The organism is Curvibacter sp. EU05-FHT14A10 (genome assembly GCF_058791075.1).
In genome coordinates, this window is the sequence record NZ_JBYTDE010000001.1 from 57,672 (window position 1) to 169,418 (window position 111,747).

General features: G+C 64.1%; 100 protein-coding genes, 3 tRNA genes and 1 riboswitch (2 of these 104 running past the window's edge). Of the genes, 74 read left to right on the forward strand and 29 right to left on the reverse strand.

Going from position 1 to position 111,747, the window contains the following annotated elements:
• Together AC3WUT_RS00235 and AC3WUT_RS00240 are read left to right on the forward strand one after the other, a co-directional pair.
• Window positions 1–928 carry the 3' portion of a hypothetical protein gene (locus tag AC3WUT_RS00235; protein WP_492345066.1) on the forward strand. It extends 371 nt beyond the left edge of the window, so 928 of the gene's 1,299 nt are visible here — the last part of the coding sequence; its start codon lies beyond the left edge, outside the window; it ends in the stop codon at window positions 926–928.
• A complete protein-coding gene (locus AC3WUT_RS00240; RefSeq protein WP_492345067.1) occupies window positions 925–1,683 on the forward strand; it encodes a polysaccharide deacetylase family protein in 759 nt (252 codons plus the stop codon). Before AC3WUT_RS00235 ends, AC3WUT_RS00240 begins: the two co-directional genes overlap by 4 nt.
• A 9-nt stretch (window positions 1,684–1,692) precedes the next feature.
• Here the strand turns inward: AC3WUT_RS00240 and AC3WUT_RS00245 are convergent, their stop codons facing one another.
• Complete coding sequence (locus tag AC3WUT_RS00245; protein WP_492345068.1) at window positions 1,693–1,998, reverse strand: c-type cytochrome; 306 nt, start codon at window positions 1,996–1,998, stop codon at window positions 1,693–1,695.
• A gap of 108 nt (window positions 1,999–2,106) precedes the next feature.
• Between AC3WUT_RS00245 and AC3WUT_RS00250 the strand changes: the two genes are divergently transcribed.
• The 13 genes from AC3WUT_RS00250 (at window position 2,107) to AC3WUT_RS00310 (ending at window position 15,172) form a co-directional block, all read left to right on the forward strand.
• On the forward strand, window positions 2,107–2,349 hold the full coding sequence (locus tag AC3WUT_RS00250; protein WP_492345069.1) for a TIGR04438 family Trp-rich protein: 243 nt from the start codon (window positions 2,107–2,109) through the stop codon (window positions 2,347–2,349).
• 241 nt (window positions 2,350–2,590) lie between these two features.
• A complete protein-coding gene (locus AC3WUT_RS00255; RefSeq protein WP_492345070.1) occupies window positions 2,591–3,826 on the forward strand; it encodes a cytochrome-c peroxidase in 1,236 nt (411 codons plus the stop codon).
• A gap of 52 nt (window positions 3,827–3,878) precedes the next feature.
• Window positions 3,879–5,261, forward strand: a complete 1,383-nt coding sequence (locus AC3WUT_RS00260; RefSeq protein WP_492345071.1) for a hypothetical protein — start codon at window positions 3,879–3,881, stop codon at window positions 5,259–5,261.
• Between the two features lie 64 nt (window positions 5,262–5,325).
• Window positions 5,326–5,880, forward strand: a complete 555-nt coding sequence (locus AC3WUT_RS00265; RefSeq protein WP_492345072.1) for an FMN-binding protein — start codon at window positions 5,326–5,328, stop codon at window positions 5,878–5,880.
• 1 nt (window position 5,881) lies between these two features.
• Window positions 5,882–6,730 (forward strand): FAD:protein FMN transferase, encoded by an 849-nt coding sequence (locus AC3WUT_RS00270; RefSeq protein ID WP_492345073.1) that lies wholly within the window; start codon window positions 5,882–5,884, stop codon window positions 6,728–6,730.
• Window positions 6,718–7,206, forward strand: coding sequence for a hypothetical protein (locus AC3WUT_RS00275; protein WP_492345074.1), 489 nt, complete (start codon window positions 6,718–6,720; stop codon window positions 7,204–7,206). The genes AC3WUT_RS00270 and AC3WUT_RS00275 overlap by 13 nt, the downstream gene beginning before the upstream one ends.
• Window positions 7,207–7,288: 82 nt before the next feature.
• Window positions 7,289–8,116 carry a prolipoprotein diacylglyceryl transferase gene (gene lgt / locus AC3WUT_RS00280; protein ID WP_492345075.1) on the forward strand — a complete coding sequence of 276 codons (828 nt, stop codon included), beginning with the start codon at window positions 7,289–7,291 and terminating at the stop codon, window positions 8,114–8,116.
• Between the two features lie 280 nt (window positions 8,117–8,396).
• Window positions 8,397–9,065, forward strand: coding sequence for a GntR family transcriptional regulator (locus AC3WUT_RS00285; protein ID WP_492345076.1), 669 nt, complete (start codon window positions 8,397–8,399; stop codon window positions 9,063–9,065).
• On the forward strand, window positions 9,062–10,573 hold the full coding sequence (locus AC3WUT_RS00290; RefSeq protein ID WP_492345077.1) for a malonyl-CoA decarboxylase: 1,512 nt from the start codon (window positions 9,062–9,064) through the stop codon (window positions 10,571–10,573). Before AC3WUT_RS00285 ends, AC3WUT_RS00290 begins: the two co-directional genes overlap by 4 nt.
• Before the next feature lie 121 nt (window positions 10,574–10,694).
• A complete protein-coding gene (locus AC3WUT_RS00295; protein WP_492345078.1) occupies window positions 10,695–11,699 on the forward strand; it encodes a Bug family tripartite tricarboxylate transporter substrate binding protein in 1,005 nt (334 codons plus the stop codon).
• A 30-nt stretch (window positions 11,700–11,729) separates the two neighbouring features.
• Window positions 11,730–12,512 carry an enoyl-CoA hydratase/isomerase family protein gene (locus AC3WUT_RS00300; protein WP_492345079.1) on the forward strand — a complete coding sequence of 261 codons (783 nt, stop codon included), beginning with the start codon at window positions 11,730–11,732 and terminating at the stop codon, window positions 12,510–12,512.
• A 44-nt stretch (window positions 12,513–12,556) separates the two neighbouring features.
• Window positions 12,557–14,101 (forward strand): malonate--CoA ligase, encoded by a 1,545-nt coding sequence (locus tag AC3WUT_RS00305; RefSeq protein ID WP_492345080.1) that lies wholly within the window; start codon window positions 12,557–12,559, stop codon window positions 14,099–14,101.
• Between the two features lie 48 nt (window positions 14,102–14,149).
• Window positions 14,150–15,172, forward strand: a complete 1,023-nt coding sequence (locus AC3WUT_RS00310) for a dienelactone hydrolase family protein (protein ID WP_492345081.1) — start codon at window positions 14,150–14,152, stop codon at window positions 15,170–15,172.
• A gap of 52 nt (window positions 15,173–15,224) precedes the next feature.
• Here AC3WUT_RS00310 and AC3WUT_RS00315 read toward each other — a convergent pair whose 3' ends face one another.
• From AC3WUT_RS00315 to AC3WUT_RS00325, 3 genes are read right to left on the reverse strand one after another with little or no spacing between them, the layout of a single operon-like run.
• Complete coding sequence (locus AC3WUT_RS00315; protein ID WP_492345082.1) at window positions 15,225–15,800, reverse strand: DUF4337 domain-containing protein; 576 nt, start codon at window positions 15,798–15,800, stop codon at window positions 15,225–15,227.
• Window position 15,801: 1 nt separating this feature from the next.
• Window positions 15,802–16,296 carry a dihydrofolate reductase gene (locus tag AC3WUT_RS00320; protein WP_492345083.1) on the reverse strand — a complete coding sequence of 165 codons (495 nt, stop codon included), beginning with the start codon at window positions 16,294–16,296 and terminating at the stop codon, window positions 15,802–15,804.
• Window positions 16,297–16,307: 11 nt separating this feature from the next.
• Window positions 16,308–17,150, reverse strand: a complete 843-nt coding sequence (locus AC3WUT_RS00325) for a thymidylate synthase (protein WP_492345084.1) — start codon at window positions 17,148–17,150, stop codon at window positions 16,308–16,310.
• Window positions 17,151–17,381: 231 nt separating this feature from the next.
• On the opposite strand from AC3WUT_RS00325, the gene AC3WUT_RS00330 reads away from it, so the two are divergent.
• Window positions 17,382–18,767, forward strand: coding sequence for a DUF1254 domain-containing protein (locus AC3WUT_RS00330; RefSeq protein WP_492345085.1), 1,386 nt, complete (start codon window positions 17,382–17,384; stop codon window positions 18,765–18,767).
• Between the two features lie 15 nt (window positions 18,768–18,782).
• Here the strand turns inward: AC3WUT_RS00330 and pcaC are convergent, their stop codons facing one another.
• The 3 genes from pcaC to AC3WUT_RS00345 are packed head-to-tail and all read right to left on the reverse strand — an operon-like array spanning window position 18,783 to window position 21,147.
• Complete coding sequence (gene pcaC, locus AC3WUT_RS00335) at window positions 18,783–19,187, reverse strand: 4-carboxymuconolactone decarboxylase (RefSeq protein ID WP_492345086.1); 405 nt, start codon at window positions 19,185–19,187, stop codon at window positions 18,783–18,785.
• Window positions 19,188–19,218: 31 nt separating this feature from the next.
• Entirely contained in the window at window positions 19,219–20,652 is a 1,434-nt protein-coding gene (locus AC3WUT_RS00340; RefSeq protein ID WP_492345087.1) for an FAD-binding oxidoreductase, read from the reverse strand.
• A 27-nt stretch (window positions 20,653–20,679) separates the two neighbouring features.
• Window positions 20,680–21,147, reverse strand: coding sequence for a DUF2069 domain-containing protein (locus AC3WUT_RS00345; protein ID WP_492345088.1), 468 nt, complete (start codon window positions 21,145–21,147; stop codon window positions 20,680–20,682).
• 75 nt (window positions 21,148–21,222) lie between these two features.
• On the opposite strand from AC3WUT_RS00345, the gene AC3WUT_RS00350 reads away from it, so the two are divergent.
• Window positions 21,223–22,431 (forward strand): YihY family inner membrane protein, encoded by a 1,209-nt coding sequence (locus tag AC3WUT_RS00350; protein ID WP_492345583.1) that lies wholly within the window; start codon window positions 21,223–21,225, stop codon window positions 22,429–22,431.
• A 15-nt stretch (window positions 22,432–22,446) separates the two neighbouring features.
• Here AC3WUT_RS00350 and AC3WUT_RS00355 read toward each other — a convergent pair whose 3' ends face one another.
• From AC3WUT_RS00355 to AC3WUT_RS00365, 3 genes are all read right to left on the reverse strand, one after another.
• A complete protein-coding gene (locus AC3WUT_RS00355) occupies window positions 22,447–22,803 on the reverse strand; it encodes an Mpo1-like protein (protein ID WP_492345089.1) in 357 nt (118 codons plus the stop codon).
• A 66-nt stretch (window positions 22,804–22,869) separates the two neighbouring features.
• Window positions 22,870–23,688 carry an alpha/beta fold hydrolase gene (locus AC3WUT_RS00360; protein WP_492345090.1) on the reverse strand — a complete coding sequence of 273 codons (819 nt, stop codon included), beginning with the start codon at window positions 23,686–23,688 and terminating at the stop codon, window positions 22,870–22,872.
• A gap of 3 nt (window positions 23,689–23,691) precedes the next feature.
• On the reverse strand, window positions 23,692–25,011 hold the full coding sequence (locus tag AC3WUT_RS00365; RefSeq protein WP_492345091.1) for an O-acetylhomoserine aminocarboxypropyltransferase: 1,320 nt from the start codon (window positions 25,009–25,011) through the stop codon (window positions 23,692–23,694).
• A gap of 205 nt (window positions 25,012–25,216) precedes the next feature.
• Here AC3WUT_RS00365 and AC3WUT_RS00370 point away from each other — a divergent pair, with 205 nt between their 5' ends.
• On the forward strand, window positions 25,217–25,669 hold the full coding sequence (locus AC3WUT_RS00370; RefSeq protein ID WP_492345092.1) for a CBS domain-containing protein: 453 nt from the start codon (window positions 25,217–25,219) through the stop codon (window positions 25,667–25,669).
• 83 nt (window positions 25,670–25,752) lie between these two features.
• Here the strand turns inward: AC3WUT_RS00370 and AC3WUT_RS00375 are convergent, their stop codons facing one another.
• Window positions 25,753–27,993 (reverse strand): sensor domain-containing protein, encoded by a 2,241-nt coding sequence (locus AC3WUT_RS00375; RefSeq protein WP_492345093.1) that lies wholly within the window; start codon window positions 27,991–27,993, stop codon window positions 25,753–25,755.
• Window positions 27,994–28,142: 149 nt separating this feature from the next.
• Between AC3WUT_RS00375 and aroC the strand changes: the two genes are divergently transcribed.
• From aroC to AC3WUT_RS00390, 3 genes are all read left to right on the forward strand, one after another.
• A complete protein-coding gene (aroC, locus tag AC3WUT_RS00380; protein WP_492345094.1) occupies window positions 28,143–29,240 on the forward strand; it encodes a chorismate synthase in 1,098 nt (365 codons plus the stop codon).
• A 56-nt stretch (window positions 29,241–29,296) separates the two neighbouring features.
• Window positions 29,297–30,466, forward strand: coding sequence for an MFS transporter (locus AC3WUT_RS00385; protein WP_492345584.1), 1,170 nt, complete (start codon window positions 29,297–29,299; stop codon window positions 30,464–30,466).
• A 133-nt stretch (window positions 30,467–30,599) separates the two neighbouring features.
• Window positions 30,600–32,585, forward strand: a complete 1,986-nt coding sequence (locus AC3WUT_RS00390; protein ID WP_492345095.1) for an alkyl/aryl-sulfatase — start codon at window positions 30,600–30,602, stop codon at window positions 32,583–32,585.
• A gap of 70 nt (window positions 32,586–32,655) precedes the next feature.
• Here AC3WUT_RS00390 and nrdR read toward each other — a convergent pair whose 3' ends face one another.
• The 3 genes from nrdR to AC3WUT_RS00405 all read right to left on the reverse strand — a co-directional run bounded on the left by nrdR (window position 32,656) and on the right by AC3WUT_RS00405 (window position 35,526).
• A complete protein-coding gene (gene nrdR, locus AC3WUT_RS00395) occupies window positions 32,656–33,105 on the reverse strand; it encodes a transcriptional regulator NrdR (protein ID WP_492345096.1) in 450 nt (149 codons plus the stop codon).
• Window positions 33,106–33,216: 111 nt separating this feature from the next.
• Entirely contained in the window at window positions 33,217–34,461 is a 1,245-nt protein-coding gene (gene glyA, locus AC3WUT_RS00400; RefSeq protein ID WP_492345097.1) for a serine hydroxymethyltransferase, read from the reverse strand.
• A gap of 45 nt (window positions 34,462–34,506) precedes the next feature.
• A riboswitch (ZMP/ZTP riboswitch) is annotated at window positions 34,507–34,637 on the reverse strand.
• A 67-nt stretch (window positions 34,638–34,704) separates the two neighbouring features.
• Window positions 34,705–35,526, reverse strand: coding sequence for a transglycosylase SLT domain-containing protein (locus AC3WUT_RS00405; RefSeq protein ID WP_492345098.1), 822 nt, complete (start codon window positions 35,524–35,526; stop codon window positions 34,705–34,707).
• A gap of 689 nt (window positions 35,527–36,215) precedes the next feature.
• On the opposite strand from AC3WUT_RS00405, the gene AC3WUT_RS00410 reads away from it, so the two are divergent.
• From AC3WUT_RS00410 to AC3WUT_RS00420, 3 genes are all read left to right on the forward strand, one after another.
• On the forward strand, window positions 36,216–39,995 hold the full coding sequence (locus tag AC3WUT_RS00410) for a DUF748 domain-containing protein (protein WP_492345099.1): 3,780 nt from the start codon (window positions 36,216–36,218) through the stop codon (window positions 39,993–39,995).
• Between the two features lie 244 nt (window positions 39,996–40,239).
• On the forward strand, window positions 40,240–42,972 hold the full coding sequence (locus AC3WUT_RS00415; RefSeq protein ID WP_492345100.1) for a DUF349 domain-containing protein: 2,733 nt from the start codon (window positions 40,240–40,242) through the stop codon (window positions 42,970–42,972).
• Between the two features lie 24 nt (window positions 42,973–42,996).
• Window positions 42,997–43,491, forward strand: coding sequence for a GNAT family acetyltransferase (locus AC3WUT_RS00420; RefSeq protein WP_492345101.1), 495 nt, complete (start codon window positions 42,997–42,999; stop codon window positions 43,489–43,491).
• Window positions 43,492–43,518: 27 nt separating this feature from the next.
• Here the strand turns inward: AC3WUT_RS00420 and AC3WUT_RS00425 are convergent, their stop codons facing one another.
• From AC3WUT_RS00425 to earP, 3 genes are all read right to left on the reverse strand, one after another.
• Window positions 43,519–44,427: an NUDIX hydrolase gene (locus AC3WUT_RS00425; protein WP_492345102.1), complete on the reverse strand. Its 909-nt coding sequence runs from the start codon at window positions 44,425–44,427 to the stop codon at window positions 43,519–43,521.
• A gap of 97 nt (window positions 44,428–44,524) precedes the next feature.
• Entirely contained in the window at window positions 44,525–45,079 is a 555-nt protein-coding gene (gene efp, locus AC3WUT_RS00430; RefSeq protein ID WP_492345103.1) for an elongation factor P, read from the reverse strand.
• Between the two features lie 172 nt (window positions 45,080–45,251).
• The gene (gene earP, locus AC3WUT_RS00435; RefSeq protein ID WP_492345104.1) at window positions 45,252–46,334 is read right to left on the reverse strand and encodes an elongation factor P maturation arginine rhamnosyltransferase EarP; all 1,083 of its coding nucleotides are present in this window, start codon (window positions 46,332–46,334) and stop codon (window positions 45,252–45,254) included.
• A 91-nt stretch (window positions 46,335–46,425) separates the two neighbouring features.
• On the opposite strand from earP, the gene uvrC reads away from it, so the two are divergent.
• The 3 genes from uvrC to AC3WUT_RS00450 all read left to right on the forward strand — a co-directional run bounded on the left by uvrC (window position 46,426) and on the right by AC3WUT_RS00450 (window position 49,949).
• The gene (uvrC, locus tag AC3WUT_RS00440) at window positions 46,426–48,357 is read left to right on the forward strand and encodes an excinuclease ABC subunit UvrC (RefSeq protein WP_492345105.1); all 1,932 of its coding nucleotides are present in this window, start codon (window positions 46,426–46,428) and stop codon (window positions 48,355–48,357) included.
• A 147-nt stretch (window positions 48,358–48,504) separates the two neighbouring features.
• Window positions 48,505–49,068, forward strand: coding sequence for a CDP-diacylglycerol--glycerol-3-phosphate 3-phosphatidyltransferase (gene pgsA / locus AC3WUT_RS00445; protein WP_492345106.1), 564 nt, complete (start codon window positions 48,505–48,507; stop codon window positions 49,066–49,068).
• Window positions 49,065–49,949: a DMT family transporter gene (locus AC3WUT_RS00450; protein ID WP_492345107.1), complete on the forward strand. Its 885-nt coding sequence runs from the start codon at window positions 49,065–49,067 to the stop codon at window positions 49,947–49,949. Before pgsA ends, AC3WUT_RS00450 begins: the two co-directional genes overlap by 4 nt.
• On the opposite strand, the gene AC3WUT_RS00455 is transcribed toward AC3WUT_RS00450, so the two are convergent.
• A complete protein-coding gene (locus tag AC3WUT_RS00455) occupies window positions 49,921–50,889 on the reverse strand; it encodes a LysR family transcriptional regulator (RefSeq protein ID WP_492345108.1) in 969 nt (322 codons plus the stop codon). The genes AC3WUT_RS00450 and AC3WUT_RS00455 overlap by 29 nt on opposite strands.
• Window positions 50,890–50,975: 86 nt before the next feature.
• Here AC3WUT_RS00455 and AC3WUT_RS00460 point away from each other — a divergent pair, with 86 nt between their 5' ends.
• From AC3WUT_RS00460 to AC3WUT_RS00490, 7 genes are all read left to right on the forward strand, one after another.
• Window positions 50,976–51,854: an alpha/beta fold hydrolase gene (locus AC3WUT_RS00460; protein ID WP_492345109.1), complete on the forward strand. Its 879-nt coding sequence runs from the start codon at window positions 50,976–50,978 to the stop codon at window positions 51,852–51,854.
• 3 nt (window positions 51,855–51,857) lie between these two features.
• Window positions 51,858–52,943, forward strand: a complete 1,086-nt coding sequence (locus AC3WUT_RS00465; RefSeq protein ID WP_492345110.1) for a tartrate dehydrogenase — start codon at window positions 51,858–51,860, stop codon at window positions 52,941–52,943.
• A gap of 320 nt (window positions 52,944–53,263) precedes the next feature.
• On the forward strand, window positions 53,264–53,536 hold the full coding sequence (locus AC3WUT_RS00470) for an HU family DNA-binding protein (RefSeq protein ID WP_007858657.1): 273 nt from the start codon (window positions 53,264–53,266) through the stop codon (window positions 53,534–53,536).
• A gap of 15 nt (window positions 53,537–53,551) precedes the next feature.
• Window positions 53,552–53,627: transfer RNA gene (locus AC3WUT_RS00475), tRNA-Val, on the forward strand.
• A gap of 60 nt (window positions 53,628–53,687) precedes the next feature.
• Entirely contained in the window at window positions 53,688–55,628 is a 1,941-nt protein-coding gene (locus AC3WUT_RS00480) for a SurA N-terminal domain-containing protein (RefSeq protein ID WP_492345111.1), read from the forward strand.
• A gap of 32 nt (window positions 55,629–55,660) precedes the next feature.
• Window positions 55,661–55,736 (forward strand) — tRNA-His (locus AC3WUT_RS00485).
• Window positions 55,737–56,160: 424 nt separating this feature from the next.
• Complete coding sequence (locus tag AC3WUT_RS00490; protein WP_492345112.1) at window positions 56,161–58,722, forward strand: sensor domain-containing protein; 2,562 nt, start codon at window positions 56,161–56,163, stop codon at window positions 58,720–58,722.
• 66 nt (window positions 58,723–58,788) lie between these two features.
• Here AC3WUT_RS00490 and AC3WUT_RS00495 read toward each other — a convergent pair whose 3' ends face one another.
• Window positions 58,789–59,778, reverse strand: a complete 990-nt coding sequence (locus AC3WUT_RS00495; protein ID WP_492345113.1) for an NADPH:quinone oxidoreductase family protein — start codon at window positions 59,776–59,778, stop codon at window positions 58,789–58,791.
• Window positions 59,779–59,915: 137 nt separating this feature from the next.
• Between AC3WUT_RS00495 and surE the strand changes: the two genes are divergently transcribed.
• The 5 genes from surE (at window position 59,916) to rlmD (ending at window position 64,955) form a co-directional block, all read left to right on the forward strand.
• The gene (surE, locus tag AC3WUT_RS00500; RefSeq protein ID WP_492345114.1) at window positions 59,916–60,692 is read left to right on the forward strand and encodes a 5'/3'-nucleotidase SurE; all 777 of its coding nucleotides are present in this window, start codon (window positions 59,916–59,918) and stop codon (window positions 60,690–60,692) included.
• Entirely contained in the window at window positions 60,689–61,483 is a 795-nt protein-coding gene (locus AC3WUT_RS00505) for a protein-L-isoaspartate(D-aspartate) O-methyltransferase (RefSeq protein WP_492345115.1), read from the forward strand. Before surE ends, AC3WUT_RS00505 begins: the two co-directional genes overlap by 4 nt.
• A gap of 15 nt (window positions 61,484–61,498) precedes the next feature.
• Window positions 61,499–62,386 carry a peptidoglycan DD-metalloendopeptidase family protein gene (locus AC3WUT_RS00510; RefSeq protein ID WP_492345116.1) on the forward strand — a complete coding sequence of 296 codons (888 nt, stop codon included), beginning with the start codon at window positions 61,499–61,501 and terminating at the stop codon, window positions 62,384–62,386.
• Window positions 62,387–62,405: 19 nt separating this feature from the next.
• Window positions 62,406–63,401, forward strand: a complete 996-nt coding sequence (gene rpoS, locus AC3WUT_RS00515) for an RNA polymerase sigma factor RpoS (protein ID WP_492345117.1) — start codon at window positions 62,406–62,408, stop codon at window positions 63,399–63,401.
• A gap of 75 nt (window positions 63,402–63,476) precedes the next feature.
• Window positions 63,477–64,955 carry a 23S rRNA (uracil(1939)-C(5))-methyltransferase RlmD gene (gene rlmD / locus AC3WUT_RS00520; RefSeq protein ID WP_492345118.1) on the forward strand — a complete coding sequence of 493 codons (1,479 nt, stop codon included), beginning with the start codon at window positions 63,477–63,479 and terminating at the stop codon, window positions 64,953–64,955.
• A 26-nt stretch (window positions 64,956–64,981) separates the two neighbouring features.
• Here the strand turns inward: rlmD and AC3WUT_RS00525 are convergent, their stop codons facing one another.
• On the reverse strand, window positions 64,982–65,350 hold the full coding sequence (locus AC3WUT_RS00525) for a hypothetical protein (protein WP_492345119.1): 369 nt from the start codon (window positions 65,348–65,350) through the stop codon (window positions 64,982–64,984).
• Between the two features lie 135 nt (window positions 65,351–65,485).
• Window positions 65,486–66,187 (reverse strand): Bax inhibitor-1 family protein, encoded by a 702-nt coding sequence (locus AC3WUT_RS00530; RefSeq protein WP_492345120.1) that lies wholly within the window; start codon window positions 66,185–66,187, stop codon window positions 65,486–65,488.
• A 201-nt stretch (window positions 66,188–66,388) separates the two neighbouring features.
• Here AC3WUT_RS00530 and AC3WUT_RS00535 point away from each other — a divergent pair, with 201 nt between their 5' ends.
• Window positions 66,389–66,796, forward strand: a complete 408-nt coding sequence (locus AC3WUT_RS00535) for a GlcG/HbpS family heme-binding protein (protein ID WP_492345121.1) — start codon at window positions 66,389–66,391, stop codon at window positions 66,794–66,796.
• 156 nt (window positions 66,797–66,952) lie between these two features.
• On the opposite strand, the gene AC3WUT_RS00540 is transcribed toward AC3WUT_RS00535, so the two are convergent.
• From AC3WUT_RS00540 to AC3WUT_RS00560, 5 genes are all read right to left on the reverse strand, one after another.
• Window positions 66,953–67,363, reverse strand: coding sequence for an ExbD/TolR family protein (locus AC3WUT_RS00540; protein WP_492345122.1), 411 nt, complete (start codon window positions 67,361–67,363; stop codon window positions 66,953–66,955).
• A 2-nt stretch (window positions 67,364–67,365) separates the two neighbouring features.
• Window positions 67,366–68,082, reverse strand: coding sequence for a MotA/TolQ/ExbB proton channel family protein (locus AC3WUT_RS00545; protein ID WP_492345123.1), 717 nt, complete (start codon window positions 68,080–68,082; stop codon window positions 67,366–67,368).
• Between the two features lie 18 nt (window positions 68,083–68,100).
• Window positions 68,101–68,790: an energy transducer TonB gene (locus tag AC3WUT_RS00550; protein WP_492345124.1), complete on the reverse strand. Its 690-nt coding sequence runs from the start codon at window positions 68,788–68,790 to the stop codon at window positions 68,101–68,103.
• 93 nt (window positions 68,791–68,883) lie between these two features.
• Complete coding sequence (locus AC3WUT_RS00555) at window positions 68,884–69,156, reverse strand: (2Fe-2S)-binding protein (RefSeq protein WP_492345585.1); 273 nt, start codon at window positions 69,154–69,156, stop codon at window positions 68,884–68,886.
• Window positions 69,157–69,348: 192 nt separating this feature from the next.
• Window positions 69,349–69,819, reverse strand: a complete 471-nt coding sequence (locus AC3WUT_RS00560; RefSeq protein ID WP_492345125.1) for an SWIB/MDM2 domain-containing protein — start codon at window positions 69,817–69,819, stop codon at window positions 69,349–69,351.
• Between the two features lie 353 nt (window positions 69,820–70,172).
• Here AC3WUT_RS00560 and rraA point away from each other — a divergent pair, with 353 nt between their 5' ends.
• Complete coding sequence (gene rraA, locus AC3WUT_RS00565) at window positions 70,173–70,679, forward strand: ribonuclease E activity regulator RraA (protein ID WP_492345126.1); 507 nt, start codon at window positions 70,173–70,175, stop codon at window positions 70,677–70,679.
• A gap of 5 nt (window positions 70,680–70,684) precedes the next feature.
• Here rraA and AC3WUT_RS00570 read toward each other — a convergent pair whose 3' ends face one another.
• On the reverse strand, window positions 70,685–71,566 hold the full coding sequence (locus tag AC3WUT_RS00570; protein ID WP_492345127.1) for a DMT family transporter: 882 nt from the start codon (window positions 71,564–71,566) through the stop codon (window positions 70,685–70,687).
• A gap of 98 nt (window positions 71,567–71,664) precedes the next feature.
• Between AC3WUT_RS00570 and AC3WUT_RS00575 the strand changes: the two genes are divergently transcribed.
• From AC3WUT_RS00575 to AC3WUT_RS00680, 22 genes are all read left to right on the forward strand, one after another.
• Complete coding sequence (locus AC3WUT_RS00575) at window positions 71,665–72,117, forward strand: gamma-glutamylcyclotransferase family protein (protein WP_492345128.1); 453 nt, start codon at window positions 71,665–71,667, stop codon at window positions 72,115–72,117.
• A 283-nt stretch (window positions 72,118–72,400) separates the two neighbouring features.
• The gene (gene aceA, locus AC3WUT_RS00580) at window positions 72,401–73,732 is read left to right on the forward strand and encodes an isocitrate lyase (RefSeq protein WP_492345129.1); all 1,332 of its coding nucleotides are present in this window, start codon (window positions 72,401–72,403) and stop codon (window positions 73,730–73,732) included.
• A 290-nt stretch (window positions 73,733–74,022) separates the two neighbouring features.
• Entirely contained in the window at window positions 74,023–75,930 is a 1,908-nt protein-coding gene (thrS, locus tag AC3WUT_RS00585; RefSeq protein ID WP_492345130.1) for a threonine--tRNA ligase, read from the forward strand.
• A gap of 82 nt (window positions 75,931–76,012) precedes the next feature.
• The gene (gene infC / locus AC3WUT_RS00590) at window positions 76,013–76,609 is read left to right on the forward strand and encodes a translation initiation factor IF-3 (RefSeq protein ID WP_492345586.1); all 597 of its coding nucleotides are present in this window, start codon (window positions 76,013–76,015) and stop codon (window positions 76,607–76,609) included.
• A 173-nt stretch (window positions 76,610–76,782) separates the two neighbouring features.
• Entirely contained in the window at window positions 76,783–76,986 is a 204-nt protein-coding gene (gene rpmI, locus AC3WUT_RS00595; protein ID WP_027475501.1) for a 50S ribosomal protein L35, read from the forward strand.
• A 26-nt stretch (window positions 76,987–77,012) separates the two neighbouring features.
• Complete coding sequence (gene rplT / locus AC3WUT_RS00600; protein WP_027475500.1) at window positions 77,013–77,372, forward strand: 50S ribosomal protein L20; 360 nt, start codon at window positions 77,013–77,015, stop codon at window positions 77,370–77,372.
• Between the two features lie 103 nt (window positions 77,373–77,475).
• Window positions 77,476–78,528 (forward strand): phenylalanine--tRNA ligase subunit alpha, encoded by a 1,053-nt coding sequence (gene pheS / locus AC3WUT_RS00605; protein WP_492345131.1) that lies wholly within the window; start codon window positions 77,476–77,478, stop codon window positions 78,526–78,528.
• A gap of 79 nt (window positions 78,529–78,607) precedes the next feature.
• Window positions 78,608–81,043: a phenylalanine--tRNA ligase subunit beta gene (pheT, locus tag AC3WUT_RS00610; RefSeq protein ID WP_492345132.1), complete on the forward strand. Its 2,436-nt coding sequence runs from the start codon at window positions 78,608–78,610 to the stop codon at window positions 81,041–81,043.
• A 16-nt stretch (window positions 81,044–81,059) separates the two neighbouring features.
• The gene (locus AC3WUT_RS00615) at window positions 81,060–81,389 is read left to right on the forward strand and encodes an integration host factor subunit alpha (RefSeq protein WP_425389175.1); all 330 of its coding nucleotides are present in this window, start codon (window positions 81,060–81,062) and stop codon (window positions 81,387–81,389) included.
• A 99-nt stretch (window positions 81,390–81,488) separates the two neighbouring features.
• Window positions 81,489–81,926: a MerR family transcriptional regulator gene (locus AC3WUT_RS00620; protein ID WP_492345587.1), complete on the forward strand. Its 438-nt coding sequence runs from the start codon at window positions 81,489–81,491 to the stop codon at window positions 81,924–81,926.
• A gap of 26 nt (window positions 81,927–81,952) precedes the next feature.
• Window positions 81,953–82,029 (forward strand) — tRNA-Pro (locus AC3WUT_RS00625).
• A gap of 315 nt (window positions 82,030–82,344) precedes the next feature.
• Window positions 82,345–82,596, forward strand: coding sequence for an acyl carrier protein (locus tag AC3WUT_RS00630; RefSeq protein WP_492345133.1), 252 nt, complete (start codon window positions 82,345–82,347; stop codon window positions 82,594–82,596).
• Window positions 82,593–83,804, forward strand: a complete 1,212-nt coding sequence (locus AC3WUT_RS00635) for an acyl-CoA dehydrogenase family protein (RefSeq protein WP_492345134.1) — start codon at window positions 82,593–82,595, stop codon at window positions 83,802–83,804. The genes AC3WUT_RS00630 and AC3WUT_RS00635 overlap by 4 nt, the downstream gene beginning before the upstream one ends.
• 1 nt (window position 83,805) lies before the next feature.
• Complete coding sequence (locus AC3WUT_RS00640) at window positions 83,806–84,729, forward strand: amino acid--[acyl-carrier-protein] ligase (RefSeq protein WP_492345135.1); 924 nt, start codon at window positions 83,806–83,808, stop codon at window positions 84,727–84,729.
• Window positions 84,729–85,694, forward strand: a complete 966-nt coding sequence (locus AC3WUT_RS00645; RefSeq protein WP_492345136.1) for a DUF1839 family protein — start codon at window positions 84,729–84,731, stop codon at window positions 85,692–85,694. Before AC3WUT_RS00640 ends, AC3WUT_RS00645 begins: the two co-directional genes overlap by 1 nt.
• A 6-nt stretch (window positions 85,695–85,700) precedes the next feature.
• Window positions 85,701–88,139: a glycoside hydrolase family 2 protein gene (locus tag AC3WUT_RS00650; protein WP_492345137.1), complete on the forward strand. Its 2,439-nt coding sequence runs from the start codon at window positions 85,701–85,703 to the stop codon at window positions 88,137–88,139.
• A gap of 22 nt (window positions 88,140–88,161) precedes the next feature.
• Window positions 88,162–89,892 carry a serine aminopeptidase domain-containing protein gene (locus AC3WUT_RS00655; protein ID WP_492345138.1) on the forward strand — a complete coding sequence of 577 codons (1,731 nt, stop codon included), beginning with the start codon at window positions 88,162–88,164 and terminating at the stop codon, window positions 89,890–89,892.
• A 351-nt stretch (window positions 89,893–90,243) separates the two neighbouring features.
• Complete coding sequence (locus AC3WUT_RS00660) at window positions 90,244–93,120, forward strand: 2-oxoglutarate dehydrogenase E1 component (RefSeq protein WP_492345139.1); 2,877 nt, start codon at window positions 90,244–90,246, stop codon at window positions 93,118–93,120.
• A gap of 60 nt (window positions 93,121–93,180) precedes the next feature.
• Window positions 93,181–94,443, forward strand: a complete 1,263-nt coding sequence (odhB, locus tag AC3WUT_RS00665) for a 2-oxoglutarate dehydrogenase complex dihydrolipoyllysine-residue succinyltransferase (protein ID WP_492345140.1) — start codon at window positions 93,181–93,183, stop codon at window positions 94,441–94,443.
• 245 nt (window positions 94,444–94,688) lie between these two features.
• Window positions 94,689–96,116 (forward strand): dihydrolipoyl dehydrogenase, encoded by a 1,428-nt coding sequence (gene lpdA / locus AC3WUT_RS00670; RefSeq protein ID WP_492345141.1) that lies wholly within the window; start codon window positions 94,689–94,691, stop codon window positions 96,114–96,116.
• A 10-nt stretch (window positions 96,117–96,126) separates the two neighbouring features.
• Window positions 96,127–97,236, forward strand: coding sequence for a cell division protein ZapE (gene zapE / locus AC3WUT_RS00675; RefSeq protein WP_492345142.1), 1,110 nt, complete (start codon window positions 96,127–96,129; stop codon window positions 97,234–97,236).
• Window positions 97,233–97,946: a hypothetical protein gene (locus tag AC3WUT_RS00680; RefSeq protein WP_492345143.1), complete on the forward strand. Its 714-nt coding sequence runs from the start codon at window positions 97,233–97,235 to the stop codon at window positions 97,944–97,946. Before zapE ends, AC3WUT_RS00680 begins: the two co-directional genes overlap by 4 nt.
• A gap of 40 nt (window positions 97,947–97,986) precedes the next feature.
• Here the strand turns inward: AC3WUT_RS00680 and AC3WUT_RS00685 are convergent, their stop codons facing one another.
• Window positions 97,987–98,769 (reverse strand): PP2C family protein-serine/threonine phosphatase, encoded by a 783-nt coding sequence (locus AC3WUT_RS00685; protein WP_492345144.1) that lies wholly within the window; start codon window positions 98,767–98,769, stop codon window positions 97,987–97,989.
• 61 nt (window positions 98,770–98,830) lie between these two features.
• On the opposite strand from AC3WUT_RS00685, the gene yoaA reads away from it, so the two are divergent.
• Complete coding sequence (yoaA, locus tag AC3WUT_RS00690) at window positions 98,831–100,876, forward strand: DNA repair helicase YoaA (protein WP_492345145.1); 2,046 nt, start codon at window positions 98,831–98,833, stop codon at window positions 100,874–100,876.
• 21 nt (window positions 100,877–100,897) lie between these two features.
• Here the strand turns inward: yoaA and AC3WUT_RS00695 are convergent, their stop codons facing one another.
• Entirely contained in the window at window positions 100,898–101,716 is an 819-nt protein-coding gene (locus AC3WUT_RS00695; RefSeq protein ID WP_492345146.1) for an outer membrane protein assembly factor BamD, read from the reverse strand.
• A gap of 13 nt (window positions 101,717–101,729) precedes the next feature.
• Between AC3WUT_RS00695 and AC3WUT_RS00700 the strand changes: the two genes are divergently transcribed.
• The 10 genes from AC3WUT_RS00700 to AC3WUT_RS00745 all read left to right on the forward strand — a co-directional run.
• Window positions 101,730–102,806: an RluA family pseudouridine synthase gene (locus AC3WUT_RS00700; protein WP_492345147.1), complete on the forward strand. Its 1,077-nt coding sequence runs from the start codon at window positions 101,730–101,732 to the stop codon at window positions 102,804–102,806.
• Between the two features lie 137 nt (window positions 102,807–102,943).
• Window positions 102,944–103,657 carry an SMC-Scp complex subunit ScpB gene (scpB, locus tag AC3WUT_RS00705; RefSeq protein WP_492345148.1) on the forward strand — a complete coding sequence of 238 codons (714 nt, stop codon included), beginning with the start codon at window positions 102,944–102,946 and terminating at the stop codon, window positions 103,655–103,657.
• Complete coding sequence (locus AC3WUT_RS00710) at window positions 103,650–105,011, forward strand: pseudouridine synthase (protein WP_492345149.1); 1,362 nt, start codon at window positions 103,650–103,652, stop codon at window positions 105,009–105,011. Before scpB ends, AC3WUT_RS00710 begins: the two co-directional genes overlap by 8 nt.
• 105 nt (window positions 105,012–105,116) lie before the next feature.
• Complete coding sequence (gene ndk, locus AC3WUT_RS00715; protein WP_492345150.1) at window positions 105,117–105,542, forward strand: nucleoside-diphosphate kinase; 426 nt, start codon at window positions 105,117–105,119, stop codon at window positions 105,540–105,542.
• A gap of 21 nt (window positions 105,543–105,563) precedes the next feature.
• Window positions 105,564–106,715, forward strand: coding sequence for a dual-specificity RNA methyltransferase RlmN (gene rlmN, locus AC3WUT_RS00720; RefSeq protein ID WP_492345151.1), 1,152 nt, complete (start codon window positions 105,564–105,566; stop codon window positions 106,713–106,715).
• A 17-nt stretch (window positions 106,716–106,732) separates the two neighbouring features.
• A complete protein-coding gene (pilW, locus tag AC3WUT_RS00725) occupies window positions 106,733–107,560 on the forward strand; it encodes a type IV pilus biogenesis/stability protein PilW (protein WP_492345588.1) in 828 nt (275 codons plus the stop codon).
• Window positions 107,553–108,548, forward strand: a complete 996-nt coding sequence (locus AC3WUT_RS00730) for a helix-turn-helix domain-containing protein (protein ID WP_492345152.1) — start codon at window positions 107,553–107,555, stop codon at window positions 108,546–108,548. The genes pilW and AC3WUT_RS00730 overlap by 8 nt, the downstream gene beginning before the upstream one ends.
• Window positions 108,548–109,852 carry a flavodoxin-dependent (E)-4-hydroxy-3-methylbut-2-enyl-diphosphate synthase gene (gene ispG, locus AC3WUT_RS00735; RefSeq protein WP_492345153.1) on the forward strand — a complete coding sequence of 435 codons (1,305 nt, stop codon included), beginning with the start codon at window positions 108,548–108,550 and terminating at the stop codon, window positions 109,850–109,852. Before AC3WUT_RS00730 ends, ispG begins: the two co-directional genes overlap by 1 nt.
• A gap of 5 nt (window positions 109,853–109,857) precedes the next feature.
• Complete coding sequence (gene hisS, locus AC3WUT_RS00740) at window positions 109,858–111,192, forward strand: histidine--tRNA ligase (protein ID WP_492345154.1); 1,335 nt, start codon at window positions 109,858–109,860, stop codon at window positions 111,190–111,192.
• Between the two features lie 12 nt (window positions 111,193–111,204).
• Window positions 111,205–111,747, forward strand: the 5' portion of a protein-coding gene (locus AC3WUT_RS00745) for a YfgM family protein (protein WP_492345155.1). Its footprint extends 153 nt past the window's final position; only the first 543 of its 696 coding nucleotides appear in the window; it begins with the start codon at window positions 111,205–111,207; the stop codon falls past the right edge of the window.

Sequence of the window (111,747 nt, forward strand, 5' to 3'; positions counted from 1 at the left end):
CCGCCTGTTCTGGCAGCTCAGCCCTTTGTTACGGGGGCGTCTCAGTTACGGGACCGATGATCGGCTCTACCAGCCCCAGAACGCCATTCAGGTCGGACGAGACTTGATGCGTCAGCAGCAAGGGGGCTCGGAATTCGCGCTGCGCATCACCGAAGACCTGTCCTTGCCCATCACCCTGGAGCGCGCCTCGGTGCGGCACGAGAACCCTCAGAACCAGTTCCTGGATCGCAACGATCAGACGCTGCAACTGGCGCTGCGCTACACCTCGCCGCTGGGCTCCAGCCTCAGCGTGGGCAGCCGGCGCACCGCCGTGGACTACCCGAATCGGGCTGCCGCCGATGCCGCCATCCTCGACACCCACTACACCGACCGGCTCTACTTTGCCGACGTCGACTGGGTCTACAGCCCGCTGACCCGGGTCGGGGGGCGCCTGGGCTGGTTGCAGCGGCAATACGAGACCCTTGGGCAGAACGATTTTGACCACCGTCTGCTCACCCTGCGGACCAGCTACCAGCCATCGCCCCTGAGCCGATTCGATGTGGAGTGGGGCCGTCGCCTGTATGACTCGGGCACCCCTTCGGCGCTGTATTACCTGGCCAGTGGCCTGCGGCTGGGGCTGGATTGGCGGCTCACCGAACTCACCCGGCTGCGCCTGATGGCCGCGCATGACCGCCAGCAGAACCAGGGGGCCGCGGTGGCCGGCGCCCCCCTGGGGCAGCCCGACAACCAGGTCAATCGCCTGGGCGCCTCGATCGACTACGCCATCAGCCAGGGCTGGCGCCTGTATGCCGAGGGCCAGCGCGATCGTTTCACCACCGTGGGGGGCGGTACCTCGATCCAACAGAACGTGTTGCGTCTGGGGCTTGAGTACACCTACGAGAACGTGGCCGGCACAGCAGTTCGTGCCGGGCTGGGGCGGCGACCATGAGCCTGTCCCTGCTGAGTCGCGCCGACCGGTGGCTGGCCCGCCGTGTCGCCCGCCGCCTGTTGCCACTCGGGCAGGGGCCGGGGGTGCTGAGCATCAGTTTTGACGATGCGCCGGCCAGCGCCTGCCGTCTCGGTCGCCAACTGCTGGAGGACGAGGGGGCACGGGGCACCTGGTACATCGCCGGGGGGCTGACCGACCAACTTGAACAGGGGCAGCTGTGCCATGCCGTGGCTGATTTGCAGGCTTTGGCCGAGGGTGGGCACGAGTTGGGTTGCCACACCTTCTCGCATCGCCCCTGCGCAGGACTCAGCCCGCAACAGCTGCACGACGAAATCCGTCGCAATGCGGATTTCTTCATCCGTGACGTGGGCGTGCCGGCCCCTCGCCATTTCTCGTTTCCGCTCGGGGATTACGGGGTGTTGTCCAAGCACCTGGCGGCGGCGCATTTTGACTCCTTGCGCCTGACCCGTCCTGGCATTCACCAGGGGCAGGTCGACCTGAACGGCTTGCAGGCCCAAGCGCTGTACGGCGACGGTTTGGCGGCGGCGGCCTTGCAGGCCCTGATCGAACAGACCGCCGCCAGTGGAGGCTGGCTGATCCTGTACACCCACGCGGTCACCGAGCCCGCGGTGCGCTGGGGCTGCACGCCGACCCAGTTGAAACAGGCCCTGCGCTGGGCCCGTCAGGCCGGCTGCGACATCCTGCCCGTGGGGCAGGCGGTCGACCGTTTCAGGGCCCGGGCGTTGCGGGCCTGAGTTTCAGGCTTATTTCAGGCTCAGCACCCAACTGGCCAGCTTCTTGGCTTCAGCCTCGTTCACCTGGGTGTTGGCGGGCATGGGCACGGGGCCCCAGACGCCGCCACCGCCCTTGAGGATCTTGCTGCTCAGTTTGTCCACAGCGTCTTTCTGGCCAGCGTACTTGGCAGCGACATCCTTGTAGGCCGGGCCCACCACTTTTTTGTCCATCGAGTGGCAGGCCATGCAGTTCTTGGAGGTGGCCAGCGCCAGATCGGCCATGGCCGGTGCTGCAAAGGCGAGGGTGGCGGCAAGGGTGAACAGGGTGCGCTTCATGATCATCTCGTGTCCGTGGGTTGCGTTACATTGTGATTCGGGAATTGTAGGGGTCTTGTCTTCCGCCGTGGAGGCAGGTGTTGGTCAATCCTCACATCGGAGTGCGTGATGTATTTTCTGGGCCTGGGCCTGATCCTGTTGCTGCTCAAATACCTGGAGATCGGTTTTGTCGCGACCTGGAGCTGGTACGTGATCGGTGTGCCATTTGCTTTGGCGGCGCTGTGGTGGGTCTGGGCCGATTCTTCGGGCTACACCAAGCGGCGGGCCATGGACAAAATGGAGAAACGCCGCCGCGACCGCGTTGAACGGCAGAAGGAAGCCCTGGGCGTGGGCATCCGCAAACGGCGCTGAGGCTTCGCGCCAACCCGGGCGCGCCTAGCCGACTTGCTGAGCGACCTGCCCCGTGATGGCGCCTGTAGCGCCTTGGTCACAAAGCCCGTGTTGTTTGGTAAACCTTAATGCGAGTTGTTATCATTAACATGTAAACTTGCGCTTAACCAAATAACAACAATTCCGATTCATTGGAGTGCCGTGGCGCGGGGGCGAAGGTCCTTGTCCGGCGGCGGCCTTGGGTGAGCCGGGCAGACTGATCATGGCGTTTCACCTTCTCCGCCCGCGCAAGTGCGAGGCGATGGGCCCGCGGCCGTCTCGTTGGCTGGCTGGCCTGACCCTGTTGGGCGTGGGCCTTGTGCTGGCTGCCTGTGGCGGTGGGGGCGGTTCTTCCGCCTCGACCAGTTCAGACAGTCTTTCGGCTGCCGCTGCGCTGGGGCAGAAAATCTTCAACGACCCTTCGTTGTCGGCCTCGGGCAAGATGTCCTGTGCCACCTGCCACGATGCCACTTTGGGCCACGCCTCGCCTTTCGGCGGCGCCGTGGTGGCCGGCGGGCCCGCGCTGGACCAGCCCGGCACCCGCACCCCGCCCGCGCTCAACTACCTGCGCTACAACACCGCGTTTTTCTTTGCCAGCGACGGCACCCCCACGGGGGGCTTTACCTGGGACGGCCGAGCCAGTTCGCTGGCTGATCAGGCCGTTCGACCGTTCTTGAGTGCCAATGAAATGGCCAACAGCGACGCGGCGGCCGTCATCGCCAAGCTGGCCCAGGCCTCTTACGCGGCCGAGTTCAAGGCCGCATTTGGTCAGGGCATCTTCGATCAACCTCAGACCGCGTTCGATCGCGTGACCTATGCACTGGAGCGCTACCAGCGCGAGGACCCCGATTTCGCGCCCTTCAGCAGCAAGTTCGATCGGTTCACCGCCGGTTCAGTGGCCTTGAGCGATGCCGAACTGCGCGGCTTGGCCTGGTTCAACCGCAGCGACAAGGGCAACTGTGCTGCCTGCCACCCCAGCACCAAGCCGGCCAATGCGCCAGGCGCGCTGTTCACCGATTTCACCTTCGACAGCCTGGGGGTGCCGCGCAACACCGAGATCGCGGCCAATGCCGACCCGGCCTTCTACGACCTGGGCTTGTGTGGTCCCTCGCGCACCGACCTCAGCGCCCGCACGGACCTTTGTGGCCTGTTCAAGGTGCCCAGCCTGCGCAACGTGGCCCTGCGCAAGCGCTTCTTCCACAACGGCAGGTTCAGTTCATTGGAGGACGTGGTGCGCTTTTATGTGCAGCGCGACACCAACCCCGAGAAGTGGTACCCGCTCGATGCCGGTGGCCAGCCCGTCAAGTTCAACGACCTGCCACCCGCGCTGCGCGGCAATGTGAACACCACCGAGGGGCCCTACAACCGCCCATTGGGCGGGGAACCGGCCCTCAACGAGTCTGAAATCCAGGACCTGGTGGCTTTCCTGCGCACCTTGAGTGACGGCTACAAGCCCTGAGAACTGAACGCTGCTCCCCCACCGTCCCCCATTTCAATTTGCGAAAGCCCCCATGAGCAACAAGTCCCTTCCACTTTTCCGTTGCAGCGCCCTGGCGCTGGCCACCCTGGTCCTGACCGGCACGGCCCAGGCGCAGACCCCGCCCCCGGCGGCCTTGCCTGAGGTGCTGGCCGAGCTGCGTCAACTGCGCGAAGAATTGAAGCAGGTGCGCGCAGAACTTGACACCGTCAAGCGGCAACAGGCCCAGCCTGGGCAGGGGGCTGCGCCCGCGGGCGCTGGCGCCTGGGCCGGATACGGCGGCGCGACCGCCAAGGCGGGTGAACCCACGACCACGACGGTGGCCACGGCGGCCCCGGCCGCCGAGCCCGCACGGGCCGTGGACAATCCGCTGAGCTTCTTCGGCTATGCCGAAATGAACTACAGCCGGCCGCGCAACAACGCCTCGGGCGCCACCGCCACCCTGCGCCGCGGCGTGCTGGGTTTTGCCTACCGCTTCAACGAGCGCACCCGCATGGCGGCCGAACTGGAAGTTGAGAACGCCGTGGTGTCGGCCTCGGACCAGGGTGAGGTGGAGTTCGAGCAGATGTACATCGAGCACGACCTCACCGACAGCCTGTCGGCCAAGGCGGGCCTGTTTCTGATGCCGGTGGGTTACCTCAATGAAAGCCACGAGCCCACGCGCTACTTCGGCGTGAACCGCAACCTGGTCGAGACCGCCATCATCCCCAGCACCTGGCGCGAAATGGGCCTGGGCCTGCGTGGCACCACGGCGGGCGGCCTGCGCTGGGACGCGGGCATGGTCACCAGCTTTGACCTGACCAAGTGGGACGCCGCCAGCAGCGAGGGACGCGACTCCCCACTGGGCGCGATCCATCAGGAGGGGCAACTGGCCAAGGCCCGCAACGCCGCCTTCTACGGCGCGCTCAACTACAACGGCATCCCGGGCTTCAATGTGGGCGGCAGCGTGTTCAATGGCGGCGTGGGTCAGAAGCAGACCAGCTTCGCCGCGCCCAATGCCTCGCTCACCCTGGCTGAACTGCACACCCGCTGGCAACCCGGTCGCTGGGATCTGTCGGCCCTGGCGGCCCAGGGCCGCTTCAGCGACATCTCGGCCCTCAACGCCACCTTTGCAGGTCAGGCCACGCCGGTGCCCAGCCGCTTTGGCGGCTGGTATGCCCAGGCTGCCTATCGGGTCTGGAGCCAGGGCGAATACGCGGCTGTGCCGTTTGCCCGTTACGAGCGCCTGAACACGGCCAGCGCCTACACCGGCCTGCCGGTGGGCCTGTCGCCCTCCATCCTGCCCGACGTGCGGGTGATGACCGTGGGCACCAGCTTCTACCTGAACCCGCAGGTGGTGCTCAAGGCCGATTTCCAGCGCTACCTCAGCGACAAGTCGCTGGACATGTTCAACCTGGGCGTGGGCTTCCACTTCTGATCGAGCACCGCGATTCGCTAACATCGGGGCCCCTGTCACTCGCCTTGGCTGAAAGCCGCACACCATGATCACCCGGCGTCAAACCCTGCAGAAAATTGCGCTCGGCGCACCGCCTCTGGTGTGGACCGCGCAGGCCTTTGCCGCCAGTTTTCTGAGCCTGGAGCAGGCCCAGCGGGCCTTGCTGCCGCAGGCCACCGACTTTGTCGAGCAGGCGCTGGCGCCTGATGTGGCCGCGCTCAAGGCGGCCGGTCTGGGGGTGCCGTCTGGCTATGCGCCCAAGGCCTGGATCGGGCGCGCGGGTGAGGCCGTGCAAGGCTGGGTCTTGCTGGATCGCGTGGTGGGCAAGTACGAGCTGATCGACTATGCCGCAGGTTTCAACACCCAGGGCCAGGTCAGCGGCGTCGAGGTGCTGGTCTATCGCGAGTCGCATGGGGCTGAGATCCGCACCCCCGCCTGGCGACGCCAGTTCGAGGGCCGCAAAGGCCCCTCGCAGATCCGTTTCGGCGACGACATCCGCAATATTTCGGGCGCCACCCTGTCTTGCCAGCACGTGACCGAAGGCGTGCAACGCCTCAGCGCCCTGGTGCAGGGCCTGGTCAAGGCGCGCGAGGGCCGCTGATTTGCTGCACCAACGCGCCCGCCCCCTGCTGGGCACCCTGGTGATGCTGCGTCTGCGCGACGACAGCGCGGCTCGGGCTGAGCAGGCCATGGCCCAGGCCTTCGACGAGGTGGCACAGGTGGACCGCCTCATGAGCGCGCACCAGACCGGCAGCGAGTTGCATCGTCTGGCCAGCGCGCGTGCCGGCGACCTGATCGACCTTCACCCTCACACCGCGCGGGTGTTGACGCTGGCCCACCATTGGCAGCGCCAGAGCGCGGGGGCCTTCGACCCCTTGCGGGCGGGCGTGGAACTGGCTCGGCGAGGCCTGCGCCCCGCGCTGGCACCGGCCTTGGGCCAGGCCCTGGCCAGCTGGCAGGGGCTGCGCTGGCTGACACCCCTCACTTTGTGCGTCGATGGTGCGATGCCGCTCGACCTGGGCGGCATTGCCAAAGGCTATGCGGTGGATTGCGCCCTGGCCGTGTTGCGCCAGCAGGGCGTGCCCGCCGCTTTGGTCAATGCCGGGGGCGATCTGCGAGCCTACGGGCCCGCGCCCTGGCCGATCGAATTGCGCCTGCCCGAGGCGCCCACGCGAACCCGACGCCAGCCCGGTCTGCGGGGCCTGCACAACGCGGCCCTGGCCTCGTCGGTGACGGGGCCGCAGCGCGCCGACTGGGTGTCCACCGGGCGGATGCGCCCGGGCTCGCCAGGCCGGCGTTGGCAAGCACCCACCGCCTGCACCGTGATGGCGCCCGATTGCGTGAGCGCCGATGCCCTGACCAAGTGGGTGTTGCAGGGCCCGGCAGGTGTGCCTCGGGGGCGCCTGGCACGGGTGTTGCGCGCCCAAGGCGCACGGGTGTGGCTGACATGAACCGGCGCCACCCACCCCATCATGGGTCGCACCGTCCGCAGCGCTGGCGGGCCGGCTGGAGCCGACGTGGCATCGGCGCCCTGGTTGGGCTGCTGCTGGGGCTGTGGCTCAGCGGCATGGCTTTGTGGGCCTGGGGCGGCGAGTGGTCGCCTGACACCCCCCCTTGGCAAACGCAGGCGCACCGCGCGGCCCAGGTGTTGCATGGGGTGCTGGTGTGGGCCGTGTGCGCTCTGGCCGGGCGCTGGCTGGGGCCCCATGCCTTGCAGATGTGGGGGCGCAGAGGCGCCCGCGTGGCTTGGTGGCTGGGCCTGGCCACCGCGGCCCTGGGCGGCTGGGTGGCCTTGGCCGGCCTGGGCCTGCTGTATGGGCCGGCCGACTGGCGCGAGGCCCTGGTGTCCCTGCACTGGTGGCCCGGCCTGCTGTGGCCTTTGCTGGCCTTGGGGCATGGTCTGTACCACCGCTGGCTGGGGCGCTGAAGTCCCGCGCTGAAGGCGGGCGGAGCAGGGGGGCGGGTCCGCTGCCATCGGGGCTTCACGTTCTGCGGGCACAATCTCGCGCATGCTGATCTACCCGCAATTCAACCCCGTGGCCCTGCAGCTGGGGCCCTTGTCCGTGCATTGGTACGGCCTGACCTACCTGGCTGCCTTCGGCCTGTTCATGCTGCTGGGCATTCAACGCCTCAAACACCTGCCTTATGCCGCTCTGCAAGGGCCGCAGGCCTGGAGCCGGCGCGATGTCGAGGACATCCTGTTCTACGGTGTGCTGGGCGTGGTGTTGGGCGGGCGCCTGGGCTACTGCCTGTTCTACAAGCCCCTGCACTACTTGAGCCACCCACTGGAGATCCTGCAGATCTGGACCGGTGGCATGAGCTTTCACGGTGGCCTGCTCGGCGTGATCGTGGCCTTGGTGTGGTTTGCCCGGGCCCACCGCCGCCCGTGGTTGCAGGTGACCGACTTTGTGGCCCCTTGCGTGCCCACCGGCCTGGCCGCCGGGCGGGTGGGGAATTTCATCAATGGCGAACTGTGGGGGCGTTTCAGCCCGCCAGACCTGCCATGGGGCATGGTGTTCCCGCAGTCGGGCTCGATGTTGCCGCGCCACCCCTCGCAGGTCTACCAGATGCTGCTGGAAGGGCTGCTGCTGTTCGTGCTGCTGTGGCTTTATGCACGCAAGCCCCGTCGTCTGGGGGAGGTGTCTGCCGCTTTCCTGCTGGGCTATGGCGTGTTCCGTTTCACGGCTGAGTATTTCCGCGAGCCCGATGCCTTCCTGGGCTTGTTGTCCATGGGCATGAGCATGGGCCAGTGGCTGTGCGTGCCGATGGTGGTGGGCGGCGCTTTGATGTGGCGCTGGGCCCAGCGCCAGCCCTCGCCTGGCGCTCGCGCCGGCTGAGAGGGATCAGCCTGGGGGCAGGCTGCCCCCAGGGGCAGCGCGCCCTGGCGGGCAAGGCCTGTCAGGCCGTCAGGGCGTGGCCTGAACCGCCTCCAAGCACGCGACATGGGCCCCGCCTGCGGGGGTAAACACCGAGCTTCGAGTGCTTGCCTTGTGCGCTCAAATCAAAATAATTAGCTGTAATTATGAAAAATTACAGAACCGCCCCCTTCTGCTGTCGCGCCTTCCGTCGGGCCTCCGGCAGGCTGGGGCAGGGCGCTCATGCGGCATCGGAGCAGCCATGCGCCTGAAGCCCAACTCCTTGCACAGCGAGGTGGCCGATCAGTTGCGTGAGCGCATCTTCAATGGCGAACTGGCGCCGGGCATGTTTCTGGACGAGGTGGCCCTGTGCGAGCGCCTGTCCATCTCTCGCACCCCCCTGCGCGAGGCCTTGAAGGTGCTGAGCGCCGAGGGCCTGTTGCGCCACGAGCCGCGCCGTGGCTGTTTCGTCAACGAGGTGACCGAGCGTGACCTGGACGAGATATTCCCCCTCATCGCCTTGCTGGAGGGGCGCTGCGCCTACGAGGCAGCCCGCCATGTCAACGACGCCGACCTGGCCGCACTGGCGGTCTTGCACCAACAACTGCAGGCCTGCGCGCAGGCCCAGCAACTGACCGAGTACTACCAGGTCAATTACCAGATCCACGAGGCCATCATCCGCCTGGCCGACAACCGCTGGCTGGCCCAGACGATTGGTGATTTGCGCAAGATCCTGCGCCTGGCCCGCCTGCAGTCCTTGCAGGCCCCGGGGCGCATCGGCCAAAGCCTGTCCGAGCACCTGGCGGTGCTGGCGGCTTTGACGGCCCGCGATCCCGAAGGGGCCGAGGCCGCCATGAGAACCCATTTGTTGCGTCAGCGTGAGGCGCTGCGTGATCTGGCCCGTCAACAACCCAGCCGAGTGCTCGCATGAACGCCACTACCACCTGGATCAGCCGCCGTGTCTCCAAACTGTTGCCTGCCGCTCTGGCCAAGGATGATGCGGCTGCGGGCGCTCCGGTGAAGAGCGACGCACCCACGCCCCCCTTGCGGGGCCCCGGCAGTGCACCGGCGCCCAGCCCGCGTGGCAAGCCGGCCCAACGCAGCACCCGCGAGCGCCTGGACGCCACCCTGCGCCAGGGCGACGAGGCTTTGTCGCCACGCATGTTGCGGCGCGCCCTGGAGGAACTGCGCGGCATCGTCGACCCGCGGGTCAGCGAGGTCGAGGGCGGGCGCCGGGCCGCAGCCCTGGCGGTCTGGTACCAAGGGGCCACACCGGCCCGCCGGCGCGATCTGTGGCTGTTGATGAGCGAGATGTTTGTGGCCGACGCCGACAAGGCCCGCGAGGCCCAGGCCCGTTTTGCGGCCGCGGTGGGGACCGCTGACGAGGCCGTGGCCGAGGTGCACTACCGCCGCGCCACCGTGTCGCCACGCCGGCGCCTGCTGCAGCGCTTCAGTGTCTACCCGGGCGGGGTGCAGTTTCTGGTCGATCTGCGCGCCGAGCTGCAATCCCATCTCAAGGCAGACAAGCGCCTGCAGGCCCTCGATGTCGAGATGGAGTACATGTTTTCCACCTGGTTCGATGTGGGTTTTCTGGACCTGCGCCGCATCAGCTGGGATTCTCCTGCGTCATTGATCGAGAAGCTGATCCAGTACGAGGCCGTGCACGACATCAAGAGCTGGGCCGACGTGAAGAACCGCCTCGACAGCGATCGCCGCTGCTATGGCTTCTTTCACCCGCGCCTGCCTGAGGTCCCCCTGATCTTCATCGAGGTGGCCCTGCTGGACGACATGGCCAGCGACATCGTGCCCCTGCTCGATGAGTCGGCGGCGGCCGCAGACCTGCAGAAGGCCACCACGGCGATCTTCTATTCGATCAGCAACACCCAGGTCGGCTTGCGCGGCGTGAGCTTCGGCGACTCGCTGATCAAGCGCGTGGTCGAGACACTCAAGGACGAGTTCCCCAAGCTCAAGACCTTTGCCACCCTGTCGCCCATTCCGGGCCTGCGGTCCTGGCTGCAGCGTCACCTGGCGGCCCAGCTGGAGCGCCTGGACGAGCGAGCGCTGCGCGAGCTGGGGCGGGCTGTCAGTTTCGAGCCGCCGAGCGCTGAACATGTGCTGGGGGCCCTGGACAAGCCGCTGGCCCTGGAGGCCAAGTCGCCCTTGCGCCAGTTGCTGCTGCGCTGTGCCGCCCAGTACCTGGGGGCCGAGTGGCAAGAGGGCAAGCCGCTGGACCCGGTGGCACGCTTCCACCTGGGCAATGGCGCCCGGGTCGAACGGCTGAACTGGGCCGGTGATCCCTCATCCAAGGGGCTCAAACAGTCGTATGGCCTGATGGTCAACTACCTGTATGACCTCAAGCGCCTGGACAAGCACCGGGGCCAGTTGGCCCAGGGGCGCATCCCCATGGCCCCCGAGATCGAGGCCCTGCTCAAGCCCTGAAGCCGGCCTGCCGCACAGGGTGCTCAAGGGGCACTCGGGCGGCTTCAGGCCGGGCATTCCCTGAGCCGGGACGGCACCATGAAGGCCGCCCGAAACCTATCACGACTGGAGACAGACCGACATGAACCCATCGATCCAACGCCGCGCCCTGTTGCGCACCGCATCCCTGTTGGGCAGCACCGCTGCCCTGGGGCCACTGGCCGGCCTGGGCCAGGCCTGGGCACAGAGCCCCTGGCCGGCCAAGCCCGTCAACATGGTGGTGCCGTTTCCGGCGGGCGGGGGCACCGACGCCTTTGCCCGGCCGCTGTCGGCGGCCTTCTCCAAGCAGACCGGCAAACAGCTCATCGTGGACAACCGGGGTGGCGCCGGGGGCACGCTGGGAGCGGGCATTGCGGCCCGCGCCGCGCCCGATGGCTACAACCTGTTCATGGGCGGCGTGCACCATGCGATTGCGCCCTCGGTCTATCCCAAACTCGATTACGACCTCGAAAAAGACTTCATTCCGCTGGCCTTGCTGGCCAATGTGCCCCAGGTGCTGGTGGTCAACCCCAAGAAAGTGCCTGGCGACTTCAAGGCCTTTCTGGCGGCGGTGCGTGCCGCGCCGGGGCAATTCAACTTCGGCTCGGCAGGGGGCGGTACCTCGCACCACCTGGCCGGTGAGCTGTTCAAGCTCCAGACCCGGACGTTCATCACCCACATTCCTTACCGGGGCGCCGGGCCGGCGCTGCAAGACCTGATGGCCGGCAATGTCGACATGGTGTTTGACGGCCTGGGCTCGTCGGCTGGGCACATCAAGGGCGGGCGCATCAAGGCCTTGATGGTGTCGGGGGCCAAGCGCAACCCCGCCTTTCCGGACGTGCCCTGCGCGGCCGAGCTCGGCCTGCCCGACTACACCGTCACCACCTGGTATGGCCTGTGGGCGCCCAAGGGCACACCGGCCGACTTGCAGGCCCAGATCGTCGAGCAGGTGCGCGTGTTGGGGCAGTCTGAAGAAATCAAGGCCGCCTGGGCCCAAAATGGCGCCGAATTCACGGCCAGCACCCCGCAGCAATTCGGGGCGTTCGTGAACGGCGAAATCAAGCGCTGGGCAGCGGTGGTCAAGGCCTCCGGCGCCAAGCTCGATTGACAACTTCATCCCATCCAGAAAGGTCAACGCATGTCAGCACAGGTACGGGTCGAGCCGGGCTTTGAAGGAGAAGCCCTGCCAGGGGTGGTGCAGGTGATCCTGTCCAATCCAGGCAAGCTCAACGCCATGTCACGCCCCATGTGGCGGCAGCTGCGCCAGGCCTTTGTCGACCTGCAGGCCCGCGACGATGTGCGCTGCATTGTGCTGCGTGGCGAGGGCGGGCATTTCTGCGCCGGTGGCGACATTTCCGAGTACCCCGATTTCCGCTTTGACGAGGCGGCTCTGCGTCATTTCCACGAGGTGGAGGTGTGGGGTGGCCTGTCGGCCATGCTGGCCTGCGATGTGCCGCTGATCGCCTGCATCGAGGGTGCCTGCATGGGGGCCGGGGTGGAGCTGGCCAGCACCTGTGACCTGCGTCTGGCAGGGGCATCGGCCCGTTTTGGCGCACCCATCGCCCGCCTGGGCTTTCCGATGGCACCGCGCGAGGTGGCCCTGGTGCGGGCCGCGGCAGGCGAACTCTCGGTGCGCCAGATGCTGCTGGAGGCCGCCACGCTCGATGCCCCCACGCTGCTGGCGCGGGGCTTTCTGACCCGCCTGCTGCCCGACGATCAGGTGGCCGCTGATGCCCGCCAGAGTGCGGCCCGCATCGCCACATTGGCACCCCAGGCCGCCCGCCTCAACAAACAGACCCTGCGTGCACTGGCCCCGGCGCTGCCCCAGGCCCTGCTCGACCAGGCCTACGCCTATGCCGACAGTGCCGAGCACCGCGAGGGCATTGCCGCCTTTCTGGCCAAGCGCCCACCGGCCTTCTGAGACCGGTCTTTGACCCTCCCATCTTTTTTCTTCCTGCTTTCATCATGACGACCAACCAGAACCTGTTTGCGGCCCTGCGGGCGCAGTTCCCTGCCGACCTGGACGCCACGGCGGTGGAAACCGACAACGGCCTTTTCTACACCTGGCGCGACCTCGATCACGCCACGGCCCGCATGGCCAACCTGCTGGCCTCGCTGAACCTGCCGGCCGGCGCGCGTGTGGCAGTGCAGGTCGAGAAATCGGTCGAGGCCATGGTGCTGTACCTCGCCACCTTGCGTGCTGGCTATGTATTTCTGCCCCTCAATACGGCCTACCAGAGCGCCGAGATCGAGTATTTCATCGGCAACGCCGAGCCCTCGGTGGTGGTGTGCAGCCCGGCCAACTTCGGCTGGGTCAGCAAGATCGCCTTCAAGGCGGGCACGGCCCATGTCTTCACGCTGAACGACGACCGCACCGGTTCGCTGCTGGAGCGTGCTGCCCATTTCGGCGACGAACACAAGCCGGCGAGCTGTGCCGCCGATGACCTGGCCGCCATCCTGTACACCAGCGGTACCACCGGCCGCAGCAAGGGCGCCATGCTGAGCCACGGCAACATGCTCAGCAACGCCGTGATGCTCAAGGATTACTGGGGCTGGCAGCCGGGCGACGTGTTGATCCACGCGTTGCCCATCTTCCACGTGCACGGCCTGTTTGTGGCCATTCACGGTGCGCTCATCAATGGCAGCAAGATGATCTGGCTGGCCAAGTTCGACCCCAAGCTGGTGATCCGCAAGATGCCCGAGGCCACGGTGTTCATGGGCGTGCCCACGCTGTATGTGCGCCTGCTGGCCGACCCGGGCCTCACGCGCGAGGCGGCCTCGCACATGCGTCTCTTCATCGCGGGTTCGGCCCCCTTGCTGATCGAAACCTTCAAGGAGTGGCAGGACCGCACCGGCCACACCATCCTGGAGCGTTACGGCATGAGCGAGACCATCATGCTGACCTCCAACCCCTACGCGGCCGATGCCCGGCACGGTGGCCAGGCGGAACGCCGTGGCGGCACGGTGGGCTTCCCCCTGCCCGGGGTGTCGCTGCGCGTGCAGTCTGACGAGGGGGCGGCTCTGCCCGTGGGCGAGATCGGCGGCATCCAGGTCAAGGGCCCGAATGTGTTCAAGGGCTACTGGCGCATGCCCGAAAAGACCGCCGAAGAGTTCACATCCGACGGCTACTTCAAGACCGGTGACGTGGGCAAGGTGGACGAACGGGGCTACGTCACCATTGTGGGCCGGGCCAAGGACCTGATCATCAGCGGCGGCTACAACGTCTACCCCGCCGAGATCGAAAGCTACATCAACGAGATGCCCGGCGTGGCCGAGAGCGCCCTGGTGGGCGTGCCGCACCCCGATTTTGGTGAGGTCGGCGTGGCGGTGGTGATTGCCAAGCCCGGCGCCGCGCTCGAAGCGGCCCAGGTGATCGCCACGCTGAAGAGCCAGCTGGCCAACTTCAAGATTCCCAAGCAGTGCTTCGTGGTGGCCGAGCTGCCGCGCAACACCATGGGCAAGGTGCAGAAGAACCTGCTGCGCGATCAGTACAAGACCCTGTTCGCCTGAGCCCGGACCGAACCGGCCATCCCGCGACACACCTGAAGGAGACTTTTCATGAGGTTCATCTCGACCCGGCTGCGGCCCGCGCTGGCAGGACTGGGGCTTTTGATCGGGGCCTTGTCGTGGGCCACGGCGGCCCAAGCCCTGAGCCCCTTGCCCGATCCCAAAACCCTGGCGAGCCGGGTCGAGCTGCACGCGCTGCCCAGCCTGACCCTCAGCGATGCCGACTTTCTGACGGGCAATGCTGCGGCAGGCCAGCCCGTCACGGTGGGGGCCGAGTTGCGCCTGGCCAATGTGCCGGGTCGTCAGCCGGCGGTGGTGCTGGTGCATGGCTCCAGCGGCATGGGCGCGAACGGCGAGATGTGGGCCCGTGACCTGAATGCCATGGGCATCGCCACGCTGGCCATTGATGGCTTCACCGGCCGCGGCATCACCACCACCGGGGCCAATCAGGCCCAGTTGGGGCGCCTCAACCTGTCGCTGGATGCCTATCGGGCGCTGGAGCTGCTGGCCAAGCACCCGCGCATCGATCCGCAAAGGGTGGTGCTGATGGGTTTCTCGCGCGGCGGCCAGGCCACCTTGTTTGCCAGCCTGAAGCGCTTCAACGAGGCCTGGAACCGCAGTGGCATCCGCTATGCGGCCTACATCCCCTTCTACCCCGACTGCATGACCCAGTACCAGGGCGATCTGCAGCTTGACGCCCCGGTGCGCATCCACCATGGCCTGGCCGACGACTACAACCCCGCGGCACCGTGCCAGGCCTATGTCGAACGCCTGCAGAAGGCCGGGCAGGACGTGCAGATCACCCTGTACGAAGGGGCGCACCACGGTTTTGATTCGCCTCTGGCGCCACAGCCTGCGGTGCCGGCCAAGGGGTCGCAGACGGTGCGGGCCTGCAGCATCCGCGAAGAAGCGCCTGGGCGCCTGGTGAACCAGGCCACGGGTCAGGTGTTCAGCTACCAGGACGCCTGTGTGCAGCGCGATCCTCACGTGGGGCATGATCCGGCGGCCACCGAGCGGGCCAGGGCCTCGGTGGCGCAAACCCTGCAGGCCTTGTTCAAATTGCCGGCACCATGAGAAACGGGCTCCGAGGAGCCCGTTTTTTTGGTCGGGTCTTCTGTCGCTCGCGTCAGATGTGCAGCATTGCGGCGGCACCGATGGCGACACCGACACCGGCCACGCCGAACATGCCGTACTGCAGCCAGCGCTTCTTGGTCAGCAGGGCAATCGCCGCCAGCGCGATGGCCACTTGCAGCGCGGTGGTCGACTGGGCCCAGCGGTGGTGCAGGTGCATCTGCTCGTCGGATTGTTCATCCCACTGCTTGGCTTCGGCTTCCAGCTTGTCGGCCACCACCTTGATCTCGTTCTTTTCTTTGTCGTAGCGCTCGACCTTGGCCTGGTAGGTGGCCTTCTTGTCTTCGGGTGCCAGGTCACGGGCCAGTTCGGCCAGCGATTGCTTGGTGCTCTTGGACTGGAAGTAATTCCACTGGTTGGAGGCTTCGGTCTTCTTGATGGCCGCGTTGTTCTTGTACAGCCCGGCGTTGGCCTGGGTCGCACCACCCATGTAGGAAAACATGGCGCCGACCGTGGCAATGATGGCGGTGAACATCGCGATCTGGTTGGTCATGCGGTCGCCACCGTGCTGGGCTGCGTGCTCCAGCTCATGGTCGTGCGGGCCGTGGACGTGGAATCCGTGTCCGGACATATCAAGCTCCTCGTTGTTGTGTGTAGGTGACAAAACTGAATGTCAGGCCGCCCGATGACGGCGGTGTGTCGCGTGCCACCTCGGTCCAGGCTGGGCCGAATTGTGGCGCGTAGGCGTCGCCTTCGAAGTCCTGATCGATTTCGGTGACCACGGCCCGGTCGGCCAATGGCAGCGCCTGGGCATACACCTCGGCCCCACCGATCACCCACACCTCCTGATCGGGCGGCAATTGGGCCAGGGCCTCGGCCAGTGAGCTGGCGCGGCTGGCGCCTGCGGCGGTCCAGGCCGGGTCGCGGCTCAGTACGATGTTCTGGCGCCCGGGCAGGGGCCTAAAACGTGGTGGCAGCGAATCCCAGGTGCGCCGCCCCATGATGACGGGGCAGCCCAGGGTGGTTCGCTTGAAGTGGGCCAGATCCTCGGGCAGGTGCCAGGGCAGGGCGTTGTCACGGCCGATCACGCCATTCGCGGCCCGGGCAAAAATCAGGTTCAAAGGCATGGGCAGGCTCCTCAGACGGCGACCGGCGCCTTGATGGCGGGGTGGCACTGGTAATCCACCACTTCGAAGTCTTCGTACTGGTAGTCAAAGAGGCTGTCTGGACGGCGCAGGATGCGCAGCGTGGGGTAGGGGTAGGGGGTGCGGGCCAATTGGGTTTCCACCTGCTCGTGGTGGTTGCTGTAGATGTGGCAGTCGCCCCCCGTCCAGATGAAGTCGCCCACATCGAGGTCGCATTGCTGGGCCACCATGTGGGTCAGCAGCGCATAACTGGCGATGTTGAAGGGCACGCCCAGAAAGATGTCGGCGCTGCGCTGGTACAGCTGGCAGGACAGGCGAGCGCGCTCACCCGGGCCCTGGGCCGGTGCCACATAGAACTGGAAGAACGCATGGCAGGGCATCAGCGCCATTTTGTCCAGCTCGGCCACGTTCCAGGCGCTCACGATGATGCGGCGCGAGTCGGGGTTGCTCTTGAGGGTCTTGATCACTTCGGCGATCTGGTCGATGTGGCCGCCGTCCGGCGTCGGCCAGCTGCGCCATTGCACACCGTAGACCGGGCCCAGATCGCCGTCTTCGCGTGCCCATTCGTCCCAGATCGTGACGCCGCGCTCCTTGAGCCATTGGTTGTTGCTCGACCCGGTGAGGAACCACAGCAGCTCCTGGATGATGGATCGCAGGTGCACTTTCTTGGTGGTGACCAGCGGAAAGCCCTCGTTCAGGTCAAAGCGCATCTGGTAGCCGAACACGCTGGTGGTGCCCGTGCCGGTGCGGTCGCCCTTGGCCACGCCGGTGGTGTGGACGTGGCGCATGAAATCTTCGTACTGGGAACGAACAGGGCGGTGGGTCGCTTGAGTCATGGGGCGGGCGGGGTGGGCTGTGGGTGACCGGCGATTTTAGGGTGTTCGCCGGCGGCCAGCTCACTGGGGCCGCACTGGACCTTCTGTCCAGATGCCCTGGCTGACCGGCAGGGGGGCTTGGCGTGGTCCTCGCAGAATGGCCAGGTCCTGTGCCGTTTGTCCAGGCCCGCCGGCGCAAGGCGATCTGCCAGGGCCTGCCTGAACCCGTTTTTGATGAAGGGAGAACCGACCATGTTGCTGTCTCTGTTGTCTTCGCGTCCGGCCCTGGCTGCGGCCTCGGTGCTGGCCAGTGCCCTGGGCTGTGCGGCCCCTGTGGCCGCAGGTGGTTTGACCGGGACCGCACCGGACGACCCAGCCACCCTGGTGGCCCAGGCCTTCGACTATGCCTACCCACTGGTGGCGATGGGGCGCCTGCGGGCGGCGTCACTGGGCGCAGGAACCGAGACCCTGCCGAGCCCCACGTGGCAACATCGCCGCGCCTTGGCCGGCCCGGAGAGCCGGCAGGTCACCACCCCCAACGTCGACACGCTGTACTCGCTGCTCTGGCTGGACCTGCGCCAGGGCCCCTGGGCGCTGTCGCTGCCCGACATGGCCGGGCGATACCACTCGCTGGCTTTCATCGACATGGTGGGCAACAACTTTGCGATGCTGGGGCGCCGGCTGAACGGCAGCCAGGCCAGCCGTCATGTGCTGGTCGGGCCCGACTGGCCGGGACCCATGCCTGCGGCAGCCCGTGTGATCCGCGCACCGTCCAACGATGTGCTGGTGCTGGCGCGCCTCCTGGTCGATGGGCCAGACGATCTGCCGGCCGTGCACCGCCTGCAGGACCAATTGGGGGCCGAGGCCCTGGCCACCCCCCCCCAGGCACCGGTCTGGGACGCTGCGCCCCCCCTGGGCCCGACCCCACAGGCCTTTGTAGACCTGGCCAATCGGATGTTGGTGCGCAACCCTCCGCCGGCCTACGAACAGGCCTTGCTGAGCCGCCTGGCGGCGGTGGGGGTGTGTGGCGCCACCTGCGGGTGGGACGGCCTGTCACCCGCGGTTCAGGCGCTCTGGACGCAGTCCTTGCCTGGCTTGCTGGCCGAACTCAAGGCCGGAGCCCTGTCGTCGGGCCGCACAGTCAATGGCTGGCGCTACGGTCAGGCCAACCTGGGTCAGTTCGGCACCGATTACACCTACCGGGCGCGCATCGCGCTCAGTGGCCTGCTGGCCCTGGAGCCCGTGGAGTCGGTTTACCCCAGCACCGGTGTCGATGCCCAGGGCCAGGCCCTGAGCGGCGCACACCGTTACCGTCTGCGTCTGCCCGCAGGGGGCTTGCCGGTGAATGCTTTCTGGTCGCTGTCGATGTATGAGGTCGAGTCCGACGGGCGCCTGTTCTTCAGCGCCAACGCCTTGCGGCGCTACGCCATCGGCGACCGCACGCCGGGTCTGCGGATGGAGGCCGACGGGGCGGTGGATCTGATCATCCAGCACGCAGCACCCGCCACGGCCGAGCAGGCCCGCAATTGGCTGCCGGCGCCCCAGGGGGCCTTCCGGCTGGTGCTGCGCGCCTACGAGCCCCGAGCCGCCTTGATTGACGGCCAGCTCACGCTGTCAGCGGTCGAACGGCTGGATTGAGCGGTGCGTGGTGGATCAGCCCTGTGCGCCCTGCGCCGCGGCGTCCACTTCCTTGAACACCTCTTTGGCCGTGCGGAAGCTGTCGATGGCGGCAGGGGCACCGCAGTAGATGGCGGTCTGCAGGAACACCTCCTGGATCTCCTCGCGGGTGACGCCGTTGGTCAGAGCACCGCGCAGGTGCAGCTTGAGCTCGTGCGGGCGGTTCAGCGCGGTCAGCATGGCCAGGTTGAGCAGGCTGCGGGTCCGGCGGTCCAGGCCGGGCCGGTTCCAGATCTCGCCCCAGGCGTACTGGGTGACCAGCTCCTGCAGCGGGCGGGTGAAGGCGTCGGCATTGGCGATGGCGGCGTCGACGTACTCGCTGCCCAGCACTTCACGGCGGGTTTTCAGGCCGGCATCGAAGAGTTCCTGATTCAGAGGCATGGGGATTCCTTGGGGGTGTGAAAACCTGGGGTCAAACCTCGATCACCCGGCCCGGGTTCATGAGGTTGTGCGGGTCCAGGGCGCGCTTGATGGCCCGCATCAGCTCCAGCGCCACCGGCGATTTGTAATGGGGCAGCTTGTCGCGCTTGAGTGAGCCCACGCCGTGCTCGGCCGAGATCGAGCCCTGGTAGCGCTGCACCTGGTCGTACACCAGGGTGTTGACACGCTCTTCCTGTTCGCGCAGAAACACCTTGGGGTCGCCCTCGGCGGGGGCCTGCACGTTGTAGTGCAGGTTGCCGTCGCCCAGGTGGCCGAAGTTGACCAGGCGCACGCCCGGGATCTCGCGTTGCAGCAGCGCATCGGTCTCGGCGCAGAAGGCCGGGATGCGCGACACCGGGATGCTGATGTCGTGCTTGATGTTCAGGCCTTCCTCGGCCTGGGCCAGCGGGATGCTCTCGCGCACATGCCACAGCTGGTGGGCCTGTGTCAGGTTTTCGGCCACCACGGCATCGAGCACCAGGCCTTGTTCCAGCGCCTGTTCGAGCAGCGTCTCGAAGCGTTCGCGGGCGTGGGTCTCTGATTCGCTGTCGGAGTTCTCCAGCAACACCCCCCAGGGGGCATCGGCCTGGCCCAGAAAGGGCACGCGCAGCTGGGGCATGTGCTTGCCCACCAGGCTGAGCGCGAACTGGCCCATGACCTCGAAGCCGGTCAGTCCGGCGCCCAGTTGTTGGTGGGCCAGGCCCAGCAGGCTGACCGCAGCCTCGAGCGAGGGCACGGCGGCCCAGGCGGTCAGGCAGGCCGCGGGCTGGGGAAAGAGCTTCAGGGTGGCCGCGGTGATCACGCCCAGCGTGCCTTCGCTGCCGATGAACAGGTCGCGCAGGTCGTAGCCGGTGTTGTCTTTGCGCAGGCCGCTCAAGCCGTCCCAGACCTCCCCTTGGGCCGTGACCACTTCGAGGCCCAGGCACAGCTCGCGGGTGTTGCCGTAACGCAGCACCTGGGTGCCCCCGGCATTGGTGCCCAGGTTGCCGCCGATGGTGCAACTGCCTTCGGCCGCCAGGCTGAGCGGAAACAGGTAGCCGGCCTGCTCGGCCGCTGCCTGCAGGTTCTGCAGGATGCAGCCGGCCTCGACGGTGAAGGTGAGGTTGTTCGGATCGAGTTGACGCACGGCATTCATGCGCGTGAGGCTGAGCACCACCTGTCGACCGCTGTCATCGGGGATGGACCCCACGGCCAGGCCGGTGTTGCCCCCCTGGGGTACCAAGGGCGCGCCCGCTGCCCCACAGGCCTTGACCACGGCCGCCACCTCGGCGGTGTTGGCCGGACGCACCACAGCGAGGGCCGTGCCGCGCGAGCGACGGCGCCAATCCTGCTCCCAGGCGCTGAGGTCGGTGGCAGGGTCGTCATGGGTCAGCACATGGGCAGCGCCGACGATGCGGGTGAGTTCGGTGATCAGTTGGGCAGACATGGTCGTAGGGGGGCCGATCGGCCCGGTTCAGTTCGGAGGGGTTGTAGGAGACTGCGGGGCCTGAGCCAGGCGCGCGTTGCGCAGGCGAAGGCGCACATGCAGGGCGCAGGCGGCAAACAGGCTGAGGCACAGCAGCACCTCCAGCGCGGCCAGCCAGGCGCCGGGTGCGCGGTCGCCGTAGGCACGTACCACGCCTTCGGTGAAATACAGCCACACCAGCAGGCTGACCCAGCGGTAGGTGTACATGCGGTTTTTCAGCAGGCCCGCCAGCGGGATGCACAGCGGCAGCACCTTGAGCGCGAGCAGCGAGCCACCGGGGCGCACCGGGGCCAGCACCAGCTCCCAGGCCAGGCCCAGGGCGATCAATCCGATCAGGCTGCCGACGGCCAGCCATCGGGTCAGCCGTACCGATGGGTCAGAAGAAAGCGCGGTTTCAGTTGGGAGGGGGGCGTGAACCGGCGAATGGAGGGGGGCGGTGCGATCAGGCTGTGTCATGGCGATGGCATCATAGCGGCCATGTTCGAGTCTGCCCGTTCCACTTCCTCCCGACGCCCCTGGTCGTTACGCCTGATGTTGGAGCTGAGGCATGTCTGGCGCAGCCTGATGCGCTTTCCTTGGCGTGTGACGGCCTTGACGCTGCGCGAACGTTTTCGCGAGGACCGTCTGGGCCTGACCGCCAGCAGCCTCACCTTCACCACCACCCTGGCACTGGTGCCGCTGGTGACCGTGGCCCTGGCGGTGTTCACGGCCTTCCCGATCTTTGGCCAGGTGCAGGGCGTGTTGCAGCGCTGGCTGATCGAGAGCCTGGTGCCCGAGACCATCTCCCGCCAGGTGCTGGGCTACCTGACCCAGTTTTCCAGCAAGGCCAGTCAGTTGGGGGTGGTGGGCCTGTCGGCCCTGCTGGTGACGGCGCTGACCCTGATCCTGACCATCGACCGCACGTTGAACAACATCTGGCGTGTGCGGCGTCCGCGCAAGCTGGGCCAGCGGGTGCTGATCTACTGGGCCGCGCTCACGCTCGGGCCCCTGGTGCTGGGCATGAGCCTGGCACTGACCTCGTACGTGATGAGTGCCTCGCGTGGCCTGGTGTCGGGCCTGCCGGCCCCGATCCGGGTGCTGCTGGATTCGGTCGAATTCCTGGTGTTGGCGGCCGGCCTGGCCGGGCTGTACCACTTCGTGCCCAACACCCAGGTCAAGTGGGCGCACGCCTGGACGGGGGGCCTGTTTGTGTCCCTGTGCATGGAGTTGGCCAAGAAGGCGCTGGCCGTCTACATGGCGCAGGTGCCCACCTATTCGGCGGTGTATGGGGCGTTTGCCACCTTCCCGATTCTGCTGATCTGGATCTACGTGGCCTGGGTCATCGTGTTGCTGGGGGCGGTGACCACGGCCTACCTGCCCAGCCTGTTGTCGGGGGTGGCCCGCTATGGCACGGGCGCGGGCTGGACATTTCAGCTGTCGCTGGAGGTGCTGGAGCATTTGCGCCGGGCGCGCGGGCAGCCCCACCATGGGCTCAGCCTGCCTGAGCTTGCCGCTGTTCTGCAGGTGGACAGCCTGCAACTGGAGCCGGTGCTGGAAACCCTGTGCGATCTCGACTGGGTGGGCCTGCTGCAGGTGGATGAGGGCTCGCCCGTGGCGCGCCATGTGCTGTTGGCTGCGCCCGAAAGCACCTCACTCGCGCCACTGCTGGAGCGCCTGCTGCTGCAGCACAAGAGCAGCATCGATCCGTTCTGGCAGAAGGCCGGTCTGTCGGATCTCACAATGGCCGATGCGCTGCCTTGAGCGGCGTGGCGCTTTTCAGAACGGCACCCGCCCCAGCCAGATGTCGCGGTACATGGCCCAGTCGCCCATGAAACTGTAAAGCGGTCGCTTGAAGCTGGCGGGTTTGTTCTTCTCGAACACGAAATGCCCCACCCAGGCCAGGCCGTAGCCGCACAGCAATCCGTACAGCAGGTATTGGGGGCGGCCCGTGACGGCCAGCATCGCCAGACACACCAGGCTCAGCGTGGAGCCCAGAAAGTGCAGGCGCCGGCAGGTGCGGTTGCTGTGCTCGCCGAGGTAGAAGGGGTAAAAATCAGCAAAGCGGGTGAACTGGCGTGGGTCGACGCTGCGGGTGAGCGGGCTGCTTTCGGTGCTGGCTTGGGCTGAGGACATGGGGCGGCTCCTGGGTTGGGGCAGTCTAGGCAGCCCCAGTCGTCGGTCGCTGTCGCCCGTGTGTCTTCAGGCCCTCAGGAAATCCCGGATCGCGAACAGCGTGTCGTCGGGGGCTTCGCTCATCTGGTGATGGCCAACCGGCACGTTCACGCTGCGCACCGCCTTGCCCGCGGCCTGGCCGGCCTGGATCAGGCCCTGGGCCGCCTTGGGTGGTGTCATCTGGTCTTGCGTGCCCAGCACGAACAGCACTGGGCAGCTGAGATCGGCCATGGCTTGCATGCCGCCGGCGTACTGGTCGCAGGCCTGGAACCCGCGGTGGAACACGTTCACCTGGGGGTTGCTGCGCAGCACGCGGCGGCCCAGCGCCATGCCGCCGCCAAACACCCAGGTGCCCGGCCCCAGGGTGGACGGGGGCGCGCACAGGGTGCTGCGCGAAAACACGTTGATCATCCGCAGCGCCTTCTCGGGCTCGCTGAGCGAGCTTTCGAGCAGGGCCGGTGACACCTTCATGGGAAAGGCGCAGCCCACCAGCACCAGGTGGCTGATGCGTTGCTGGAGCTGGGCGGCTGCCTGCAGCGCGATCAGCGAACCCCAGCTGTGCCCCACCAGCGCCGCCTGGTCGACGCCTGCGGCCTGCAGCAGCTCGCCGATGAAGGTGGCGGCCTGTTCCACGCTGGCCGGTGCCTCGCCGGCGCTGCGGCAGTGGCCGGGCAGGTCGATGGCCAGCACGTTCCAGCCGTGGTTGGCCAGGTAGCGGCTTTGCAGAATCCACACGCTGTGGTCGTTCAGCACCCCGTGGATGAAGACCACGGTGGGTTGGGCCGGGTTGAAGGCCTTGCCCCCGGTGTAGCAATAGGTGTCGTGTCCGTTGACGTTGAGGATCATGGCTCAGCTCCCCGCCTTTTCTGCGGCCTTGAGGGCCCGCTTGAGGTCATCGATGAGATCGTCGGGGTCTTCCAGTCCGATGGACAGGCGGATGGTGCCCTGGCTGATGCCGGCGCCCGCCAGGGCCTCGTCGCTCATGCGGAAATGGGTGGTGCTGGCCGGGTGGATCACCAGCGAGCGGCAGTCGCCCACATTGGCCAGGTGGCTGAACAGCTTGAGCGCCTCGATGAACTTCTTGCCCTGCTCGCGGTTGCCCTTGAGGTCGAAGCTGAACACCGAGCCGGCGCCGCGGGCACCGAAGCGCAGCAGGCGTTCGGCCAGGGCATGGCTGGGGTGCGATTCGAGCAGCGGATGGCCAACGCGCGACACAAAAGGCTGGCTGGCCAGGAACTCGACCACCCGGGCGGTGTTGCTCATGTGCCGCTCCATGCGCAGGGGCAGGGTCTCGATGCCTTGCAGGATCAGCCACGCGGAATGCGGGCTCAGGCAGGCGCCGAAGTCGCGCAGGCCTTCGCGCCGGGCGCGCAGCAAAAAGGCCCCGACGGTGGATTCTTCGCTGAACACCATGTTGTGGAAGCCGTCGTAGGGCTGGGTCAGCTCGCTGAAGCGGCCTGCCGCGGCCGGGCCGTCCCAGTCGAAGCTGCCGCCGTCGACCACAATGCCGCCGATCACCGTGCCATGACCGGACAGAAACTTGGTGGCCGAGTGATAGACCAGATCGGCCCCCAGCGTCAGGGGCTTGATCAGGTAAGGCGAGGTGAGGGTGGAGTCGACCAGCAGGGGCACGCCCGCCTCGTGGGCGATCGAGGCCACGGTGGGAATGTCCAGCACGTCCAGACCCGGGTTGCCCACGGTCTCGCCAAAGAACAACTTGGTGTTGGGGCGCACGGCGGCGCGCCAGCCATCGATGTCACCTGGCTTGACAAAGGTGGTCTCGATGCCGAAGCGGCGCAGCGTGTAGTGCAACAGGTTCTGCGAGCCGCCATACAGGGCCGTGGACGCGACGATGTGCGAGCCGGCCCCCATCAGCGTGGCCACGCTGAGGTGCAGGGCCGCCTGGCCGCTGGCCGTGGTGATGGCCCCAATGCCTTCTTCGAGCGCTGACACGCGCTGCTCCAGCACCGCATTGGTCGGGTTGGAGATGCGTGAGTAGACATGGCCAGCGCGCTCCAGGTTGAACAGGGCGGCTGCGTGGTCGCTGGACTCGAACACAAAGGAGGTGCTCAGGTGGATGGGCACGGCGCGGGCGCCGGTGCTGGGGTCGGGCGCCGCGCCCGCGTGAAGTGCCAGGGTGTCGAACCCGGGGTCTGAATAGCCGGCCATGCAGGGTCTCCTCTGATTTCTCGTCTTGTGTGCGAGCGCATCATCATAAAAGGCCTGCTCGGTGTGGCCCGCGTGCGCACACGCAGAGCTTGCCGTGATTTGGACACCCAACGGGTCGAACCTGTGTCATGCAGGTTGCAAAATCGGTCGGCGAACGGGGATTTCTTCGTTATATTCTTTCCAATCAATCGCCAGGAGACGAAACATGAAAGTCAGCGACATCCTCCGGGTAAAGGGCAACACGCTCTACACCGCCACCCCCGACGAACCTCTGGCCAAGGCCGTCCAGATCATGGCCGAGAAAGACATCGGCTCGCTGGTGGTCATGGAGCATGGCGACCTGGTCGGCATGCTGACCTTTCGCGAAGTCATCATGACCGTGGTGAGGAACGGCGGCGGCGTTGGCACAACCCTGGTGCGCAGCGCCATGGATGACCACCCCCTGACCTGCACCTCGGAGACCGACCTCGACGAGGTGCGCCGCATGATGCTGGACCGTCATGCGCGCTACATGCCGGTGATGAACCAGCGCATGCTGATGGGGGTGATCAGTTTCTATGACGTGGCCAAGGCCGTCGTGGACAGCCAGAACTTCGAGAACAAGATGCTCAAGGCCTACATCCGTGATTGGCCCGAGGAAGACAACAGCGCCAGCTGATTCTTCCGACTTGGGCAGGCCGTTCACCGGCTTGCGCGGGGCGTCGACGACCGGGCTTGTGGGCCCGGTTTTTCGTGGAGGGCTCAGCCCAGCTCCGGGCTCGGGTGCTGTTTCAGCCAGCGTTCGACATCGGCCGCAGGCAGGGGGCGGCTGAACAGGTAGCCCTGCAGCACCGGCCCACCCTGGCTTTGCAGCCAATTTTTCTGGTCCAGCGTCTCGACGCCCTCGGCCACCACCTCGATGTCAAGGCTGCGGGCAATGCTCATGACCGAGAGGGTGAGCGTGCGCGCCGCCTGGCTGGTGGACAGGTCTTGCACAAAGCTCTTGTCCAGCTTGAGCTCCCGGATGGGCAGCCGGTGCAGGTAGCTCAGGCTGGAATAGCCGGTGCCAAAATCGTCCAGCGACAGGTGAAACCCCCGCACATGCAGGTCCTGGATGTTGGCCGCTGTGGTGGAGCGGGTGTCCATCATCACGCTCTCGGTGATTTCCAGCATCAGGTCGGCGGGCTGCAGGCCGTGTTGGCGCAGGCGAGCCTCCATCCGGGCCGAAAAATCAGCTTCGTGAAAGCTCTTGGCGGACAGGTTCAGCGCGATCCGGGGCACGGGCAAGTTGCTTTGACGCCACCGGACCAGCTGCAGACACACTTCGTCGATCAGCCAGTCGGTCATGGCGCGGATCAAGCCCGCCTCTTCGGCCACCGGGATGAAACGGTCGGGTGGCACCATGCCCCATTCAGGGTGCTGCCAGCGCATCAGGGCCTCGACGCCATACAGGGTCTGTGCGGCATCGCTGCGGACCTGAGGCTGGTAATGCAGGCTCAACTGACCGAGTTGCAGGGCCTGGCGCAGGGCCAGCTCCAGCGCAGCCCGGGCCTGGGTGCGCTGGTTCATCTCGGCATTGAAGAGCTGCAGGCTGTGGCGTGAATCGCTCTTGGCCTGGTACATGGCCTGGTCGCCATGGCGCAGCAAGGTGTCGACATCCTGACCATCGGTGGGGAACAAGGCGATGCCGATGCTGGCCTGGGGCTGGTGGGTCTGGCCATCGATCTGAACCGGGACGGCCAAGGCTTGCAGCACCCGCTGGGCGGTTTGTACCGCTTGCTCGGCAGCACAACCCGTGAGCAGCAGCACAAACTCGTCGCCTGCCAGGCGCCCCGCCAGGTCTCGTGGACGGATGCTGCGCATGAGTCGGGCCGCCACCTCGCACAGCAGGGCGTCGCCGGCCGCATGGCCCTGGTTGTCGTTGACCCGCTTGAAGCGGTCCAGGTCGATGTAGAGCAGGGCGGCCGAGCCTCCTTGCCCGTCCAGTTGAGCGAGGGCACGCTCTGCACTTTGGCGGAACATGGTGCGGTTGGGCAGGCCGGTGAGCACGTCGAAATAAGCCAGTTGGTGAATGCGTGCCCGCGCGGCCTCGCGCTCCAGGGCCAGCGCGCACAGGTGCAGGCAGACTTCGACCAGGCGATGGTGCAGCGCGTCCGGCACACGGCGGTCCTGGAAGTAGAAGGCAAAGGTGCCCACCACCTGGCCTTGGTGGTTCTTGATGGGGCTGGACCAGCAGGCCTTGAGACCGGTCGGTGCAAAGACGGCCCGGTAGTCCGCCCACAGCGGGTCGGTCTCGATGTCGGTGACCAGGACCGGTTCACCCCGCCAGGCGGCGGTACCACAGGAGCCTGCGCTGGGGCCGATCGGCATGCCCTCGATGGCCTGACCGATGTAGAGGGGCATGCTGGGGGCCGCCAGTGGGTGAACGCAGCCGGTCTCATCAACTGCCAGGATGGTGGCCGTGACCTCGGGGGCAATGCGTTCGACCTCGCGGCAGACCAGGTTCATCAACTCGGTCAGCGGCATCTCGTTGACCATGCCTTCGAGCACTTTTTTCTGCAGCACTTCGTGCATCTTGGTCAATGTGATGTCGTTCATCACGGTGATCGACTGAGTGCCGTTCAGCACCTGGGCGGTCTGATTGACCACCATCGACACCCAGCGGGGCTGGCCGTTGCGCCCATAGACCAGGGTTTCAACGCGGGTGTGTCCATGCAGCGCCAGGGCGTCGCGGATGGCCTGGGGCAGGTGGGGGTCGGAGTGTCGGCCCAGCAACACTTCGTCTGGTGGGTGGCCCAGCACCTCTTCAGGGCGGTAGCCGAACATGCGGCTGAAGCCCTCGTTCACGTAGCAGATGCGCCGCCGGGCGTCGGTGACCACGATGGCACTGTCGCTGGCATCCAGCGCGCGAACCACCATGGCCTGCCCCGCCACCAGCAACGGCGTGGCCGCAGCGGGCGGGCCAGCCTGCTGACCTGGCTCTGATGGATTCCGTGATGGCATTGGCGCCTCGCGCTGGGATGTCCCCTGTTCAATACATCGTAGCAGGCTGTAACAGGGTTGTCGGAGCGGATTCGGCAAGGGAGTGCCGACCAGGGCCTGTGAGTCGGCGGCTTGCCAGCGCCTTGGCACCACTCTGGGATAATCGCCGGATGAGCGGCAATACCCTTGGAACCCTTTTCTCCGTCACCAACTTTGGTGAATCCCACGGCCCGGCCATCGGCTGCGTGATTGATGGCTGCCCACCGGGCATGCTACTCAGCGAGGCCGACATCCAGGTCGAGCTGGACCGGCGCCGCCCAGGCACCAGCCGCCATGTCACTCAGCGCCAGGAGGCCGATGCGGTGGAGATCCTCTCCGGCGTGTACGAGGGGCAGACCACGGGCACCCCGATCGCCTTGCTGATCCGCAACACCGATCAGCGCAGCAAGGACTACAGCAACATCGCCCAGAGCTTTCGGCCCGGCCATGCCGATTACAGCTATTGGCACAAATACGGCGTGCGCGACCCGCGCGGCGGTGGGCGTTCGTCGGCCCGGTTGACGGCCCCCACGGTGGCGGCCGGGGCGGTGGCCCGCAAGTGGCTGTTCGAGAAGCACGGCATCGTGCTGCGCGGCTGCATGACGGCGGTGGGTGAGGTCGAGATCCCGTTCGAAAGCTGGGACCATGTGCCCCACAACCCCTTTTATGCGCCGGTGGCGAATGTGCAGCCGCTGGAAGACTACATGGACGCGCTGCGCAAGGCCGGCGACTCCTGTGGTGCCCGCATCCGGGTGGTGGCCTCCAACGTGCCTGTGGGCCTGGGTGAGCCCCTGTATGACCGCCTGGACGCCGACATCGCTCACGCCATGATGGGTCTGAACGCCGTCAAGGCCGTGGAGATCGGGGCCGGCTTTGCCAGCGTGAGTCAGCGGGGCACCACCCACGGTGATTCGCTGTCCCCGGAAGGCTTTCGCAGCAACAATGCGGGCGGCATCCTGGGCGGGATCAGCACCGGGCAGGACATTGAGGTCAGCCTGGGGATCAAGCCGACCAGCTCGATCATCTCGCCGCGCGAGTCGATCGACGTCAACGGTCAGCCGGTGGAGGTGGTGACCAAAGGGCGCCACGACCCCTGCGTCGGTATCCGGGCGACGCCGATTGCCGAAGCCTTGCTGGCGCTGGTGCTGATGGACCATGTGCTGCGCCACCGTGCCCAATGCGGCGACGTGCGCCTGCCGGTACCCCCAATCCCGGGCTCGGTGGCCTGAGTCGACGGGTTTTTGCGGTGTCTGCCCCTTCAGTGGCGCCGGCCCAAGCGGCGCCCATGCGCGCCTTGCTGCCGTTTGGCGCGCTGTCGGCCAGTTATTTCGCACACATCGGGTTTTTCAATCCTTACCTGCCGCTGTGGCTCAAGGACCTGGGCCTGCCCTTGCTGGCCATCAGCCTGCTGACCTCGGCCCAGTCACTCACCCGCCTCTTTGCGCCTTATGTGTGGGGCGCGCTGTCGGATCGCACGGGCGAACGCGTGCGGCTGATGCGTTACAGCGCCACGGCCGCCCTGTTGCTGTCGCTGGGCCTGTGGTGGCCTCAGGCGGGGGTGGTGTGGCTGGGCGCGGTGCTGTTGCTGATGTTTTCGCACACCAGTGCCATGATGCCCATGAGCGAGGCGGCCATGGCCCACCTGGTGAGCCAGGGCGGGCAATTTGATGCCAGGCGTTACGGACGTGTGCGGCTTTGGGGCTCCTTGGGTTTTCTGTTGACGGTGTTTGCGGCGGGCGGCTGGTTCGAGCTGTTCGGCATGGGTCATTTTCCGGGCTGGACGCTCTTCACCTTGCTGGCGGTGGTGGGCAGCACCTGGTGGCTGCCAGACCACCGCGAGGCCGTGCAGCACGCGCGGCACGAGCACTTGTCGGTCTGGCCCGTGCTGCGCCTGGCCGAGGTGCGCTGGTTCTTTGCCTCCCTCTTTTTCCATGTGCTGTCCCACGTCAGCCTGTATGTGTTTTTTTCGCTGTACCTCGACTCCTTGGGCTACAGCAAGGCGGTCATCGGGGTGCTGTGGGCCGTGTCGGTGGTGGTGGAGGTGAGCTGGTTCTTCACCCAGAGTCGCTGGTTGCCCCGTTGGCCGTTGACTGTCTGGCTGGTGCTGTGCGGGCTGGTGATGGCGGTGCGCATGGGGTTGACGGCGGCGTTCGGGGCCTCGCTGGCCGTCTTGCTGGTGGTGCAGTGCGTGCATGCCTTGACCTTTGCAGCCCATCACACCGCCTGCATTGCGCTGGTGTCTCATTACTTTCCGGCCCGCCTGCGCGGCCGGGGGCAGGCGCTGTTCACGGTGATTGGCTATGGCCTGTCGGGGGTGATGGGTGGGCTGGGCGGAGGCTTTCTGGCCAAGGCCTTCGGCTTGTCCAGCGTGTATTGGGCCGCCTGTGCCATGGCCTTGGTGGGCAGCGCCTGTGCCTGGCGCCTGTACAAGCTGGCACACCCTTTGTCGCGTTGAGCCCCCGTGCCCGAGTGGGGCGCCATGGAGCCGCCCGCAGCCGCCTTTGTTCGGTTGCCGTCACTTCGGTGATCACCTCATTGCTGGACCGGGCCTAGGATCGCCCCGCGTCCATTTTGTGAGGAGACACACCATGAGAATCAGATCGTTTGCTGCGCCTGTGGGCTTGAGCCTGCTGGCATGGATGGCTCAGCCGGGCTGGGCCCAGCAGCCGCAACCCGCCGAGCCTGCCACGGTGCTGGCACAGTCCGAAGCCCTGAAAGGCCTGCCGCGTGAAGACCGGCGCGACTTCGAGGCCGCCCAGCGTGGTTTCATCGCCAGCCTGCCGGATGCTGCAACCATCCGCAACGCGGATGGCAGCGTGGCCTGGACACTCAAAGGCTTTGAGTTCCTGCAGCAGGAGCGGGTGCCTGACACGGTGAACCCCAGCCTGTGGCGTCAGGCGCAGTTGAACATGCTGCATGGCCTGTTCAAGGTCACCGACCGCATCTACCAGATCCGGGGCTTCGATCTGGCCAACATGACGATCATTGAGGGCGACAGTGGCCTGATCGTGATCGACCCGCTGACCACCGACACCGTGGCCGCTGCAGGGCTGGCGCTGTACCGGGAGCACCGTGGAAACAAGCCGGTCAAGGCGGTGATCTACAGCCACAGCCATGTGGACCATTACGGTGGGGTGAAGGGGGTGGCTTCGGCCGAAGACGTGGCGGCCGGGCGGGTGGCCATCTACGCCCCGCAGGGTTTCATGGAAGAGTCCGTGAGCGAGAACGTGCTCGCCGGCAACGCGATGAGCCGACGCGCCCTGTTCCAGTTCGGGCATCTGCTGCCGCGCGGCGAGCGCCAGCAGGTCGATGCGGGCCTGGGCAAGTACATTTCGCGGGGCAAGGTCACCTTGATTGCGCCTACCCGGCTGATTACCCAGCCCATCCAGAACGAGGTGATCGACGGGGTGCAGGTGGAGTTTCAGTTGACACCCGGTACCGAGGCGCCGGCCGAAATGCACATGTACTACCCGCAACTGCGGGCCTTGAACATGGCTGAGAACGCCACCCACACCCTGCACAACCTGTACCCCTTGCGGGGCGCCCAGGTGCGCGACGCCAATGAATGGGCCCGCTACCTCAACGAGGCCCGAGAACGTTATGCGGGCCGTGCCGACGTGATGTTGGCCCAGCACCACTGGCCCACCTGGGGCAGTGAAGAAATCACCCGTGTGCTGGGCAAGCAGCGCGATCTCTACAAGTTCATCAACGACCAGACCCTGCATCTGCTCAACCAGGGCTACACCCCAGATGAGATTGGCCAAGAACTGGTGCTGCCGCCCGGGCTGGCTGGCGAATGGTTTGCCCGTGGCTACTACGGCACGGTCAGCCACAACGCCCGTGCCGTGTATCAGCGCTACCTGGGCTGGTACGACGCGAACCCGGCCCACCTGAACCCCTTGCCGCCCCAGGCTGCGGCCCGCAAGTGGGTCGCCTACATGGGCGGGGCCGAGGCTGTGCTGGCCAAGGCCAGGGCGGATTTTGCAAAAGGGGAGTACCGCTGGGTGGCCGAGGTGGTCAATCAGGTGGTTTTCAGCGACCCGGACAACCGAGAGGCCCGCGAGTTGCAGGCCGCCACCCTGGAGCAGATGGGGTATCAGGCTGAATCGGCGACCTGGCGCAACGCCTATCTTCAAGGGGCCAGCGAGTTGCGCAACGGTGTGCCCAAAGGGGCCACCGCCAGTTCAAGTGCCGACGTGGTGCAAGCCCTGTCGATCGAGAATCTGTTTGATTTCATGGGGGTGCGACTGGATGGGGTGCGAGCGGTGAACAAGACCATCGTGCTGAACTGGGTCTTCACCGACACCCAGCAGCGCTACGCCATGACCCTGGACAACTCGGCCCTGACCTACCTCAAGGGCAAGACCGATCCCCAGGCCGACGCCACGCTGACGCTGCCGCGCAGCGTCCTGGACGCCATCAACACCAAGCAGTTGAACCTGCGCGAGGCCGTTGGTGCCGGCAAGGTGCAGATCACCGGCAAGGCCGAGAAAGTGGGCGAACTGCTGGGCCTGATCGACGAGTTTCCGGCCGCCTTCCCGGTGGTCACGCCCCGCCAGGTCACGGCGCACTGATGCCATCAGGCAACAGGCCCCGCATGCGGGGCCTGTTTGCGGTGTGAGGGGCCCCAAAGGGCTGTCGTGGCTACTTTCGAACTTCGTCGACCAGGGTTTTGAACTCGTCGATGTCTTCGAAGCTGCGGTACACGCTGGCAAAGCGGATGTAGGCCACCTTGTCCATCTTTTTGAGCTCACGCATGACCAATTCGCCAATGCGGTGTGAAGCGATTTCACGCTGGCCCAGGTTGAGCAGCTTTTCTTCAATGCGTTCGATGGCGCTGTCGATCTGCACAGTGCTGACCGGTCGCTTGCGCAAGGCCAGGTTGAATGAGGCCTGCAGCTTGGCGTGCTCGTAGTCGATGCGACGGCCATCTTTTTTGACCACCGCCGGAAAGTTGACCTCTGGTCGCTCGTAAGTCGTGAAACGCTTCTCGCAGGCGCCGCACTGGCGCCGCCTGCGGATGAAGTTGCCTTCCTCGGAGACACGCGTTTCCACCACCTGGGTTTCGGCGTGTCCGCAAAAAGGGCATTTCATGGTTCAAAGCCTCGGTGATTCAATGGCAGAAAGCGGCCGCCGCGCCGGGCCGCCCCAAGCAAGGCCAGCCCCCTTGGGGGGCAGCGACACACGCAGTGAGGAGCGTGGGGGTCACTTGTACACAGGGAAGCGGGCGGTCAAGGCATTGACCTTGGCGCGCACCGCGGCGATGTTGGCTTCGTCGCGCGGGTTGTCCAGCACATCGGCCACCAGGTTGGCGGTGATGCGGGCTTCTTCGTCCTTGAAGCCGCGGGTGGTCATGGCGGGGGTACCGACACGGATACCGCTGGTGACCATCGGCTTTTCCGGGTCGTTCGGGATCGCGTTCTTGTTGATGGTCATGTGGGCGGCGCCCAGCACGGCCTCGGCTTCCTTGCCAGTGATGCCCTTGGCGCGCAGGTCGACCAGCATCACGTGGCTTTGGGTGCCGCCGCTGACGATGCGCAGACCACGCTGGGTCAGGGTTTCAGCCACAACGCGGGCGTTGGTGATCACCTGTTGCTGATAGGCCTTGAATTCAGGTTGCAGCGCTTCCTTGAAAGCCACGGCCTTGGCAGCGATCACGTGCATCAGCGGGCCGCCTTGCAGACCGGGGAAGATGGCGCTGTTGATGGCTTTTTCATGCTCGGCCTTCATCAGGATGATGCCGCCACGCGGGCCACGCAGGCTCTTGTGGGTGGTGGAGGTGACCACGTCAGCGTGCGGTACCGGGTTGGGGTAGACGCCTGCGGCGATCAGGCCGGCGTAGTGGGCCATGTCGACCATGAAGATGGCGCCGACGTCCTTGGCCACCTTGGCGAAACGGGCGAAATCGATGTGCAGGCTGTAGGCAGAGGCCCCTGCCACGATCAGTTTGGGCTTGTGCTCATGGGCCTTGCGCTCCATGGCGTCGTAGTCGATGGCTTCATTGGCGTCCAGGCCATAAGAGACCACGTTGAACCACTTGCCAGACATGTTCAGCGGCATGCCATGGGTCAGGTGGCCGCCTTCGGCCAGGCTCATGCCCATGATGGTGTCGCCGGGCTTCAGGAAAGCCAGAAAGACCGCTTCGTTGGCCGACGCGCCGCAGTGGGGCTGCACGTTGGCGGCATCGGCGCCGAAGATCTGCTTCACGCGGTCGATCGCCAGTTGTTCGGCCACGTCCACGTGCTCGCAGCCACCGTAATAGCGGCGGCCGGGGTAGCCTTCGGCGTACTTGTTGGTGAGTTGGGAGCCCTGCGCCCACATGACGGCGGGTGAGGCGTAGTTTTCGCTGGCGATCAGCTCGATGTGGTGCTCTTGGCGAGCGTTCTCAGCCTGGATGGCAGCAAAGATTTCGGGATCGGTTTGCTCGACGAGGATGTTGCGGTTGTACATGGCAGTCCTTAAAGACGTGGTCCCTGTTGCTCGGAAGAGAAGAACAAGGGCTGCCCAGGCGAACGGCTGATCACTCGGGCCAAGGCCCTGGAGCGGCACGCTTCCCAGTGGTAACCCCACGTCAGCGGCAGGGCCCCAGCAGGAGCCTGCGCCTATCGCCAGTCGCGTACCGGGCTAGTGTAACTGATGCGGCCCAAGGCCTGCATGCCAGCCCCCAGTGACCGTGCTGACGTCAGAGGGCTTTCAGGATTGGCTCAGCAGAGCCACCTTTTCGCTGTTGGCTGGGGCCGCTGCGGCTCGGGCGGGCGCCGGAGGCACTGGCACCATCACGGGGGGCAGGATGGGCACGTTGCGGCCGGCAGCCACTTGTTGAAGGCGGCTGTGTTCAGCCAGCACCTTGGCGGTGTAGCCACCATCGTCTTCGACGTTGGCCGCGCCCACGTAGAAGCGCAGTCCGCCTTCGATGGAGCCCGCCTTGGCGATGCAGTCCTGCAGGACCTTGACGCCAACGCGAAGGTTGGCCACGGGGTCGAAGGCCGCCAGATGGCCGCCAAAACCCTGGTACTTGTCGCTGTGCACTTGGGTCATCACCTGCATCAGGCCCTGGGCTCCGACGGCGCTCTGAGCGAACGGATTGAAGCTCGACTCGATCGCCATGATGGCGAGGATCAGCGTCGGGTCCAGGCTGTTGCGCTTGCCCACATCCCAGGCTTCAGCCACGAGGGCGCTCACGGGCTCGGGGGCCACACGGTACTTGCGGCTCAGCCAATAAGCCACGGCCGCCTGCGACTTGGGCAGGGCCCGTGGGTCGGTGGCGGTCGCACGTTCACGGGCGTCGCGTTCGTTTTGAAGCCCGGTGAGGGCTTCCTGACGGGACTGCAACCAGCCCATCAATTCTTCTTCGCCAGCCTGACGCAGGTCAGGGCGGGCAGTCAGGGTGATCACAGCAAAGGCAACAGCCAAGCCCAGCAGGGCAAAACCGTTGTGTGTGATCTCAAAAAAACCTTCGGCGATATCAGATGCGAAAGTTCGCAAGCCTCGGGCGATTTGACCTAACGCTGTCATAGCTCTTCCTTTCTACGCGTGGGGTGGTTCACAGCGGCACGGACTGCGCAAGCAGCGGTGTGTGCCGTGAAACCAACCCTCGTTTGGATTGGTACGCCATCAAGTTCACCGGGGCACCCAAGGGGGTTGCAAAGGGGTGAACTGACTTAGCCGGGGTCGGCAGCGGGTTCGGGTTGTCCCTTGTTTTTGGGGACGGGCGGATTCTAGAAGCATTGCAAATAACAAGTCAACAGTATTGAATTGATTTGTTATATTTAAAATGGTATTAAAAATGGGGTATAGAGGCCCGGATCTGGACGTTCATACAGTCGTTAAAAAACTCAATCGAAGTTCATCTTCTGATTGGAAATCGCTTCTTGAATCGGCTCTTGTCCGAACTATCCTGAAAAGGCCTGAGCGTTTCAGGCGACCGTCGGCAAGTGACAGTCCACGCCCTGCGTATGACGGGGTGGCGATGACGAAGCGAACCCGGCAAACCCTGAAGGCAATCTCTTGCCTTCCCTGCAAGCCGGGACTGTTCTCTCCCGCTTGCATGTCTGACGGCAAAAGGCCCTTTAGCCAGCCGTCAAGCCCGGCAGATCGAGTGTTCGGTCTGTCGGGCTTTCTTATTCCGGATGCTGGGGCCTCCAGAGAGGCTTTCGTGAAATTTCACGCAATGCTTCGCTCCCGGCCGCAGCACAATGCTGCCCATGAATCTGGCGTCTTTGAGCAAGAACCCGTGGCTGCGACGGGGTGTGGTGGGTGCAGCAGGCATTCTGTTGGTCTGGGTCTTGGCTTGGGCCCTGGTGCCGCCGCTGCTGCGGCATTTGATCGCATCGCGAGCGAGCGAGGCTTTGGGGCGTCAGGTGAGCGTGGGCGAGGTGGATTTCCGCCCCTGGAGCCTGGAGCTCACGCTGCGCGATCTGGTGGTCCGCACGCTGGACGGCGATGCCGAGCAAGTGGCCGTGGAGCGTCTCTATATAGATGCTGAGCTTCAGTCCCTGGTGAGGCTGGCACCGGTACTGGATGCCCTGGTGATCGAGCGGCCCCATCTGCTGCTGACTCACACCCAGCCCGGGCACTACGACGTCGACGATTTGATCGCCCTGGCCAGCAAGCCATCGGACCCGGCGGCAGCGCCGCTGCGCTTTGCGCTGCACAACCTGAGCCTGGTGGATGGCGCGATCGATTTTCGCGATACCGTGGCTGGTCAGGACCACCATCTGACGGCGTTGCAGTTGGGCCTGCCTTTTCTGAGCAACTTCGACTCGGGCCGTTCGGTGCTGGTGCAGCCGCACCTGGCATTTCAGCTGAACGGGACGGCATTTGAATGGTCTGCTCAAGCCACGCCCTTTGCAGACAACCGCCGTGCAGAGGTGCTGGCCCGGATGGCGCCGCTGGATCTGGCCCCTTTTCTGCCCTATTGGCCCAAGGCTTTGCCTGTGCGCCTGGCGTCGGGGCAGGTCGAGGCCGATCTGAAGCTGGTGTTCGAGCAGGTGCCTGAGCAAAAGCTGGTGCTGTCTGGCACGCTGGGTGCCCAGCATGTGCGCGTGAACGATGCTTCGGGCGGCACCTTGCTGGCCTTTCCCTCACTGTCGGTGGACCTGGCCGCACTGCAGCCATTGCAGCGTTCCGTGCATGTGCGGGCGGTGCGATGGGATGGCCCGACTCTGGATCTGCGCCGAGACGCAGCAGGGCAGTTCGCCTGGTCGGCGGCATCGGCGCCTTCTGCCGCAGTGCCTGGCAAGGCGGGCGGGGCACCTGCCGAGGCTGGTTCGGCAGAGCGTGGCTGGCATGTGCAGGTGGACCGCATTGAACTGCAGCATGCCCGGCTGGGCTGGCGGGATGAGGGGGTTCAGCCTACGGCCGTGCTGTCGGCCTCTGATGTGGGGCTGCAGGTCGAGGCCTTGCATTGGCCCATGCAGGCACCAGCCCGTTTTCAAGGCAGTCTGGTGCTGGCAGGCCCCACCGAGGGTGCGGACCGGGGTGCCGACAAGGTGAGTGGCAAAAGCCGACCGGGCGTCGCTGTACCAGGCCCGGCTGGCGCCCGCCTGCGCTTTGAAGGGCAGGGCACTGACCGGGCCGCGTCCGTGGCCTTGCGGGTTGAGGGCTTGCCGCTGGCGGCGGCCGCACCCTACCTGACGCCCTACCTGAATCCGACGCTGCAAGGGCGGCTCAGCCTGGTGGGTGGGCTCGGCTGGCGCGCCCCCGATCTGGCGGTTCAACTGAGCAGCCTGACGGTGGATGCCCTGCGCTTGAGGCAGGGCGAACAGGAGTTGGCCGGGTGGGATCAACTGAGCCTCAGCGATGCCCGTATCGATCTGGGGCAGCACACGGCCAGTGCGGAGCTGCTGTCCCTCAGCGGGCCTCGGACAGCCGTGTCTCGCGATGCGCAGGGGCATTGGATGTATGAGTCTTGGTTCAAGGCCCAGAGTCCGGGCGCCTCGACGAAAGAGTTGAGACCGGGTGCTGTCGCAGACAAGGGGCATGTGCCGTCCGTCCAACCGCCCGCCTGGCAATGGCGTCTGGGGCAGTTGGCCTTGCGCGAAGGCAGCCTGGCCTGGCGCGATGCGACGGCTGTGGTGGCCAGAAAGCCTGGAGGGGTGGCGTTGGATGCCGCGGGTCTGCAGTTGCTGGCCGGCCCATGGAGTGGCGGCCCGAACGGACTGGGCACTGAGCCGGTGGAGCTTCAATTGGCGGCCCGTCTGGGGGCGCCGGCGCGCGATGGGGGGGGCGCCACCGAGCCGGGTCGCCTGGATTACCGCGGCCGGGTCAAGTTGGTGCCGTTTTCCACCCAGGGGCGACTGGAGTTGACGCGACTGCCTCTGCATGCGGTTGAACCTTATTTTGGCGATGTGCTGAACCTGGAGTTGCCGCGGGCCGACGCCAGCTTTCGGGGGGGGCTGGAGGTGACCGTGGCCGCTGCCGGCGCCACTGTGCGGGTCAAGGGCGACGGTGCGTTGGAGGATGTGCGGGCCAACAGTGTGTTGGCCCAGGTGGGGACCGACGCCGGTCCGCCCACCAGCGACGAGCTGCTGAGCTGGAAGGCCCTCAGCCTGCGGGGCATCGACCTGGCTCTGCAGCCAGGCCTGCCGCTCACGCTGGGGATTGCCGAAACCGCTTTGAGCGACTTCTATGCCCGAGTGGTGATCAACGACCAGGGGCGCATCAATTTGCAGAATCTGGTGCGCAACAGCACACCTGAGCCCGGCCTGGCCAAGGAGGCGGCTGCAGCCAAGCCGCCGCAGACACCGCAAGCACCGGCTCAAGCCGTCGCCAGCAAGCCCGTGATCCGCATGGGGCCGATCAGCCTGCTCAATGGACGCGTCCTGTTCTCGGATCGCTTTGTGCGGCCCAACTACTCGGCCAGCCTCAGCGAGTTGACCGGGCGCCTGGGGGCCTTCTCGTCGGTGCCCGAGGCCGCGAACGCCAGCCTGGCGGGCCTGGCCGATCTGGAACTGCGCGGGCGCGCCGAGGGCACGGCCTCGCTCGAGGTCTCGGGCAAGCTCAATCCGTTGGCCACCCCCCTGGCGCTGGACATCCAGGGCAAGGTGCGCGAGCTGGACCTGCCACCGCTATCGCCCTACACCATCAAGTACGCAGGCCATGGCATCGAGCGCGGCAAACTCAGCGTGAACGTGGCCTACAAGGTTGATCCGGACGGGCACCTCAATGCAAGCAACAACATCATCCTGAATCAGCTCAGCTTCGGCGAGCAAGTCGAAGGGGCTCCAGCCTCGCTGCCGGTGAAGCTGGCCGTGGCCTTGCTGGCCGATCGGGATGGGGTGATCGACATCAATCTGCCCATCAGTGGCTCGCTCAACGATCCGGATTTCCGCCTGGCACCCATCGTGGGGCGCCTTCTGTTGAACCTGGTGGCCAAGGCGCTTACCTCGCCGTTCAGCCTGCTGGCCAACGCGTTTGGAGGCGGCCACTCCGAGAGCAACGAAATCGCCTTTGCCCCGGGCGCTTCGGGCCTGACACCAGAAGCCCGGCAACGGCTGGACAAGGTCGCCCAGGCCTTGCTGGACCGCCCGGCGCTCAAGCTCACCGTGGTCGGGCAGGTCAATGTCCAACAGGAGCGAGAGGGCTATCGCCATCAGCAATTGGCGCAGATGATGCTGGCCGAAAAGCGGCGACAGGCGGTGCTTGCGGGCAACAAGGGGACTGAGGTCGAGGCGGTCACCGAGGCAGAGCAATCCGCTTTGCTCAAGGCCGTGTACCAGCGTGCCGACTTGCCCAAACCGCGCAATCTGCTGGGCTTGGCCAAGGATTTGCCGGCCTCCGAGATGGCGTCGCTGTTGCTGGCCAGCGTGCCCGTCACGGACGATCTGTTGCAAGCCCTGGCGGTGGAGCGGGGGGTGGTGGTTCGTGACTACTTGCTGGGTCGCGCGGTGCCGGTGAGCCGCTTGTTTCTCGGCGCGGCCAAGACCTTGCGCAACGAAGGCACCTGGACTCCCTCGGCTGAACTGCTGTTGGACACCCGCTGAAGGGGGCTGCCAGGCCGCCTTTCAGCCCTTTTGATCGGCGGCTCGGGGCCTGGTTTGGCGCCCCTCAGCAACACTGTTGACATCTTTCACCCGGCCGGTTTGGAGGGGCTTGTCCAATTCCGGCGAAAATAGCGTTTTGATTCCGTGCCGCAAATGTCTGCGTCACGGCGTCGTGCCCGCCTGATCAGGCGGCGCGCCGTGTTTACCGATCTACAAAATGTTCAGTTTTTCTTCCCGCAACAAAATGTCCGAAGCTCCTGAAGTGAACCCGGCTCCGGCCAAAGCCCAAGAAGTCCACCCTCTGGACGCGCTCACGGGCGGTGCCTTTTCTGCCCCCACCTCGGGTGAGCGCTCCTCGCGCATTCGCGAGTGGCTGGCGGGCAATCCGGCCGAAAGCCAATTGCAGGAGGTGTTCAAGGAACTCAGCGTGCGTGACAAGGGCGCAGCCCGTCCCGTGCGTGAGCGCCTGGACGAGCTCAAGCGCGCCAAGGGTCAGGAAGTGATCGCCGCCGAGTGGGCCGAGAAGGCTCAGGCCCTGCTGTCGGCATCGCGACTGAACATTGCAGACGCCATGGCCTGGCAGCGCGATGCGGCCAAGGCTGGCGCCCCGCTCAGCCGCGAACCGCTGTCGGTGCTCAAGGTGCAACTGGCCGATCGCGTCAAGGTGATCGAAGACCTGCAGCACCGCGTTCAGGTACAGCGCGAGGCCGCCGTGCTGCTGGCGCAACGCATCGAAGTGCTGTCCACCAAGCCCTGGCGCGATGCCCATGCGGTGCTCGAAGGCTTGCGCGGCGACGTGCAGGCCTGGCAGGACCAGGCACAAGGCCTCACCGGCGATGGCGCCTGGGCCAGCGTTGATGCCCGCTTTCCGCCCATGCTGGACGCTTCCCGTGCTCAGTTGCTGGTGGTTTGGGAGGCTTTCCAGGTCGCCATTGCCCAGGCGCTGGCCGCCTCGGAAGATGCCGCGGCACCTCTGCCCACCGTGCCCGTCTGGGCCGATGAACTGCGTGTGGCCCGTGGGCTGCCCACCGAAGCTTCCGAAGCCGCTGCCGCCAGTGCTGCAGCAGCCAAGCCGCCCCGTGCTGCCCGTCCGGCCGTGCCCCCCGAATTGCGCAACAAGGCCTCGAACATTGTTCGCCAGGCCTTGGAACGCCTCGAGAAGGAAACCGCCGAAGGTCATGGCAAGGGCAGCGCTGGTGCGGCCTCCGCGCTTCGTGCTGTGCTCAAGGACCATGGCAAGCTGATCGATGCTGCTCTTGAGCACCAGGTGCACACCGCCCTGGTGGCGGCCGGTGAACTCGAAGGCTGGCAGCGCTGGAGCGCCGACCAGGTGCGTGAAGCCCTGGTGGTCCGCGCCGAGGCCCTGTTGAACCGCCCTGAAGGCCAGACCCTGGGGGGGCGCAAGATGCAGGAAACCCTGCGCGCCCTGCGCGATCAGTGGAAGCAGACCGACCAGGGTGGTGCGCCGAACCACGCACTTTGGAAGCGTTTTGACGAGGCCTGCAACGAGGCCCACAAGGTGGTCGAAGCCTGGCTCGAAAAGATCAAGACCGATGCGGCCGAACACAAGGCCCAGCGACTGGCGCTGATCGAAGAGCTCAAGGCCTGGGCATCAGCCCATGCTGCCAGCACCGACTGGAAAGCCATCAACCGCGCGCTGTACCAGTTCAGTGACCGCTGGCGCGATGCCGGGCACCTGGGTGAAAAGGCTTTTGCCGAAATCCAGCCCCTCTGGAAGGAGGCCATCTCGGCCGCCGCTGCCCCGCTGGAAGCGGCCCAGAAAGCCAGCCTGGCTGTGCGCCACGCCATGATCGAAGAGGCCAAGGCCCTGGGCGCTGCCGCCTCTCTGCGCGTGGACGCTGTCAAGGCCCTGCAACAGCGCTGGCAGGCCGAGGCCCAAGCCGTGCCGCTGGATCGCAAGCACGAACAAAAGCTGTGGGATACCTTCCGCAAGCCGATCGACGAAGCCTTCAACCGCAAGAGCGCCGAACGCGAAAAGGCCTCGGCGGCCTTGAGCGAACGTGACAAGGTGGTGCTGGACGCGGCCAAGGCGCTGGAAGCCGCCAACGCCAGTGGCGACGCACAGAAGATCCGTGCTGCCATGGCGGCATTGGACGCTGCCTTGCGTGGCCAGGCCCAGGCCCAGCAGGCCGTGGCGGCCGCTGTCGCAGCTGAGGGTGCCGAGGTGGCACCCGTAGCTGAGGCGCCTGTTGCCGAGGCCGGTGAGGCCGCCGACGCCACTGACGCCACCGAAGGGGCTGCCGAGCCGGCCCAGGCTGCAGCCGAAGAGGCTCCGAAGCCCGCACCGGCCCCGCGCAAGGTGGTGGCTGTGCGAGGCGATGACCGCCCTGGCATGAAGAAGGCTGAGCCCGCACCGGCTGGCCGTCCGGGCCGTCCGGGTGAGCGCCGCGATGGCGGGGCCGGGCGTGATGGCGCCCGTGGCCCGCGTGATGATGGCCGTGGCGGTCCCCGTTTTGACCGCGGTGACCGCGGCGACCGTGCGCCCCGCGAAGACCGGGGTCCGCGCCTGGGTGATACGGCATTCCGCGCCCAGCGTGAGGCGCTGGAGCACGCCCAACTGGCGCTGCGCAAGTTGGCCGCCCAGGCCCATGGCGAGGCCCTCACCCAGTTGCTGGGCGCCTGGGAGCAGCGCGACCCGGCGCAACTGCCGGGCACCCAGGAGTTGGGTGGGCGGGTCAGCCCGGCCGTGCGTGGCGCCTGGAGCCAGGCGCTTGGTGCCGCCCCCAAGGGCGACGCCTCTACTGCCTTGCTGCGCCTGGAGATGGCGGCTGAGGTGCCGACGCCGGCCGAGCACATCAATGCGCGACGCACGCTGCAATTGCAGCTGTTGACCCGCCGCAACGATCCGTCGCCGCAACAGACCTGGGGCCAGGATGCGGCCACGGTGTTGGCCTCGCCCAGCGATCCGGCCACGGCACGTCGCTTGCAGAACGCTCTCAAGGCCTTGCTGCGCTGATGGCGCGGGCTTGGGACGGCGATCATGTCTGACTCGGGTTCGACCGTGGTCCTGCCCGAGTTGACGCCGCCTGCCGGCCTCTGCATCCGGGTGTTTCATCCGGCTGATGAGCCGGCGGCCGTGGCCTTGTGGGGCGCCTGTGGTCTGCTCAGGCCCTGGAACGATCCCCACAAGGACATCGCACGCAAGTTGGCGGAGCAGCCCGAGCTGTTTCTGGTGGCCGTACTGCCAGCCGCTCAGTCGGGTGACACCGAGCGGCTGATTGGCACGGTGATGGCCGGCTATGACGGCCACCGGGGCTGGGTGTACTACCTGGCGGTTGATCCGGCCTGGCAGCACCATGGCCTGGGCCGTTTGTTGATGCAGCGGGTGGAGGCTGATCTGCTGGCCCGTGGATGTCCCAAGATCAACCTGATGGTGCGTGCCGAGAACACCGCGGTGCTTGATTTCTATGCGCGCCTGGGCTTCAGCGCTGACGCGTCGGTCAGCCTGGGCAAGCGCCTGATCCCTGACGCCTGAGGTTGAAGCCGGCTTGCCTGACCGGGCTCAGGCGGCGGCTGGCAGCAGTGCCGCCAGGCCCCCTTCGGGTTCAAAACGCTTGTTGCGGAAGGTGAGTCGGGTCGGGCCTTGCCACAGCGGCTCGGACCGGCTGTGCCGGGGGTCCCCCGGGTAGCAGATCACTCGAAGCCCGTCCTGGTCAAAGGGTTCGGGCTCGATCAGAGCGGGGGCTCGCTGTCGGGCGCTGGCCAGCGCCTCGTCGGCCTGTTCAAAGCGCGCCAGTTGACTCAGGGTCATGATCTGCGGCGGCGCCAGATCCATGTCGTGGTTCCAGTAGCGCTGCAAGGCCTCGGCGGGGCGGATCCACAGCGCCTCGGTGGCTTCGTGGTTGTCATGGGCGGCCACCTGGCCGGGGGGCGCCTTGGTCACAAAAAATCGGGTGTCAAAGCGTTTGTTTGTCACCGAGGGTACCTTGGGGGTGATCCAACGCGACCAGGGCTGCAAGGCGCGAGTGGGTAAAACCCAATCCATGGCTTCGAACAGGCTCAGCAGGGGCTGGCCCGCATGGAGCCGGTCCAGCCCCTGCTTCAGTGCTTCGCCCTGGGCGGGTTCACCCAGCAGCAGATCGCATTCTTCAAAGGTTTCCCGCAGGGCCGCCACATACAGGCCCAGTGCGGTGCTGGGGGCCAGCTCAGGTTCATTGAGGGTATGTGGCAGCGTGTCAATCGGCTGATCGCAGGTCAGTGCGAGGGCTTGCTCATCGGCGGGATCCAGCTTTCCGCCTGGAAAGACATGGGCATTGCCCAAGACCGCGGAGCGGCTGTGGCGCCGCAGCAAGAGCAGCTCCAGGCCCGCAGGAGCGTCGCGCAGCACGATCACGGAGGAGGAGGGGCTGGGAGCGCCCAGCACGGCTTCTGAATTGATTTCGATGACCATGACTGGCATTGTCGCGGTCATGAGCGGCTGTGTGTGACGCCTGGGTGTCCGGGTTTTCCGCGATGGCCCATGAAAAAAGCCACCCGTGGGTGGCTTCTCCAACAGCGGCTGAAGCAGCTTAGACGCGCTTGCGGTATTCGCCGGTGCGGGTGTCGATTTCGATGCGGTCGCCTTGCGAGACGAACAGCGGCACCGGGATCTCGAAGCCGGTGGAGATCTTGGCGGGCTTCAAGACCTTGCCGGAGGTGTCGCCCTTGACCGCTGGTTCGGTCCAGGTGATTTCGCGTTCGATGCTGGTGGGCAGTTCGACCGAGATGGCCTTGCCTTCGTAGAACACCACTTCAACAGCCATGCCGTCTTCGAGGTAGTTCAAGGCGTCGCCCATGTTTTCGGCTTCAACTTCGTACTGGTTGTATTCGCTGTCCATGCAGACATACATGGGGTCGGCGAAGTACGAGTAGGTGCAATCCTTCTTGTCCAGAATGATCTGGTCCATCTTGTCGTCGGCCTTGAACACGACTTCGGTACCGAAGTTGGCGATCAGGCTCTTGAGCTTCATGCGCACGGTGGCCGAGTTGCGGCCGCCGCGGCTGTATTCGGTCTTCAGCACGACCATCGGGTCCTTGCCGTGCATGATCACGTTGCCGGCGCGGATTTCTTGAGCAATTTTCATAAAAATGTAGGGCCCTGCGGGCCTGTTGGGCTTGAATCGGGGTTTCCTGGCGCGCCGCTGTCATTCTTTGCTGTTTCCAGTGGATCCAGCAAAGACCAGGCGGCACTGGCCGGGGAACTGCGCACCAGCAGGCTTTGAGCTGAAACGCCCGTGCTGCGCAAAACCTCGGATTTTATCGTTTTTCTGTGCAAAAACGAAGAAGCTGCGTGACCAGATCGCTTTGGACCAGCAGTTTGGCGCGTGCCGCCTGCACGCAGGCTTGCCATTCGGGCAGTTCGATCCGGGGCAGCGCTGCGTTGCTCAGACCATTCCACACCTGGTGGAACTGCCGCAGCGTGGGGGGTGAATCCAGCCAGTCGAGGAAGGCGTCCAGCTTGTCACGGTGGGCTTCATCGTCTTGGGGGTAGATGTGCCAGACCAGCGCATGGCCGGCCCACAAGGCGCGCACCAGAGAGTCTTCGCCGCGCACAAAATTCAGGTCGCAGGCCCGCAAGCAGAGGTCGAATTCGGGTTGGGGCACAGCTTCGGGCCAAGCCAGGCGCAGCCGATCGGTCTCTTTTGCGAGGGCGGGGGCCTGGGCTTGCAGGCCTCGCACGGCTGCTGCAGGGCGTCCCGGCATGACCAGCAGGTGCACAGGCTGTCCGCCTTGGCCTTCAGTCCTCCAGCGCTCCAGCAGCGCGGGCAGGGCTGGGGGCTCGTAGCAGAACAGCGAGGCCAGGCAATCCTGGGCTTGAGCGCCCAGGCGTTGGCGTTGGGCCCGCCGCCATTCGGGCGTGGCTTCGTCGGCCACGCCGGGCCCTTGCATCAACCCCCCGGTGGCGGGGGTGAAGCCGGGGTAGAAGAACCATTTGGTCCAGCCCGCAGCGGGGCCATTCATCACCGGAGAGGGCAGGGCATGACAGCGTTCCACCCAGGCCTCGGCCGACAGGTATTCGAGGTTGATCCACACCGGAGGCCGCTCAGGTCGCTGGTCCCGGTGTCGGGCCAGCAGGCCCGCATCGATCTCGCAGCCAAAGGCCTCCACCAGCACATCGGCTGGTTCGAGTGCGGCGAGGCTGCTGGAGGGCAGGGGCTTGACCCAGGGCAGCACGGTGACCCCGGCCTGGCCCTGCGGCGCCATCCAGGTCAGGGCGCTGCCATCGTCGACCCACAATCGCACCTGCTCGCCACGGCGCGCCAGTTCGGCCGACAGGCGCCAGCAGACGCCCAGGTCGCCATGGTTGTCAATGACGGTGCAGAAAATGTCCCAAAGCATGCGTTGAGGACGCAAGGCAGGCTTGCGCGCAAGGTGAAGGTGGGGCGCATTGTCGCCGCTGGCCGCCCGGGTGGAGCCACAATACGCCCCCATGTCTGATGTGCATTCCGAACAACTGCTGTCCGAAGTGGCTGCCTTGCCCGCCTTGCCGGGTGTCTATCGGTATTTTGATGCCGACGGGGGCTTGCTCTATGTGGGCAAGGCGCTCAACCTGAAGCGCCGGGTTTCAAGCTATTTTCAGAAAGACCACGGGGGCACCCGCATCGGTCACATGGTGAGCAAGATCGCCCGCATGGAGACCACGGTGGTGCGCTCTGAAGCTGAGGCCTTGCTGCTGGAAAACAACCTCATCAAGACACAGAACCCGAAGTACAACATCCTGTTCCGGGACGACAAGAGCTACCCCTACCTCAAGCTGGCCAACCATGCCTACCCGCGCATGGCCTATTACCGGGGCGCGGTTGAAAAGAAGCATCGCTACTTTGGCCCCTACCCCAGCGCCTGGGCGGTGAAAGAGACCATTCAGTTGCTGCAGAAGGTGTTTCGACTGCGCACCTGTGAAGACACTGTGTTCAACAACCGCAGCCGCCCCTGCCTGCTCTACCAGATCAAGCGTTGTTCGGGCCCTTGCGTCGACCTGGTGTCGGCTGAGGATTACGCCCGCGACGTGGCCGATGCCGAGCGTTTTCTGCGGGGTGAGGCCCAGGCGGTGATGGGGGAGATGGAGTCGCGCATGATGGCCCACGCCGAACGGCTGGAGTTCGAGCAGGCGGCTGAGATCCGCAATCAGATGAGTGCCTTGTCGCGGGTTTTGCACCAGCAGGCGGTGGACACAGGTTCGGATCAGGACGCTGACATCCTGGCGGTTCGGGTGCAGGGTGGGCGGGCCTGCGTCAATCTGGCCATGGTGCGCGGGGGGCGGCATCTGGGAGATCGGCCGTATTTCCCGGTGCATGTCGAGGATGCTGTCAACCTCGGTCTACTGGACGACACGGACGCACCAGCCGATGCCGATGCCGGGGCCGAGCCAGCGCTGCCGGTGGAGGTCCGTGTGCTGGAGGCGTTCATTGCCCAACATTACCCCGGGGTGCCGGTGCCGCCGTTGCTGGTGACCAGTGTGGCGGTCAACAAGCGCCTGTTGGCCACCTTGTCGGAGCAGACCGGCGTGCGGATCGCCGCTGTGCACAACCCGCGCGAGCAGCGGCGCATCTGGCTGGAGATGGCCCAGACCAATGCCGACCTGCAACTGGCCCGCCTGCTGTCGGAGGAGGGGTCGCAGCAGGCGCGAACCCGTGCGCTGGTGGACGCCTTGGATCTGGAGCCTGAAGACCTGGATGCTTTCCGCGTTGAGTGCTTCGACATCTCGCACACGGCGGGTGAGGCGACCCAGGCCTCCTGTGTGGTGTTCCAACACCACAAGATGCAGAACAGCGAGTACCGGCGCTTCAACATCGAGGGCATCACGGGTGGCGACGACTATGCTGCCATGCGCCAGGTCTTGACGCGCCGCTATGCCAAGGTGGCCGAGGCCTTGCGCGAGGCCGGCGGTGCCGCGCCCGCGCCTGGCCAGGCCCGCCTGCCGGATCTGGTGCTGGTGGATGGTGGCAAGGGCCAGGTGTCGATGGCGCGCGAGGTTTTTGAGGCCTTGGGTTTGAGCCTGTCGGTCATCGTGGGGGTGGAGAAGGGTGAAGGGCGCAAGGTGGGCCTGGAGGAGTTGGTGTTTGCCGACGGCCGAGACAAGGTTTACCTGGGGCGTGATTCGGCGGCCCTGATGCTGGTGGCACAGATCCGGGACGAGGCACACCGCTTTGCCATCACCGGCATGCGGGCCCAGCGGGCCAAGGTGCGGGTGGGGGCCAGCCGGCTGGAGGACATCGCCGGGGTCGGCCCCAAGAAGCGCGCACGCTTGTTGCAGCGCTTTGGCGGGGTGCGTGGCGTAGCCGCCGCCAGCGTGGAGGATCTGTGCACGGTCGAGGGCATCTCGCGCGACCTGGCCGAAGAGATCTACCGGGCTTTGCGCTGATCCCGGTGTCCAAGGCACCGAAATCGGGCGCGACGACCCGTTGCAGGTGCCTGAAGTGGGGCGCAAGCCACGCTTGATCCCCTCATGGCGTACTCCAGCCGCATTCAAGCCCCAAGCCGGGGCGCAAGCCGTGACACAATCGTGCCCATGTTCTTCACCATTCCCACCATCATGACCTGGACGCGCATCGTCGCGATCCCTTTGATCGTGGGGGTGTTCTATGCGCCCCTGGACCCGGCGACGCGCAACCTGATCGCCACGGTGATGTTCGTGGTGTTTGCGGCCACCGACTGGCTGGACGGGTTTCTGGCCCGCAAGCTCAATCAGACCTCTTCGTTTGGCGCGTTTCTGGATCCGGTGGCCGACAAATTTCTGGTGTGTGCCTCGTTGCTGGTGCTGGTGCATCTGGGGCGGGCCGACGTCTTTGTGGCCTTGATCATCATCGGGCGTGAGATCGCCATTTCGGCCCTGCGTGAGTGGATGGCCCAGATCGGGGCCTCCAAGAGCGTGGCGGTGCACATGATCGGCAAGCTCAAGACCACCGTGCAGATGGTGGCCATCCCATTTCTTCTGTTTGATGGGCCCCTGCTGGGGGTGGACACCGGTGTCTGCGGCACCTGGCTCATCTGGGCAGCCGCGGTGCTGACCGTGTGGTCGATGGTGTACTACCTGCAAAAAGCCCTTCCCGAGATCCGGGCCCGCGTCAAATGAGCGCAGGAGGGCAGGCGAATGGTCGCTGGCTGGCGGCCATGCCGGTGGTGTTCGTGCTGATCTGGAGCACGGGCTTCATCGTGGCCCGTTATGGCATGCCCCATGCCCCTCCACTCTCCTTCCTGTGTGTGCGCTACGCCTTGTCGGTGCTGTGTTTCGGTGTCTGGGTGCTGGTGGCGGGTGTGCCGCTGCCGCGCAGCCGGGCCCAATGGGGGCACTTGGCGGTCACCGGGGTGCTGATGCATGCAGGCTACCTGGGCGGTGTGTGGGCGGCCGTGAAGGCCGGCATGGGCTCCGGGCTGTCTTCTTTGATCGTGGGCTTGCAGCCGGTGCTGACGGCGGCGTGGATGTCCTGGCATGGCAGCCGGGTCAGCCGCTGGCAATGGCTGGGGCTGTTGCTCGGCTTCGGTGGCCTGGTGCTGGTGGTCAGTGCCAAGATGGGGCAGGGCGGTGAGGCCTCCTGGCAGGCCTTGTCCCTGGCCGTGATGGCCTTGTTCAGCATCACGATCGGAACGCTCTACCAGAAGCGCCATGTGACCCCTTGCGACGTGCGCAGTGCCAGTGCCGTGCAGTTGGGGGCCGCCTTGCTGGTCAGCCTGCCACTGGCCTGGCTGGAGCCCGAATCGATCGACTGGACGCCTGAATTGATCGGTGCCGTGGCCTGGTCGGTGCTGGCCTTGTCTTTGGGGGCGAGCTCTTTGCTGTACCTGCTGATCCAGCGTGGTGCGGCCACCCGCGTCACCAGTCTGTTGTACCTCGTGCCCCCGTGCACCGCGGCGCTGGCCTGGTTGCTGTTTGGCGAGCCGATCACCAGTCTGACGCTGGCTGGCACGGCTTTGACTGCGGTCGGCGTCAGCCTGGTAGTCCGCTCGCGGGCTTGAGCGCCGGGTTGATCTTCCAGGGTTCGCCATGGAAGCGGTTGTGCAGAAAGTCGATCAGCAGGCGCACGCGTTTGGGGGTTCTCGCCTGCCAGGGCGCCAGCCAATGGATGTCTGCGTCAGCCATGGCGTGATCCGGCAGCACCCTCACCAGATCGCCGTTTTGCAGGGCGCCGGCGATGTCCCAAAGACTGCGCAGCATGATGCCCCGGCCCGCCAGGCACCAGTCGCGTACCAACTCGCCTGAATTGCTGCTCAGCGCGCCTTTCACGGTGACGCGGTGCAGGGCCTTGCGGCGGCCCTGGCTGGACTGCAGTGTCCAGTGATCGAAGCGCTGCGCCGGGTCGCTGCCGTTTTCACGCACCACCAGACATTGATGCTGTGCCAGGTCGTCGGCGCAAGCGGGTTCGCCGTGGGCTTTCAGGTAGGCGGGTGAGGCCACCAGCACCCGCTGGTTGCGGGCCAGGCGCTTCGACGTCCACTCACCGGCCCGTGGCCCGGGCACATTCCAGAGCCAGATCGCGCCGTCGTAACCCTCCACCGTCAGGTCGGGCAATTGTTCGACCAGGTGCAACTGGACCTGCAGGCGAGGGTAGCGCTGTTGAAACTCGGCCACGGCCGGGCCGACCCAAAGCCGCCCGAACCCGAAGGTGGCGGCCAGACGAATCAGGCCGGTGGGCTCTGACTGGCGCTCGCGCAGTTCGGCTTCGGCCTGCTGAAAGCCGCGCAGCAGCACCTGGGCGTGCTCGCACAGGGCGTCTCCGTCGGCCGTGGGGCTGACCTTTCGGGTGGTGCGTTGGAACAATTGAACCCTGAGTTGGCCTTCCAGGGCCGCCAGGCGTTTGGTGATCACCGGGGGAGTCACATGCAGGGCCCGAGCGGCGGATGACAGGCTGCCGTGCTGGCGGATGGCCAGCACCAGCTCCAGATCGGATCGATCCATTGTTTCCTCTGTGGAAATGATTGCTTGCCGGATTATTGCCTTTTGCCGCGATAGAGTTGAGGCCAATCAAGAAGGCAACCCAACCCATGTTTGACAATTTCTCTACCGACACGGTGCTGCGCGAGGGGCTTGCATTGCGCACCTGGCGTGGCGGTCAGGGGCCGGGATTGCTGCTTTTGCACGGGCACCCGCAAACCCATGTGATGTGGCATCGGGTGGCGGAGGCCCTGGCCACCCGCTTCACCGTCGTGCTGATGGATCTGCGTGGCTATGGGGATTCAGGGCGCCCAGGCGCCTCGGCGGGGCATGTGGCGCACAGCAAACGGGAAATGGCGCTGGACGCCCTGGCCGTGATGCAGCACCACGGCTTTGACCGCTTTCAGGTGTTGGCGCACGACCGGGGTGCCCGGGTAGCGCATCGGCTGGCGCTGGACCGCAGTGTGGCGGTGGAGCGCATGATGTTGCTCGACATCGCGCCCACCCTGGCCATGTATGAGGGCACCACAGAAGCCTTTGCTCGCGCCTATTGGCACTGGTTTTTCCTGATTCAGCCCAGCCCTTTGCCCGAGACACTGATTGCCAGCGACCCGGCGGGCTATGTGCGGGGGGTGATGGGCAAGCGGCATGCAGGTCTCGCGGCATTCGATCCGATCGCTTTGGCCGAGTACGAGCGTTGTGCGGGCTTGCCTGGCACCGCGGAGTCGATCTGTGAGGACTACCGGGCCAGCGCCACGGTCGACCTGGCGCACGACCGATTGGATGCAGCGCAAGGGCGTGGCCTGGGCATGCCCTTGCGCGTGTTGTGGGGTGAGCATGGCGCCGTGGCGGCCAGCTTCGCGGTACTGGATCTGTGGCGCGATCGCGCTTCGCAGCTCAGTGGGCGGGCCTTGCCTTGTGGTCACTACATTGCCGAAGAGGCGCCCGACCTGCTGCTGCAGGAAGCATTTGATTTTTTCAGGAGTTGAACCATGAGCAAGAAACGCATTGCAGTCATCGCCGGCGATGGCATCGGCAAAGAGGTCATGCCGGAGGGGGTGCGCGTGATGGACGCGGCGGCCCGCAAGTTCGGCATCGATCTGCATTTTGATCACTTCGATTTTTCGAGCTGGGATTACTGCGAACGGCACGGCAAGATGTTGCCCGACGACTGGAAGGATCAGATCGGTGGGCACGACGCGCTCTACTTTGGTGCCGTGGGCTGGCCCGACAAGATTGCGGACCATGTGTCGCTGTGGGGCTCGCTGCTGCTGTTCCGGCGCGAGTTCGATCAGTACGTGAACCTGCGTCCGGCTCGCTTGATGCCCGGCATCATCGCGCCGGTGGTGCGCCGCGATGGGTCGCCACGCCAACCGGGCGAGATCGACATGTACATCGTGCGTGAGAACACCGAGGGTGAGTACTCCAGCATTGGCGGGCGCATGTACCCGGGGACTGAGCGCGAGATCGTGATGCAGGAGACCGTGATGTCGCGCATCGGTGTAGATCGCGTGCTGAAGTTCGCCTTCGAACTGGCGCAGTCGCGTCCCAAAAAGCACCTCACCAGCGCCACCAAATCCAACGGCATTGCCATCACCATGCCCTACTGGGACGAGCGGGTTGCCGAGATGACCAAGGCCTATCCTGGTGTCAATGTGGACAAGTTCCACATCGACATCCTCACGGCCCACTTTGTGCAGCGCCCCGACTTCTTTGATGTGGTGGTGGCCAGCAATCTGTTTGGCGACATCCTCAGCGACCTGGGGCCGGCCTGCACGGGCACCATCGGCATTGCACCCAGTGCCAACCTCAATCCGGACCGGCGTTTTCCGTCCTTGTTCGAACCTGTGCATGGTTCGGCGCCGGACATTGCAGGCCAGAACATCGCCAACCCGATCGGCCAGATTTGGTGTGGAGCCATGATGCTGGAGTTTCTGGGCCACAAGGACGCACACGACGCGGTGCTCGCGGCCATCGAGAAAGTGCTGGATCCGAAAAGTGGTGCACCGCGCACCCGCGACATCGGTGGCACGGCCAGCACCACGGATGTGGGGCGTGCAATCGCCGAGGTGCTCTGAGGCAAGAGAGCTCTCCAAGGGGCTGGCGCAGGACCTATTTCACGCTGCCAGCCCGAGCCCGCGCAGAGGTGTCGCAAAAACACCGCTGCGAGCGCCAAACACCCCCCGAAAAGAGTCTAGAATCCGCGTCCTTGCTGTTGCGAAACAGCTTGTTGTATTGACACCTTGAAGGTCCATCGCTTTAATCCTTTCAGCAGTTGAAGCTGCGAATGAGCCTCCCGCCCAGCGGACACAACCATCTCAGGATGGCCCAGCTGAGGGGAGGCAAGATTTTTGATGAGACAACCTGATCAACACCATTTCTGTACGAGGGGCTCCTTGTGAATAAGACTGAACTGATTGAGCACATTGCCAACAACGCCGACATTTCCAAGGCTGCCGCTGCGCGCGCCCTGGAGTCGACGATCGAGGCTGTGAAGAAGACCCTGAAAAAGGGCGGTACCGTTTCTCTCGTGGGCTTTGGTACCTTCGCCGTTGGTAAGCGCGCCGCTCGTACCGGTCGCAACCCGCGCACTGGCGATACAATCAAGATCAAGGCTGCTAAAGTTCCTAAGTTTCGTCCAGGCAAGGCATTGAAAGATGCCTTGAACTGAGATCCAGTTCAGGTGGGGTGCTTAGCTCAGCTGGTAGAGCAGCGCCCTTACAAGGCGCGGGTCGGCGGTTCGATCCCGTCAGCACCCACCACCACCGATGCGAAGGCGAACACATTGTTCGCCTTTTCTTTTTTGCCCTTGAAAGATTGCCATGTTTGAGTCCATCCGCAAGCACTCGAAGATCGTCATGATCGTGCTGTTCTTGCTGATCATTCCATCCTTCGTTCTGTTCGGCATTGATGGCTACAACCGGGCCATGGAAAAGGGCACGACAGTTGCCAAGGTGGATGGTCAAGCCATCACGCAGGGCGAGTGGGATGCCGCGCACAAGAACGAAGTCGAGCGTCTGCGGGTGCAGATGCCCAATGTGGACATCAAGCGCTTCGAATCTCCCGAAGCCCGTTACGTGACCTTGGAACGGCTGGTTCGCGAGAAAGTGCTGGCCTCTGCAGCCAGTGGTCAGCATCTGGCCATCAGCGATCAGAAGTTGGCACGTTCACTTCAGGACAACCCCACCATCGCCTCGTTGCGGCGCGAGGATGGCACGCTTGACGTCGAGCGCTACCGCCAGTTGCTGGGCTCGCAAGGCATGACCCCCGAGATGTATGAAGCCAGTGTGCGCGCCGATCTGGCGAGCCGTCAGGTGCTGGGTGGCATCAGCGCCAGTGTGGTGGCTCCGGCCGGGCAGGCCGACGTGGCATTGAATGCCTTTTTCGAGCACCGTGAGATTCAGGTGGCCACTTTCCGCCCTGCGGATTTTGTGGCACGGGTGACGCCCAGCGATGCAGACATCGAGGCCTACTACAAGGCGCACACTGCACGGTTCCAGATGCCTGAGCGTGCTACTGTTGAGTATGCCGTGCTTGATCTTGACAGCGTCAAGGCCGGCATCGCCCTCAATGAGGCCGACCTCAAGACTTACTATGAGCAGAACGCGGCGCGCCTGGCCTCCAAAGAGGAACGCCGTGCCAGCCACATTCTGATCACCTCGCCCAAGGATGCGCCAGCTGCAGAGCGCGACAAGGCCAAGGCCAAGGCTGAAGCGCTGCTGGCAGAGGTTCGCAAGGCCCCGGCCACTTTTGCCGATGTGGCTCGCAAGAATTCGCAGGATCCTGGTTCGGCCGCCAAGGGGGGGGATCTCGACTTCTTCGCCCGCGGCGCCATGGTCAAGCCTTTCGAGGACGCCGTGTTTGCCATGGCCAAGGGTGACATCAGCGACGTGGTCCAGTCTGATTTCGGCTTCCACATCATCAAACTGACCGACATCAAGGTGCCTCAGCAGAAGAGTTTCGAGGCCATGCGCCCCGAGATGGAGGCTGAGCTCAAGCAGCAGCAAGCGCAGCGCAAGTTTGCCGAGGTGGCTGAGACGTTCACCAATACCGTCTATGAACAATCCGACAGCCTCAAGCCTGTGGCCGAACGCCTGAAGTTGACCTTGCGCACGGCCAAGGACGTGACCCGCGTGCCCGGCCCCGGCCTGCCGCCTGTTCTCGGCAACCCCAAGGTACTCGCTGCCTTGTTTGGTGCCGATTCCGTGAGCAAGAAGCGCAACACCGAGGCCATCGAAGTGGGCCCCAGCCAGATGGTGTCGGCCCGCATCGTGGACTATGTGCCAGCCCGTACCCAGGCCCTGGACGAAGTCAAGGCCAAGGTGCGCGAGTTGGTGGTTGCAGAGCGCGCCCAGGCCCTGGCCCGCAAAGAGGGCGAAGACAAGCTGGCGGCTTGGAAGACCAACCCTGCCAGCGCGACGAACCTGGGTGCTGCGGTCACGGTGTCGCGTGATGAGCTCGCCAAGCAGGCCCCGGCCGTGGTCGATGCAGCCCTGCGCCAACGCGGGTCGGCGTTGCCAGCCTGGGTGGGTGTGGACCTCGGGGCACAAGGTTATGCGGTGGTTCGCGTGGCCAAGGTGGTCCCGCGAGTGGGCGTCGAGGAGGCGCGCAAGGCCCAGGAGCGTGCTCAGTATGCTCAGTGGTGGGCATCTGCAGAGGCCCGTGCCTACTACGAGTTCTTGGCTGACAAGTACAAGGTTCAGCTCAAGACCGCCAAGCCCGCACCGCAAGCTTCTGAAGAAAATTCAAATTCGGGCGGTTAAGCAGGAAATTCGGGTTATAATTTTTGTCTGCGGTGGCTGTAGCTCAGTTGGTAGAGTCCCAGATTGTGATTCTGGTTGTCGTGGGTTCGAGTCCCATCAGCCACCCCAAGCAGATCCTGAAAACCCCGTCATGTTGAACATGGCGGGGTTTTTTATTGGCGGTCTGTACACCGCCTCGCCCCCCTTTGCCTTGGGGGCAGTCTCTTGCGGTATGACCGAGGGTTTTCCACGAAGCGATCAACCGTGTCGTGGCTCTGCGCAATTTGATTCAATCCCCTTGAGTCTCCGAGACTGAACGCTGAACGCTGAACGCTGAACGCTGAACGCTGAACGCTGAACGCCGAACGCCGAACGCCGAACGCCGAACGCCGAACGCCCGGCAGCACCAGCGAAGACAGCGTCTTTGGTGTGGTTGTCGCAATATGATGCGTAAATTACATTACGTATAGATATGCGCTCTTCTTCACCTTCTTCCCAATCCGGCACCGATTTGCCGATCTCGGACAGTTGGCCCGATTTTGGCGAGGCGACGATGCCGCAGCCTCTGCGGGCGTTGTCCGAAGGGCTGGAGGGCGAAGAAACGCAACCCGATTTTCTGGAGTTTGATGTCCCGGACACCACGGCCCCGATGCCGATGGAGTCCATGTTTCCGACGCCGGACACGGGCCATCTGGCCTTGCTGAGAGACTGGCCGCACGCTGTCCTGGCACTCGAAATGGGGCGTGAGCCTCGCTTGCTGTTCTGGAATCAGCAGGCCGAGAACATGCTGGGATACGAGTCTCTGGACCTGGTGGGCAATCCGCTGGGTTTGACACTCTTGTGCCCTGATCAGGATTATCGAACCCGTAAATTGTCCGAATTGCAGCAGTTGGGCACGGCCGGTGTTGATCTGGAGTGGACGCTGACCTGCCGGGACGGGCAGAAACTGCGTTTGGCGTGGTCTCTTTTGCCCATGTTGCAGACGCAGGGTGTGTCCAGGGTGTTCTGGTTGGTGGGGGTTGATGTCAGCCGGCGAGCGTTGACCGAACAGGCTTTGCGCGGGCGGGACCGATTGTTGCGCTCGCTTTTCCGGCACCTGCCTGACATGGTTTATCTGAAGGATGGCAGGGGCACTTGGCTGATGGCCAACCCCGCCGCTCTGGCGGTGGTGGGATTGACGGAGGCCCAGGCCATTGGGCACAACAACCTTGAGCTGGCGGACCGGGGCTCGCCGATGGCGGCCGCATTGCGTTTGAGTGCGCTCAATGAGGAAGCCACCTGGCAGACGGGCCGTGCTTCCCATCTGCAAGAGGTGGGAGATGACGCTCAGGGCATGGCGCGATCGTTCGATGTCGTACGGGTGCCTAGTTTTGCCCGGGATGGCAGTCGTTTGCACATGTTGGTGATTCGCCGCGACGTCACGGAGCAGCGAACGGCTGCCACCAAGCTGGAGCTGGCGGGGCGTGTGTTGGACCAGGGCAGTGACGGCATCGTGATCTGTGATGCCGATCGCCAGGTCATGATGGTCAACCAGGCGTATTCGGACATCTCCGGATTTGCGGCCGACGAGACGGTAGGCCGCACGTACAAGTTGCTGGCCGATGGGCAGCATGATGAAACATTTCAAGCCTCCATCTGGACTGCCGTGCACGAACATGGCCGGTGGAGCGGTGAGGTCTGGGGTCGGCGCAAGACGGGCGAGGTCTATCCGCAGTGGTTGATCCTGTCGGCGTTGCGCCACCGGGCCAGTGGCGAGCTGACCCACTATGTCGCAGCCATCTCTGATCTGAGCTCCCGCAAGGCGGCCGAGGAGAAAATTGCTTTTCTGTCCACCCGTGATGTGGTCACAGGCCTGCCCAACCGCACCCAGGTGGCCATGCGGGCCGAGGTGGCGCTGGATCGCGCCCGCATCGAAGGCGATGGTGTGGCCTTGCTGGTGGTGGACATCGACAATTTCAAAACCCTCAACGATTCACTGGGGCATGCGGCGGGCGATTTTCTGTTGCGTGAAATTGGCCAGCGGCTCCAGAATTTCGGCGGTGGGCAATCGGTGGTGGGGCGCTTGAGTGGTGATGAGTTTCTGTTGATGCAGGCCGGTATCAAGACCACCACGGACGCGGCCCACCTGGCCAGCGCCATGATGGAGGCCGTTGCGCAGCCGGTGACATTCGATGGCCTGCCTGTGAATGTGTCCCTGTCGGTCGGGGTGGCGATGTTCCCCTCCGATGGGGATCGTTTTGACACCTTGTTTGGCCGGGCTGATGCGGCCATGTATGCGGCCAAGCGAGGCGGGCGGGCCGCCTATCAATTCGCCACGGCCAGCATGAATGATGCTGCGCTGGAGCGCCTGCAACTCGAGGCCGCCCTGCGTGCGGCGATCGAGCAGGAGGCCTTGAGGCTGGAGTATCAGCCCCTGATCGAGTTGTCTTCTGGGCGCATGGTCGGGGTCGAAGCGCTGTGCCGCTGGGACGACCCGGAGCGTGGCTCGATTCCACCGGGTGTGTTCATCCCCCTTGCCGAAGACTCGGGCCTGATTCAGTCATTGGGACGTTGGGTGCTGCGCGAGAGCACACAGCAGTTGAAAGTCTGGCATGACGCTGGTCACACCGAACTGTTGATGGCCGTGAACCTGTCGGCCCGGCAGTTTCAGCATGGGGCGGTGCTGACCCAGGTTGAGGAGTCCTTGGTGGCCTCGGGCATCAACCCGGCGCGCCTGGAGCTGGAGCTGACCGAGAGTGTGCTGCTGCACGATGGTGAGGCGGTGATGAACACCCTGCGGCAACTCAAGGCGCTGGGCGTGAAGCTGTCAATCGACGACTTTGGGACCGGGTATTCCAGCTTTGCCTACCTGCGGCGCTTCAAGTTCGACAAGATCAAGATTGATCAATCGTTTGTGCGCGACCTGATCGACGACCCGGAAGATGCCGCCATTGTGCGCGGCATCATTTCGCTGGCCATCAGCCTGGGCTTGGCCGTGCTGGCCGAAGGTGTTGAAACCGATGCCATCGCGCAGCGCCTCAAAACACTCAAATGCACCTATGCGCAGGGTTACCACTTCGCCAGGCCCTTGCGACCAGAGGCTTTGGCAGAGAAATTTCTGACCGAAGCGGGTTGAGCCGCCTGCCAGCAGGGGCCGCTCACCGCAGGCTGAAAAGGCCCCCTTCGTCGGGGGCTGCTGCCATCAGGGGTTGGTCATCACCAGCTTGCCCATCACGCCGCGTGACCCCATGTGGGCATAAGCCGCCTTCAGGTCAGACATCGGCATGGTGCGATCGATCACGGGCTTGATCTTGCCCTGGGCATACCACTGAGCCAGTTCAGCCATCATGGCGGCATTGGCTTGTGGTTCCCGGCGGGCAAAGTCGCCCCAGAACACCCCCACCAAAGAGGCGCCCTTGAGCAGGGGCAGGTTCAGCGGCAGGTTGGGGATCGGGCCTGAGGCGAAACCCACGACCAGGTAGCGACCGCGCCAGGCAATGGAGCGGAACGCGGGTTCGGCAAAGTCGCCGCCCACGGGATCGTAGATCACGTCCGGGCCTTTGCCACCTGTCAGGGCTTTGATCTTCTCGCGGAAGGCATTGGGCACGCTGTCGACGCTGTAGTTGATGGTCTCATCGGCGCCGATCTGTTTGCACAGGGCGCATTTCTCATCGGTCGAGGCCGCTGCAATCACCTTGGCGCCTGCGGCCTTGGCAATCTGGATGGCGGCGGTACCCACGCCACCCGCCGCGCCCAGCACCAACACGGTTTCACCCGCCTTGAGTTGGGCCCGGTCCACCAGGGCATGCCATGAGGTGGCATAGATCATGATGAAGGCAGCGGCGTCAACGTGAGGGAACCCCGCCGGCAGTGGCATGCAGAGGGCGGCTGGTGCCAAGGTGTGGGTGCCAAACCCGCCGGTACCCGAGAGGCAGGCGACGCTGTCGCCCACCTTCAGGTGCTTGACCCCTTCGCCCACGGCGGCCACCACGCCGGCATATTCCGAGCCTGGAACAAAGGGCAGGGGGGGCTTCATCTGGTATTTGTTCTGCACAATCAGCAGATCCGGGAAGTTCAGGCTGGCCGCCTTGATCTCGATCAGCACCTCGCCCGGCTTGGGGCTAGGGGTGGGCAGTTCCTTCCAGCTGAGGGCGTCCACGCCCACGGGGTTCTCGCAAAGCCAAGCATGCATTCGAATGTCTCCTGAATTTCAACCCAAAATCATAGGTGGGCTGTCTGGCGCGGGTGTGTCGCTGTAGCGACGGCTTTCAAGCCGGGTGCGCCTGCTCACGAGGGGCACCCTACAATCCGCTGTCCATCCATCAGACCATGAAAATCCTCCTTTCCAACGACGACGGCTACCAGGCGCCTGGCATCGTGGCCTTGTACGAAGCCCTGAAATCCATTGCCGATGTTGAGGTGGTGGCGCCGGAGCAGAACAACAGTGCCAAGTCCAATGCGCTCACGCTGCATTCGCCGCTGTATGTACACCGTGCTGCCAATGGCTTTCGCTTTGTCAACGGCACGCCAGCCGACTGCGTGCACATTGCGCTCACGGGGCTGTTGGGCTATCGGCCCGATCTGGTGGTGTCGGGCATCAACAATGGTGCCAACATGGGGGACGACACGATTTATTCAGGTACCGTGGGTGCGGCCATGGAAGGCTACTTATTTGGTATCCCGGCCATCGCGTTTTCCCAGGTGGAAAAGGGCTGGGCCGAGTTGGATGCTGCAGCCCGCAAGGCTCGCGAGATGGTCGAACAGATCCAGTCCCAATCCATGATCGGCGCACAGCCCTGGTTGTTGAACGTGAACATGCCCAATCTGCCCTACGACCAGTTCAAGCCGGTGCGTGTGTGTCGCCTTGGGCGCCGTCATGCGGCCGAGCGTGTGATCACCCAGGAAAGCCCCCGTGGGGAGACCATGTACTGGATTGGTGGAGCGGGCCCGGCCAAGGACGATTCCGAGGGCACCGATTTCCACGCCACCGCTCAGGGCCATGTCGCCATGACACCGCTGAAGGTGGACCTGACCGATCACGACTTGCTGGGGTATTGGTCCCAGACGGCGGCCAAGCTGCATCAGCCCCAGGGAGCGCGTTCGTGAACCGCCGCCCTGGCTTTCCGGCGCGCCTGGATCAGGCGGTGGCGGCGCCCCGCCCCTCAGGGGCGCCAGCGCCCGTGCCGACCCGTGGGGTTCGCGCTCCGGAGCGAGGCAGCCCGTGGTCTGCACCTGCCGGGTTGGGCATGGATTCCCAGGCGGTGCGCCAGCGCATGGTGCAGAAACTGGCGGCACAAGGGATCCAGTCGGCCAGTGTGTTGGCCGCCATGGGCCAGGTCGAGCGCCACGCATTTGTCGACAGTGGCCTGGTCAATCAGTCCTACGAGGACACCAGCCTGCCGATCGGCCTGGGCCAGACCATCTCAAAACCGAGCGTGGTGGCCCGCATGCTGGATCTGCTGCTGCAGGCCCCCATCGTGGCCCAGGGCGGTCTGGGGCGGGTGCTGGAGGTGGGGACAGGCTGTGGCTACCAAGCCGCGGTGTTGAGCCTGCTGGCGCGTGAGGTGTATTCCATCGAGCGCTTGCGCGGCCTGCACGAAAAAGCCCGTGACAACTTGCGGCCCATGCGTCTGAGCAACCTGCATTTGCTGCTGGGCGATGGCATGGAGGGCTTTGCCAAAGGGGCCCCTTACGCGGGCATCGTGGCCGCGGCAGGGGGCGATGCTGTGCCCCAGGCGTGGTGTGATCAACTGGCTGTTGGCGGGCGCCTGGTGGCCCCCACGGTGATGGCCGCCGGCAAGCAGGCTCTGGTGGTCATTGACAAGACGGCCCAGGGGCTGCAGCAGACCGTTCTTGAGGCGGTGCACTTTGTCCCTCTAAAATCAGGCATTGCTTGAAGGAAAGACATACTTATGCGGGGTTTGCAAGGGCGGAGTGTTTGGTGGACTGTGGCGGTGCTGGGCCTGTTGCTGACAGGATGCGCCTCCAAGACGGGACGCCAGGCGCCTGTCGAAGAGCGTGGCCCGCAATCGGTCAATTCGGCATCGGCTCCGGCGCCGGTTGTGGTGCCCCCCAAGCCTCTTCCAGGTGCCGAGAATGCCGGCAAGCCGGGCTACTACACCGTCAAACCTGGCGATACCTTGATTCGCATTGGGTTGGAGTCCGGGCAGAATTGGCGCGATCTGGTGCGCTGGAATGGCCTGGACAACCCCAATCTGATTGAGGTCGGCCAGGTCTTGCGCGTGATACCGCCCTCGGCGACAGTAGCTGAAAGCGGCGCTGTGACTCGCCCGGTGGGCAACCCGACGGTCACGCCGACCAATGGGGGCGCGTCCGGGGCGGCCAAGGCCGGTACCGCCGCGCCGGCTGCATCGGGTTCGACCGCCGCGACAACCCCAACGGCGCCCGCCGCGCCGGCTGCCCCGACCGAGGACGATCCCGGCTTCATGTGGCCTACAGGTGGTGCCTTGCTGGCCGGCTTTGATGAGGCCAAGAACAAGGGCCTGGACTTGGCCGGCAAAGCCGGCGACCCGGTGCTGGCTGCTGCGGATGGGCGTGTGGTGTACGCCGGCGCTGGATTGCGGGGCTACGGCAACCTGATCATCCTGAAACACAACAACACCTTCCTCACGGCCTACGCCCACAACCAGCTTTTGCTGGTGAAAGAAGACCAGGCGGTGCGCAAGGGGCAGAAGATCGCTGAGATGGGGAACAGTGACTCTGACAGGGTGAAGCTTCATTTCGAGATCCGGCGGCAGGGCAAGCCGGTGGATCCCTCCCGCTACCTGCCCAACCGCTAGCCCAAAAGGCCGACCCATCATGACCGTGCGCAACGATGAACCTGTTCCTGGTGAGTCTGATGCGCATGAGGAAGCGCCTGCAGACGACGGATTGCTCGCTGCGGATGCGGGGCCGGATGGGGAGGCCGTGGCAGCCTCGCTGGCCCCCTTGCCCGCCGATGTGGAGGGGGGCGATTCGCTCGCGGTCTATCTGAGGGAGGTGCGGCGCAAGCCTTTGTTCACCCCGCAGGAAGAATTGGCGGTCGCCACCCGGGCCAGGGCAGGCGATTTCGAGGCTCGTCAGTCGATGATCGAGCACAACCTGCGCCTGGTGGTGAGCATTGCCAAAGGGTATGCCTCACGTGGCGTTCCCATGTCCGATTTGATCGAAGAGGGCAATCTGGGGCTGATGCATGCCATCGACAAATTCGAGCCTGAGCGGGGTTTCCGTTTTTCGACGTATGCCACTTGGTGGATTCGCCAATCGGTTGAGCGGGCGGTGATGAACCAGGGGCGGGTGGTGCGCCTACCGGTGCACGTTGTGCGCGAACTGCAGCAGGTGCTGCGGGCGAGGCGCTCGCTTGAAAATGACCCCAGCTTTGTGGCGCGCCGGCCCGACGGGGTGCGCGCTGAGGATGTGGCGGCGTTCCTGGGGCGTGAGGTGCAGGAGGTGACTGAACTCCTGGCCATGGCTGAGGCTCCCAGATCCCTGGATGCTTCACTGGATCGTTCCGGGGACGATCACACCCTGGGCGACACCCTGGTGGATGAGTTGGCGACCGACCCCAGCGGCCTGACCCAGGAACATCAGGTCGAGCGCCTGTTGGACCGCTGGGTGGATGGTTTGTCCAGCCGCGAGAAAGAGGTGCTGACTGGGCGTTTTGGCTTGCATGACCGTGAGCCTGAGACCCTGGAAGTCTTGAGCGAACGCCTGGGGCTGACCCGGGAGCGGGTGCGCCAGATTCAGAACGAGGCTTTGTTCAAACTCAAGCGCCACCTGGCTCGGCACGGCATCTCACGCGATGCGTTGTTGTGATCCGTTGATGGGGATGGCGTGACGGGCCGCCCATGAGAGCCTGTTCACGAGAACAGGCTCTGAGACAATCGGGGCATGACAACCGTTTCCGAGCCCCACATCACCGACGACCCGAGCTCCGGGTTGCTGCCTCCCGCTGACACCCCAGCCAGCGCCGACCTGCCACCGGGCTGGCTGGCCATCGAATCACTTGACCTTGAAGCGCAAGGGGTCGCCCGTCGCCCCGATGGTAAGGTTGTGTTTGTCGATGGCGCATTGCCGTTTGAGCTGGTCAGTGCTCAGGTCAACCGCAAAAAGAACAATTGGGAGCAGGCCACCCTGACTGAAATCCACCGAGAGTCTTCCCAGCGCGTACGCCCTGGTTGCAGCCACTTTGGATTGCACGCCGGTGCCTGTGGGGGCTGCAAGATGCAGCACCTGCATGTGGGGGCTCAGGTGGCCGTCAAGCAGCGTGTCCTCGAGGACAACTTATGGCATCTGGGCAAGGTCAAGCCCGAAACCTTGCTGCGGCCGATTGAAGGCCCGGCCTGGGGCTACCGTTACCGTGCGCGCCTGTCGGTGCGCCATGTCATCAAAAAGGGGACGGTGCTGGTGGGTTTCCATGAGCGCAAGAGCCGCTATGTGGCCGACATGAGCGAGTGCCCTGTGTTGCCACCCCACGTGAACGCCATGCTGCTGCCTTTGCGTGCCTTGGTGGCCGGCATGGAAGCCCGAGACACGTGCCCGCAGATCGAACTGGCGTGTGGGGACGATGTCACTGCGCTGGTCCTGCGGCATCTGGAGCCCCTCAGCGAGGGCGATCTGGCACGTTTGCGTGGGTTCGCTGCCGAACATGGGGTTCAATGGTGGTTGCAGCCCAAGGGGCCCGATACGGTGCACCTGCTGGACCCTGAAGGGCCGCAGTTGGCCTATTCGCTGCCTGAGTTTGGCATCGTCATGCCTTTCAAGCCGACCGATTTCACCCAGGTGAATCCTCACATCAACCGGGTGCTGGTCAGCCGGGCCCTGCGCTTGCTGGATGTGCGCAAAGACGAGCGCGTCATCGACTGGTTCTGCGGTCTGGGCAATTTCACCCTGCCGCTGGCCACCCAGGCCCGCGAGGTGCTTGGCATCGAAGGCAGCGAGGCGCTGGTGGCACGTTCGCGCACCAACTATGCCGGCAATCAGGCATCAAGGGTGGAGGCGCCTTTGTGCCCCACCGGTTTTGTGGCCCGGAATTTGTTTGAAATGACCCCCGACATGCTGGTGGCCGATGGCTATGCCGATCGATGGCTGGTGGATCCGCCTCGTGAGGGGGCCTTTGCACTGGCCAAGGCCTTGTCTGATCTGCACCAGCAGCATCTGCTACAACCCGGCAGCCTGCCTGAGGGCTGGACGGCCCCGAAGCGCATCGTGTATGTGAGTTGCAACCCGGCGACGCTGGCCCGAGATGCTGGGCTGTTGGTCCATCAGGGGGGCTATCGTTGCACCGCGGCGGGCGCCGTGAACATGTTCCCGCACACGGCCCACGTGGAAAGCATGGCCATGTTCGAGCGCACCGCAGCCTGGGATTGAGCGCAGGGCCGCCTTGGTCGCGGCCCTCAGTGCTTGTCGCTGCCCTTGCCCTTCTTGGGTTTGGGTTCGTCTGCCTCGGCGGAGGCCTTGCTCTCCGCGCCTTCGGGGGGCGAGGCCGTCGGAATCGGTATGACCGAAGGGGCACCTTCGATCTTGTTGTCCCGCATGTATTGGTCCATTTCTTTCCAGCCATCAAAAATGGCGGATTTGGGGGCCTTGGGGTTCAGTGTGTAACAGTCTTCAATGCCACGCTGGGCGTAACGACAGGCGCCACCTGTGGCTTTGGCATCGGCCTCGCGCTGAACGACCTTCGGATCGGGGCCGAGGCCCGGAATGTCACAACCCGCCAGCATCAGCAAGGCAGGGGCGAGGATCAGCAGACGGCGCGCAAACATGATGAAGCCTGGTCAGAGTGTCTATGAGGATTATCGGCGTCACCTGAGGCGAGTTGAGCCAGGTTCATCGTCGACATGAAAAAAGGCCCCGCAGGGCCTGTTTTTTATCGCGGCACGCTTGCTGCCAACTCAACGTTATTCGCGTTCGCCGCCGAAGATGCCCAGCAGTGCCAGCAGGTTCTGGAACACGTTGTACAGGTCCAGGTACAGCGACAGGGTGGCCGAGATGTAATTGGTTTCACCACCATCGATGATCTGCTTGATGTCATACAGCATGTAGGCGCTGAAGATGCCGATGGCGGCCACGGACAGGGCCAACATGCCTGCAGAGGAGCCGACGAACGCATTCACCAAGCTGCCCACCAGCAGGACCAGCACACCCACGAACAGCCACTTGCCCAGGCCCGAGATATCACGCTTGATCACGGTGGCCAGGCTGGCCATCACGAAGAACACACCGGCCGTACCACCGAAGGCGGTCATGACCAGTTCCGGGCCGTTCTTGAAGCCCAGCACCATGGCGATCAGGCGCGACAGCATCAGCCCCATGAAAAAGGTGAAACCCAGCAGCACCGGAACCCCGGTGGCCGAGTGTTTGGTTTTTTCGATGGCGAACATGAAGCCGAAGGCCCCAGCCAGGAAGACCACCAGGCCGATACCACCGGACAGCATGGCCGACAGGTTGGTGACGACGCCGATCCAGGCTCCCAACACGGTGGGCACCATGCTCAGGGCGAGCAGCCAGTAGGTGTTGCGCAGCACGCGATGCCGCTGCTCTTGCGACAAAACATTGCCATAACCCACCGACAGGTCGATGTTTTGGAAAGGTTGGTTCATGAATGAATCTCCTTGGGGAACGGCCAGAACTTGGCTTCTAAGGCATTCTAAGTGGGGACGATGAGGCGATTCTTAAAGACCCGCCTGCCAAAGGTTGGCATGCTGTCCAAATAGTGAAAATTGTTTTTCATCTAGCATCCCCTGGTGCCGGCTGAGGTGCCGCTATCCTTGCTTCTTTTCGACCACCATCAAAGGTTTTTCATGCAAACCAAGTCCGTTCTTGAACTCTCCGATGTCAAAGCCATTGCCGCAGCTGCTGAAGCAGAAGCCCTGAAGAACAAGTGGGCCGTGACCATTGCCATCGTGGATGACGGTGGACATCTGCTCTGGCTGCAACGCCTTGACGGCGCGCCGGCCATCTCGTCGCACATTGCACCGGCCAAGGCGCACACGGCCGCGCTGGGCCGCCGTGAAACCAAGGGTTACGAAGACATCATCAATGGCGGGCGCTACGCCTTCCTGACCGTGCCCAAGGTTGAGGGCCTGCTGGAGGGCGGGGTTCCTATTCTCAAGGACGGCCATTGCATCGGCGCGGTGGGTGTGAGCGGCGTGAAGTCTTCGGAAGACGTTCAGATCGCCAAGGCAGGCATTGCCGCCGTTGGCTTGTAAGCCTCTCGTCGCCAAGCCACCCGATGCGGTGGCTTGGCGTTGGGGATTTCATGTGCAAAAGCCGCTGACCCTCTTCGGGCAGTGGCTTTGTTTTGGGGGCGGCAGCACATCGGGCAGCTGCCGCATGGGCTGTGCCGCGAGGTGTGTGCCTGGGCTTCAGTTTTTGGGCTCGGTGATGAAGCCGATTTTCTTCAGCCCCGCATGCTGAGCGGCGGCCATGGCCTGGGCCACGCGTTCATAGCGAACCTCGCGATCACCCCGGATGTGCAACTCTGGCTGGGGCTCTTTGGCCGCGTTCTGGGTCAGCATGGCCTCCAGTGCAGCATCGTCGATTCGAGTTTCATTCCAGAAGTAGCTGCCATCGGCAGCGACTGACAGACGAATGGTCTCTGGTTTGGCGGCCTCGGGCTGGTTGCTGGCACGGGGCAGATCAACGTTCACCGAGTGCTTCATCACCGGGATCGTGATGATGAAGATGATCAGCAGCACCAGCATGACATCCACCAGGGGGGTCATGTTGATTTCACTCATCACCTCTTCAGAGTCTTCCTGACGTCCGAAGGCCATGATCAGACCCCTTTCTTGAGGGCCACCACGCTGGTGTTGGCACCGCTGTGAACCCGCGCTCCTGTCACGAAGAAGGCGTGCAGGTCATGGGCGAAGCTGTTGAGTTTGTTGAGAATGGCCTTGTTGCCTCGAACCAATGCGTTGTAGCCCAGCACGGCGGGAATGGCCACGGCCAATCCCAGGGCCGTCATGATCAATGCCTCCCCGACGGGGCCAGCCACTTTGTCGATGGTGGCCTGGCCGGCCGAGCCGATGCCCAACAGCGCGTGATAGATGCCCCACACGGTGCCAAAAAGGCCCACAAAGGGTGCGGTGGAGCCCACCGAGGCCAGCACGGCCAAGCCACCCTGCAGGCGAGCTGTGAACTCGTCAATGCCGTTGCGAAGGCAGCGGGTCACCCAATCACTGACGTCAAGGCTGTCGTGCAGATGCACCTTGGTGTTGCTGTGGTGCGCGGTGGCATCGCGCCCATCCAACGCCAGTTGGCGGAAGGGGTTGTCCGCATCGGTCCCCAGGCTGTTGAGACCGGCGCTCAGATCGGGGTTGTGCCAGAAGTCTTCGGCCGCGCGGGCGAACTTCTTGTATTTGATGATGTCCAGCGCCTTCAGGATGATGACGATCCAGGAGGCCAGCGACATGCCCAGCAGCAGCAGCGCAACGGTCTTGGTGACCAGGTCGCCTTGGGCCCAAACGTGGGCGAGTCCGAATTCGGTTTCCATTGAAAAGTGCTCCGTGAATTATTCGAGAACGAAATTGAGGGGAACCTGAAACCACATGGTTTCAGGGACACCACCGCGTTTGCCGGGCACGTAGCGCCAGCGCATCACGGTGGTCAAAGCGGCTTGGTCCAGGCGGTCAAAGCCGCTGGATTGCTTGATTTCTGCTTTTTGCGGCAGACCGTCTGCGCCGATCAGCACGCGCAGGATTACCTTGCCTTGTTCGCCCAGGCGCTTGCTGATGGCCGGGTAGGCAGGCTTGGGGTTTTGCAGGTAGTCGGCATCGCTGGAGGGCAGTTCGACCTTGGGCGGGGCCGGTGGCGCAGGGGGCGCTGGCGGCGCGGCAGCCACTGGCGCCGCCACCGGAGGGGCGGGTGGTTGAGGGGTGCTGACCCCTGTCGGCGCAGCAGGCGCTGGCGTGGGATCTGCAATGGCCACGGGTTGAGGGGCCGGCGGCAGCGGCGTGGGGCGGGGTGCCACCGTTTTGGGCTGGGGTACCTTGGGCACCGGAGCCGGGGGCGGTGGCGCCTTGGGGGCAGGCGGTTCGATGAGCTCGCTCAGGACTTCGGCTGGAATGATGACTTCGACCGCGCGTCGGATCAGGCCGCTTTGCAGTCCCCACAATGCCAGGGCATGAAACAGAAGCACACCACCGATGACCGCGCTGTTGCGACTGATTTTGGGACGTGCGGGAATGGATTGGGCGTGCATGGTCAGGGGTTGTGCGGGGTACCGAGTCTGGGGTTGGGGCGGGCCCTGTCCGTCATCGACGAAACACCCACCAGGCTGAGCCCAGTACGAGAATCAGACCGCCACCGAGAGTTGTGATTGTTGCCATGCTCGACCTTCCGTGAAGTGGGTGGCGAGCTGAATGGCCTGCCCCGGCATGTCCGCACGGAGTGCGGCAATCGGATGGGCAGCATTGCACTGATCCACCACGCTGCGTGCGCAACTCTCACACCGGCCACACTGGGTGGCGACACCGAGTTCAAACTGGATTTCATCGAAACCCAGCCCCGCTTTGGCGTGGCGGACAATTTCTCGGTCGGAGACGCGACGGCATACACAGACAATCATGGCAGACAGGCGGTTTGGGCTGGCTGTTGAGGATGATGTCAGTATAAATGCGAATCTGTCGCATTTGCAATAACCTCTCGAAAATCCAGGTCGCAAACCATTTTTCATGGCTCGGCTGCCCCTTGGCGCTCGTGGCAGGCTAACCATGAAAAAAGCCGACCTGAGGTCGGCTTGGCGGAGTGCTGGTCTGGCTTACTTGACGTGCTTGCCGATCAGGGCAGCAAGTTCAAACATCGAAACCTGAGCCTTGCCAAAGATTTCCTTGAGCTTGGCGTCGGCATTGATCAGGCGCTTGTTCAGCTTGTCTTGCAGATCATTTTTCTTGATGTAAACCCACAGCTTGCTCACGATCTCAGTGCGCGGCAGGGGGCTGTTGCCCACCACGGCGGCCAAGGCTGCGCTGGGGGTGAGGGCCTTCATGAAAGCCGCATTGGGGGTGCGCTTTTTGGCAGGAGCTGCAGCCTTCTTGGCGGGCGCAGCAGCCTTCTTGGCGGGCGCAGCAGCCTTCTTGGCAGGAGCAGCAGCCTTGGTGGCCGGTGCTGCCTTGGCCGCTACCTTCTTGGTGGCGGGCGCAGCAGCCTTCTTGGCGGGAGCAGCGGCCTTGGTTGCCGGCGCGGCCTTTTTGGCAGGCGCTTTTGCCGGGGCTTTCTTTGCAGTTGCCATGATTGAATTTTCCTTCTGGAAGTTGATTAATCACCAGCCAAACACTGCGTTCTCGCTGGCATACCGGATGCTAATGGAGAAAAAACGGCTTTCCAAGCGAAAACGCATATTTTTCAGTGCACTCTGTTGCGCCTTTGTGTCCGCAAAGCCAATAAGGGCGCGGGTTTCGCGCATTCGGGGTGCGCTGAGGTCACTGCAGGGCCTCCGGCCATGGGTCTCCGCGCTGGCACGCTGGCACGAACTGTCGGTGGTCGGGGGCGTCTGAGCGGCACTTTTGTATGCTCTCGATCAGGCTTGTCAGTGGCGTTGGCAAGTCGTTTTCATCTCGTACATGCCATGAAAGGTCACTCTCCATGTCTTCTCTGCCTGCGGTCATCAGCACCTGCGATCTTTGTGACGAACACAAGAACGACGATTCGGGCCACTTTCGCGTGCTGCCTCCAGTGTTCAAGGCCTTTGGTGGCCGGACGGTCTTCCATGGGCCGGTGTGCATCGTCAAGGTGTTTGAAGACAATACCTTGGTGAAGCAGGCCGTCGACTCACCAGGCGAAGGGCGCGTGCTGGTGGTGGATGGGGGCGCCTCTTTGCGTCGTGCCTTGGTGGGGGGTAACCTGGCCAAGGCGGCCGCACGCAATGGCTGGGCGGGCATCGTGGTGGATGGTTGCGTACGTGATGTGGCCGAACTCAATGCAGAGGCGGTCGGGATCCGGGCGCTGGCCTTGATGCCCCTGCCCACTGAGAAGAGAGGGGAAGGGCAGTGTGATGTTGCTGTTCAGATCCAGGGGGTGTGGGTACGTCCGGGCGATTGGCTGTATGCCGATGCCGACGGCATCGTGATCAGCTCGACATCTTTGACCTGAGCGTGTCAGGATGGCTTGGGGCTGGATGCCGCAGGGCTGGCGTCGGGCAGGGTGGCCAACACGACCCCGGCCAGCGCAATGCCAAAGGCCAGCATCTGCAACAAGGTCATGGGCTCGCCCAGAAACAGGACTCCCACGGTCGCCGCAGTGATCGGTAGCATCACTGTGAACAGGCCTGCGTGCGCAGCCGGGATGGTGCGCAATCCGGTCATCCACAGCCACACTGTCCAGACGCTTGCGGCCAGCGCGTAGAACACCAGTAGCAGCCAGTAGGCGGGTGGCACGCTGGCAAAGTTGAATGACATGGCTTGGTACAGGCCGAACGGTGTGGCCAATGCCAGCCCCCAGAGGTTGATCAAGGCGCTGATGCGTCGTGCACTCAACGCGCCGGTCAAGCGCTTGCCGATCACTGCGTAGGCGCTTTCGCACAGCACGGCGCCGACGATCAGCAGGTTGCCCAGCCAGTGTGATTCAGTCGACGCTCCGCTTGCATCCGTGCCCGGGCGCACCAGGGTGAACAGCGTGATGCCCGCCACGGCCAGGCCGATGGCCACGGCCACGCGAGGGGAGATGCGCTCTTTCAGGAATATCCAGCTCAACAGTGCCACACAGGCCGGAATGCCCGACATGATCACGCCAGTGGCCACCACCGAGGTCAGCTTGACACCGTTGAGCATCAGCACAGAGAAGAGGAAGTTGCCCAGCAGGGATTCGAGGAACACCAGACGCTTGGTTGCGCTGCTCATGCGGGGTTCGTCGGGGGCGCGTCTGATCCAGCGCAACATGGCCACGGCACCGATGCCAAAGCGCAACCAGGCCAGCAGGAAAATGGGCAAGACAAGAGTGAGGGGCTTGGAAAGCGCCACATAGCTGCCGACCAATGCCATGCTGGCGGCCAGGCAGACACATGCCAGCCAACGGCTGGGGCCTGCCACCAAGCGGGGTGAAGCGTGCTGCATTCGTTACAACGTTCAAAGGAGTTGGATTGAAAACCGAAATCATGCCCGAGGAGCGGGTGCCCCGTGGCGTTCCGGCGTCGCTTGTGTTCGTGTACGGCACCTTGCGCAAGGGTGGTAGCAACGACATCAACCGCCTCGTTCCGCCGCCGGCCTTCTGCGGGTGTTCCATGGTGCCGGGGCGGCTCTTTGATCTCGGGGCCTATCCGGGCTTGCTTTTGGCAAACGGTCCCGACGAAGGGGGCAGCGCCGTTTCGGGTGAGGTGTATGCCATCGAGCCAGCACTGGAGCGGCAACTCGACCTCATTGAAGGCATACAGGGGCGGCCCGATGACGAGTATTTCCGCCGTCAGGTGTCGGTCAATGTCGAGGGGCAGAGTTGCGTTTGCCTGGTCTATGAGATCAACCCCGAGCGCGTGAATGGCCATCCATTGATCGATCACGGAGACTGGATCGGACACGTGGGTGGCGTGGTGCCCTGACGGCACCTGGACATTTGTCATGGCTTTTCACGCTACGGGTTTTGCATTTCTTATTGTGAAAATAGCCAATTGCTGCACTGCACATGAAATCCTGTCATGAGAAATTTGATTTCACAAAGAGAAATCAAAGTTGTAAGTTATTGATTTTCATAAAAAATAAAAAAGTCTTCTATAAGACATAAGATTGATTCTGACTCTTATAGAAGACTTAAAGTTCTCTCAACGCCAGCGAACTTGCAAACGCAACAAAGTTGGCACCATTCAACCAACCAGGAGTGATCACATGTCGCAATCTCTCAATTCCCAACTGAGCCGCCAGCAGCAAATCGAAGCCCTCGAAAAGGATTGGGCGCAGAACCCCCGTTGGAAGGGTGTCAAGCGCAACTACAGCGCTGCTGACGTGGTGCGTCTGCGCGGTAGCCTGTCGATTGAGCACACTTTGGCCAAGCGTGGTGCCGAAAAGCTGTGGGACCTGGTGAACGGCAGCGCCAAGAAGGGCTATGTCAACTCGTTCGGCGCAATCTCTGCTGGCCAAGCCATGCAGCAAGCCAAGGCGGGTCTGGAGGCTGTGTACCTGTCGGGCTGGCAAGTGGCTGCTGACGGCAACACTTCCGAAACCATGTACCCGGACCAGTCGCTGTACGCCTACGACTCGGTGCCCACCATGGTTCGCCGCATCAACAACACTTTCAAGCGTGCCGACGAAATCCAGTGGGGCCGCGGCATCAACCCCGGCGACAAGGAATTCATCGACTACTTCCTGCCGGTCGTGGCGGATGCTGAAGCCGGCTTCGGCGGTGTGCTGAACGCTTTCGAACTGATGAAGAACATGATCGCTGCAGGCGCTGCAGGCGTTCACTTTGAAGACCAACTGGCGGCCGTGAAGAAGTGTGGTCACATGGGCGGCAAGGTGCTGGTGCCCACCCAGGAAGCCTGCGAAAAGTTGACCGCTGCCCGCTTTGCCGCCGACGTGATGGGCGTTTCCACCATCGTGCTGGCCCGTACCGACGCCGAGGCTGCCAACCTGATCACCTCGGACCATGACGCCAACGACAAGCCGTTCCTGACCGGCGAGCGCACCCAAGAAGGCTTCTACCGTGTCAAGAACGGTCTGGAACAAGCCATCAGCCGTGGTGTGGCCTACGCCCCGTACGCCGATCTGGTGTGGTGCGAAACCGGCACGCCTGATCTGGGCTTTGCCCGTGAGTTCGCTCAAGCTGTGCACGCTGCCTGCCCTGGCAAGCTGCTGTCTTACAACTGCTCGCCTTCGTTCAACTGGCGCAAGAACCTCGACGATGCGACCATCGCACGCTTCCAGGACGAATTGTCGGCACTGGGCTACAAGTACCAGTTCATCACCCTGGCAGGCATCCACAGCAACTGGTACAACACCTTCAAGTTTGCTCATGCCTACGCCCGTGGCGAAGGCATGAAGCACTACGTCGAAATGGTGCAAGAGCCCGAGTTCGCTGCCCGTGAACAAGGCTACACCTTCGTGTCGCACCAGCAAGAAGTGGGCGCAGGTTACTTTGACGACGTCACCACCGTCATCCAGGGCGGCTCGTCCTCGGTGAAGGCTTTGACTGGCTCGACCGAAGAAGAGCAGTTCCACTGAGCGCCTGAGCGCTGCTGAGCAAGGCCCGGCGTGTCCGGGCCTTTTTTCGTGGGGTGATGAAGCTGATGTGAGGCTCGCGCTAAAATCATGACTATTCCCTGTGTACAGGGTCACCCACTGGCAAGAGCGAGAAAGGCATCTTGGTTATGACACCGCGAACTACTTCGGAGACTCCTTCGGCTCAATGAGCCACTGGTTCGCGCCTGCTCACCTGTTTTCTGCTCCACTGAACAAAGCGCGGCCTTCCCCGCGCTTTTTTTGCGCCTTCACGGATTCAACTCACAGACATCATGATTCAGATCACGCTTCCCGACGGTTCCAAACGTGAATACCCCGGCCCGGTCACGGTGGCCGAAGTGGCTGCCTCCATCGGCACCGGCCTGGCCAAGGCCGCCCTGGCCGGCAAGATTGGCGACAAGGTGGTGGACACCAGCCATGCCATCACCTCGGACAGCCCGCTGTCCATCATCACAGCCAAGGATGCGGATGGTCTTGAGGTGATCCGCCATTCGACCGCCCACTTGTTGGCTTATGCCGTCAAGGAGCTCTTTCCGGATGCTCAGGTCACCATCGGGCCTGTCATCGAGAACGGCTTTTATTACGACTTCTCCTACAAGCGTCCTTTCACGCCTGAGGACTTGGCTGCGATTGAGAAGCGCATGTCCGAGTTGGCCGCCAAGGATGAGCCAGTCGTGCGCCGCGTGTTGCCGCGTGATGAGGCAGTGGCGTACTTCAAGGGCATCGGCGAGCACTACAAGGCGGAGATCATCGCCAGCATCCCCAGCAACGAGGACGTTAGCCTGTACCGTGAGGGTAATTTCGAAGACCTCTGCCGTGGTCCTCACGTGCCGAGCACCGGCAAGCTCAAGTTTTTCAAGTTGATGAAAGTGGCTGGCGCCTATTGGCGTGGTGACCATCGCAACGAAATGCTTCAGCGTGTCTACGGTACCGCCTGGGCCAGCAAGGATGACCTGCAGCAGTACCTGACGATGTTGGAGGAGGCCGAGAAACGAGACCACCGAAAGCTTGGTAAGGAGCTTGATCTCTTTCACATCGACGAGCACTCGCCGGGGACCGTGTTCTGGCACCCCAAGGGTTGGACGGTCTGGCAGGAAGTCGAGCAATACATGCGTCGTGTCTATCGCGACAACGGCTATCAGGAAGTCAAGGGACCGCAAATCTTGGATCAGGGCCTGTGGGAGAAGACGGGGCACTGGGACAAGTACCGTGAGAACATGTTCACCACGGAGTCCGAGAAGCGGGACTACGCGCTCAAGCCGATGAACTGCCCGGGGCACATCCTGATCTTCAAGCAGGGCATCAAGAGTTACCGTGACCTGCCGCTGCGGTTTGGGGAGTTTGGGCAGTGCCACCGCAATGAACCCACGGGTGGGTTGCACGGCATCATGCGCGTGCGGGCGTTTACCCAGGACGATGGGCATATCTTCTGCACCGAGGATCAGATTCAGAGCGAAGTCATTGCGTTCACGACCCTGCTGCAAAAGGTCTACAAGGACTTTGGATTCAAGGACATCATCTACAAGCTCTCCACCCGTCCCGAAAAGCGGATTGGCTCTGAGGAGAGTTGGGATCGTGCTGAGAATGCGTTGGCCGAGGGGTTGCGCGCATCGGGCTGCGATTTTGAATACCTGCCGGGTGAGGGTGCCTTCTATGGTCCAAAGATCGAGTACACGCTGAAGGATGCGCTGGGTCGTCCTTGGCAGTGCGGCACCATTCAGGTGGATCCGAACATGCCGGAGCGCCTGGATGCCGAGTTTGTCGGTGAGGATGGTGCTCGTCACCGTCCGATCATGTTGCACCGAGCCATCGTGGGTAGCCTGGAGCGATTCATCGGAATCTTGATCGAACAACACGCTGGCGCGTTGCCCACGTGGCTGGCTCCGGTGCAGGTTTCGGTGCTCAACATCACCGATTCGCAGGCCGATTACTGCCGTGAACTGGTCAAAATGCTTGAGAATCAAGGGCTTAGGGTCCAGTTAGATCTGCGCAACGAGAAAATTACGTATAAAATACGCGAGCATTCGTTGCAAAAGCTGCCTTACATCTTGGTCGTGGGTGACAAAGAGAAGGCTGCAGGTGCCGTTGCGGTACGCGCCCGGGGTAACAAAGACCTCGGAGTGATGTCGGTGGAAGCTTTCGTTCAAACGATCGCTTCAGACATCGCCTCTAAAGCTTGACGTCGAGTCAATGATCGCTTTAGCTGACGCGTTGCCGTCGGCTAAAGCTGCATGTGCAGCCATTATTTAAAGGACACTAGCCATCGCTACTGAATTTCGTGATCGTCGCCAGCGGGAAGAGCGCAAGCACCGTCTGAACCGTGAAATCATGGCTCCGGAAGTTCGACTCTCCGGTCCGGAAAACGAGCCCATCGGCATCGTCAGCCTTGCGGAAGCGCTTCGCATGGCGGGTGAGTTGGATGTGGATCTGGTTGAAATCGCGGCCACTGCGAACCCGCCAGTCTGTCGTTTGATGGATTACGGCAAGTTCAAGTACCAAGAGCAGAAAAAAGCTGCTGAGGCGAAGTCCAAGCAAAAAGTCATCGAGGTCAAGGAAGTCAAATTCCGTCCCGGCACTGATGATGGCGACTACAACATCAAGATGCGCAACATCAAGCGTTTTCTTGAAGACGGCGACAAATGCAAGATCACCTTGCGATTCCGTGGGCGTGAGATCACGCACCAGGAAATCGGCATGGCCTTGTTGCAGCGCATTCGGGACGAGCTGGCTGACCTGATCGTGGTCGAGCAGTTCCCCAAGCTGGAAGGGCGGCAGATGATCATGATGATCGCCCCTGGAAAGCGCAAACCCTCTGCAGCCAAGGCTGTTGAGGCGGGCGCTGCAGCTGCATCGGTTTGATCAAAGCAGAACACTGAAGCCTTGCGCAAGCAGGGTTTCGGCAGGCGGCTGGCAGTGATGCCTGCTGTCCAGGTGACGGGGCTAGCCCTGTTGCCGACCAAGTGGCTCGGGGCCATCAAGGCTGCAATCAGTTTGCAGACGCCTCACGAGCACAATGTAAAAGGAGCATGAACATGCCCAAAATGAAGACCAAGAGCAGCGCAAAGAAGCGCTTCCGTGTCCGTCCGGGTGGTACCGTCAAGCGCGGTCAAGCCTTCAAGCGTCACATCTTGACCAAGAAGACCACCAAGAACAAGCGTCACCTCCGCGGTGCTGTGGCTGTGCATGAGACCAACATGGGTCACATGGCGCAGATGCTGCCCGGTGCTGGCCTGTAATCAACTGACGAACAAGGAGTAATTCAATGCCTCGCGTCAAACGTGGTGTAACGGCTCGTGCCCGTCACAAAAAGGTTCTGGCCCTCGCCAAGGGTTTCCGTGGTCGCCGCGGTAATGTTTTCCGCATCGCCAAGCAGGCGGTGATGAAGGCTGGGCAATATGCCTACCGTGACCGCCGTACCAAGAAGCGTGTGTTCCGCCAGTTGTGGATCGCCCGTATCAATGCCGCTGCACGTGAACTGGGCCTGACCTACAGCCAGTTCGCCAACGGCCTGAAGAAGGCTTCCATCGAGATCGACCGCAAGATGCTGGCCGACCTCGCTGTGCATGACAAGGCTGCCTTCGGCAGCATCGTGAACCAAGTCAAGGCCAAGCTGGCTGCTTGATTTTTCACGGCTACGCCCCGCCTTGTGTGGGGCGCTGCGAACAAGAAACAAGGGCTAGGGCTTTGCACAAAGCTTTAGCCCTTTTTCATTGACAAGAGATTTTATGAACGAGTTGGACGCACTGGTCGACAGCGCCAGACAAGGTTTCGAGCAAGCTGCTACCCCGGCAGACCTGGAGAACGCCAAGGCGGTCTTTCTGGGCAAGTCGGGTCGCATCACCGAGTTGATGAAGGGCTTGGCGAGTTTGTCGATTGATGAGAAGAAGGCCCGAGGCGCCGTCATCAACCAAGCCAAGCAGGCCATTGAGGCCGCGCTGAATGCCCGTCGCCAGGCGCTTGCAGACGCCGAACTGGATGCCCAACTCAAGGCCGAGGCGCTGGATGTGACGCTCGCCGGACGTCAGGCCGGGCAGGGCGGTTTGCACCCTGTGTCGCTGACACTCGAGCGCATCGAAGGCATTTTCGGTTCGATGGGCTTTGATGTGGCTCAGGGGCCTGAGATCGAATCCGACTGGTTCAACTTCACGGCGCTCAACACGCCTGAGGACCACCCGGCCCGCTCCATGCACGACACTTTCTATGTCGAAGGCGGGACTGCAACGGCACCGAATCTGTTGCGTACGCACACCAGCCCGATGCAAATCCGCCATGCAGTGCAACATGTGAACGCGCATCGTCATCTGCTGGATGCCGGTGAGACCATGCCTGAGATTCGGGTCATCGCGCCTGGCCGCACTTACCGCGTCGACAGCGACGCCACCCATTCACCGATGTTCCATCAGTGCGAGGGCCTTTGGATCGGCGCCAATGTCAGCTTCAAGGATCTGAAGGTCGTCTTCACGGATTTCTGCCGCACCTTTTTTGAGTCGGACGATCTGGTGCTGCGCTTCCGCCCCAGTTTCTTTCCGTTCACCGAGCCCAGCGCCGAGATCGATATTCAGTTCCAGAGTGGCCCCTTGGCGGGGCGCTGGCTCGAGGTGGCGGGGTCCGGGCAGGTGCACCCCAACGTGGTTCGCAACATGGGATTGGACCCTGAAAAGTACATCGGCTTTGCCTTTGGCATGGGCCCGGATCGACTGACCATGCTGCGCTATGGCGTGAACGATCTGCGCCTGTTCTTTGATGGCGACATCCGCTTCCTGTCCCAGTTCCAGTAACCCGTTTTGAGGCCTTGGCGGGCCGCGGTGCTCATGATGCGCCGCCTGTGCGCCACGCCTTCACCAGAAGAGTCCGACTATGCAATTTCCTGAATCCTGGTTGCGTGAGTTCTGCAACCCGCCGCTGACGACGGCTGAGCTTTCCGAGGCCCTCACGATGGCGGGTCTCGAGGTGGAAGAGTTGCAGCCTGTTGCGCCTCCTTTCACCCGCGTGGTGGTGGGGGAGATCAAGCAGGCAGAGCAGCATCCCAATGCCGACCGACTGCGTGTGTGCCAGGTGGATGTGGGCCAGGCTGAGCTGCTCAACATCGTCTGTGGTGCGCCCAATGCGCGTGTGGGCATCCGCATTCCTTGCGCGATGGTGGGTGCCGAGTTGCCGCCGGGTGAGGATGGCAAGCCTTTTGTGATCAAGGTTGGCAAGCTGCGGGGCGTGGAAAGCCAGGGCATGCTGTGTTCGGCCCGAGAGTTGAAGCTGTCCGAAGACCATGGCGGTCTGATGGAGCTGCCTGCCGATGCGCCGCTGGGTCAGAACATCCGCGACTACCTTCAGCTGGATGACACGCTGTTCACGTTGAAGCTCACCCCGAATTTGGCACACTGCCTGAGCGTGTATGGGATCGCGCGTGAAGTCTCGGCGCTCACAGGAAGCCCCTTGCTGCAGCCTGAGTTCCCCACCCTGGCAGCGGTTCATGATCAGCGGTTGCCTGTGACAATCAGCGCGCCTGATCTGTGTGGCCGCTTTTCGGGCCGTGTGGTGCGTGGTGTGAACCCCAAGGCAGCCACCCCAAAGTGGATGGTGGACCGTTTGGCGCGTTGTGGTCAACGCAGCGTGACGCCGTTGGTGGACATCTCCAACTACGTGATGTTCGAGTTGGGGCGTCCATCGCACATTTTTGATCTTGACAAGATCCATGGCGGCTTGGACGTGCGCTGGGGGCGTGAAGGTGAATCTCTGAAGCTGCTCAACGGCAACACCATCACGGTGGACGGCCAGGTGGGCGTGATCGCCGATGAGCAACAGGTCGAGTCTCTGGCGGGCATCATGGGCGGAGATTCGACGTCAGTGTCTGACGACACGCAGAACGTGTACGTCGAAGCCGCGTTCTGGTGGCCCAAGGCGGTGGCGGGCCGTTCGCGCCGGTTCAATTTCTCGACCGATGCAGGTCATCGATTCGAGCGTGGTGTCGATCCTGAACTCACGGTCGAGCACATCGAGCGCATCACCCAGTTGATCCTCGACATCTGTGGTGGCCAGCCGGGTCCGATTGATGATCAGCGGGTCAATGTGCCGTCTCCTCAGGCTGTCACGCTGCGTGTGGCCCGTGCTGAGAAGGTCATCGGCATGCCTTTGGGGCAAGATCGCTGCGCCTTGGCCCTGCGCCGCTTGGGCCTGCCACTCACCGAAGGCTCGGGGACCCTGACCGTGACCCCGCCGTCCTATCGCTTCGACCTGACCCTTGAGGAAGATCTGATCGAAGAAGTGGCTCGGATGGTGGGCTACAACAACCTGCCGACCACCAAGCCGCTGGCGCCCATTGCGCCCAAGTTGCGCGCGGAGGCTCAGCGCAGTTCCTTTGCGGTGCGTCGTCTGCTGGCGGGTCTGGGCTACCAGGAAACCATCAACTTCAGTTTCGTTGATGCGTCTTGGGAGCACGAACTCGCAGCCAATCCCAATCCGATCAAGCTGCTGAATCCAATTGCAAGCCAGATGAGCGTGATGCGCTCGTCGCTGATCGGGTCCCTCCTGCAGGTCCTCAAGTTCAATGCAGACCGCAAAGCGTCCCGCGTGCGTGTTTTTGAATTGGGCCGCGTGTTCCTGCGCGATGCCTCTGTGGCGGATTCGATCACCACGGTTTCGGGTTTCGATCAGCCGATGCGGGTGGCCGGCGTGGCCTGGGGGTCGCAGGCGTCCACCCAATGGGGCATGGCCGAAAGAGCCGTTGACTTCTACGACATCAAGGGCGATGTTGAAGCTTTGCTGGCCCCGCTCAAGCCCGTCTTTGTGCCGGCTGAGCATCCGTCCCTTCACCCTGGTCGCACTGCTGCGGTGCAACTGGATGGGCACACCATTGGCCATGTCGGTGAGTTGCATCCGCGTTGGCGCCAGAAATGGGGCTTCGCCTCGTCGCCTCTGGTGTTTGAACTGGACTTGGACCCTGTGTTGGCGCGTCGTGTGCCGGCCTTCGAGCCCGTCTCGCGTTTGCAGCCGGTCACCCGCGACATTGCTGTTGTGTTGGGGGATCAGGTCACGTATGCCGCCGTAGAGTCGGCCATCCGTGCGGCCGATACGGGCAGTTTGTTGCGTGACGTGACGCTGTTCGACCTGTACCGCCCCAAGGTCCAGAAAGATGGCGCTGTGGTGCAGGGCGGTTTGGCCGCGGGGGAAAAGAGTCTGGCCATTCGCCTCACGCTGCATGGTGGCGACAATACCCTCACCGATGAGCAGATCGAAGTGGCCGTGCAGGCTGTGTTGCAGAAGCTGGCGACCGACACCGGCGCCCGCCTGCGTGCTTGAGAGGATGCAAGACAACATGGCGACTCTTCCTGAGATCGAGTTCGCGGTCGATGACCTCGAAACGACTGCGCTGACCAAGGCTCAATTGGCTGATCTTTTGTTTGAGCAGATCGGCTTGAACAAGCGTGAGTCCAAAGACATGGTTGACGCTTTCTTTGACTTGGTCGCAGAGAGCCTGGTGTCGGGGGAGGATGTGAAAATTTCCGGCTTCGGCAATTTCCAGATCCGTACCAAGGCACCCCGCCCGGGGCGCAACCCCCGCACGGGCGAGGCCATTCCGATCGGGGCTCGGCGCGTTGTGACCTTCCATGCCAGCCACAAGCTCAAAGAGCAGATCCAAGGCTGAGGACTCGGTCACTCTTTTGCGAGAGACCTGTCCGTGCTGGCTGGCATTTGAGGCAGCTCTGCAGTAACCTAAAAGCTTTTCGTGTCGTCCGTCATCCACATGGCAAACCCATTGCCCCCCATTCCGGTCAAACGCTACTTCACCATTGGTGAGGTGGGTGAGCTGTGCGGCGTCAAGCCGCACGTTCTGCGGTATTGGGAGCAAGAGTTCACTCAGCTGCGTCCCATGAAGCGCCGGGGAAATCGCCGCTACTACCAGCACCATGAGGTGCTGATGATCCGGCGCATCCGGGACTTGCTTTACGACCAGGGCTTCACCATCGTCGGGGCACGCAACAAGCTCCAAGAAGTCGGTGGCATGGAGCAGCTTGCTCCCGAGGATGACCGGTCTCAGGTGGCGACTCAAGGCGCTGCCTCGACGATGGCGTCTACCGATGAGGGCCAGCACCTGGCGGGCAAGCTGCCGGCCGTGGGTGATCTGCAGGCGCTTCGCAAAGAATTATTTGAGATTTGCGAGCTTCTCGCCGAAAGTGCCTAAAAACCGCTATATAATTTAATTCTTGTCGGCGTGTAGCGCAGCCTGGTAGCGCACTTGCATGGGGTGCAAGGGGTCGCGAGTTCGAATCCCGCCACGCCGACCATTTTATTCCAGTGAATCAATGGGTCAGTTCTCAAAAGGAACTGACCCATTTTTCATTTCTCGACCGATTGAATGCGCTCTGGGGCATGGGCCGTTCGGATGGGTCGTCAGCAGATCCCCGACATGGCTTGCCAACTAATTCACCGATTGGTTTGAGGCTTGGTCCTGCGGTGGTCGGGTTTTGTTGAAAGCGCCCCCACCCCTCGTTATGATCCTGGTGACAGAATGTTACCCATCATTACATTTCGAGCCGGCCTGCTGAAACCTTGGCACGGTCGACACGATTGTTTGATGGTTCTTTGGAATCACAAGAATCATGAACAACGCACTGCGTGAGATCTTTGCCAAACAAGGGCGCATGGCCCAGGTCCTGGAAGGCCTGAGTGACGATGCAGACCTGTTTGCAGCCGGCCTGGACAGTCTGGCCATCGTCAACGTCATGTTGGCCGTCGAAGATCGTTTCGATGTCGAAATCCCTGACGAATACCTGAACCGAGCCACTTTCTCCAGCATTGCGGCATTGGCCACTGTTCTGCACAAGTTGCAAGCTGAGCAAGCCTCCACATGACCACCGCCACCCCCATGCGCCCGGTTGAAGCCCTGCCGGGAGCGGCCTCGTGCCGCGATGATTGGGCGGCCCGAGCAGCGGCGATTGCTGAAGTGGCTGCACGCCACGCCCACGAGGTGGATCGTGATGGCCGTTTTCCCGCTGAGGCCGTGCAGGCCATGCGCGACTCGGGCTTGTTGGCTGCCTGGGTTCCCGAGTCGCTGGGCGGGCCGGGCCTGAGCTTGCGCCAGATCGCCGCCATGTGTGCCCAGATCGGCGGCGCCTGTGGTGCCAGCGGCATGATCTTTGCCATGCACCAGATCAAGCTGTCTTCGATCGTGCACCATGCCGGAAGCTCTCCCTGGTACCAGGCATTGCAAAAGCGCGTGGTCGCCGAGGCCTTGCTGCTGGGTTCGGTGACCTCCGAGGTCGGGGTGGGCGGCGATATCCGTCGCTCACTGACCCACGTGGTCCGCCAGGGAGACCGTTTCACGCTCGACAAGCATGGCTCGGTGGTTTCCTATGGTGCTTACGCAGACGCCTTGCTGATCACGGCCCGCGCAGACGAGCAGTCTCCCCCCAACGGCCAGGTCATGGTCACCCTGCTGAAAGACCAGTACCAACTGGAAAAGACGGGCGACTGGGATGCCATGGGCATGCGCGGCACTTGCAGCGACGCCTTCATGATCCGTTCCGAAGGGGCTTGCGAGCAGATTTTCGAGGCACCTTTTGCCGAGATCATTGCCAACACCATGCTGCCGGTCTCGCACATCCTGTGGTCCAGCGTCTGGTTTGGCATTGCGCACAGCGCTTTGCTGCGGGCCCGTACCCATCTGCGTGCGGTGATGAAGCAATCGGGCGGACAACTGCCGGCCGCTGCCACGCGCCTGCCTGATCTGGTGGCCCGGGTGCAGTTGCTGCATGCGCGCCTGGTGTCGGCAGCCACCCGTTTCGAGCTTGCGATGGCATCGGGGCAGGGGGCTTTGCCGATGTCCCTGACGACCGATCTGACCTTGCTCAAGAGCACCATGTCCGAAGGCTGTCTTGCGGTGGTGCAGGAGGCCCTGACCACGGTCGGCTTCGCCGGTTACAAGACCGACGGTGTGGCCAGCCTGGGTCGCCACCTGCGCGACCTGCACTCAGCTCCGTTGATGATCAACAACGCACGTTTGATTGAAACCATGAGCAGCTTCCTGCTGATGGATCCCTTGCAATTCGGATTGGCCTGATATGAGCGACGCCTTGGACACGAGTCCCACTTTTCTTGAGCAGTTGATTGCTGCGGGCCACCTGATTCCCATGGGTGTGGATGGCCTGTATGGCAAGAGCGGTGTATTCGAAGACATCCTCGACAAGCTCGATCGTCTGATCACCCGCTACGGCGCTGATCAGAAGGCCGAGGTGATGCGCTTCCCACCCGCCATCTCGCAGCAAACCTTTGAAGAGAGCGAGTACCTCAAGACGTTCCCGCATTTCGCGGGTACCGTGCATTGCTTTTGCGGCGACGAAAGCGAGCACCGGCGCATTCTCGAGTGCGTGGCCGAGGGCAAGGATTGGACCGAAAGCCAGAAGGCCTCCGGTGTGGTGTTGACGCCGGCTGCCTGTTATCCCTCTTACCCAGTGGTCGCGCGACGTGGTCCGGTGGGGCCCGACGGGGTGACCCTGGACTTGATGTCCTATTGTTTCCGGCACGAGCCTTCGCTGGAGCCCACTCGCCTGCAACTGTTCCGCATGCGTGAATATGTGCGCGTCGGTACGCCTGACCAGGTGCTTGCTTTCCGCGCCCATTGGCTTGAGGCTGGTGAAAAGCTCGTGCGCTCCCTGGCCCTGCCCTTGATCATCGATGTGGCCAACGATCCCTTCTTCGGCCGTGCCGGCCGAGTGTTGGCGGCTAGCCAGCGGCAGCAAAAACTCAAGTTCGAACTGCTGGTGCCGGTCAACAGCGAAGAGAACCCGACGGCCTGCCTGAGCTTCAACTACCACATGGACCACTTTGGTCTGATCTGGAAGCTGCGTACCCCAGGCGATGAGGTGGCTCACACCGCCTGCGTCGGTTTTGGCATGGAGCGCATCACCCTGGCCCTGTTCCGCCACCATGGGTTCGACCCCAAGGCCTGGCCGGCTGACGTGCAGGCGGCGTTGGGAGGGTTCTGATGTTGGGCGAGGCCCTTCCGCTGCCGGCCTACAGCCCGCACGCGGTGCATGGCGCCGAGCGCCATTGGCCGCAGTCCAACTGCAGCCTGGACCTTTGGATCACCTACCTCAACCACCTGGGTTTGGCGCCCGAGGCCTTGATGGGGGCGCTGGTCCAGTTGGACTACGAAGGGGATCAATTCACTTTCTGCAAGTTCGAGCCTGCCGACCTGGCTGACCTGCACGGGTTGGTTCTGCGCGAGTTGGCGATGTTCGATCGCCTGCAAGACCATGTCCAGGCCCAGGTGGCGCGTGGTCACCTGGTGCTGGTGGAGCTGGATGGCTTTCACATGCCTGACACCCGCAGCACCTCCTACCAGCGCGAGCACAGCAAGACCACCATCGGCATCGAATCCATCGACCCCGAACGGCAGCGGCTGGGCTACTTCCACAACGCGGGGCGATATGTCCTGCAAGGGGATGACTATCGGGCCTTGTTTGCCATCGACACGGTGGACCGACAGGCCACCGGGGCGCTGTTGCCTTACACCGAAGTCCTGCAGCGCAAGCGTGCGCCTCTGCCGCCCGAGGCCTTGCGCGATGCGGCCCGAGCTGCCTTGCGTCAGCACCTGACCCTGGCTCCCGTGGCCAATCCATTCCTCGCCTACCAGCAGCAGTACGAGGCTGATCTGGCGCGGGTCATCGAGCGTGGCAATGAATACTTCCACCTCTATGCCTTCAACCATTTCCGCCAGTTTGGCGCTGTGTTCGGCTTGATGGAGCACTTTTTGCGATGGCTCGGAGACGGGGCTTTGCTGCCATTGGCAGACCATTGCGACCAGATCGCAGCTCAGGCGAAGCTGATGCAGTTTCGCGTGGTGCGCGCAGTCGCACGGCGCAAGCCGGACGACTCCGGCCGCATCCTGAGCGATGTGGCCGAACGCTGGGACGCCGTCATCGGCGGTCTGCGTCAGCACCTGGGCTGAGACCTCATGGTGAGCCCCCACTGGCAACTGCTGGAAACCCCGGGCGGTCAGTTCGACCACCCCGATCAATTGCCGCAGGCCGACGGCGCCTGGTTGCCCGCGCCTGTGCCTGGCACGGCTTGCCAAGCCTTGGCGCAGGCGGGCCGATTCGATCTGCTCGCGCCGCGTTCGCTGATGGACCAGGACATCTGGTACCGCAGTGCCTGGGCCCTGCCTGCCGCAGCCACCCTGCATTTTGAAGGCTTGGCCGGCGTCGTCGAGGTCTGGTTGGGCGGGCAGCAGCTGTGCACCCACCGGCAAATGCACCTGCCATTGAGTGTGGACCTGCCGGCCGGGCCAGTGCTTTTGATGCTGTGCTTCCGGGCCCTCTCTCGGGCGGCCGTCAAGCGCCTGGGTCGAGCCCGATGGCGGCCCCGCATGATTCAGCCCCCCAGCCTGCGCGACCTGCGTCAGACCGTGTTGGGGCACATGGCGGGATGGTGTCCGGAGTGGACCCCCATCGGCCCCTTTGGAGCGCTCCGGCTGGGCTCGCCGTCCGACGCTGAGTCCGTGAAGATTCAAGCCCTGCGCGCGGATTGGACCGGGCAGGGCGCCTCCTTGCAAGTGGCTTTGCAAGGTGCCCGGCTTGCTACAGGGGCCCAGCTTCGATGTGCCGGCACCCGGCTGCCCTTGTGCCAGCGTGATGACGGTCTTTGGTGGGCCGAAGGGGCCTTGCCCGAGGCGCAGGCCTGGACACCTCACACCCATGGTCAGCCTGTGCTGCATGAGGTATGGCTGGAGCAGGGTTCCCAGCCAACCCTGCTGGGCACGGTTGGATTTCGCCGCATCGAGCTCGATCGGCAACAGGGGGCTTTCCGTCTGCTGGTCAATGGCCTGCCGGTGTTTTGCCGCGGTGTGTGCTGGACTCCGCCTGATCTGTTGCGCCTGAGCAGCTCGCCCGAGGTGTACCGCGCCTTGGTGCTTGAGCTGGTCAATGCGGGCATGAACATGGTGCGCGTGAGCGGAACCATGCTGTACGAACAGGCGGCCTTTTTTGCAGCGTGTGATGAGGCCGGCGTGCTGGTATGGCACGACTTCATGCTGGCCAACTTTGACTACCCTTCGCGCGACGCCGGGTTTCTGGCCGAGCTGGATGCCGAGGCGCGGCATTTTCTGGGCCGAACCCTGCACCACCCCTGCCTGGCCGTGCTGTGCGGCGGCAGTGAGGTGCGTCAGCAGGCCGAGATGCTGGGGGTGGACTGGCCTGAGGACGATCCTGTGTTCCAAGGCTTGCTGGCCAAGGTCTGTGCCCAGGCCCGACCCGATGTGCCCTATGTACCGAATACGCCCTGGGGCGGGCAGCCCAGCTTCTCGACCGATCAGGGGGTGTGCCATTACTACGGGGTGGGCGCCTACCAGCGCGGCTTGGACGATGCACGCCGGGCCCGGGTGCGCTTTGCCAGCGAGTGCATGGCCCTCGCGCATGTACCGGCCGAGGCCGACCTGGCCCCAGCGCTGGCCCAGGCGCCCATGGGTCTGCGCTGGAAGCAGGGCACCCCGCGAGACGCCGCCGCGTCGTGGGATTTCGACGACGTGCGCGAGCACTACCTGCAACACCTGTATGGGGTCGACCCTGGCCAACTGCGGCGTGAAGACCCGGCCCGATACCTGGATCTGGGGCGGGCCGTGTCTTGCGATCTGGCCGAGCACCTCTACGCCGAGTGGCGGCGCCCGGATTCCGGCTGTGCCGGGGCGCTGGTGTGGCAATTGCGCGATCTGCGCGAAGGCGCCGGCTGGGGGCTGCTCGATCATCAGGCCCGCACCAAGCCGGTGTGGCACGCCTTGGCGCGGGTGCTGCGGCCCGTGCAGGTTCTGGTCACCGACGAAGGCCTCAATGGCCTGGCCGTGCACGTGATCAACGAACGCCCGCTGGCGCTGTGTGCCGTGCTCAGCCTGCAGGTGTTGCGGGATGGGCAACGCATCGTGATTGATGGCCAGCAGTCGCTGGAGCTTCCCGCCCATGGGGCTATCACCCTGAGCAGCTCTGAGCTACTGGGGCGCTTTTTTGACATCAGCTACGCCTACCGCTTCGGGCCCCCGGCCCACGACGTCAGCGTGGTGGTGTTGCGCGATGCGAACACCGACCAGGTGCTGGGCTGGGCGTGCCATCTGCCCAACCGGGTTTTGCCCGCCGCCGATCTGGGTTTCAACACCCGCCTGGAATGGCGCGACGGGGCTTGGCAACTGGGCGTCACGGTGCAGCGCTTTGCCCAGCACGTGCATTTTGTCAGCCGCAGCCATCGGCCCTCGGACGATTGGTTTCATCTGCCGCCGGGCGTCGAGAAGTGGCTGACCCTGAGCCCGCGCGAGGCCTCGCAGGTGGAGCCGGCGCTGGCCGGGGGGACTCTTGCCGCGCTCAATGGAATGACGGCACCTTGGGTGCGCCTGGTCCCGCCGCAGGTCTGAGCGCCACGTTCTACGCGACTTCATGAAATCTGTTGTTTTCTCCGGTTGCCGAGCGCAGCTTCACACGCCTGCCGATGGCGGGTTTCGCCACCTGGTGCTGGTTTGCAATGCCTTCGGTGGTGAAGGCCTGTATGCCCACAGAGCGCTCTGTGCGTTGGCTGAGGACCTGGCCGCGGCGGGCATGGCGGCCTTGCACCTGGACTACCCCGGCCTGGGCGACAGCGTCGACCTGGCGGCGCCCTTGGATGCCACACAGGCCTGGTTGGACGGCGTGCGTGCGGCACTGGCCTGGGCGCGCAGCCACTTCCCGGGCGTGGTGCTGAGTCTGTGTGGCCATCGAATGGGGGCCCTGTTGGCCGCCGAGGTGGCCAGCACCGAAGCCGATGTGCGGGCTCTGCTGCTGTTGTCCCCACCACCATCGGGTCGTCACCTGGTGCGGGAGCTGCAAATCACGGCCCAGCCTGCCGCTGGGGGTGATGGCGTTTTTCTGTATGGCTGGTGGCTTGCCAATGCCACCCTGGCAGGGCTTCAGTCGCTCGATCTGGGCTGCTTGTCCCGGCGCCCGGCGCTTGCGGTTCAGGTGCTCAGTGACGCAGGTGGTCGCGCTCTTGCCAAGCTGGCGCAGGCCCATGTGCAGGCGGGTGGCGTCGAGTTTGAAGTGCATGAGATGCCTGACCTGGCGGGCCTGCGGGCCGAGCCTCATCTGGTCGAGGCGGCAGAGGCGAGCTTTGCGCGGGGTGTGCAGTGGCTGGCCTTGCGCGGCGCCAACGGCGCCAGCGCTGGGTCGTTGCACCAGCCGGCATTGCCTCTGACAACCGAGCTCCACCTGCCGCAAGGGCTGGAGATCGGGTGCCGATTCGGCCCCGCAGAGGCCTACTTCGGCATCCTCTGCCAGCCTCATGAAGCACAGCCGGATCAGCCTTGCGTGTTGATTCTGAACACCGGTGGCAATCCGCGTTCCGGCCACCACCGCCTCAGTGTGGCCCTGGCCCGTGCGCTGGCTGCGGCCGGCGTGGCGTCCTTGCGCATTGATGCCACCGGCATCGGCGACACCGTGCCCGTGGTCCGGGGGCGCAGCCTGGCGCTTTACAGTGAGGCGTCGTTGGTGGACGTCGGCTATGCGCTGAGTTGGCTTGACGGGCAGGGCTGGGTCCGCCCAGTTGTCTTTGGCATCTGCTCGGGCGGATACCTGGGTTTGCATGCTGCGGTTCATGAACCCCGCATGGGCGGGTTGGTGATGGTGAACCCCCAGAGTTTTCTGTGGGAGGGACCGTCGTTTGGCACCGAAATGCCGACGGAGGGTGGTGCGCCGGCCAAGGTGGAGATCCAGCAACTGGGGCATTACTGGCGTGTGCTGTTTGCCGGGCACTTTTGGCGGCGTTTGTGGCGTGCCGAGGTGGCGGTGGGGGGGGTGCTGCGTCAGGTGGGCAAGGCCTTGTGGTTTCGATGTGCCGCGGCGTTGCAGGCGCGGCTGCCGGCGGGTTGGGCGCTGGCGCCGCGGGCCGCCAAGGTTCAGGCCCTGTTTGCCGCCTTGGCAAAGCGGCGTCTGCCTCTGTTGCTGGTCTATGCCGACACCGACCCCGGGCTGAATGAATTGCAGGCCTGCTTTGGCCCAGGGGGGCGGCGCCTGCTGCGCAATCCGGTCGCCCGTGTGCACCTGGTGAAGGGGGCTGATCACACCTTCACGGCGGCCGCGGATTCGGAGAACCTGATCCAAATCGTCAGGCAATTCGTCTCCTCCAGGTCGATCTGAAATACTTTTTCAGGCAAATTCGTAACATTCAGCAAGCGTTGGCCAGCCCATGCGCTGGCCTGCTGAGGGCTTTCGAAGTCAAGTGCGAGACATCGCGCGTCAACGGCCTGCAAACACCGCCACCGTGCCGTCATGGCCACTTGTTCTGTCCTGGGGCTTCGATTTGATGGCACTGGAGCAACCCTTGGTTTAGGGGGCTGCCCCCTTGCCGCGAGGTCATTCGGTGGCACAATCGCGTCCGCAAAAGGCCCTTCCCCAGCCACTGTCGCATCCGCCAATCGGTTCAGCCGTGTCGCGGAAGGTTTATCAACCAGCTAATGCTTCCCTGAGGGGAGCGGAGGTCCGCGGAATATGAGCGATTCTTCGTCCGTCTATCAAGCCTATCAAGGCAACACCTATCTCTTCGGGGGCAACGCGCCTTACGTCGAAGAGATGTACGAAAACTACCTGGCCAACCCGGGCAGCGTGCCTGACACCTGGCGCGATTACTTCGACGCCCTGCAGCACGTGCCCGCCGTCGACGGCAGCAATGCCCGCGACGTGCCCCATCTGCCTGTCATCAATGCCTTCGCCGAGCGTGCCAAGTCGGGTCAGACCAAAGTGGTCGTGGCCAGTGCCGACGCCGAAATGGGCCGCAAGCGCACCGCCGTCCAGCAGTTGATTGCGGCTTACCGCAATGTGGGCGCCCGTTGGGCCGATCTGGATCCGCTCAAGCGCACCGAGCGCGCGCCCATCCCCCAGCTTGAACTCTCCTACTACGGCTTCACCGATGCCGACCAGGAGACCGTGTTCAACATCAGCAACACCTTCTTCGGCAAGGACACCATGTCCCTGCGCGAACTGCACAACGCCCTGCGTGAAACCTACTGCGGCACCATCGGCGCCGAGTACATGCACACCACCGATCAGGACCAGAAGGCCTGGTGGCAAAAGAAGCTGGAAAGCATCCGCAGCAAGCCGAACTTTGGCGGTGACAAGAAAAAGCACATCCTCGACCGCCTGACCGCAGCCGAAGGCCTTGAGCGCTACCTGCATACCAAGTATGTGGGCCAGAAGCGCTTCTCGCTCGAAGGTGGCGAGAGCTTCATCGCCGCCATGGACGAACTGATCCAGTCGGCCGGCGCCAAGGGCGTGCAGGAAATCGTGATCGGCATGGCCCACCGCGGCCGCCTGAATGTGCTGGTCAACACCCTGGGCAAGATGCCCAAGGACCTGTTTGCCGAATTCGACCACACCGCCCCGGAAGAACTGCCGGCCGGCGACGTGAAGTACCACCAGGGCTTCAGTTCGGACGTGACCACCCCTGGCGGCCCGGTCCACCTGTCGCTGGCCTTCAACCCGTCCCACCTTGAAATCGTCAACCCGGTGGTCGAAGGCTCGGTGCGTGCCCGCATGGACCGTCGCGACGACCCGCATGGCAACCAGGTGCTGCCGGTGCTGGTGCACGGCGATGCGGCCTTCGGCGGCCAAGGTGTCAACCAGGAAACCCTGGCCCTGGCCCAGACCCGTGGCTACACCACGGGCGGCACGGTGCACATCATCATCAACAACCAGATCGGTTTCACCACCAGCGATCCGCGCGACATGCGCTCCAGCGCCTATTGCACCGACATCGTGAAGATGGTCGAGGCCCCGGTGCTGCACGTGAACGGTGATGATCCGGAAGCCGTGGTGCTGTGCATGCAACTCGCCCTCGAGTTCCGCATGACCTTCCGTCAGGACGTGGTGGTCGACATCACCTGCTTCCGCAAGCTGGGTCACAACGAGCAGGACACCCCCAGCCTGACCCAGCCCCTGATGTACAAGAAGATTGCGGCCCACCCTGGCACGCGTCGCCTGTACGCCGACAAGCTGGCCACCCAAGGCCTGGGCGCGACCCTGGGCGACGACATGGTCAAGGAGTACCGTGCCGCCATGGACGCTGGTCGCCACACCGTCGATCCGGTCCTGACCAACTTCAAGAGCAAGTTTGCCGTCGACTGGAGCCCTTACCTGGGCAAGAAGTGGACCGACTCCGGCGACACCGCCATCCCGGCTGCTGAATGGCACCGTCTGGCCACCAAGATCACCACCATCCCGGCCAGCGTCACCCCGCACCAACTGGTGAAGAAGGTGTACGACGATCGCGCTGCCATGGGCCGCGGCGACATTCCGGTGGATTGGGGCATGGGTGAACACATGGCCTTCGCCTCGCTGGTGGCCAGTGGCTACCCGGTGCGTCTGTCGGGCGAAGACTGCGGTCGCGGTACCTTCACCCACCGCCATGCCGTCATTCACGACCAAAGCCGTGAAAAGTGGGACACCGGCACCTATGTGCCGTTGCAGAACGTGGCCGAGAACCAGGCTCCGTTCGTGGTGATCGACTCGATCCTGTCCGAAGAAGCGGTGCTGGGCTTTGAATACGGCTACGCCTCGAACGACCCCAACACCCTGGTGATCTGGGAAGCCCAGTTCGGCGACTTCGCCAACGGCGCCCAGGTGGTGATCGACCAGTTCATCGCCTCCGGCGAAGTGAAGTGGGGCCGTGTCAACGGCATCACGCTGATGCTGCCGCACGGCTACGAAGGCCAGGGCCCTGAGCACAGCTCGGCTCGCCTGGAGCGCTTCATGCAGCTGTCGGCCGACACCAACATGCAAGTGGTGCAACCGACCACCGCCAGCCAGATCTTCCACCTGCTGCGTCGTCAGATGGTGCGCAACCTGCGCAAGCCACTGGTGATCATGACGCCCAAGTCGCTGCTGCGTAACAAGGACGCCACCTCGCCGTTGATCGAGTTCACCAAGGGCAGCTTCCAGACCGTCATCGGCGAGCACAAGGAAGACGTGCTCAAGAAGGCCGACAAGGTCAAGCGCGTCATCGCCTGCTCGGGCAAGGTCTACTACGATCTGGCCAAGAAGCGCGAAGAGAAGGGCGCCGACGACGTGGCCATCATCCGCGTCGAACAGCTCTACCCCTTCCCGCACAAGGTGTTTGCGGCCGAACTGAAGAAGTTCCCGAACGCCACCGACATCGTGTGGTGCCAGGACGAGCCGCAGAACCAGGGCGCCTGGTTCTTTGTGCAGCACTACATCCACGAGAACATGCTCGACGGTCAGAAGCTGGGTTACTCCGGTCGTGCGGCTTCGGCTTCGCCGGCTGTGGGCTACTCCCACCTGCACCAGGAACAGCAGAAGGCCCTCGTGGATGGCGCCTTCAGCAAGCTCAAGGGTTTCGTGCTGACCAAGTAAATGCAAGAAGGGGGCTGAAAAGCCCCCGTCGAACCAGAACAAGATACCGAAAGAATTGATATGGCAATCGTAGAAGTCAAAGTCCCCCAGTTGTCTGAATCCGTGGCCGAAGCCACCATGCTGACGTGGAAGAAGAAGGCCGGCGAAGCCGTGGCCGTGGACGAAATCCTGATCGAAATCGAAACCGACAAGGTGGTGCTCGAAGTACCGGCACCGTCGGCCGGCGTGCTCGCTGAAATCGTGCAAGGCGACGGCGCCACCGTGGTGGCCGATCAGCTGATCGCCCGCATCGACACCGAAGGCAAGGCAGGCGCTGCTGCTCCGGCCGCTGCCGCTGCTCCGGCAGCCGCCCCCGCCGCTGCTGCAGCCCCCGCTGCCGCCGCTGCCTCGACCTCCAAGGCCGACGTGGCCATGCCGGCTGCCGCCAAGCTGCTGGCCGACAACGGCCTGGCCGTGGGTGCCGTGACCGGTACCGGCAAGGACGGTCGCGTCACCAAGGGTGATGTGCTGGGTGCTGTGGCTGCTGGCGTCAAGCCCGCTGCCGCTCCGTCCGTCATCCCGACCGGCGCCCCCACCAAGTCGTTGCCGCAAGTGGCCGCACCGGCCGCCCCGAGCCTGGGCGATCGCCCTGAGCAGCGCGTGCCCATGAGCCGTCTGCGTGCCCGCGTGGCTGAGCGTCTGCTGCAATCGCAGTCGACCAACGCCATCCTGACCACCTTCAACGAAGTCAACATGGCTCCGGTCATGGACATGCGCAAGAAGTTCCAGGACGCCTTCACCAAGGAACACGGCGTGAAGATCGGCTTCATGAGCTTCTTCGTCAAGGCCGCTGTGCATGCCCTGAAGAAGTACCCGGTGCTGAACGCTTCGGTCGATGGCAATGACATCGTCTACCACGGCTACTTCGACATCGGCATCGCCGTGGGCTCGCCCCGTGGTCTGGTGGTGCCGATCCTGCGCAACGCCGACCAGATGAGCTTTGCCGACATCGAAAAGAAGATCGCTGAGTTTGGCCAGAAGGCCAAGGACGGCAAGCTGGGCATTGAAGAAATGACTGGCGGTACCTTCTCGATCTCCAACGGCGGTACTTTCGGCTCCATGCTGTCGACCCCCATCATCAACCCGCCGCAGTCGGCCATCCTGGGCGTGCACGCCACCAAGGACCGCGCCGTGGTCGAAAACGGTCAAGTGGTGGTTCGCCCGATCAACTACCTGGCCATGTCCTATGACCACCGCATCATCGACGGCCGCGAAGCCGTGCTGGGCTTGGTGGCCATGAAGGAAGCGCTGGAAGATCCGTCGCGCCTGCTGTTCGACATCTAAGCCAACAACACCCTCCCAGCCGCGCGTCCCATGAAACCGGCGTGTCGAGCACCGTCTGATGGCCTCGGAGCAGGCCAAGCCAGAGATGCCGTGGAGCGGGCTTGGCCCGGCCACCGGCATCGTCCCCTTTGGGGGGATGGCGCCGCAGGCGACTCAGGGGGGGGGGGATTCCAACCCACCGGGTGCAAAGCGGACACAGCGCGCACCCTGGTGGGTTTTGTTCCAACTGATTCAAGAGATTTCACATGAGCAAACAATTTGATGTCGTCGTCATCGGCGGCGGCCCCGGTGGCTACATCGCCGCCATCCGTGCAGCCCAACTGGGTTTCCAGGTTGCCTGTATCGACGAATGGAAGAACGACAAGGGCGGCCCGGCGCCTGGCGGCACCTGCACCAACGTCGGTTGCATCCCCTCCAAGGCCTTGCTGCAATCGTCCGAGCATTTCGACCACGCCACGCACCACTTTGCCGACCACGGCATCTCGGTGTCCGACGTCAAGATGGACGTGGCCAAGATGATTGCCCGCAAGGACACCGTTGTGAAGCAGAACAACGACGGCATCCTGTACCTGTTCAAGAAGAACAAGGTCAGCTTCTTCCACGGCCGTGGCTCCTTCGTGAAGGCCGCCGAAGGCGGCTACGAGATCAAGGTGGCGGGTGCCGCCGAAGAGTCCATCACCGGCAAGCACATCATCATCGCCACCGGCTCGAATGCCCGTGCACTGCCCGGCACGCCTTTTGACGAAGTCAACGTGCTGTCCAACGACGGCGCGCTGCGTCTGGGCGCCGTGCCCAAAAAGCTGGGCCTGATCGGCTCGGGCGTGATCGGTCTGGAGATGGGTTCCGTGTGGCGCCGTCTGGGCTCTGAAGTCACGATTCTGGAAGGTCTGCCGACCTTCCTGGGCGCCGTGGACGAGCAGATCGCCAAGGAAGCCAAGAAGGCCTTCGACAAGCAAGGCCTGAAGATCGAACTCGGCGTCAAGGTCGGTGAGATCAAGAACGGCAAGAAGGGTGTGAGCGTGGCCTACACGAACGCCAAGGGCGAAGCCGTGGACCTCGAAGTGGACAAGCTGATCATCTCGATCGGTCGTGTGCCCAACACCATCGGCCTGAACACCGAAGCCGTCGGCCTGCAACTCGACGAGCGTGGCGCCATCGTGGTGAACGACGACTGCCAGACCAACCTGCCTAACGTCTGGGCGGTGGGTGACGTGGTGCGTGGCCCCATGCTGGCCCACAAGGCCGAGGAAGAAGGCGTTGCCGTGGCCGAGCGCATTGCCGGCCAGCATGGTCACGTCAATTTCGGCACCATCCCCTGGGTGATCTACACCAGCCCCGAGATCGCCTGGGTGGGTCAGACCGAGCAGCAACTCAAGGCCAGTGGCCGTGCCTACAAGGCCGGTACCTTCCCCTTCCTGGCCAATGGCCGTGCACGCGCCCTGGGCGACACCACCGGCATGGTGAAGTTCCTGGCCGATGCCACCACCGATGAAATCCTGGGCGTTCACATCGTGGGCCCCATGGCCAGCGAACTGATCTCCGAGGCCGTCGTGGCCATGGAGTTCAAGGCCAGCGCCGAAGACATCGCGCGCATCTGCCATGCGCACCCGTCGCTGTCCGAAGCCACCAAGGAAGCAGCCTTGGCGGTGGACAAGCGCACGCTGAACTTCTGATCAGCCACGCATGTCGGGATCTGATGCCGTTCACTTGGCCTACGAGGCCGAGATCAAGGCGCGGGGGTTCAGCAGTGACCCCGCGCAGCTTCGTGCTGTCGAGGCCTTGCAGCGCTGTGCCAATGATTGGTCAGCCTACAAGGACAAGCGCTCCAACTCGTTCAAGAAGCTGATCAATCGGCCTGAGATCCCGCGCGGCGTGTACATGTACGGCGGGGTGGGGCGGGGCAAGAGCTTTCTGATGGATTGCTTCTTCAACGCCGTGCCCATCCGCCGCAAGGTGCGCCTGCACTTTCACGAGTTCATGCGTGAAGTGCACCGCGAGATGACCGTGCTGCAAGGCACGGTCAACCCGCTGGACGTGCTGGGCGCCAAGATTGCCAAACGCTACAAGCTCATCTGTTTTGATGAGTTTCATGTGGCTGACATCACCGACGCCATGATTCTTCATCGGCTGCTGGTGTCCTTGTTCGACAACGGGGTGGGCTTTGTCACCACCTCCAATTTCAAGCCGGACGACCTGTACCCCGATGGCTTGCACCGTGACCGCATCCTGCCCGCCATTGCCCTGCTCAACGAGCGCATGGACGTGCTGAACGTGGACAACGGTACCGATTACCGCCGTCGCACGCTGGAGCAGGTGCGGGCCTACATCACCCCGCTGGGGGCCGAGGCCGATGCCGAGATGCGTGACAACTTTGCGCGTCTGGCCGAAACCAAGGACGAAGACCCGGTGATGCGCATCGAATCGCGTGAAATCCATGCGCTGCGCAAGGCGGGCGGGGTGGTCTGGTTTGACTTCAAGACCCTCTGCGGTGGCCCACGCTCGCAGAATGATTACCTGGAGATCGCCACTCAGTTCCATACCGTGCTGCTCAGTGGCGTACCGCACATGCCCGTCAGCCGGGCCTCTGAGGCCAGGCGTTTCACCTGGCTGGTGGACGTGCTGTACGACCGCCGGGTCAAGCTGATCCTGTCGGCGGCTGTGCCCCCCGAAGAGCTGTACACCGAGGGCCCGATGGCACACGAGTTTCCGCGCACCGTCTCGCGTCTCAATGAGATGCAGTCGGCCGAGTTTCTGGCGCTGGAACGGCGCTTGGTCGACACCCGCCTCACATGATGTCCGGAACACGCCTGAATGCTCTCTTCATCTCGGTCCTGCTGTGTCTGAGTGGGGGGGCGCTGGCCGCCGATGCGCCCTCTGACCCGCCTGCACAGCCGCAGTCCGCACCGTCTTTCACCGAGGTGGAGCGTTCGCGCATCGAGCGGGAGCGCGCCGCCGAGATGCGGCGCCAACAGCAGGTGGAGAGTGGCTGCTACCAGCGCTTTGCCGTCAACGATTGCCTGCTGGAGAGCCGAGTCAAACACCGCGAGTTGATGGCCGACCTCAAGCGCCAGGAAATCGCACTCAATGACCGTGAGCGCCGCTTGCGTTCCAGCGAGCAATTGCGCCGCATCGAAGACAAGGTGTCGTCGCCCGAACGCGACATCGACCTGATGAACCGCCAGCAGCAAGGGGCGCAAAAGGCCACGGACGCGGCCAACACGGCGGCGCAAAGAGCGGTCGATGCCGCCAATCAGACGCGTGAACGCGCTGAGCGCCAGGCCGAGCAGCAACGCAAGCAGCAGCAGGCCGTCGAAAAGGCAGCAGAGCGGGCCAGCAAGGCGGCACAAGCGCCTGAGGAGGCCCGTCGGTTTCAGGACAAATTGCAGGATGCGGCCAGCCACCGCCAGCAGGTGGAGCGTGACGCCAAGAGCAGCCCGGGTCCACGCGGAGCCCCTTTGCCCGTGCCTGCCGAGGCCGGCAGCGCCCCTGCTGTCCGCCCCTGAGTGGGTTGGGATCAGCCCGGCATCGCGGCCAGGCCTGAGCTCAGCGCCGCACTGCGCTGGGCGCGCCCACCAAGGGTTCGATGCGGACCACCACCAGTGAAAGATTGTCACCGCCGCCACGGGCGCGGCCGCGTGCCTTGTCGATCAGGAACTCGGTGGCCTCGCGGGGCGAAAGGCCAGCCAGAACCGAGCCCAACTCGGCATTTGTGAAGTAGTGCCACACCCCATCGCTGCAGGCCATCAGAGAGTCGCCAGGCTTTACCTGATCGATCACATGGTAGGCCATCGGAGGATCCGATTCGGTGCCCAGGCAACCCAGCAGGATGTTGGACTGCGGGTGGTGGCTGGCTTCTTCCTCGGTCAGTTCGCCGCGATCGACCAGCGCCTGCACGTAGGAGTGGTCCAGGGTGCGCTTGATCAGTCGGTCGCCATGGAAGTGATAGATGCGTGAGTCACCTGCATGGATCCAATGGCATTCGCCATTGGGCAGGATCAAAAATGCAGCCACCGTGCTGTGGGGCTCTTGCTCGGCCGAGATGGCCGTGAGCTTGATCACCAGGTGGGCTTCTTTGAGCAACTGCTGAAGCAGTTCATGAGGCGAATCGCTTTCAGGTGCGAAGCGCTCAAACAATTGGCGCGCACTGAGCATCACCTGGTCAGAGGCCTTGCGCCCGCCGCTGCGGCCCCCCATGCCATCAGCCACCACAGCCAGCACGCAACCGTTGACTCGGGCATGGCTCAGCAGGACCACCTGGTCTTGCTGGTATTCGCGATCTCCCTTGTGTATGCCCGTGGAAGCGGTAAGTCGGTAGCCTTGAGACATGATAGGGACTTCAACCTGCAGGAGTTTCGCGCAAAGTGGTCGCCTATTATCGTGTGAAGAAATGACAAGCGAATCGCAGCCAGAGCTGTCTTTTTCGGTAGGGCCCGCCTCTGCGTCGCCTCCTTGGGTGGCGCAGGTGACCGACTGGCTGAGCCCGGGAGGCCATCTGCAGCAGCGCGCTCCCGGCTTCAGGCCCAGGCCGGGGCAACTGCGTCTGGCCCTGGCGGTGGGGCAGTGCGTGGCCGAGGGTGGGGTGCTGGTGGCCGAGGCCGGCACGGGCGTCGGCAAGACCTATGGCTACCTGCTGCCCACGCTGCTCAGCGGGCGCCGCATTTTGATCGCCACGGCCACGCGCAATCTGCAGGACCAGCTTTCCACGCGTGACCTGCCTCAGTTGCTGGCCCTGCTTGGCGTGAATCGGCGCGTGGCCCCCTTGAAGGGCCGGGCCAGCTACCTGTGCACACACCGTCTGGGGTCGGCGCGTCGCGATGGGCACTACCTGGCCGATGCCGAGCTGCGGCTCCTGGCCCAGGTGGAGCGCTGGGCCCATTCGACGCGGTCCGGCGACCTGGCCGAATTGCCTGAGCTTGACGAGACCTCGCCACTGCTGCCCTTGATCACGTCGACCCGCGACAACTGCCTGGGCACGCGCTGCGTGGGCTGGCAAGGCTGTCATGTCAACGAGGCGCGACGGCGTGCCATGGTGGCCGACGTGGTGGTGATCAACCATCACCTGTTCTTCGCTGATCTGCAGTTGCGCGAGTCGGGCGTGGCCGAGCTGTTGCCCTCGGTGCAGACCGTGGTCTTCGATGAGGCGCATCGGCTCAATGACATCGCGGTGCAGTTCATGGGGCGCCAATTCAGCACCCGTCAGTTGCGTGGCCTGGCCACCGAACTGGTCAACGAGGGCATGCGTTGGGCCCGGGGGTTTCAGCCCTGGCCTGAGTTGGCCTCTTTGCTTGAGCAGCAGGCCCGGGCCTTGGACCAGTGCCTGGGGCGCGACACCCCGCGCGCAGGTGTGCGTCTGCGTTGGCTGGGTGCTACCCCGGAGGGCGTGCCGGCGCTGTTGTGGCAGCAAAGTCAGCACCAATTGGCTGCGGTGCTGGCGCGGGTGCACGAGGCGCTCACGGTGGTGGCAGAAACCGCGCCCGAGCTGCGCCGACTGGCCGACAGGGTGGCAGCGCTGCAGCAGGGGTGGTCCGCGTTCATGCGCCCTCCGGCCGGCATGGTGGTGCGCTGGCTCGAACTGGGGCGGCAGGCGAAGTTCATGGAGGCGCCGCTCAACATGGCAGCAGCCCTCGCGCCGTTGATGGGCCCGGATGCCCAGGCTGACACCCGGTCCTGGGTGTTCACCTCGGCCACCCTGGGCCTGGATGAGTCGCTCAGCTGGTTCACCGAACCTGCCGGGCTGAAAGGCCATGCGACCGTGTTGCGCGTGGCCAGCCCATTTGACTACCGCAGCCAAGCGTACCTGCACGTGCCTGAGGGCTTGCCCGAGGCGCAGGACCCGGATCATGCCTCGGCCCTGGCGCACTGGCTGGTGGAGCCCGTGCGTTGCCTGGGGGGGCGCACTCTGGTGCTGGCCACCTCTTTGCGCGCCTTGGCTGAACTGGCCCGGCAACTGCAACAAGGGATGGCAGGGTCGGGCATTGATGTGCTGGTGCAGGGGCAGGGTTCGCGCAGGCGCCTGCTGGAGCGTTTCCGTCAGGGCGGTGGGGCAGGGCGCCCCTGCGTCCTGGTGGCCTCTGGCGCATTCTGGGAGGGGGTGGATGTGCCTGGCGATGCCTTGCAGATGCTGGTCATCGACAAGCTGCCATTTCCGGTGCCTGATGATCCGCTGGTCCAGGCGCGTAGCCAGGCCCTGCGTCAACAGGGGCTGTCACCGTTCGAGGCCTATGTCCTGCCCGAGACCGCCATGGCGCTGAAGCAGGGCGCAGGCCGCTTGATTCGATCCGAGACTGACCGGGGGGTGCTGGTGGTGGCGGACGAACGCCTGCTGCAACGAAGCTATGGGCCGCCCTTGCTGGCGGCCTTGCCCGACATGCCGGCCTTGCACGGACAGGCTGCTTTGATGAAGGCCCTCACGGCCTTGCGTCAGATGGACTAGGCCGTGTTGCCTGAGGGCTTGTTACCAGATCTTCCACCAGGGGCCGGTGGCCTTCTTGAGCCCGCTGGACTGGCCGCCCAGGTAGGCGTTCTCGGGGTAGTTCTGGGCCAGCACACGGCGGGCATCGTCACGCAACTGGGCCATGCCCAGGGCATCGTACGATCTGGCCAGGATGACCAGCGCCTCTTCGGTGGCCGGCACATCGCGGTACTCGGTCACGGCCACCTGGGCGCGGTTGATCGCCGCCACATAGGCGCCGCGTGAGAAGTAGTAGCGGGCCACGTGCACTTCGTACTGGGCCAGCGAGTTCACGATGTACACCATGCGCTGGCGTGCGTCAGGGGTGTAGCGTGAGTCGGGGAAGCGGGTGCTCAATTCCTTGAAGGACTCGAAAGAGTCCTTGGCCGCCTTCTGGTCGCGCTCGGACAGGTCCTGATGGGTGAACGAGGCGAACAGCCCCAGGTTGTCATTGAAGTTGACAATGCCCTTCATGTAGAGGGCGTAGTCCATGCCAGGGCTGGCAGGGTGCAGACGGATGAAACGGTCCAGGGTGGCCAGGGCCTGGGCCTGCTCACTGGCCCGGTACTGGGCATAGGCCTTTTCAAGTTCGGCTTGCTGGGCCAAGGGCGTGCCGGCAGCACGGCCTTCGAGCTTTTCGAACAGGGGGACGGCCTTGTCATAGGCGCCTGAGCTCAACTCATCCTTGGCTTCGCTGTAGAGGCGGTCGGGCGTCCAGTTGGCGGTCTTGTCGTAATTGGTCGACGAGCACCCACCCAACAGGGCTGACAGACAGGCAACCAGCGCGAACGCGGGGACCACGGATAATTTGGCACGTAGCATCACTGGAAACCTCTTGAAGCAAAGCAAATTGATTATATCGGCGGCCCCTGCGGCTTCCTCTCTTGATGGCCTCGGCACGGACGCGGTCGCTGAGATGCTGGAAGATGACGGCCTGGAGCGCGCGGAAGGGGCTGATGAGCCCACCGAGGAACTGCGCCAGGGTGAGGTCCCGCTGGCCAGCCATGGCCTGCGCCTGGACAAGGCCCTCACCGAATTCGTCACCGAGTTCTCGCGCAGCTACCTGCAGCAGCTCATCGACGAAGGGGCGGTGCGCCTCAATGGGCAGGCCGTGAGCAAGGCCTCGCTCAAGGTCAAGGTGGGCGACCGCCTGGAGATCTGCCTGCGACCCACACCGCAAAGCCAGGCCTTCAAGCCTGAGGCCATGGCGCTGGACATCGTGTTCGAGGACCAGGACTTGATCGTGCTGAACAAGCCGCCGGGCCTGGTGGTGCACCCGGCGCCCGGGCACTGGAGCGGGACCTTGCTCAACGGCCTGCTGGCCCACCATGGCGGAGCGGTGCTGCTGCCGCGCGCCGGCATCGTGCACCGCCTGGACCGCGATACCAGCGGCCTGATGGTGGTGGCCAAGACTCGACAGACCATGGACCGGTTGGTGCAGCTGATTGCGGCGCGCGAGGTCAGCCGCCAGTACATGGCGCTGGCCCACAAGCCTTGGCAGGGGGCCGCTCAGGTCACGGTCGAGGCGGCCATTGGCAGGGATCCTCGCAACCGCCTGCGCATGGCGGTCGTGGACTTGACCCACCAATCGGGCAAGACGGCGCGCACCGACATTGAACTGATGGGCAATGCGCCGCAAGGCTGCTGGGTGCGCTGCAAGCTCCACACCGGCCGCACCCATCAGATCCGTGTGCACATGGCGCACCTGGGCCACCCCTTGTTGGCCGACGGACTCTACGGAGGGGCGCCCGCTGCGGGCATGCAGCGCCAGGCCCTGCATGCCTGGCGGCTCGCTTTCGTGCATCCGGTAAGCGGCGAACCTCTGGCCTTCGAGACCGCGCTTCCGGCCGATCTGCAGGCTGCCTTGGCCGATTGGGGCCTGCGTTACAATCCGCCCATCGCACCCCTCTAGCCCTCGGCTCAGCGTTGGTGCCCGGACATCGGTCAGGGGCTCGCAGCCCTCCTTACTGCCCCTCCGAGACAGCCTTGTTGCCCCCGCCCCCGTGACGGCCTTCGCCCTCCCGGGCGCCTACCCCGGAATTTTTGAACATGAACACGACGGATGCCCGGCGTATCCTCGAAACAGCGTTGATCTGTTCGCATCAGCCTTTGTCGATGCGCGACTTGCGGGCGCTGTTCGAGGATGAACTGGGCTCGGACACCCTCAAGACCTTGCTGAGCGATCTGCAGGCCGAGTGGACCCACAAGGGTGTCGAACTGGTGTGTGTCGCCTCGGGCTGGCGCTTCCAGAGCCGTCCCGAGATGCGTTACTACCTGGATCGCCTGCACCCCGAAAAGCCGCCGCGCTACACCCGTGCGGCGCTCGAGACCCTGGCCATCATCGCCTATCGCCAGCCCGTGACGCGAGGCGACATCGAGGACATCCGCGGTGTCACGGTCAACTCGCTGGTCATCAAGCAGTTGGAGGACCGGGGGTGGGTCGAGGTGATCGGTCACAGAGAAACCGTCGGACGTCCGGCCCTGTTTGCCACCACGCGGCAGTTTCTCGATGATTTGGGCCTGGCTTCGCTGGATCAGCTTCCTTCGTTGGATGATCCGGAGCGCCAAGACCGCTTGTTGCAGGCCCTGCAGGCTGCGCCGGGGCTGGATGAGGCGGGTCTGTCGATCGCCGAGCCGGAACTGCCGTTTGAACTGAATCCATTGACCGCCGAATCGGTGGTCCCTTTTTCCCTCACCTCCGAGCCCCCGGGACTCGCAGGTGACTCTCTTACCGTCCCCGGGACAGGCCAAGCCCATGAATGATCAAGTGAATTCCCCGTCAGAGCCGTCAGAGCTCCCTCAGACCGAGGCCACGCAGCCGGCTGCTGCGGCCCAGCCCAAGTCCGAGCGCAGTCGACGTGGCCAGGCTGCCGCCCGACCCGCCCCGGCGTCGCAGGCGCCGGCCATCCGATTCGAGGATGTGGTCTCCGGTCAGTTTGATGCCGACGAAGAAGCGCCTGACCTGGCGCCCCTGAAGCGGGTGCTGGCGCCGCAGGTGGAAACCCCCAAGTTGCACAAGGTGTTGGCGCAGGCCGGGCTGGGTTCCCGGCTTGAGATGGAGCAACTGATTCTGGAAGGGCGCATCTCCGTCAACAACGAGCCGGCCCACATTGGCCAGCGCGTTCAGTATGGCGATCAGGTGAAGGTCAATGGCAAGCCCATCCGCTACCGCATTGATCCGCCGCCGGCGCGCGTCATCGCTTACCACAAGCCCGTGGGCGAGGTGGTCACCCATGATGACCCACAGAATCGCCCCACCGTGTTTCGCCGCCTGCCGCGCCTGCAGCAGGGCAAGTGGCAGTCCGTCGGCCGCCTGGATCTGAACACCGAAGGTCTGTTGTTGTTCACCAGCTCGGGCGAATTGGCCAACCAGCTCATGCACCCCCGCTTCGGCCTGGAGCGCGAATACGCCGTGCGTGTGCTGGGCGCCTTGAGCAAGGAAGAAAAAGAGCGGTTGCTCGCGGGGGTGAACCTCGACGACGGTCCGGCACAGTTCGGCTCGATTGAAGACGGTGGTGGTGAAGGTTCCAATTGCTGGTACCGGGTCACCATCTCCGAAGGCCGCAACCGCGAGGTGCGTCGTCTGTTCGAGGCGGTCGGCCATGCCGTGAGCCGTCTGATCCGCATCCGCTATGGCGCCATGGTGCTGCCGCGTGGGCTCAAGCGCGGCGCCTGGGTCGAGCTCGATGAGAGTGACATCCGCTCGCTTGTGCAGGCCGCCGGCGTGCGTGGCGAAGAGGGCGGGGCCCGCCGTGCCGAAGCGCCGGCGCCCCGTGGTCAGCGTGCTGGCAATGGCCCGCAGCGGCGACCTGCCGGCCCTGGTCCGCGTGGCAACACCGATTTCAAGCGCGGTGGTGGCCCCCGCCAGCCCGATCCGCTGACCACGGGCGTGACGGCTGGCCGATCACGCCCGGAGCGTGGCGATCGTGTCGCCCCGGGTGCGCAGCCTGACCCGATGAAGACCTCGGTGGGCTACATCGGCGCCGACAGCTTCTCGCGGGCCCGTCAGAACCGGCAGAGCAAGGGCGGCCCCCGCCGTGGCGGGCCGGCAGGTGGCTTGGCCGGTGGTCCGGGCACGGCCGGCCGGGGTGGGCCACGCGGTGGCCGCGGTCGTTGACCCTCGTGACAGGAATGGCTGTCAAGGCATTGCCGCACAGCCGAGTTAGAATCCTAGGTTTTGCCAAGTGGCAAAAATTACAAAAACTCAGTTCAGGAATCAATCATGGCAATCGAACGCACTCTCTCCATCATCAAGCCTGACGCCGTCGCCAAGAACGTCATCGGCCAAATCCTGGCTCGCTTTGAAGCCGCCGGCCTGAAGATCGCTGCTTCGCGTCTGGTGCAACTGTCGCGCGCTGAAGCCGAGCAGTTCTACGCTGTGCACGCTGCACGCCCCTTCTTCAAGGATCTGGTTGACTTCATGATCTCCGGCCCTGTCCACGTTCAAGTTCTGGAAGGCGAAAACGCCATCCTGAAGAACCGCGAACTGATGGGCGCCACCGACCCGAAGAAGGCCGACGCTGGCACCATCCGTGCTGACTTCGCTGACAGCATCGACGCCAACGCCGTGCACGGTTCTGACGCCGCTGAAACCGCTGCCGTCGAAATCGCTTTCTTCTTCCCCAGCCTGAACGTCTACGCTCGTTGATTTTCGCGAGCCACGCATGCAATGACAGCCAATCTGCTTGATTTCGACCTCGAGGGGTTGGCTGCATTCTGCGACCAGCTGGGTGAGAAGCGCTTTCGTGCCACCCAGCTCTTCCGCTGGATCCACCAGCGAGGCGAATCCGATTTCGACCAGATGACCGATCTGGCCAAGTCGCTTCGCGAGAAGCTCAAAGGACGCGCCCGTGTCGAGGGGCTATCTGTCCTGAGCCGCCATGATTCCGCCGACGGCACTGTCAAGTGGCTGTTCGATGTGGGCGATGGCAATGCCGTCGAGGCTGTTTTCATTCCCGAAGACGATCGAGGCACGCTGTGCGTGTCATCCCAGGCCGGCTGTGCCGTGGGTTGTCGTTTTTGTTCTACCGGCCATCAGGGCTTCAGCCGCAACCTCAGCACGGGCGAGATCGTCGCTCAGCTCTGGTATGCCGAGCACACCCTGCGCCGCCAGTTTCAAACCTCTGAGCGTGTCATCTCCAATGTGGTGATGATGGGCATGGGTGAGCCGCTGCAGAATTACGGCGCTCTGGTGCCTGCGCTGCGCACCATGTTGGACGATCATGGGTATGGCTTGTCGCGCCGCCGGGTCACGGTGTCCACCTCGGGCGTCGTGCCGATGATGGAGCGCCTGTCGCAAGATTGTCCGGTGGCCCTGGCCGTCTCTTTGCACGCGCCAAACGATCCGCTTCGTGACAACCTGGTGCCGCTCAACCGCAAGTACCCCATCGCCGAGTTGATGGCGGCTTGCAATCAATACCTTGAATTTGCCCCTCGTGACTTCATCACGTTCGAGTACTGCATGCTCGACGGCGTCAATGACAGCCCCGAGCACGCACGCCAGCTGATTGATCTGGTGCGACAGCACGCCAGCGGCAAAGGCGTGTGGTGCAAGTTCAATCTGATTCCCTTCAACCCCTTCCCGGCCTCCGGCCTGTTGCGTTCGCCAACCGAGCGTGTGCAGGCGTTTGCGAAAATCCTGCTTGATGCTGGTATCGTGACGACCGTGCGAAAGACCCGTGGTGATGACATCGATGCGGCATGCGGCCAACTGGCCGGCGATGTCCGTGATCGCACCCGGGTGGCTGAGCGTATTGCCCAGCAGCGCACCATCGTTCTGAAACCTGTGACCGAATTGACGGCCAACAACAAGGAGGCTTGATGGGGACTGCCCTGGCAATGCGCCATCTCTGGCGAAGTGTCCTGAGTGCCGCCGTGACCGCCGCGGCCATCGGGGTGTTCCTGGGGGCCCTGAGCGGTTGTGCCACCCAGTCCACGGCCTCCAACGACCCGGTCATTTCCGAGACCCCCGGTGGCGCCAGTGACGAGGGAGAGGCGCGTCGCCGAGCCCGCATCCGCCTGGAGTTGGCCTCCAACTATTTCGAGCAGGGCAAGACCACGGTGGCGCTTGATGAGGTGCGGCAGGTGCTGGCCGCCGACCCCGGCTTTGCCGAGGCCTACAACCTGCGCGGTCTGATTTACATGCGGCTCAATGATGAGCGCCAGGCCGAAGAGGGTTTCAAACGGGCCCTGGCGCTCAGCCCGCGTGACCCCAACATCCTGCACAACTATGGCTGGTTGGCCTGTCAACGCAAGCGCTACGGTGAAGCCGACGACTTTTTCAATCAGGCCCTGCAAAGCCCTCTGTATGGCGACAAGGCCAAGACCTTCATGGCCCAGGGGCTGTGTCAGGCCCGTGCCGGGCGCAAGGCTGAGGCCGAGCGAAGCCTGGCGCGTTCCTATGAACTGGATGCCGGTAACCCCATCACGGGCTACAACCTGGCCGCCTTGCTGTATCAGCGTGGCGAACTGGTTCGGGCCCAGTTCTACATCCGCCGACTGAACAACAGTGAATTTGCCAATGCCGAGTCCCTGTGGCTCGGCATCCGGGTCGAGCACCGCATGGGTGACCGGGTGGCCATGTTGCAACTGGTCGAGCAACTGAAAAAGCGGTTCCCTCAGGCACGGGAGCTGTCGTCCTACGAGCGGGGAGCGTTTGATGAGTGAGGTGGAAGACGTGGCGGTGGCAAGCGTGCCGCCGCTCTCGGCAGGGGCCATGTTGCGTCAGGCGCGTGAAGCCGCCGGCATGCATGTGGCGGCTTTGGCGGTGGCCCTCAAGGTGCCGGTCAACAAGCTCGAGGCGCTCGAATCCGACCGCTACGACGACCTGCCCGACGCGGTGTTCGTGCGTGCCCTGGCTTCCAGCGTGTGCCGCACTCTGCGCGTGGATGCAGCGCCGGTGCTGGAGCGTCTGCCCCAGACTCAGGCACCCAGGCTGAACCCGGACGATGCGGGCATCAACACCCCTTTCCGGGCTCAGAACGAGCGCCGTAGCCGGCTGGTGTCTGAATACCGATTCAGCCCGACGTTGCTGGCCGTGCCGCTTCTGTGCATCGGTGCCCTGGCCATTTACCTTTGGCCTCGTTTCAGTCCCAGCCTGCCCGAGCCTGCGGCCCCGGTGACCCACCCTGGTGCTGTCGTCCAGGCGGTGCCAGAGCCTGAGCCCACTCCGCCACCCGCTGTGGCGCCCGCACCTGAGTTGGCTGCGACTGGCTCGGCTGCGGCAGTGGCGCCCACACCCGCACCCGCACCCGCACCTGTGGCAGTAGCCGTGGCGCCCTCGGCGCCTGCCCCGGCACCCATGCCTGTGCCTGTGCCTGTTCCGGCCTCGGTGGCGCCGTCGGCTCCTGCGCCAGCGCCGGCCGTGTCCGCACCGCCCGGTGCCCCGGGTTCGTCGGTGGTGGCAGTTCCGTCGGCGAATTCGGTGCTGAGCTTCAGTGCCACGGGCAGTTCCTGGATCAAGGTGACCGATGCCAATGGTCAGGTCACCTTCCAGAAAACCATGAGCGCCGGTGAGACTGCCTCTGCCGGCGGTGTTCCGCCGCTTTCCGTGGTGGTCGGCAAGGCCGATGTCACCCAGGTCCAGGTGCGTGGCAAGGCATTCGATCTGCAATCTTTGGCGCGTGACAACGTGGCCCGTTTCGAGGTGAAGTGATGAGCGACAGCGAGCGCCCGGTGTGGGGGCAGCAACCGATTCCCACCGCCCAACCCAAGCCACGCAGGTCGCGCCAGGCGGTGACGTCCTGGGGCAGTCACCACGTCACCGTGGGTGGCGATGCGCCCGTGCGTGTGCAGTCGATGACCAACACCGACACGGTCGATGTGATCGGTACCGCCATCCAGGTCAAGGAGTTGGCGCTGGCAGGCTCCGAGATGGTTCGCATCACGGTCAACACGCCTGAAGCCGCTGCAGCGGTGCCGCACATCCGTGAGCAACTCGACCGCATGGGCATCGCCGTGCCCCTGATCGGCGACTTTCATTACAACGGGCATCGTCTTCTGACAGAGCACCCGGCCTGCGCCGAGGCCTTGTCCAAGTATCGGATCAACCCGGGCAACGTGGGCAAGGGCGACAAGCATGATCGCCAGTTCGGCCAGATGATCGATGCGGCCATCCGCTGGAACAAGCCGGTGCGAATCGGCGTCAACTGGGGCAGCCTCGACCAGGAGTTGCTCGCCAGCCTGATGGACGAGAACAGCCGGCGTGCCCAGCCCTGGGATGCGCGCCAGGTGATGTATGAGGCCCTGATTTCATCGGCCATCACCTCCGCCCAGCGGGCCGAGGAAATGGGCTTGCCTGGCCATCAGATCATTTTGTCGTGCAAGGTCAGCGGCGTGCAGGATCTGATCGCGGTGTACCGTGAACTGGGCCGACGCACCGACTACGCGCTGCACCTCGGATTGACCGAGGCCGGCATGGGGACCAAGGGCACGGTGGCCTCGGCCACGGCACTGTCCATCTTGCTGCAAGAGGGCATTGGCGACACCATCCGTGTGTCGCTCACCCCTCAACCTGGCGAGTCACGCACCCAAGAGGTGGTGATCGCCTCCGAGATCCTGCAGGCCTTGGGTCTGAGGGTGTTTGTGCCCAGCGTCACGGCCTGTCCGGGTTGTGGCCGCACCACCAGCACCACTTTCCAGGAGTTGGCCAAGCAGATCGATGATTTCCTGCGTGCGCAGATGCCGGTTTGGCGTTCGCATTACCCGGGCGTCGAAAAGCTCAAGGTGGCGGTCATGGGCTGCATCGTGAACGGCCCGGGTGAAAGCAAGCATGCCGACATCGGCATCAGCCTGCCGGGCACGGGTGAGGCGCCGGCCGCACCTGTGTTCATCGATGGCGAGAAGGCCCTGACGCTGCGCGGTGACAACATCGCGACCGAGTTTCACCAGATCGTCGAAAACTACATTGAAAAGCGCTTCGGAGCGGCCTCTTCGGCCCCGCACTCCGAGCCCATCTGATCCTTATGTCCGAGAAACCCCAGGCAGCCCCCGCGGCTGCGGCGTCCGCGCCCCGATTTGAAAAGCTTTCCGCCGTCAAAGGCATGAACGACATCCTGCCGCCCGAGTCGGCGCAGTGGGAGTGGCTTGAAGACAAGGTGCGCCAGTTGATGGCCCGCCATGCCTACCGCAACATCCGCACCCCCATCGTCGAACCCACGCCGCTGTTTGTGCGTGGGTTGGGCGAGGTGACCGACATCGTTGAAAAAGAGATGTACTCCTTCGAGGACAAGCTCAATGGCGAAGCCCTGACCTTGCGCCCCGAGAACACGGCTGGCGTGGTGCGTGCCGTGGCTGAACATTCGATGTTGTATGACGGCGGCAAGCGCCTGTATTACATGGGGCCGATGTTCCGGCACGAGCGTCCCCAGCGTGGTCGCTATCGCCAGTTTCACCAGATCGGCGCCGAAGCCCTGGGTTTTCCGGGCGCCGAGGTCGATGCCGAACTGATCCTGCTGGCCCATGCCCTGTGGCAGGAGCTGGGCCTCAAGGATGTGCGCCTGGAGCTCAACAGCCTGGGCCAGCCGGCCGAGCGCAAGGCGCACCGCGCGGCCTTGATCGCCCACTTCGAGCAGCACGAGGCGCTGCTCGACGAAGACGCACGCCGTCGCCTGCACAGCAACCCGCTGCGCATCCTGGACACCAAGAACCCGGCCATGCGCGAGGTGGTCGAATCGGCCCCGCGCCTGATCGACTTCCTGGGTGAGGCTTCGCTGGCCCACTTCAACACCGTGCGCGGTATTCTGGATGCCTGTGGTGTGGCCTACACGATCAACCCGCGCCTGGTGCGGGGCATGGACTACTACAACCTCACGGTGTTCGAGTTCATCACCGAGAGCCTGGGCTCGCAGGGCACGATCTGCGGCGGTGGCCGCTACGACTACCTGATTGAGCAGATCGGTGGCAAGGCGGCCCCTGCCGTGGGCTGGGCCCTGGGGGTGGAGCGGGTGCTGGAGTTGCTGCGCGAGCAGGCCCCGGCACAGGCCCCGGCGCCCGATGCCTATGCCATCGTGCCCGATGCCGCGGCCTTGCCGCTGGTCCTCAAAACCCTGGTGCAGTTGCGTGCCCTGGGCGTCTCGGTCCAGATGCATGCCGGTGCGGCAGAGTCCTGGGGCAGCATGAAGTCCCAGTTCAAGAAGGCCGACGCCAGCGGCGCCCGCCATGCGCTGATTTTTGGCGGCGACGAGTTGGCCCGTGGCGAGGTGACTGTGAAGTCGCTGCGGGATGGCGCAGGCGCCCAACAGGCCCGCTCGCTGAGCGATCTGCCCCAATGGGCGATCACCCTACAATCCCAGAATTAACAGCAGAACGCCATGGCATCTCATCTCGACCTCGAAGAACAAGAACAGCTCGATCAGCTCAAGCATTTCTGGAACCGCTACGGCAATGCCATCAGCTGGGTGCTGATCGTGATCTTTGGCGGCTTTGCCGCCTGGAACGGTTACCAGTACTGGCAGCGCAGCCAGGCTGCCCAGGCCGCTGTGCTCTATGACGAAATGGAGCGCGCGGTCAAGGCTCAGGACCTGCAGAAGGTGGCCCGTGTGCAGGAAGACATCCACGGCAAGTACGGCCGCACGGCCTATGCCGCCCAGGCCAGCCTGCTGGCTGCCCAGGCCCTGGCTGACAAGGGCAATGCCGATGCTGCCAAGGCGGCCCTGAACTGGGTGCTGGAGCAATCCGGCGACGATGGCGTGAAGGCCGTGGCCCGCCTGCGCCTGGCGGCTCTCCAGGTCGATGCCAAGGCATACGACGAAGCCCTCAAGACCCTGGGTACCGCTTTCCCTGCCGAATTCGACGCCCTGGCAGCCGATCGCAAGGGGGATGTGCTGGCCTTGCAAGGCAAGGCCGATGAGGCC

Excerpts from the sequence above, each read along its gene's own strand:
- rlmN (WP_492345151.1), top strand. The coding sequence starts at position 105,564 with ATGACAGCCAATCTGCTTGATTTCGACCTCGAGGGGTTGGCTGCATTC.
- glyA (WP_492345097.1), bottom strand. The coding sequence starts at position 34,461 with ATGTACAACCGCAACATCCTCGTCGAGCAAACCGATCCCGAAATCTTT.
- AC3WUT_RS00410 (WP_492345099.1), top strand. The coding sequence starts at position 36,216 with ATGAATCTGGCGTCTTTGAGCAAGAACCCGTGGCTGCGACGGGGTGTG.
- AC3WUT_RS00330 (WP_492345085.1), top strand. The coding sequence starts at position 17,382 with ATGTTGCTGTCTCTGTTGTCTTCGCGTCCGGCCCTGGCTGCGGCCTCG.
- AC3WUT_RS00250 (WP_492345069.1), top strand. The coding sequence starts at position 2,107 with ATGTATTTTCTGGGCCTGGGCCTGATCCTGTTGCTGCTCAAATACCTG.
- AC3WUT_RS00370 (WP_492345092.1), top strand. The coding sequence starts at position 25,217 with ATGAAAGTCAGCGACATCCTCCGGGTAAAGGGCAACACGCTCTACACC.
- AC3WUT_RS00300 (WP_492345079.1), top strand. The coding sequence starts at position 11,730 with ATGTCAGCACAGGTACGGGTCGAGCCGGGCTTTGAAGGAGAAGCCCTG.
- pilW (WP_492345588.1), top strand. The coding sequence starts at position 106,733 with ATGCGCCATCTCTGGCGAAGTGTCCTGAGTGCCGCCGTGACCGCCGCG.
- rpmI (WP_027475501.1), top strand. The coding sequence starts at position 76,783 with ATGCCCAAAATGAAGACCAAGAGCAGCGCAAAGAAGCGCTTCCGTGTC.
- AC3WUT_RS00630 (WP_492345133.1), top strand. The coding sequence starts at position 82,345 with ATGAACAACGCACTGCGTGAGATCTTTGCCAAACAAGGGCGCATGGCC.
- AC3WUT_RS00550 (WP_492345124.1), bottom strand. The coding sequence starts at position 68,790 with ATGCACGCCCAATCCATTCCCGCACGTCCCAAAATCAGTCGCAACAGC.
- AC3WUT_RS00460 (WP_492345109.1), top strand. The coding sequence starts at position 50,976 with ATGTTTGACAATTTCTCTACCGACACGGTGCTGCGCGAGGGGCTTGCA.
- AC3WUT_RS00455 (WP_492345108.1), bottom strand. The coding sequence starts at position 50,889 with ATGGATCGATCCGATCTGGAGCTGGTGCTGGCCATCCGCCAGCACGGC.
- AC3WUT_RS00415 (WP_492345100.1), top strand. The coding sequence starts at position 40,240 with ATGTCCGAAGCTCCTGAAGTGAACCCGGCTCCGGCCAAAGCCCAAGAA.
- AC3WUT_RS00315 (WP_492345082.1), bottom strand. The coding sequence starts at position 15,800 with ATGTCCGGACACGGATTCCACGTCCACGGCCCGCACGACCATGAGCTG.
- earP (WP_492345104.1), bottom strand. The coding sequence starts at position 46,334 with ATGCTTTGGGACATTTTCTGCACCGTCATTGACAACCATGGCGACCTG.
- AC3WUT_RS00450 (WP_492345107.1), top strand. The coding sequence starts at position 49,065 with ATGAGCGCAGGAGGGCAGGCGAATGGTCGCTGGCTGGCGGCCATGCCG.
- zapE (WP_492345142.1), top strand. The coding sequence starts at position 96,127 with ATGTCGGGATCTGATGCCGTTCACTTGGCCTACGAGGCCGAGATCAAG.
- AC3WUT_RS00680 (WP_492345143.1), top strand. The coding sequence starts at position 97,233 with ATGATGTCCGGAACACGCCTGAATGCTCTCTTCATCTCGGTCCTGCTG.
- AC3WUT_RS00650 (WP_492345137.1), top strand. The coding sequence starts at position 85,701 with ATGGTGAGCCCCCACTGGCAACTGCTGGAAACCCCGGGCGGTCAGTTC.
- uvrC (WP_492345105.1), top strand. The coding sequence starts at position 46,426 with ATGTCTGATGTGCATTCCGAACAACTGCTGTCCGAAGTGGCTGCCTTG.
- AC3WUT_RS00695 (WP_492345146.1), bottom strand. The coding sequence starts at position 101,716 with ATGCTACGTGCCAAATTATCCGTGGTCCCCGCGTTCGCGCTGGTTGCC.
- pgsA (WP_492345106.1), top strand. The coding sequence starts at position 48,505 with ATGTTCTTCACCATTCCCACCATCATGACCTGGACGCGCATCGTCGCG.
- AC3WUT_RS00345 (WP_492345088.1), bottom strand. The coding sequence starts at position 21,147 with ATGACACAGCCTGATCGCACCGCCCCCCTCCATTCGCCGGTTCACGCC.
- lpdA (WP_492345141.1), top strand. The coding sequence starts at position 94,689 with ATGAGCAAACAATTTGATGTCGTCGTCATCGGCGGCGGCCCCGGTGGC.
- AC3WUT_RS00635 (WP_492345134.1), top strand. The coding sequence starts at position 82,593 with ATGACCACCGCCACCCCCATGCGCCCGGTTGAAGCCCTGCCGGGAGCG.
- AC3WUT_RS00645 (WP_492345136.1), top strand. The coding sequence starts at position 84,729 with ATGTTGGGCGAGGCCCTTCCGCTGCCGGCCTACAGCCCGCACGCGGTG.
- AC3WUT_RS00375 (WP_492345093.1), bottom strand. The coding sequence starts at position 27,993 with ATGCCATCACGGAATCCATCAGAGCCAGGTCAGCAGGCTGGCCCGCCC.
- AC3WUT_RS00490 (WP_492345112.1), top strand. The coding sequence starts at position 56,161 with ATGCCGCAGCCTCTGCGGGCGTTGTCCGAAGGGCTGGAGGGCGAAGAA.
- AC3WUT_RS00730 (WP_492345152.1), top strand. The coding sequence starts at position 107,553 with ATGAGTGAGGTGGAAGACGTGGCGGTGGCAAGCGTGCCGCCGCTCTCG.
- pcaC (WP_492345086.1), bottom strand. The coding sequence starts at position 19,187 with ATGCCTCTGAATCAGGAACTCTTCGATGCCGGCCTGAAAACCCGCCGT.
- AC3WUT_RS00325 (WP_492345084.1), bottom strand. The coding sequence starts at position 17,150 with ATGACTCAAGCGACCCACCGCCCTGTTCGTTCCCAGTACGAAGATTTC.
- AC3WUT_RS00615 (WP_425389175.1), top strand. The coding sequence starts at position 81,060 with ATGGCGACTCTTCCTGAGATCGAGTTCGCGGTCGATGACCTCGAAACG.
- efp (WP_492345103.1), bottom strand. The coding sequence starts at position 45,079 with ATGAAAATTGCTCAAGAAATCCGCGCCGGCAACGTGATCATGCACGGC.
- AC3WUT_RS00570 (WP_492345127.1), bottom strand. The coding sequence starts at position 71,566 with ATGGCATTGGTCGGCAGCTATGTGGCGCTTTCCAAGCCCCTCACTCTT.
- AC3WUT_RS00240 (WP_492345067.1), top strand. The coding sequence starts at position 925 with ATGAGCCTGTCCCTGCTGAGTCGCGCCGACCGGTGGCTGGCCCGCCGT.
- yoaA (WP_492345145.1), top strand. The coding sequence starts at position 98,831 with ATGACAAGCGAATCGCAGCCAGAGCTGTCTTTTTCGGTAGGGCCCGCC.
- AC3WUT_RS00405 (WP_492345098.1), bottom strand. The coding sequence starts at position 35,526 with ATGACAGCGTTAGGTCAAATCGCCCGAGGCTTGCGAACTTTCGCATCT.
- pheS (WP_492345131.1), top strand. The coding sequence starts at position 77,476 with ATGAACGAGTTGGACGCACTGGTCGACAGCGCCAGACAAGGTTTCGAG.
- AC3WUT_RS00560 (WP_492345125.1), bottom strand. The coding sequence starts at position 69,819 with ATGGCAACTGCAAAGAAAGCCCCGGCAAAAGCGCCTGCCAAAAAGGCC.
- AC3WUT_RS00310 (WP_492345081.1), top strand. The coding sequence starts at position 14,150 with ATGAGGTTCATCTCGACCCGGCTGCGGCCCGCGCTGGCAGGACTGGGG.
- surE (WP_492345114.1), top strand. The coding sequence starts at position 59,916 with ATGAAAATCCTCCTTTCCAACGACGACGGCTACCAGGCGCCTGGCATC.
- aceA (WP_492345129.1), top strand. The coding sequence starts at position 72,401 with ATGTCGCAATCTCTCAATTCCCAACTGAGCCGCCAGCAGCAAATCGAA.
- AC3WUT_RS00555 (WP_492345585.1), bottom strand. The coding sequence starts at position 69,156 with ATGATTGTCTGTGTATGCCGTCGCGTCTCCGACCGAGAAATTGTCCGC.
- AC3WUT_RS00285 (WP_492345076.1), top strand. The coding sequence starts at position 8,397 with ATGCGCCTGAAGCCCAACTCCTTGCACAGCGAGGTGGCCGATCAGTTG.
- AC3WUT_RS00620 (WP_492345587.1), top strand. The coding sequence starts at position 81,489 with ATGGCAAACCCATTGCCCCCCATTCCGGTCAAACGCTACTTCACCATT.
- rpoS (WP_492345117.1), top strand. The coding sequence starts at position 62,406 with ATGACCGTGCGCAACGATGAACCTGTTCCTGGTGAGTCTGATGCGCAT.
- AC3WUT_RS00320 (WP_492345083.1), bottom strand. The coding sequence starts at position 16,296 with ATGCCTTTGAACCTGATTTTTGCCCGGGCCGCGAATGGCGTGATCGGC.
- AC3WUT_RS00640 (WP_492345135.1), top strand. The coding sequence starts at position 83,806 with ATGAGCGACGCCTTGGACACGAGTCCCACTTTTCTTGAGCAGTTGATT.
- AC3WUT_RS00465 (WP_492345110.1), top strand. The coding sequence starts at position 51,858 with ATGAGCAAGAAACGCATTGCAGTCATCGCCGGCGATGGCATCGGCAAA.
- AC3WUT_RS00655 (WP_492345138.1), top strand. The coding sequence starts at position 88,162 with ATGAAATCTGTTGTTTTCTCCGGTTGCCGAGCGCAGCTTCACACGCCT.
- AC3WUT_RS00535 (WP_492345121.1), top strand. The coding sequence starts at position 66,389 with ATGCAAACCAAGTCCGTTCTTGAACTCTCCGATGTCAAAGCCATTGCC.
- AC3WUT_RS00390 (WP_492345095.1), top strand. The coding sequence starts at position 30,600 with ATGAGAATCAGATCGTTTGCTGCGCCTGTGGGCTTGAGCCTGCTGGCA.
- pheT (WP_492345132.1), top strand. The coding sequence starts at position 78,608 with ATGCAATTTCCTGAATCCTGGTTGCGTGAGTTCTGCAACCCGCCGCTG.
- AC3WUT_RS00265 (WP_492345072.1), top strand. The coding sequence starts at position 5,326 with ATGATCACCCGGCGTCAAACCCTGCAGAAAATTGCGCTCGGCGCACCG.
- AC3WUT_RS00685 (WP_492345144.1), bottom strand. The coding sequence starts at position 98,769 with ATGTCTCAAGGCTACCGACTTACCGCTTCCACGGGCATACACAAGGGA.
- AC3WUT_RS00385 (WP_492345584.1), top strand. The coding sequence starts at position 29,297 with ATGCGCGCCTTGCTGCCGTTTGGCGCGCTGTCGGCCAGTTATTTCGCA.
- rraA (WP_492345126.1), top strand. The coding sequence starts at position 70,173 with ATGTCTTCTCTGCCTGCGGTCATCAGCACCTGCGATCTTTGTGACGAA.
- ndk (WP_492345150.1), top strand. The coding sequence starts at position 105,117 with ATGGCAATCGAACGCACTCTCTCCATCATCAAGCCTGACGCCGTCGCC.
- AC3WUT_RS00340 (WP_492345087.1), bottom strand. The coding sequence starts at position 20,652 with ATGTCTGCCCAACTGATCACCGAACTCACCCGCATCGTCGGCGCTGCC.
- ispG (WP_492345153.1), top strand. The coding sequence starts at position 108,548 with ATGAGCGACAGCGAGCGCCCGGTGTGGGGGCAGCAACCGATTCCCACC.
- AC3WUT_RS00530 (WP_492345120.1), bottom strand. The coding sequence starts at position 66,187 with ATGAACCAACCTTTCCAAAACATCGACCTGTCGGTGGGTTATGGCAAT.
- AC3WUT_RS00540 (WP_492345122.1), bottom strand. The coding sequence starts at position 67,363 with ATGGCCTTCGGACGTCAGGAAGACTCTGAAGAGGTGATGAGTGAAATC.
- scpB (WP_492345148.1), top strand. The coding sequence starts at position 102,944 with ATGAACACGACGGATGCCCGGCGTATCCTCGAAACAGCGTTGATCTGT.
- AC3WUT_RS00425 (WP_492345102.1), bottom strand. The coding sequence starts at position 44,427 with ATGACCGCGACAATGCCAGTCATGGTCATCGAAATCAATTCAGAAGCC.
- AC3WUT_RS00360 (WP_492345090.1), bottom strand. The coding sequence starts at position 23,688 with ATGATCCTCAACGTCAACGGACACGACACCTATTGCTACACCGGGGGC.
- thrS (WP_492345130.1), top strand. The coding sequence starts at position 74,023 with ATGATTCAGATCACGCTTCCCGACGGTTCCAAACGTGAATACCCCGGC.
- AC3WUT_RS00350 (WP_492345583.1), top strand. The coding sequence starts at position 21,223 with ATGTTGGAGCTGAGGCATGTCTGGCGCAGCCTGATGCGCTTTCCTTGG.
- AC3WUT_RS00365 (WP_492345091.1), bottom strand. The coding sequence starts at position 25,011 with ATGGCCGGCTATTCAGACCCCGGGTTCGACACCCTGGCACTTCACGCG.
- aroC (WP_492345094.1), top strand. The coding sequence starts at position 28,143 with ATGAGCGGCAATACCCTTGGAACCCTTTTCTCCGTCACCAACTTTGGT.
- AC3WUT_RS00480 (WP_492345111.1), top strand. The coding sequence starts at position 53,688 with ATGTTTGAGTCCATCCGCAAGCACTCGAAGATCGTCATGATCGTGCTG.
- nrdR (WP_492345096.1), bottom strand. The coding sequence starts at position 33,105 with ATGAAATGCCCTTTTTGCGGACACGCCGAAACCCAGGTGGTGGAAACG.
- AC3WUT_RS00305 (WP_492345080.1), top strand. The coding sequence starts at position 12,557 with ATGACGACCAACCAGAACCTGTTTGCGGCCCTGCGGGCGCAGTTCCCT.
- AC3WUT_RS00525 (WP_492345119.1), bottom strand. The coding sequence starts at position 65,350 with ATGTTTGCGCGCCGTCTGCTGATCCTCGCCCCTGCCTTGCTGATGCTG.
- rplT (WP_027475500.1), top strand. The coding sequence starts at position 77,013 with ATGCCTCGCGTCAAACGTGGTGTAACGGCTCGTGCCCGTCACAAAAAG.
- AC3WUT_RS00495 (WP_492345113.1), bottom strand. The coding sequence starts at position 59,778 with ATGCATGCTTGGCTTTGCGAGAACCCCGTGGGCGTGGACGCCCTCAGC.
- AC3WUT_RS00355 (WP_492345089.1), bottom strand. The coding sequence starts at position 22,803 with ATGTCCTCAGCCCAAGCCAGCACCGAAAGCAGCCCGCTCACCCGCAGC.
- AC3WUT_RS00260 (WP_492345071.1), top strand. The coding sequence starts at position 3,879 with ATGAGCAACAAGTCCCTTCCACTTTTCCGTTGCAGCGCCCTGGCGCTG.
- AC3WUT_RS00510 (WP_492345116.1), top strand. The coding sequence starts at position 61,499 with ATGCGGGGTTTGCAAGGGCGGAGTGTTTGGTGGACTGTGGCGGTGCTG.
- rlmD (WP_492345118.1), top strand. The coding sequence starts at position 63,477 with ATGACAACCGTTTCCGAGCCCCACATCACCGACGACCCGAGCTCCGGG.
- AC3WUT_RS00545 (WP_492345123.1), bottom strand. The coding sequence starts at position 68,082 with ATGGAAACCGAATTCGGACTCGCCCACGTTTGGGCCCAAGGCGACCTG.
- AC3WUT_RS00710 (WP_492345149.1), top strand. The coding sequence starts at position 103,650 with ATGAATGATCAAGTGAATTCCCCGTCAGAGCCGTCAGAGCTCCCTCAG.
- hisS (WP_492345154.1), top strand. The coding sequence starts at position 109,858 with ATGTCCGAGAAACCCCAGGCAGCCCCCGCGGCTGCGGCGTCCGCGCCC.
- AC3WUT_RS00660 (WP_492345139.1), top strand. The coding sequence starts at position 90,244 with ATGAGCGATTCTTCGTCCGTCTATCAAGCCTATCAAGGCAACACCTAT.
- AC3WUT_RS00420 (WP_492345101.1), top strand. The coding sequence starts at position 42,997 with ATGTCTGACTCGGGTTCGACCGTGGTCCTGCCCGAGTTGACGCCGCCT.
- AC3WUT_RS00290 (WP_492345077.1), top strand. The coding sequence starts at position 9,062 with ATGAACGCCACTACCACCTGGATCAGCCGCCGTGTCTCCAAACTGTTG.
- AC3WUT_RS00245 (WP_492345068.1), bottom strand. The coding sequence starts at position 1,998 with ATGAAGCGCACCCTGTTCACCCTTGCCGCCACCCTCGCCTTTGCAGCA.
- AC3WUT_RS00295 (WP_492345078.1), top strand. The coding sequence starts at position 10,695 with ATGAACCCATCGATCCAACGCCGCGCCCTGTTGCGCACCGCATCCCTG.
- AC3WUT_RS00255 (WP_492345070.1), top strand. The coding sequence starts at position 2,591 with ATGGCGTTTCACCTTCTCCGCCCGCGCAAGTGCGAGGCGATGGGCCCG.
- lgt (WP_492345075.1), top strand. The coding sequence starts at position 7,289 with ATGCTGATCTACCCGCAATTCAACCCCGTGGCCCTGCAGCTGGGGCCC.
- odhB (WP_492345140.1), top strand. The coding sequence starts at position 93,181 with ATGGCAATCGTAGAAGTCAAAGTCCCCCAGTTGTCTGAATCCGTGGCC.